Genomic DNA, 110,796 nt, shown 5'->3' with positions numbered 1-110,796 from the left:
GCATCAGGATGTGGCAGCCGAGCCCGAACAGCTGCGAGGCCCCGACGCTCGCCACCGCGAGCCCGGGGCGCACACCGGCGCGCTGCAGGAAGCGTGTGTTGAGGGCGACTCCGCCGACCGCCGCGGGTGCCACGATCTTCACGAACGACCCGGCGACCTGCGCCGCCGCGGTCCGCACGAACGGCACCCGCTCGGGCACGAATCCGAGCAGCGCCATCGCGGCGGCCAGGTAGCTCAGCGCCGAGAACAGCACCGCGGCGATCACCCAGCCCCACTGGGCGTTCGCGACCAGCGGGCCGAACTCGATGTGGGTGAGCTGGGTCAGCAGGTAGTACGCGCCGATCGCGCCGGCGAAGACGCTGATCAGCGTGCGCGGCCTGACCCGCTCCAGGCGGGCCGGCTCGACGGGCGCCTGCGGCCTGATCCGCAGCACCTGGTGCCGGATCTGGGTGAGCAGGTCCTCCTCGCGTGCCTCTTCCAGCGCGTCGTCCAGGGCCCGCTTCTCGGCCCGCTGCTCGGCGCGGACCGTCTTCTTGTCGGGCTTCTCGGCCTGCTCGGCGCGGACCTGCTTGGCCTGCCGGGACGCCTCCAGGACCGCGTCGCGCTCGCGCTGGGCGCGCTCCCGGGCGAGTCTTCGCAGCGTCGCGCGCGTGGAGCGGGTGAGCGCGATCGGCTGGAGCATCGGCAGGCAGTCGGCGACGGCGTCGGGCCCGAGGACGCCGACCGCCGAGGCCACCGCGCGCTCGGCCCCGACCCGCAGGCCGAGCGTGGTGACCAGCTGGGCGACGTCCATCCGCAGCAGCAGCTCGCCGGCCGCGATCTCGCCGCCGCGCAGGTCCGTGAGGATCACCTTGCCGGAACGATCCACCAGGATGGCGTCACCCGCGAGCCTGCGGTGCGCGATCCGGCGCGACTGCAGCGCCTGCACCTGGTGCCAGGTGTTGCGCAGCAGTTCGTCGGTGATCTCCTCGTCGGCCAGCGAGTCGAGGGTGCGGCCACCGGTGTGCTCGTAGACGAGCATCACGGCGTCCGGGCCCAGCTCGGAGGTGGCGATCAGCTTGGGCGCGTTGGCGCCGGCCGCGATCGCCGCGTACGCCAGCAGCGCCTCCTGCTCCAGCGCCTGGCGCAGCGACTGCAGGCTGGAGCGGGTCGCGAAGCCGCGCAGCGTCAGGTTGCGCCACGCGCGGTAGAAGAAGCCCTGTGCCTGCTGTTCCCGGTCCACGACCGTGACGTCCAGCGGCGGGCCGTCCTCCAGGGTGACGAAGTAGCGCCGGCCCCGGTCGCCGTTCTCGCTGTCCAGGGTCTCCTCGCGGGCCGCGCCGACCGGGTGGAAGCCGACGTGCCTCAGGCCCGCCAGCAGAGTCCTGCCGGTCGGGCGCACGTTGGGGGAGCCGACCGCGTAGAGCGTGCCGTAGGCGACGGTCCAGCCGATCAGCACCGTCAGGATGATCGAGAACGGTGTGGTGTAGCCGGTGACCAGCATGGAGAACGCGTCGAGCGTCAGCACGATCCACAGGACCGCGCGCCACCTGGGCCGCCGGGACATGCCGACGGCCGTCATGTAGGCGATGACGGGCGCCAGGTAGCCGTGCACCGGGTCGGTGAGCGCGTGCACGTCACCGGGGGAGGGCTGGGTGAGCGCCTCCTGGATCGAGCCCGGGGCGGCCCGGGCGACCCACAGGTCGGTGGCGAGGGTCACACCGTGGGCGAGGACGGCCGCGAGCACGCCGTCGGCGATGCGCAGCCCGTCCCGCTTGATCAGCCGCTCGATGGCGAACGCGACCGGCACCAGCAGGATCGCGATGCTGGACGCCAGTCCGGCGATCTTGATCAGCAGGTCGGGGGCCTGCCCGGTGCCCTTGTTGATGTCCTGTTCGAGTCCGGAGGTGGTGCCGTGCGCGAACGCGGCGATGCCGAGCAGCACGGCGACGGCGAGCACGCCGACCAGCAGCCGCATGAGGTCGGAGGGGCGGTGCACGCGCGCGGGGAGCAGCGGTTCGTCGCCCTCCACCTCGTCGCCCTCCACCTCGTCGGTGTGGATGTCGTCCGGCACGTGTTCCGCCTCGGAGACGTCGGGGGCGGCGTCGGGTTCGACGGCGGGGTTCGGGCGGCGTCGGGCATCCGGTTCCACGGCGGGCGCGCCGGCGGATTCAGGAGGTGCGGTGTCCGGGCGTGCGCCGGCGGCAGGGCTGCCCGCCGCTCCGTCGGGGTGCACGCCCTGCTGCTCGCTCGTCTCTTCTTGATCTCGTATCACCAGTCACCGCCCGCACGATGGTGGCATGCCCCACCGACACACGAGGGCATCAGGGTGCAGATGCGGGGGCGGACAGTCTGCCCCAAGCGTCGCACGGGGGCGAGACCGAGACCCGCCGCGGGCCGCGCCCGGTTGTCGGTGGGGTGCGGCAGGATGGGGCGAATGAGCGAGCAGAGCCTTCCCGAGGACACCCGAGAGGGGTACGCGGACGAGCTGCCCGCGTACGCCGAGCGGGTTCTGGAGGTGGCGGAGGGGATCCCGCCGGGGCGCGTGATGACGTACGGCGACGTCGCGGAGTGGCTGGAGGAGGGCGGGCCCCGCCAGGTGGGACGGGTGATGGCCCTCTACGGCGGTTCCGTGCCGTGGTGGCGGGTGGTGCGCGCCGACGGGGTGCTGCTGCCGGGGCACGAGCTGACCGCCCTGGACCACTACCGGGCGGAGGGCACCGCGCTGAAGGAGGCGAGCAGGGCCGCGGAAGGCCACCTGCCGCGGCTCGACATGAAGCGGGCGCGGTGGGACGGCGGCGCGGACTCGGGGGCTCACACCTGACAGCTTCCGCCATCCGGGGCCCTCGGGGGGAACCTGTGGCCCGTTCGGGGGACACGCGGGACGTCCGTGGCATGACGTACGTTCGTGGGATGTGGGGCGCACGTGCCACGCGCGCCGTCCGGGGCGGACGGGAACAAGCGGAAGCCCTGCTTCCGACCGGTTTCCCGGCGTAGCGTCGGCTGCGCGTGTCCCGCTCACCCCACGGCCACCGCACTGCCCGCGCGACCGCGAGCCAACCAGTACACCCACCAGGACCGGCGAACCACGTGAGCTCCTCTTCCTCCACCAGGCGCCTGCCGCACCTCCAGGTGCGGCGGGGGGCCCGTGGCGCCTACCGGCTGGTGCGGACTCCCGTGGCCGCTACGGATCCCCCTCCTCTGGACGCCGCGCAGCGCGCCGTGGTTGACCACGCGGCCGGGCCGCTGCTCGTCCTGGCGGGCCCCGGCACCGGGAAGACCACCACGCTCGTGGAGTCGGTGGCCGCCCGGATCGCCCGCGGCGGCGATCCCGAACGCATCCTGGTGCTGACCTTCAGCCGCAAGGCGGCCGTCGAACTGCGCGACCGCATGGCCCTGCGCGTCGGCACGGCCGGCGCACCCCGGGCGACCACCTTCCACTCGTACTGCTACGCCCTGGTCCGCGCCCACCAGGACAGCGGCCTGTTCGTCGACCCGCTGCGGCTGCTCTCCGGCCCCGAGCAGGACGTCACCGTCCGCGAGCTGCTGGCCGGCCACGCCGACCTGGAGCGGCTCGGCCTCGACCCGGTGCGCTGGCCCGACGACCTGCGCGCCTGCCTGACCACCCGCGGTTTCGCCGACGAGGTCCGCGCGGTTCTCGCCCGCAGCCGCGAACTGGGCCTCGACCCCGCCGCCCTGGAGGCCTTCGCCGGCCGCATCGGCCGCCCGGACTGGCGGGCCGCGGCCGCCTTCCTCGCCGAGTACCTCGATGTCCTCGACCTCCAGGGCGTCCTCGACTACGCCGAACTCGTGCACCGCGCGGTGCTGCTCGCCCGGCGCCCCGAGGTCGCCCTGGACCTGGCAGGCCGCTACGACGCCGTGTTCGTGGACGAGTACCAGGACACCGACCCCGCCCAGGTGCGGCTGCTGCACGCCCTGGCCGGCGGCGGCCGCACGCTGGTCGCGTTCGGCGACCCGGACCAGTCGATCTACACGTTCCGGGGCGCGGACGTGAACGGCATCCTCGACTTCCCGTCCGCCTTCCCGCGCGCGGACGGCCGTCCCGCCCCGGTCGCGGTCCTGCGCACCGCCCGCCGCTCCGGCGCGGTCCTGCTGGCCGCGACGCGCCTGCTGACCCGGCGGATGCCGCTGACCCGGCTGCCCGGCGACACGGTGCGCGCCCACCGCGAACCGTCCCCCGTGCGCGACGGCGGCTCCGTCGAGGTCTACACGTATCCGACGCCAGGCACCGAGCTGGACAACATCGCCGACATCCTGCGGCGCGCGCACCTGGAGGACGGCGTGCGCTGGAGCGACATGGCCGTCCTGGTGCGCGCCGGAGCGGGCACCATCCCGACGGTCCGCCGCGCCCTGACCGCGGCCGGCGTGCCCCTGGACATCGACGGCGACGACGTTCCGCTGCGCCACGAACCGGCGGTGGCGCCCTTGCTGACGGCGCTCCGGGCGGTCGCCGAGGCGGAGTCGGCGCCCGACACGGACGAGGACGCCTGCTGGCTCGCCACCGAGACCGCCCTCACCCTGCTCGCCTCCCCGCTCGCCGGCATGGACGCCGCCGACCTGCGCCGCCTCGGCCGCGCCCTGCGCGACGAGGAACGCGCGGCCGGCAACGCGCTGCCACCGCCCTCGGACGACCTGCTCGCGCGGGCCCTCGCCGAACCCGCACGCCTGGCCGTCCACGACCCCGGATACGCGCGCGGAGCGCAGCGGCTCGGCGCGCTGCTCGGGAAGGCCCGGGAGCGCCTGGCGGGCGGCGGCACGGCCGAGGAGGCGCTGTGGGACCTGTGGAACGGCACACCCTGGCCCTCACGCCTGGAACGCGCCGCCCGGCGCGGCGGCGCCGCCGGCCGCAACGCCGACCGTGACCTGGACGCCGTGTGCGCGCTGTTCGCCACCGCCGCCCGCGCGGAGGAGCGCGGCGGCGGCCGGGGCACGCTGAACTTCCTGGCCGAGATCGAGGCCGAGGACATCGCCGCCGACACCCTCGCCGGGCGGGCGGTCCGCCCCGACGCCGTCCGCCTGCTCACCGCGCACCGCTCCAAGGGACTGGAGTGGCATCTGGTCGTCGTGGCCGGCGTCCAGGAAGGCCTGTGGCCGGACCTGCGCCGCCGCGGCTCGCTGCTGGAGGCCGACCGCATCGGCCGCGACGGCCTGGCCGAGCCGCTCACCCCGGGCGCGCTCCTCGCCGAGGAGCGCCGCCTGTTCTACGTCGCCGCCACGCGCGCGCGTGAACGCCTCGTCGTCACCGCCGTGAAGGCCCCCGCGGACGACGGCGACCAGCCCTCCCGGTTCCTCACCGAGCTGGGCGCCACGCCCCAGGACGTCACCGGACGGCCCCGCCGCCCGCTCTCCGTGGCCGCACTGGTCGCCGAACTGCGCGCGACCACGGTCGACCCGCGCGCGTCCGCCACGCTCCGGGAGGCCGCCGCCCGGCGCCTGGCCCGGCTGGCCGCGCTCGCCGACGAGGACGGCCGCCCGCTGGTGCCCTCCGCCCACCCCTATCGCTGGTGGGGCATGTTCGAACCGACCGAGAGCAAGGTACCGCTGCGCGACCGCGACCAGCCCGTCGTGCTCTCCGGCAGCGCCCTCGACCAGCTCGCCAACACCTGCGCCCTGCAGTGGTTCCTGGGCCGCGAGGTGAAGGCGGACGCGCCCGCCACCACTGCCCAGGGCTTCGGCAACGTCGTGCACGTCCTGGCCGACGAGGTCGCCTCCGGACGCACCCCGGCCGACCTCGCGGTCCTCATGGAGCGCCTGGACTCGGTGTGGAACGCGCTCGCCTTCGACGCCCCCTGGAAGTCGGACCAGGAGAAGGACAACGCGCGCGCGGCGCTCGAACGCTTCCTGAAGTGGCACGTCCTGGACCGCACCGCGCGCACGCCCGTGGCCAGCGAGCACGACTTCGACGTCAGCCTGGAGGCCGGCGACTACGAGGTCCGCATCCGAGGCCAGATGGACCGGGTGGAGACGGACGCCGAGGGCCGCGCCTACGTCGTCGACTTCAAGACCGGCAAGCAGGCCCCGAGCGCCGCCGAGGTGGCCCGCCACCCCCAGCTGGCCGTCTACCAGCTCGCGGTCCGCGAAGGTGCCGTGGACGACGCCTTCGACGGCGTGCGCCCCGAGGCGGGCGGCGCCGAGCTGGTCCACCTGCGGCAGGGCGCCGCCCGGCGCGACGGCGGCGAGACCCTGCCCAAGGTGCAGGCCCAGGAACCGCTGGAGGGGGAGTGGGTCGGCGACCTGCTGGCCACCGCCGCCGGCAAGGTCCTCGACGAACGCTTCACGCCGACCACAGGCCAGCACTGCACCCACTGCGCGTTCCGTGCGTCGTGCAGCGCCCGCCCCGAGGGACGGCACGTGGTGGAATGAGCACCGGTTCCTCGATTGTCAGTGCCCGCCGCTAGCCTTTCCCGTCATGTCCGCCCTCATCACCGACACCGAGCAGCTCAAAGAGCTCCTCGGTATCCCGTTCACCCCGGAGCAGACGGCCTGCATCACCGCGCCGCCCGCCCCGCAGGTGATCGTGGCCGGAGCCGGGTCGGGCAAGACGACGGTGATGGCGGCCCGCGTGGTCTGGCTCGTCGGCACCGGACAGGTGGCCCCGGACCAGGTCCTCGGGCTGACCTTCACCAACAAGGCCGCCGGCGAACTCGCCGAACGCGTCCGCAAGGCACTGGTCAGGGCCGGCGTCACCGACCCGGACGTCATCGATCCGGACAACCCGCCCGGCGAGCCGGTCATCTCCACGTACCACGCCTTCGCGGGCCGCCTGCTGGCCGACCACGGCCTGCGCATCGGCCTGGAGCCGTCCTCCCGGCTGCTCGCCGACGCGACCCGCTTCCAGCTCGCCGCGCGCGTGCTGCGCGAGGCACCCGGCCCCTACCCGGCCCTCACCCGCTCCTTCGCCGACCTGGTCGGCGACCTGCTCGCCCTCGACTCCGAACTCTCCGAGCACCTGGTGCGCGCCGAGGACCTGCGCGCCTGGGACGCCGGACTGCTCGACACCCTCGCGTCCGTCAAGCTCGGCAACGCCGACCTGCGCAAGGTCCCCGAGACCGCCGCCGCCCGCCGCGAGCTGGCCGAGCTGGTCCTGCGCTACCGGACCGCCAAGCGCGAGCGGGACCTGCTCGACTTCGGCGACCAGATCGCGCTGTCCGCCGCGCTGGCCGGCGTCCCCGAAGTGGGCCGGCTGCTGCGCGACGAGTTCCGGATCGTCCTCCTCGACGAGTACCAGGACACCTCGGTGGCCCAGCGGGTGCTCCTCGCCGGTCTGTTCGGCGCCGGCACCGGCCACCCCGTCACCGCCGTCGGCGACCCCTGCCAGGCCATCTACGGCTGGCGCGGCGCCTCCGTCGCCAACCTCGACGACTTCCCCGAGCACTTCGCGCACGCCGACGGAAGCCCCGCCACCCGCCAGGCGCTCAGCGAGAACCGCCGCAGCGGCGGCCGCCTCCTCGACCTCGCCAACGGCCTCGCCGAGCCGCTGCGCGCCCTGCACGCGGGCGTGGCGGCCCTCAGGCCCGCCCCGGGCGCGGAACGCGACGGCACGGTCCGCTGCGCCCTGCTGCCCACCCACGCCGACGAGATGGACTGGATCGCCGAATCCGTCGCCCACCTCGTCCGCACCGGCACCGCACCCGGCGAGATCGCCGTCCTGTGCCGTACGGCGACGGACTTCGCCCAGATCCAGGGCGCGCTCGTCGCGCGGGACGTCCCGGTCGAGGTGGTCGGCCTCTCCGGGCTGCTGCACCTGCCCGAGGTCGCCGACCTCGTCGCCGTCTGCGAGGTGCTCCAGGACCCGGGGGCCAATGCCTCCCTGGTCCGGCTGCTGACCGGGCCGCGCTGGCGCATCGGCCCCCGTGACCTGGCCCTCCTGGGCCGCCGCGCCCGGCTGCTGGTCGCCCACGCGCGCGTGGGCGACGCCGACGACCCCGACCGCAGGCTCGCCCAGGCCGTGGAAGGGGTCGACCCGGCCGAGGTGATATCGCTCGCGGACGCCCTGGACACCTTCCTCGAACTTCCGCTCGACGCCGAGCGGCAGGACGACGGCCTGCCGTTCTCACCGGACGCGCGCGTGCGCTTCGCCCGCCTGGCCACCGAACTGCGCGAACTGCGCCGCTCCCTGTCCGACCCGCTGATGGACGTCCTGCACCGCGTCCTCGCGGTCACCGGCCTGGAGGTGGAGCTGTCCGCCTCCCCGCACGCGCTGGCCGCCCGCCGCCGCGAGACGCTCTCCAACTTCCTGGACGTCGCCGCGTCCTTCGCGTCCGGCGACCAGGAGGCGAGCCTGCTCGCCTTCCTCGGCTTCCTGCGCACCGCCGCCCAGTACGAGAAGGGCCTCGACAACGCCCTGCCCGGCGGCGAGAACACCGTCAAGGTGCTGACCGCGCACCGGTCCAAGGGCCTGGAATGGGACGTCGTCGTCGTCCCCGGCCTGGTCAAGGGCACCTTCCCGAGCGCGCAGGGCCGCGAGAAGTGGACCGCCCAGGCCAAGGTGCTCCCGCACGCCCTGCGCGGCGACAGCGAGACCCTGCCCGACGTCGAGGCCTGGGACTCGCGCGGCATGAAGGCCTTCCACGAGGCGATGAAGGACCACCAGCACACCGAGGAGCTCCGCCTCGGCTACGTCACCCTCACCCGCCCGCGCTCCCTGCTGCTGGGCTCCGGCCACTGGTGGGGTCCCAGCCAGAAGAGGCCGCGCGGCCCCTCCGACTTCCTCCAGGCCCTGTACGACCACTGCGCCGCCGGACACGGCGAGATCGAGGCCTGGGCCGACGAACCGGAGCAGGACGAGGAGAACCCGGCCCTGCACACCGCAGACGCCGACCAGGTGTGGCCGCTGCCCCTCGACGAGGCCGCCCTGGCCCGCCGCCGGGCCGCCGCCGAGACCGTCCTCGCCCACCTGGACGCGCTCACGGCGGACCAGGACGGCCGCCCGGTGGCCGGTCACGACCCCGCCGGCCACGAGGACCCGGACTGGCCCCCGCCGCCCGACGACGAGGAGCCGCGCCCCCACGAGGACGACGTCCCGGACGAGGACGCCGCCGACTGGGAGTCCCTGAGCGCCGACCGCCCGGTCCTCCCGCACCAGGCCACGCCGGCCGGGGGCACGACCGCGGCTCTGCCGCGGACCCGCCGCCCGGAACCGCGCAGCGCCGCCCCCCACGCCCCCGACGAGAGCGGCGTCCCCGCCGAGGAGACCCACGTCACCGCCGAGGAGGCCCGTGCCATCGCCTCCTGGGACCGGGACCTCGACGCCCTCGCGGGCGAGCTGCTGCGCGCCCGCCGCGGCGTCACCGACGTACCCCTGCCGGCGACGCTCTCCGCGACCCAGCTGATGCGGCTGGCCGAGGACCCGGACGGGCTCGCGCAGGAACTCGCGCGCCCCATGCCGCGCCCACCGCAACCGGCCGCACGCCGGGGCACCCGTTTCCACGCGTGGGTCGAGACGCGCTTCGAAGAGCTGACCCTGCCCATGCTGGACCCCGACGAGCTGCCCGGGACCGACGCCGAGATCGCCGACGAACGCGACCTCGAAGCCCTCAAGGAGGCCTTCGAACGCACCGAGTACGCCCACCGCACGCCCTACCGCGTGGAGGCCCCCTTCCAGCTGGCCCTCGCCGGACGGGTCGTCCGGGGCCGGATCGACGCCGTCTACCGGACCGGGCACGGCGACGGGGCGACCTACGAGATCGTCGACTGGAAGACCAGCCGCACCCGCCCCGCCGACCCGCTCCAGCTCGCGATCTACCGGATCGGCTGGGCCGAGCAGCAGGGCGTGCCGCCCGAGTCGGTGACCGCCGCCTTCGTCCACGTCCGCACCGGCGAGGTCGAACGGCCGGAGGGCCTGCCGGACCGGGCGGCCCTGGAAAGGCTGATCGTCGGACAATCGCCCGGACGGGCCGAGTGTGACGAACCGCCCGCCGAGGAAGCCGCCGCGGGCCGATAGGCTCGTGACCATGAGCCAGACCCCGGACAGCGCCGTCCGCGCGTACATCGAGCAGCACGGCGCCGCCTTCCTCGACGACCTCGCCGAGTGGCTGCGCATCCCCTCCGTGTCGGCCCAGCCCGAGCACGCCGCCGATGTCCGCCGCAGCGCCGACTGGCTCGCCGCCGAACTGACGAGGACCGGCTTCCCGGCCGCCGAGGTCTGGGAGACACCGGGCGCACCGGCCGTCTTCGCCGAATGGCCCGCGGACGACCCCGAGGCACCCACCGTCCTCGTCTACGGGCACCACGACGTACAGCCCGCCGCCCGCGCGGACGGCTGGGACAGCGACCCCTTCGAGCCGGTCGTCCGGGAGAACCGCCTGTACGCGCGCGGGGCCGCCGACGACAAGGGCCAGGTGTTCTTCCACACACTCGGCGTCCGTGCCCACCTCGCCGCCACCGGCCGCACCGCGCCCGCCGTCCACCTGAAGCTGCTCGTCGAGGGCGAGGAGGAGTCCGGCTCCCCGCACTTCCGCGCGCTCGTCGAGGAACACGCGGACCGGCTCGCCGCGGACGTCGTGATCGTCTCCGACACCGGCATGTGGTCCGAGGACACCCCCACGGTCTGCACCGGCATGCGCGGGCTCGTCGAGTGCGGGATCGTCCTGCACGGTCCCGACCAGGACATCCACTCCGGTGCCTTCGGAGGCGCCGTCCCCAACCCGGCCACCGTCGTGGCCCGCCTGGTCGCCGCGCTGCACGACGAGCACGCGCGCGTGGCGATCCCCGGCTTCTACGACGGCATCGTGGAACCGGGCGCACACGAGCGGCGGCTGTGGGCCGAGCTGCCGTTCGACGAGGAGGGCTGGCTGCGCGAGGCGCACTCGTACGCCACCGAGGGCGAGGCCGGGCACACCACCCTGGAGCGCGTCTGGGCCCGGCCCACCGCCGAGGTCAACGGCATCGGCGGCGGCTACCAGGGCCCCGGCAGCAAGACGATCGTCCCCTCCTCGGCCATGGTCAAGCTGTCGTTCCGGCTGGTCGCGGGCCAGGAGCCGGACCACATCGAGAAGGCCGTCCGCGCCTGGGCCGACGAGCGGATCCCCGCCGGGATCCGCGCCGAGATCACCTTCCTGCCGGCCACCCGCCCCTGTCTGACCCCGCTCGACCACCCGGCCCTGCAGTCCCTGGTCCGCGCCATGGGCCGCGCTTTCGAAGGACCGGTCAGGTTCACACGTTCGGGTGGCTCGGGGCCGGCCGCGGACCTTCAGGACGTCCTCGGCGCACCCGTTCTGTTCCTGGGCATCTCGGTGCCCTCGGACGGCTGGCACGCCCCGAACGAGAAGGTTGAACTGGACCTTCTCCTCAAGGGCGTCGAAACCAGCGCCTACCTGTGGGGTGACCTGGCCGAGAACTGGCGCCGTGCCCCCTGAACCGTCCGCGCCGTCCGGAGCGGTACCGCGCGCGGGGCACACTGGAAGGACCGCCGCCCCGCCCCGCACCCGCCCGACCCGGTCTCCTCCCGCCCTTCGTCCCGCTGAACCGCCCGCTGAACCATCCGTTGCACTGGGGGAGTTGGAAGCACCCGTGACCACCTGGACCGACCACACCGCCGACCGACCCATCTCGCTCACCGCTCCGAGCGGCATCGACCGCGCAGCCCACCACCGGCTCGACGAGGCCTGGCTCGCGGCGGCGTGGAGCCACCCCGACACCCGCTGTTTCGTGGTCTCCGGCGGCCAGGTCCTCATCGACGAGACGTCCGACGGCCGTACCGAGCTCGTCATGACCCCCTCCTTCGAGGCCCCGCTCACCGAGGCGCACCGCTACTTCCTGGGCACCGACGAGGACGGCGTCAGCTACTTCGCGCTCCAGAAGGACGCGCTGCCCGGCCGCATCGACCAGTCCGCGCGCCCGGCCGGCCTGCGCGAGGCCGGACTGCTGCTGTCACCGCGGGACGCGGGCCTGATGGTGCACGCCGTCGGCCTGGAGAACTGGCAGCGCACCCATCGCTTCTGCTCCCGGTGCGGCGAGCGCACGGTGATCGCCGCGGCCGGTCACATCCGCCGCTGCCCCGCCTGCGGCGCCGAGCACTACCCGCGCACCGACCCGGCCGTGATCATGGCGGTGACCGACGAGGACGACCGCATCCTGCTCGGCCGCCAGGTGCATTGGCCCGAGGGCCGCTTCTCCACGCTCGCGGGCTTCGTGGAGCCCGGCGAGTCCATCGAGCAGGCCGTGCGCAGGGAGGTCTTCGAGGAGGCCGGGATCGCCGTCGGCCCCGTCGAGTACGTCGCCAGTCAGCCCTGGCCGTTCCCGTCCAGCCTGATGCTCGGCTTCATGGCCCGCGCGACGTCGACCGAGATCGACGTCGACGGCGACGAGATCCACGAGGCCCGCTGGTTCTCCCGCGACGAGCTGGGCGCGGCCTTCGACTCCGGCGAGGTGCTGCCGCCGTACGGGATCTCCATCGCGGCCCGTCTGATCGAGATGTGGTACGGCAAGCCGCTGCCGACGAGGAGCTTCGTCTGAGACGGCGGACCGGCTGATGACCGACACCCACGACACCTGCTGGAACCACAACGTCCACTACCACCCGGTGGTGCTGGACGCGGTGCCGGACGGCTGCCGTTCCGCTCTGGACGTGGGCTGCGGCGACGGCCTGCTGGCCGCCGGGCTCGCGACCAGGGCGGAGTCGGTGACCGGGGTGGACCGGTCACCGGAGATGATCCGGCACGCCCGGAAGCGAGAGGTCCCGCAGCACGTCACCTTCCTGGAGGGTGACTTCCTCGACGGCGCGCTCCTCGCCGAGGGCGGCTACGACTTCGTCAGCGCCGTCGCCGTCGTCCATCACGTCCCCTTCGACGACGCGATCGGCCGGCTGACGGGGCTGGTCGCGCCCGGCGGGCGGCTGGTCGTCGTCGGCATGGCCCACGACCGCGGCCTCCTGGACCGGGTGATCAGCGCCTGCGCGGCCGTGGCCGGGGTGCTGCGGGTGCGCGGACGCCGCACCGGACAGAGCCCGTCCGCCATGCCCGTCGAGCAACCGATCATGAACTGGAGAGAGGTGCGGCGGGCCACCGCGCACCTGCTTCCCGGCCGCCGGTACCGGCGCCGGCTGCTGTGGCGCTACACCCTCGTGTGGGACAGGCCGTCCGGCACACGCGAAGGCGGCCCCTGACCGAAGCCGGGGGCCGCCTGGCACGGCGCTCGAGGACACCGTGCGGAGCGCGAAGGGCGCCTACGCGCTGATCTTCTGCTTGACCTGGGTCAGCGAAGGGTTGGTCAGCGTCGAGCCGTCGGCGAAGAGCACGGTCGGGACCGTCTGTAGACTTCCCTCCTGCTTGTGGCGGCCAGGGAGAGTCGCCCCATGTTCGGGAGGGGGAGGCCGTGAGCGAGAAGCCCAGGGCTCTTGGCGTGGTCCGTCTGTCTGTAGGCAACGAGAACCAGACCGGCGAGGAAACGCAGCGGACCCGCATCAGCAAGCGGGCGGACGCGGAGGAAATGGAGCTGGTCGACTTCGCCGTCGACATCGACGTGTCGGCGTCCATCTCGCCTTGGATGCGCCCGTCCCTGGGGGACTGGCTCAACAACAAGAAGGACCAGTTCGACCACATCGTCATCTTGAAGATCGACCGCATCGCGCGGTCGGTCCGCCACCTCTCGGACATCATCGAGTGGTGTGAGGCGAACGGTAAGGGGCTGATCTCCTGCGAAGAGGGGTTCGACCTCTCGAAGCCGTGGGGCAAGACCATCGCCAAGATTCTGGCCGTGGTCGCAGAGGCGGAGCTGGACGCCATCAAGGCCCGCAACAAGGCGTCCCGGGAGACCATGCGGAAGACGGGCCGCTGGCCGGGCGGCCTGGTGCCGTTCGGCCGCAGGGCTGTGAAGGGGGAGGAAGGGTTCACTCTGGAACTCGACCCCGAGTACGGCCCAAGGCTGATCGAGATGATTCGCCGCTTCATCGAGAAGCCGAGCTTCTCAGCTGTTGCCGACTGGCTGAACGAGGAAGGCGTGCCCACGGCTCAGGACATCGCCCGTATTCGTGCGGCGGCAGGCGAGAGTACGACTCGGTTGGCGGCCCCGAAGCCTCGGGGGAGCAGGTGGACGCCGACCACGGTGCAGGCCGTACTGACCAGCCGCTCTCTGCTCGGGGAGTACGTACGTGCCAACGGCTCCGTGGTCCGCAACGACGACGGCACACCCGTCATGCGGTCCGAGCCAGTGCTGAACGAGGAGGAGTGGGCGAAGCTGTCGGGGGCTGTCGCCTCGGTCAAGTACAAGAAGCAGAAGGGCTCCACATCGCCGACGGTGGGCGTGACGTTCTGCCTGTTGTGCGGAAGCTCCCTCTACTTTGTGAAGGGCGACCCGTCCAAGAGCAAGCGCGCGCGGTACCGCTGTCACGGCAGCAAGAGCAAGGGCATCCAGCCATGCCCGAAGCAGAGGTTCTGGGCCGAAGACCTGTACCCCTGGCTGGAGTCGGCCCTGTTGGGGGAGATCGGCCACCTGGAACGGATGGAGTCGAAAACAACCATCGACGACAGCCGTGCGGCGAAGCGCGCTGTGATCGACGGCAAGATGAACCAGCTTCTGAAGGAACTCCAGCAGGACGAGATCAACGCCGTCGCGTACGCCTCGCAAGTCGCCAGCCTTGCCCAGGAGCGAGAGAAGGTCACCAACCAGGAGGGACCGAAGCCGGTGACCGTGTGGACGGGCACGGGCGAGAGCTACGCGGAGTGGTGGGAGCGGTCGAGTGTCGACGAGCGCCGGGAGTTCCTGAAGAAGCACCAGGTGAAGGCGCACTTCCGGCCCGATGTCCTTGCCATCGATCCAGGTGACCTCATCGAGAACATTCGGCAGCAGGGTGTCTCGTGGTGGGACACCCCCTCCAAGGCTTCTCAGGTGCTCGCACCGATCACACCGGTCTCGCTGTCCGGAAAGCAGTACGAGAAGCCCGGGACGCTTACGGGTGCCGAGTGGGAGATCGTCAGCCGCTGGGAGGACTACGAAGCGGAACGTGCGGCGCAGCAAGCGAAGGCCGAAGGGAAGGCCAAGGCAGCGGAGGGAGCCGAGAGAGTTCCGACTCCCGTCTGACGCTGAGCGAGCGAAGCCGAGTTCCGGCGCACCTTCGCCAGGGGCGAGATCGTGATGTCGAGAACTTCTACCGATGCTTCGGGAGCCCACGGCGGCGACAGCCTGAGCGATCACTCTCCGCTCAGCCGGCCGTCCAACGGTCGTCGGCCCACCGTTCACTACCCCGTCAGCCCGTCGAGGCTGGCGGGGTCTCGCCGTCTCAGGGCAGCAGTGGGCGCCCCTCCTGGGCAGCCTCGATGTGCTCCGGTCTGAGCGCATCCTCGCCGTACTCGGCAGTGAACGCGCGCACCCGACCGAGGGGCGAGTCCGGCGGGGGCGGCTCCTCGCTGATCGTGAAGCCGAGGATCTGCGCCCAGAACGCTGCGCCTACGTCTTGCGAGTTGTTCATGTCCATGCGGCGACGGTAGGCGGAGGGTCTGACAGTCGAGTGACCTGCCTCTCTCTTCGATGGGTCGTCTTCTGAAGCGGCCCGCTCGCTCCCACCAGTAAGTGAGGGCAGTTCGCTCCCCGCTCGGCAGGTGATCGGCGTCACGGTGATTCGACCCGGACAAACCCTTGATCATTTGGCTCTCTGTAAGTGGGGCCGTTCGCCCCTCACTCGCCTGGCCAACGGGTCGGGCGCTCTTCTCTTGGCCTGTCGCCCTGATGGCAAGCCATCACAACACTCCCCCCTCGGGTTGAGTCGGTCCACCTCCTACCGGCTCCCCACCAACGACGACGACCGGCAGAGGGTCAGCAAGGCACTGTCACGCCTGCCGGTCGTCGTCGCTCTCTCAGCTTCCGTTCGGGTGGTACCGAGAGGAGGGTGCGCGGTCTCTCTGTGCACCTCCTTCAGGCAAGAGCCCCCAGGTCCCCCATGGTCTGGGGGCTCTTCGCTTGGCCCACCCATCTGATGACAAGTAACAACAGCCTCGCCCGAGGCAGGAAGGAGGCCCTTCGTGTTCCAGATCGAGGGCACCAACTACATGACCGTTCGGAGACAGCACGTCGCCTCGGACTCCACCCCGGCAGCGTCCGCAACTGGCGAGCCAACGACGCAGAGCCGATCGAGGGCGTCAAGCTCGGGCACTCCGTGCTCTACCGCGCCGAGGACGTCGAGCGCCTGGCCGTCGAGCGTGGCCGATGAGCGATGGCAAGGTCTGGTGGCCGATCTCCTACGCGGCCCGGCACATCATCGGATGCCACCCGCACTGGTTCTACGTCGAGCTGGAGCGCAACCGGCCGAAGTGGGCACGCTTCCTCCACCCGGACGGCAAGCGGCTCCTGCTCGACGCCGACGCCGTGGCCGACTATGTGGCCGAGCATCCCGTGAACCTCCCCAAGTACCGGCCCAAGTGGAAGAAGCGGGGAGGTAAGAAGCGCCGTGCCTCCTGAGCCTCATCCCGCCTTCAGTAACTACCCCGGCCGCTACGTCGAGTACCTGCGGGGCCGAGACGCTGCCCGCACACCGGCCGACGAAGAGCCCGAGCCGTACGACGTGAACGCCGAGAAGGACGGCGAGCACAGCTCGACCGTCCAGAGCGCCGACCTGTACGGCGAAGAATCCGGCTGGATCACCTTCTGAACACCCGCGAGAGCTGGCAGAACGGCCACTCACGCAGCCTCACATGCCCTCTGGTCCCGATGGCCACGGAGGCTCTCTCATGCCCGCGAAGAACTGCACAGAGCCGCACAGACAGACGGCCGGCTCGCACGCGCGCGATACCCCAACAGCCCAACCGAACCAGGGAGGTTCACACACCCATGGCTGCCAAGACCACCCGTAAGACGTTCGCCACCATCGTTGCCGAGCAGGAAGCCACCATCCTCGCCGAGGCACCCAAGCTCCTCGCTGAGATCGAGCAGGCCCGAGAGCTCATCACGACCCGCGGGGAGGAACGCGAGGAGGCCGAGGACCGGCTGTCGGACATCCTCGGCGCGTTCAAGCGGGGCGACGCCTCCCACTCCGCCGCCGACCTGGCCGAGGCTCGCGCGGCCGTCGAGCGTGCCGAGCTCCTGACTACCGGCCAGCGTGCGAAGGCCGACCGACTGACGAAGGCCGCTCCGCAGACTGACAAGCGCCTCGCCGAGATGGTGGCTGAGTCGGTCTCGAAGGTCGTTCCGTACGCGGCCGAGGTGATCCCCTCGTTCGTTCGGCCGGCCGAGGCGCCCGAATACCTGCTGACCGGCCCCATCGTCGTCATCACGCAGGACGCCCCGGCGAAGGAGCGAGACGGAAAGTTCGGGGCCGGTATCACGATCCGCAGCTTCCGGCTCCCGCACTTCCAGCAGATCGACGCCCGCGACCTGGAAGAGGACTTCAAGGCTCGCGGCTGGTTCATCCCGAGTGACCGGATCTACCAGAACACCGAGCGCCACGACAGCTTCATGGTCGACGTGGTCAGGGTGCAGGAGCTCGTCGCCTACGCCTCCACGCCGGTCATCGCGAAGGACCCGACAGAATCCGACGTGAACCCTGTCATCGGAACTCTGTCCAACGAGATGGTCCGAGCCTTCCCGATTCAGGGCGACGTGATGGCGGGAGTATCCTTCCAGCCGGGCAACGGCGCCAGCAGCGAGTTCGTGAGCGTCAAGCCGAGGAACCGACGCTTCAAGGTCACGAAGACCGGCGCCGAGCGGCGCACGGTCGTCGAGGTCGAGTACGAGGTTCGTGGCGAGAACGCCAACGTGAGCGAGGGCGCGGCCCTGACGGCTGCGATGGTCGGACTCAACTCAATGCCCGGCAAGTTCTTCGCAGGCGTCGGCGTGGTCGAGAAGGTCTCCACGTTCGACCTGAAGACCCCCAGCCCGAACTACCTCGGCGCCCGCGTCGAGCTGGTCTCCCTCGCCGGCTGATCGCTGGCCTGCTGAGTGTCGTCGCCGAGTGGTCCGCCTCGGGGGCGGTGCTGAGCGGTCCACCGAGGATCGCCGGTCCCGAAGGAGCACACCCCATGACCGTCGCCATCGCCACCCTGTACGCCGCCCTGCTCGTCGAGGTCTTCACCTTGGCCCGCGTCGGCGTCTACACCCTGATGCCCGAGCAGCCGGTGAAGCACGACAAGACCTACTCGGGAGCACGGACGCGCGCCACCGTCCGTGAGCGCATGATCCGCGAGGCCGCCCGCAGCGCCTGACCTTCACCCCGCCCGCCAGGACCAGCGGGTTTGTAGTCGGCGGGCAACGTTGTGTTACCGTCGTACCAACGCTGGAGCTGTGAAATTGCGGCTCAAGTGGCTCAGTTGAAGACCTGTTGGTACCAGTCCCCAACAGGTTGAAGGAGAAAGAGACCAGGCCATTCCCGCTCTGGGGTGGCGGCCATTCCCGCTCTGGGATGGCGAACGGGCACAGTGTGCCCGTGTAGTACCGAGTACCGACGCCGGACTGGGGCGACAGGGCTCGACCGACTCCTCCGGAGGCGCGTCCAGTGACGCGAACCGAAGGAAGTCACGTCATCTGCGGGTGCAGGTGGCTGGTCGAGGCCGTCGCGCGTTCATCAGCTACCGAATCCCGCCCAACGTCCAACAGGGAGGGAATGCTGATGAGCGCCAACAAGAAGAAGTCCATCATCCTCGGGTACGGCGCCCTGCTGTCCATGATCGCCTCGCTCGTCGCGTGGGCGGTGTTCTACGCCAACGGCACGTCCGGGCCGGGCAGCCTCAAGATCGCGGGTACCGTGCTGGGCTCCGGTCTGGGCCTCACTCTCGGAGTCCTCGCCGCGTTCAAGTTCGAGGACGACGACACGACACCCCCGAACGACAACACCACGGCGCCTGCGACTCGGGGCCCGTCGGGAACGCCGTCGGCGGATGATCGCGTGGGGCAGGCGCCCGATGCGCGTTCTTCGTCGATGCCGCCCGCGACGGTTCCGCCGTCGACGGATGGCCGGCCGTAGAGGATGAACTCGTCGACGGCGATCCGCTCTCAGTCGGTCTGCGGGCGGACGCCGCCGGGGTTCAGCCGACCGTCGACTGAGCGTGACCGATCACCCGGTGACGTGCTCCCATCTGACCTTGATGGCGTACGCGTCCTTCTGCATCATCTGGTAGTAGTCGTAGCCCTGGTCAATGTCGTTGAATTCTTCGACGCGCTCCTCGCCGGTCTCGATGTTCTTCCACGTCACCCGGTACTTCGTCACGGCCATGGGCCCTCCTCGGCTCGTCATCGGATCGAGACTGAGAACGCCGCCGAGAGCCGCATGGTTCCGGATCGCGCAGCAGGATGCACGAAGTTGACGGCGAGCCGCCCGATCATGTAGAACCCTCACTCCGCCTCTTCGAGGCGCACCGTAGCTCCCGCCGCTCGACGGCGGTAGAGCTGGACACTCCGCGAGAGTCCGCCATCCCGAGGGGCTGGCAGGGGAAGCCGAGGGGCATCCCGAGCGCGAACGGTACGCGCGATCTCCCATCACCACGCCGAGGCGTAGCCGTGCGCTGCTCTCGGCCTCTCGAAGGAGGTCGCAACCCGTGACGGCGACTGGCTACCTACTCGACCTGCCCCTCACTGACTACCACCTGTCCTACTCCCACATCCCTGCCGAGCTCATCGCCGCTCTGCCCGAGGGGTCTGCCGTCTCGGCCGTCCGCATGATGCCGGACGGGTCCCTGCTCCGACTGACGTTCGTTCGCAGCTACGGCGAACGGGAGCTCTGGCACGTACACGGACTCCGCGCCCGTGGAGTCTCGAACGAAGAGCTCTCCCGAGAGCTCGTCTGCGTCCTGTATCGCCCTACCGCCACCGTGACCACGGAGCGGTCACGCCCCTTGCAGGTGGCTCGATGAACAACGGCACGAAGAAGAAGGGCGCCCCCTTCAAGGTCCAGTGGGAGCGGCACGTTCTGCGGGTGGCGAAGCTGAAGAACCCGACTCACGCCCTCGTCGGCATGGCTTACATCGGCTACGCCAACCCTGACGGAAGCAACCCCCGCCCGCCATGAAGCGGATCGCCGCAGATCTCGGCCTGTCCGAGCGCACCGTAGAGCGCGCCTTCGAGGGGCTGGAGGCTGCGGGGCTCATCGTGCGACTGACCCGAGGAATTCCCGGCAAAGCAAGTCACTGGCGCTTCGTCATCCCCGAGGAAGACCCGACAGCCGTGACGGGTGTCGTCGAGGCCGAGGAGCAGGAAGACCCGACAGCCCTGACGGAGACACCCGACAGCGGTGACGGCAAGGCCCGACAGCCTGCTCAGGAAGACCCGACAGCGGTGACGGCGTACCAAGACAAGTACCAGCACACCACCAACACAACTACCAACACAGAGGCGGCCCTCACGGGCCGCAGCAACGTTGACGACGTCTGGGCTCAGGTCGAGGCCGAGCACTACGAGCAAGAGCACTACGAAGAGCTCTCGACTCGCCACCTGCTGGAACGCGTCGAGCTCGGGGCGCCTGTCGGCGCCCTCTGACGTAGACCGCAACGGCGAGGTGATGGCCGAGTGTCACGCCTTCGCCGTTGCCCTCTTCGCTCTGCGGCGCCCTACCGGGCGCCCCTGACGCATGCTCGCTTACTCCCTGGGGGCGCTCCGCGCCCCACTTCCCGAAGACCCTCACGGCAAGCCAATTCACCTTGCCGTTTCAGCTCGACCAAGTGGCGGCCAGCAGGGCGCCCCATCACAAGGAGGACTTACACGGTGACTACTTACTCCCCGATCATCGGCGCCGATGGGCGCAAGCTCTGCGGCATCGAGTCGTGCGGCCGTCCGCACCGAGTGCGCGGCCTCTGCCTGGCGCACGGTCAGCGCGTTCGCGCGCACGGCGATCCGCAGGCCGACAAGCCGTTGCGCTCGCACGCCCCCCGTAACTGGAAGGGCGACGACGTCTCGTACATCGGCGCGCACAACCGCGTGACCCGAGAGCACGGCAAAGCCGCCGAGTGGAAGTGCGCTTGCGGATGCGGCCGACAGGCCACCGACTGGGCGTACCTCGGGACCGACCCGGCGGTGAAAGTCGACGAGGCCGGCCGCCTGTACTCCGTCAGCCCGGACCACTACGCGCCCTTGGCCAAGACGTGTCACCGCAGCTTCGACACCTGGCAGGCGCAGCGGCGTACCGGCGCCCCCCTCGCTCTCGTCATCGCCGAAGCCTTGGCCGCTTGAACTACTCGAAGGAGTTGATCCCCCTGTTTCTCGTCTCTCACATCCACCACGCCGGCCGACACGCTGCCGAGCACATCGCAACCCTGGTCGACTCGCTCACCCTCCCCGGCGTGGACGTCCGGCTCATTTCTGCCGACGCATACCAGGGGCGAGGCCCTGCCCGTTGGCTCGACGTCGAGCTCTACGCCACGAAGGGTCACGGTTACCCGGACGCTGACACGGCGGACGCTCTCGACGCCGTGGCGCTCGCCCTGGACGTCATCACTGGCCACGAAGTGAAGGGCTTCGGTTCGGTCTCTGGTGGCGCTCTCGCGGCCTCTCACGCCATCCGCGAGGGTCTGGCGCTCTCGCTCCGGCTGGACGTCGACGCGGACGCACAGAGCCTCCCTGACTCTCGCTTCCGGCTCGACGATCGGGTGCCCCGTCCTGTCGAGGAGATGGCCGCGTAAGTACATCGGCCAGCCCATGGGGACTTGAAGCCAAGTCATCAAAATTCAGTACGAGTTGACTCACTCCTGACGCCACACTGAACGCATGGACGAACTGTATGTAGTCCGGCATCAGCCAACCTGGCGTGAGGAGCCGGACCCGGAGCCGGACGACGAGTACGACAACGACACGGACCACAAGACCGTGTACGCCCTCTTCGGGCTGGCCATCTACAAGGCCAACGTCCTCGAACACACCCTCGTCAACACCCTCGCGATGGCCAAGCTCATCACGGCGGAGGAGCAGGGTGAACGGCTCATCCGCGACCCCTGGGCGCAGGGGTTCAAGGACATGATGGGCAAGCTCATCCGGCGTGCCGAGCCGTACGTAAGCGCCTACCCGGAAGTGGTGGACGACCTCACCGCCAGCTTGAAGCGGCGTAACTTCCTGGTCCACCACTTCTGGCGCGAGCGCATCCAAGAGATGATCACCGAGTCGAGTCGGGCCAAGATGTGCGCCGACCTGAAGTCGGACTGTCGACTCTTCACCCAGACGGACGAGCGTCTGACCGAGAGGGTCTTTGACCCTCTGGCGAGGAGGCGGGGGATCACTCCCGAGATGATCGAGGCTCAGTACGCGAAGGAACGCCGCGAGGCCATGAAGCGATACGAGCCCGAGTCGTTCACGGACGATGAAGACTCGGCCTGAACCGCGGAGCCGCCGGTCCTGACACTCCGCTCGCCCGCATCCCGGGCTACGCCGCTGAGCACGGGTACGAAACCTGACCGGCGGCCCTTCCACATGACCAAGCTCGGCCTGCTTTCAATCGCCGCCCTTGGGGCTTCAGTCGGCATGATGGTCTGTCATGAGCTTCACAGGTATCGCGGCAGTCCTTGCCCTCGCCGGCATCCCCGTGAGCGTGCTGGTCGCTCGCTGGCAGATGCGCACCACACTGGCGCAAGCGGAGGCGAGTCACCGGACTGCCCTGGCGGCGGCGGAGGCGAACCATCGGAGCGCGTTGGAGGTTGCGCGACAGCAGGCTGAGGCCGAGCGTGATCGATGGATCTTGGACGCCCGACGGGCGGAGTACAGGCTTTTCCAGAACTCCTTGAACCAGCTCCGTCGAGCCCTGGAGCGATCTGGCGTTGGCGACAGCGAGATGGAAGAGGCGCTGCATGAGGTGCACGACAGCAGCCATCGGATCGCGGAGGTGGGACCGGACGAGGTGCACCGCATCGCCAAGTTCATCCGAGAGCGGTGCTACCCGATGCGCACCTGGCCCCGAGACAGGCGCGTAGAACTGTGGAGGCTGCAAGTTGCGCCGGCACGCGTGTCTCTCGACGAGGCGATCAACGAAGTGATCAGCGGGCGAAGCCCTACGAGCACCCCTTGAGATCGACCCTGAAACCGTGGCGCAAGGACAGGCGGTAAGACGCAGCGGTGAGGAAACTGCGCTTCAGGAGGTCATCCCCACCTCCTTCGCCGACCTCGGCTCCCAGGGCACTGGGTGCGGCGCCTCGCGTCGCGCGACCTCAGCGAAGGGGTGGCTCCTTGAAGAGGATGCGGGCAAGCTCAAGTCGTTGCTCCTTCGACCACTTGACCAAGCGCCACTCCACCGTCACCTGCGGATTGGTCGTCGACCGGTAGCTGATGACCCGAGGCCGCTCGGCCGGCGGCTCGCCTTCGGGCTCGTCGTGCTCTGTTACCGGCGTCTGGGCCATGAGCCAGCCTCCCGTATTTCCGCTCGTCCACCGTTACGTGCGGGGCTCGTCCAGCACGTACGTTGCCGGTGTTCAACGAGCCGAGATGGCTTCCGTACCGGCCCTGGTCACCATGGCGAAGGAGGTACAGGTGCGCCGAAACTCCGGGTGTCCTGTTCGGCCGGTATGGCTCATGCACCCGATGTCCACCGCTGCGCCATCGGCCGACGACGTCGCCTTCCACTCGCACGCCATGCACTCGGCCGCGAAGGTGACGTCAGTGCCTGGCTGCTGGGTGATCCGGTGCTTCACAAATCGCAGGACGGAGCGGGTCACCGAGCGCTCTCCGGCGCCTTCATGGCTTTGGCCATCTGTTCGACCACGTCCGCTCGTACCATGCCGACGTGCACGTACGCCGTGCCCTTGTGCGTGACCATCGGGCGGACGCTGCCCCATACGCTCTCAGGGGCACCGAGGGCGGCGAGAGCCGCCCGCAGCGCTTCGGTCGCCTGGGTGGCCTTTGCTCGGCTGTCCCGCCACGTCTGCATGTCCATCACCGGTGCCCTCGCCTCTTGTGCGGGTGGCTTCGGATCTCGACGTCGGCGTCCGTCGCCGCGGACAGATCTCCCCGGTCTCTCGCTGCCTGTCGTTGCCTTGCGAGTGCGGCGCATACGTCGCACCCCCGTACCGGTTCCGGAGGCGTCGGCGGAAGTGGCAGGTACACGGGTCCTGACTGCGTGGTCATGGTTGCTGGCATGGCTACTCCCCGGCTTGGATCTCGCTCCCATCCATCCTTGGGGCTCAGACCGAGCGTCCCTACGGTCTTTCCTGTTGAGGCAAGAACTCGTCTCGAACGCTCTCGACGAGAGTGCGCATGCCATCGCCGTAGAGCGCCACGTCGGCGAAGCGCTGGAAGGTGTCGACGTACGTCTGAACGTCCCTGGGATCGCGCGTCGTGATCTCGGAGTGGAACGTCTCGACGATCACGAGCCGGTCATCGCGGACACTGAAACACGTCATCGGGAAGTCCGGCATCCGACCGGCCAGGGGCACCACCCCAACGGTCACGTTGGGGAGCCGGGACAGGGATACGAGCCGATCAAGCTGCACTGTCATGACGGCCGGCTCGCAGATCAGCCACCGCAGGACGTGCTCACAGATCACGAAGTGGAAGGTCCGGCCCACTTCGTAGAGCGTCGCTTGCCGCTCCATCCTCGCCGTCACGGTTCGGGCCCTGGTCTCGTCCGGGAGCCCGGGCGGCAGGGAGAACACCGCCGAGGCGTACTCCGGTGTCTGAAGGAGTCCGGGAATGAGCTGCCCCTGGAACAACCTGAGAAAGGTTGTGCTGGCCTCGATGGCTTTGATGGTGTTCTGGTGCTTCCACGGACCCATCCGGCGCAGCAGGCGCCATGCTGTGGCCTCCGTGACCTCGGCTCGGGCAGTGGCGAGGAACTGTTCCTTCACTGCCTCCGAGACGCCGAGCCCGGACAGGATGAGGTCGACGTCCTGCACGGTGGGCAGGGTCCGACCGTTCTCGATCTTCGACAGTTTCCCCGCGGACATGGAAGCCCTACGGGCCACCGCGTCACCGGTCAGTCCCGATGCCTCCCGCAGTGCCCGCAGGGCTCTCCCGATCGACTCCGTGGTCAGTGGTGCCGCTCCCAGTAGGCCGCGAACGGCACGGCATGGGTCAGCGCCACGTCGCGGTAACCCTGGTACTCCGCGAGCCGGTCGGAGGACAGGAGCTCGCCCCCGAGGAACTTGCCCTCGGGGGTGTAGTGCATCCGGTACACGTTGCGGTCATCGAAGAGCCAGAAGTCGTGATCAGGCAGGCTGGACACTTGCTGCTCGGCAAGGTCGATGATCCCGATGGACTCGCCAGCTTTGATGTTGCCGGGGTAGGCCGACAGCTCGAAACGCAGGTAGTCGGTCAAGGGAGAGCGTAGGACGTGAACCCGGGACACTTTCTTGCCCTTGTCGGTCATCGAGCGCACCCATGGGTTGTCGTGCCACTCCGAGCCCATGTCCTCGCCCGCGAGGAAGCGTGCGATCTCCTCCCGCTCCTCCTCCACGTCGTACTCATCGAGCGTTTCCAGCCGGAACGCGGTCCGCTTGAAGGCCTCGAAGAGACGGCCGAACTCCTCACCTGCGAGCACTGAAGTACTCCTCCAGCACCGCGGCCGGGACCATGACGGCCGTCCCACCCTCGGGGAGGTCGAGCTGTGCCAGCCGCTCAGGGTCGTTGATCACGTATCCCTGCACGACGTAGTCCTCACCGTCCTCGGTACCCCACAGCGTGGGGCACGTGCCGTTCTTGCACTCCGGATCTCCCGACAGCTTCCGCAGCGGTGCGCCCACGGCTTCCCCCTCACATCGACAGTCCTCGTCGCGTTTGATGTTTCCGACCCGCAGATGCCAAGGTCAAGATCCCCGGCTTTCCAGAACAGGAAAGGAGTACCGCGGTACGCAAAACCCCCGATCAGCCGTTGAAGCCGTCGGGGGTCGTGTGGCGCGAGGGTCAGGCGGTGAGGGCCTGCTTCACCTGGGCAAGGCTCGGGTTCGTCATCACGACCTCGTTACCACCCGCGGTGGGAACTACCCGAACCGTGGGGACCGTCTGGTTTCCGCCGTTCGCCTTCTCCACGAACGCGGCCGAATCGGGGTCCTGCTCGATGTTGATCTCGGTGTACGCGATGCCCTCGCGGTCCATCTGGCTCTTCAGCCGGCGGCAGTAGCCGCACCACGTGGTGCTGTACATCGTCACAGTGCCCTGCATCTCGCTCGCGCTCCTTCGGCAGGTCGGGAAAATCGTGCAGGACTGGAACGTACGCGGCCCGCCCGTCATTCCCGCACCGCCCGCCCTGCGTGACGCTCGCCGCATTCGTACGACCGCGCGGGGCCGCCTGTGGACAACTCGCACGGCGTTCTCCGGCGACCTGGCAGCATGGCCGTGTGACACCAGCAACGCACTCCTCCCTCTTCCCGCAGGTACCGGACTCCGCGGACGCGGTGCTCGACGGGCTCGACCCCGAGCAGCGCGAAGTGGCGACCGCCCTGCACGGGCCGGTGTGCGTGCTGGCCGGAGCCGGGACCGGCAAGACCCGGGCGATCACCCACCGGATCGCCTATGGGGTGCGGGCCGGCATCCTCCAGCCGTCCAGCGTGCTCGCCGTCACCTTCACCAACCGTGCCGCCGGGGAGATGCGCGGCCGGCTGCGCCAGCTCGGCGCCCAGGGCGTGCAGGCCCGCACCTTCCACTCGGCCGCGCTGCGCCAGCTCCAGTTCTTCTGGCCGAAAGCCGTCGGCGGCTCGCTGCCCCGGCTCGTCGACCGCAAGATCCAGCTGGTCGCCGACGCGGCCGCCGCCTGCCGCATCCGGCTGGACCGGGGCGAGCTGCGCGACGTCACCGGCGAGATCGAATGGTCCAAGGTCACCCAGACCGTGCCCGCCGACTATGCGCCCGCCGCCGTGAAGGCCGGCCGCGAATCCCCCCGCGACCCGGCCGAGATCGCCCAGATCTACTCGGCCTACGAGGACCTCAAGCGGGACCGCGGGGTCATCGACTTCGAGGACGTCCTGCTGCTCACCGTCGCCGTGCTGCAGGACCGGCACGACATCGCCGACCAGGTCCGCGCCCAGTACCAGCACTTCGTCGTCGACGAGTACCAGGACGTCAGCCCGCTCCAGCAGCGCCTGCTGGAACTGTGGCTCGGCGACCGGGACAGCCTGTGCGTGGTCGGGGACGCCAGCCAGACCATCTACTCGTTCACAGGCGCAACCCCCGACCATCTGCTCGACTTCCGCACCCGCCACCCCGGGGCCACCGTCGTCAAGCTGGTCCGCGACTACCGCTCCACCCCCCAGGTCGTCCGCCTCGCCAACGGCCTGCTGGCCCAGGCCCGCGGCCGGGCCGCCGACCACCGCCTGGAACTGGTCTCCCAGCGCCCCGCGGGACCCGAGCCCGTCCACACCGAGTACACCGACGAGCCCGCCGAGGCCGAGGGCGCGGCCCGCCGGATCCGGGAGCTGGTCGCCGCCGGGGTCCCGGCCGCAGAGATCGCCGTCCTCTTCCGCACCAACTCCCAGTCCGAGATCTACGAGCAGGCCCTCGCCGACGCGGGCGTGCCCTACCAGCTGCGCGGTGCCGAACGGTTCTTCGACCGGCCCGAGGTGCGCAAGGCGGGAGTCGCCCTGCGTGCCGCGGCCCGCTTCGGCGGCAACGACGCGCTGCTCGACGACACCGTCGACCTGCCCTCCCAGGTGCGCGCGGTCCTGTCCGGGGAGGGCTGGACGACCGAACCGCCGGCCGGCTCCGGCGCGGTCCGGGAACGCTGGGAGTCGCTGGCCGCCCTGGTCAACCTGGCGCACGACGTGGCCGCCGCCCGGCCCGCGGCCGGCCTCGCCGACTTCGTCGCGGAACTCGACGAGCGCGCGGGCGCCCAGCACGCCCCGACCGTCCAGGGCGTCACCCTCGCCTCCCTGCACTCGGCGAAGGGCCTGGAGTGGGACGTCGTCTTCCTGGTCGGTGTCGCCGAGGGGATGATGCCGATCACCTATGCGAAGACCGACGAACAGATCGAGGAGGAACGCCGGCTCCTCTATGTGGGGGTGACCCGCGCGAGGGAACGGCTCCATCTCTCCTGGTCGCTCTCCCGCACCCCCGGAGGCCGTTCCGGCCGCAGGCCCAGCCGCTTCCTCGACGGGCTGCGCCCCGGCTCCACCGGCACCGTCGGCCGAGGCGCGGGCGCGGGCACCGCAGGCGTCGAACGGGGGTCCGGTGCCGGCCCGGTGGCCGCGCCCCGGCGCGCGAGCCGTACCCCCGCCCGCTGCCGGGTCTGCGGTCGCACCCTCACCGACGCGGGCGAGATGAAGCTGATGCGCTGCGACGACTGCCCGTCCGACATGGACGAGGGCCTGTACGAGCGGCTGCGGGAGTGGCGTGCGGACCAGGCCCGGCTCAGCGGCCAGCCCGCCTTCTGCGTCTTCACCGACAGGACCCTCATGGCGATCGCGGAGAACGCCCCGGACGACGACCGCGAGCTGGCCCGGATCCCCGGTGTCGGCATGCGCAAGCTCAACCGTTACGGCGCCGATGTTCTGGCCATCTGCGCAGGTCGGCAGCCCGGCGGAGTCGTGGAGGGTGACTGATGCCAACTCGTCGAAAAAATAGTTTGCGCATGCCCCGGCAATCCCCATAGGTTCTAGGCACGGAAGCGGCGGCCTGCTCCAAGGCCCGGTTCCGTGTTGTACTTGCATACCCGAGCGGGCTGGTTCGTCCAGCCCCCGAAGACGCCGAGAGGAGGCGAGTCCTGTGATCAGCATCAAGACCAACATCAGCGCGGCCAAAATGACCGATCTCTCGGCCGTCTCCGCGTGCATGCTCGGCGTCTCCAACCCGGGCACCGGTCTGTCCGGCATTCCCGCCGTGCGTCCGGCGTCCTCCTCCGTTTCTCTCGCGAACCTTCCCGTCCGTGAGCGCGACGAGCGACCGACCGAGGCACTGGAAGCAGTAGTGGCACGGGCCCAGGCCTATGCCTTTACGGCAGCCGGTGCCGGAAGCCGGGAGCAGGCGACGCAGCACCACCTGATGTGGGCCTTCCGTGGGCCAGAACCCTGGAGTGATCCAGCCTGATTCGATCAGGCCGGCGCCTTCAGGGCCGCGGAACCCCATCCGGGATCCGCGGCCCTTCTGTTTGTCCCGTCACAGGGACGAACGGCGAAGGAGCCTCGGGCACGAGCAGCACCCGGTACCAGCCGCCAACCGGTCGACCCGACCGGCACGACCAGACGAGGAACAACAGCCGTGCAACTCGAAGCGCACGCCCCGTCCGTACCGCCTTCCCAAACGAACCCGCCGCCCGGCTCCACGGAGGACTCCGCCTTGATCCCCCTCACCGCGCTCACCGCGCTCGACGACGCCATCGAGAACCTCGGCGTACCCGTCCCCTGCCGTTCGTACGACCCGGAGGTCTTCTTCGCGGAGTCGCCGGCGGACGTCGAGTACGCCAAGTCCCTCTGCCGCACCTGTCCGCTGATCGAGGCCTGCCTCGCCGGTGCCAAGGAGCGGCGTGAGCCCTGGGGCGTCTGGGGTGGCGAGCTGTTCGTCCAGGGTGTTGTCGTCGCCCGCAAGCGGCCGCGTGGCCGCCCGCGCAAGAACCCGGTCTCGGCATGAACATCCACGGAACGATCGACCGTCCCCTCACGCACGATCCCAAGAAGCAGGCCCCGATGAAGCCGTCCACCAGCGAGCCCGCCGGCTCCGCGATCCCAGACTTCACTCCCGCCGGTACGACCACCGGTTCGCGTCAGAACAGGACCCGCGAAATGCAACTCATCCCAGAAGCCCTGGCTCGTGCGCATATGCACGAGCGACTGCACGAGGCCGAGCGGGAAAGCCGGGCCGTGCGCCTGGCGACCGCTCGCCGGATGCAGCGCCGGGCCGAGCGCGCCTCGATGCGCGCCCGCCGTGCGATCGCCATGGCCGTCATGCAGTGATCACCAACACCTGAAACGGTGGCCTCCCGGCTGAGGGAGGCGACCGCTTCCCGCGGGGGCCGGTCCGGCTGAACGGACCGGCCCCCGCGGTGCGTTGGTGTGCTGCGTTGATCCCGCTGATCCACGTGCCGCGGAGCCGTCGTCCCGAGCCGCCGCCTCGCGCGGCCGTCCCCCTACTGGGCCTCGACGGCCGCCTCCGCTTCGGCGTCCGGGGAGCCGTCGGCTTCCGCGTCCTGCGTTTGCGCCTCCTGCGTTTCCGCGGCCTCGTCGAGGACGAAACCGGGCAGCCATTCCTCCAGCTCCTCGCGCAGCCGCACCGTCGCGCCGAGCTGGCACAGCACACCGATGGTGCTCAGCGTCACCCGGTGTATCAGCAGGTAGGCGGGCGGCAGGTTGAGCTGCTTGCCGAGCTGGTAGGCGGGATTGCGGGGGTCTGCGATACGGGCCGCCTGACCGCGCATCCAGTTCCGGGTGAAGGTGAACTCGTCGACCTGCGCCGGCTCGATGATCGGCAGCAGGTAGTCCAGGACCGCGTCGGGGTCCAGCTCTATGGATTCCCTGACGAACCCCTCGGCGCGCAGCAGCTCGTAGACCGCCTCGGAGTCGCCGTCCAGCGTCATCCGCAGGGAGTCGCCGATCGGGGCGGGCAGACCGCCGGCGAGACGGTCGACCGTGCCGAAGTCCAGCACGCCCAGCAGCCACTTCTCCTCGTCCTCCGGGCCGCCGGGCAGCAGACGGAAGTTGCCCGGGTGCGGGTCGGCGTGCAGGAGGCCGGTGCGGGCCGGGCCCGAGAACAGGAACCGCGCCAGGAGCTGACCGGCCCGGTCGCGCTGTTCCTGGGTGCCCGCCGAGATGATCTCCGAGAGCGGTGTCCCGTCGATCCACTCCGTGATCAGGATCTGCTCGCACTGGTGGACCACCGCCGGGACCACCACGTCCGGGTCGTCCGCGAACTCCTCCGCGTGCGCGGACTGGGCCTCGGCCTCCAGGGCGTAGTCCAGCTCCTCGGAGACCCGGTCACGCAACTCCGTGATCAGGGGCTTGATGTCCATGCCCGGGATCAGCGGACCCAGCAGACGGGCGAAGCGGCTCAACTGCCCCAGGTCGGACAGCAGGGCCTCGCCGGCTCCCGGATACTGCACCTTGACCGCGACCACCCGGCCGTCGTGCCACACCGCCCGGTGCACCTGCCCGATCGAGGCCGCCGCCGCGGGCTTCTCCTCGAACTCCAGGAACAGCTCGCGCCAGTCCTCGCCCAGCCGCTCGGCGAGCACCGCGTGCATCGTGGCGGCCGGCATCGGCGGGGCGGCCTCCTGGAGGCGGGTGAGGGCCGCCCGGTAGGGGCCGGCGATCTCCTCGGGCAGGGCGGACTCGAAGACGGACAGGGCCTGCCCGAACTTCATCGCCCCGCCCTTCAACTCGCCGAGGACCTTGAAGAGCTGCTCCGCGGTCCGCTGCTGAAGTTCGCGGCCGACGATCTCCGCCGACTCGCCGACGATGCGCTTGCCCAGACCCCAGGTCGCCCGGCCGGCGATGCCGAGCGGGAGCGCGGCGAGTTTGGCGGTCCGGGTGACCGCCTTCCGGGGAAGATCAGACATGCGCCCTCCAAGTCCCAGTCGGCCCCGCGGCGCCCGTATGCTCGCGGCGCTCCGCCGATGGCCGTTGCCCCACCATTGTCGCGTGCCGGGCCCCGTCGGTTGATGTGTGCTCCCCTTTAGCTTTCTCCGCCGCACCGCACGGGCATGCGGGATGCGGCCTGACCGGCGACGCCCGCCAGCGCAGAGCAGGCACGGACGCCTCCCAGCGCACTCCCGTACCGGACGGCGACTCCCCGTCGAGGAAGGCCAGGGCGTGCGCGGCCGACAGGCCCGCCACGGCCGTGGCCAGGGTGAGGTCGCAGGCCCCCATCCGGCGGGCCCGCCCGGACCGCCACTGGGCGATGAGGCGCGGCCAGGCCGGGTCCCGGTCCGTGCGGTGCTCGTGCAGACAGCGCGCGCAGCCGGTCCCGCCGGGCAGGACGAGCGGACCGACGACCCCGGTGCCCTCCACGACGCCCGTGTAGAGGTGAGGTGTCCCGGAGGTCATGAGCGGCTCGGCGGCCCCGGCGTCCGGGGCGTGCACCAGGACGTCGTCACGCGGGGCGATCACCACCAGGGACAGTCCGGGCTCCGCCCCGTCCGGGCCGGGGCGGCGCGGCGGCCGATCGGGGGCGGCCCGGCGGACCACCTGGCGGGCGGCCGTGTCGCGCCGCTCGCCGACCGACTCCGCCGGCAGGCCGCCCGGCGCCACGTCCCCTGGCTGGACCAGTCCCACGTCCCGCACGTCGACCTCGCCGACGCCCGCGCCCGACAGCAGGGCGGCCAGCGTCACCCCGACCCGGCCCGCGCCCCGCACCTGCACCCGCAGGGCGCGCCGGGCCGCCAGCCGGTCGATCGCGCCACCCGGATCCGGAGTGATCAGGGACAGCGACGCGAGATCGGGAGCGAGCCGGTCCAGGACCTCCGGCCTGGCGCGCAGCGCCACCGCGGCCGGTCCGCCGCCGTGCGCGTCGTCGACGAGCCCGGCTCGGGACAGCCGCTCCACCAGCGCGTCGACGTGCCCGTCCGGAAGATCCATGCGACGCCCCTCGGCACGCAGCAGCGGGAGCCCGCGGGCCCCGTCGAGCAGGTCCAGGAAGCTGCCGGTCGCCGTGTCCATCGGCCCGAGGGTCATCGCGTGCGCCGGTGTCATTCCGAACTGCACCGTGTTGAGGTCACGCCAGCCGCGCCGGAGCGCGGTCTTCACCCGTGGATGCACGACAGTCCCCCGTGGTTGCCGAAAGGTCATGGAAGATCCCGTCCGCCGGTGGAGCCGGTCACGCTCCGCCCGACGACTGCCAGCATGCCCGGCACGCTCCACGGACGCCGGAAGTTGTCCACAGGCGGTGAGTATTCGTCGTACAAATCAGACGCATGGTGGGGGATCGGCGGCGAACCGTCCCGGACCCGGGACTTCCCCCGTGTGCAGCGGGTAACGTCGGGGCGTGCCCGCCGACCCACTGCACAGCGCCGGAAAGCCACAGCGCAGCCTGACGAGTCAGCCACCCAGCGGCCTGGGGGTGAGCGCGATCGAGGTGCGCAGGAGCGCCCGGCGCCGCCGGACGGTCTCCGCGTACCGCGAGGGCGATCGCACCGTCGTACTGATCCCCGCCCGGATGTCCGAGGCGGAGGAGAAACGCTGGGTCACGGTCATGCTCAACAAGCTCGCCGCGCAGGAGAGCAAGCGGGTGCTGGGCGACGCCGAGCTGTCCGAGCGCGCCGAGCGGCTGTCGGCCCAGTACTTCGCGGGCCGGGCCCGCCCCGTCTCGGTGCGCTGGGTCACCAACCAGAACACCCGCTGGGGCTCCTGCACCCCAGCCGAGGGCAGCATCCGTCTCTCCCACCGGTTGCAGGGCATGCCCGAGTACGTCGTCGACTACGTGCTCTGCCACGAACTGGCGCATCTGCTGGTGCCCGGCCACGGCCCCGACTTCTGGCGGCTCCTGGAGGCGTATCCGCGCACCGAGCGGGCCCGCGGCTACCTCGAAGGCGTGGTCGCCGCCGACCGGCTGCCCCATTCCCCCGGTGTCCGCGACGAGTGACCGGCCCCGCCGGGCGCCCCAGGGACCGAAGAGCCCGGTTGTGTACCGGGTCTGTACCGACGTCCGCCGATGTCAGGGTTAGCCGTTAGCCTGGCGCGACGCACTCACATTCGGGATGGGGGACGGTCGTAGCGTATGGCCAGGGAATTCCAACGCGGCCACAAGGCCAGGATCAGTGACCTGACGGCGGGCACCGATCTGTACGTAGGTGTGCAGATCGCCGGGCCCGGACTGTCCTTCGACATCAGCTGCTTCGGCCTGGACGCCGACGAACGGCTCTCGGACGACCGGTACTTCGTCTTCTTCAACCAGCCGAAGTCACCCGAGGAGTCCATCCAGCTGCTGGGTGCGCAGGCCGGCGACACGGAGTCCTTCCGGGTCACGCTGGACCGGGTCCCGCCGCGGATCCAGAAGCTCGCCTTCACGGCGACCCTGGACGGCGCCGGACAGATGTCGCAGGTCGGACCCGGATACATCCGGATCGTCGCGGGCGGCGAAGAGGTGGCCCGCTACTCCTTCGACGGTTCGGAGTTCTCCACCGAGCGCGCCGTGATGCTCGGCGACTTCTACCTGAAGGACGTCTGGCGTTTCGCCGCCGTCGGGCAGGGCTTCGACGGTGGTCTCGAAGCGCTGCTGAAGAACTTCGGCGGCGAGGTGATGGAGGAGGAGGCGCCCGCCGCGCCCGAGCCGCAGCCGTCGCAGGCCGGGGCCGCGCCCGGTTTCGCGCCGCCCGCGTTCGGCGCCCCGGCCGCGCCCACCCCGGCCCCGGCACCCCCCGCGCCCGCGCCCCAGGGCTTCACCCCGCCCCCGGCGCCCGGCCCCACGCCGCTTCCGAACATGCACGGCGCGCCCACCGTCATCGCCCCGCTGGCCCCGCCCGGCCCCGGCACCGTGCCGCCTCCGGCCCCGGCCCCCGCGCCCTACGGCCGCCCGCCCGCCCCGAACGCGCCGATGCCGCCCGGCTACGGCCAGCCCCCCGGCCCCCCGCAGCCCCCGGCCCCGCTGCCCGGCTACCCGCAGCCGCCGCAGGCCCCGGGCCCGCCCGCGGGCTACGGCCAGCAGCCGCCGTTCGGGCAGGTCCCCGGCCAGCAGACCTACGCCGTGCCGCAGGGCGCGCCCGCGGGCGGTGCCGGTGTGGGCGCGGCCCTCCAGAAGTTCAAGGAGACGCCCACCGGGCAGCGCTGGACCCCGCAGAACAGCAAGCTCATCCGTGTCGACCTGGGCATGGGCGGCCAGCCCGTGCTCGCCCGGCAGGGCAGCATGGTGCTCTACCAGGGCAAGGTCGACTTCAGCTACAAGGGCGCCGGGTTCGCCGGCCGGATCGTGGGCAACGCCACCGGCCAGGAGATGCAGCTGATGCGCTGTACCGGCCAGGGCCAGGTGTTCTTCGCGGAGAACTCCGCGAACGTGCACCCCATCGAGCTCCAGGGCGACGCGATCTGCGTCTCCGCCGAGAGCGTCCTCGCCTTCGACGAGAGCCTCCAGTACGAGGTCCGCCGGATCGAGGGCCACGGCATCCCCGGCGGCGCGCTGTTCACCATGCAGTTCCAGGGCACCGGCACGATCGTCGTCAAGACGCACGGCACGCCCGTCGTGCTGCCCGTGACCCCGACGACGTTCGCCGACTGCAACGCCGTGGTCGCCTGGTCGGCGGCCTCCCAGGTGATCGTCTCCAGCCAGGTCCGGATGCGCCGCAACGCCTATCCGGGCGACACCGGCGAGAGCGTCAACCTGCAGTTCCGGGGCGCCCCCGGCAACTTCATCGTGGTCCAGCCGTACGAGGTCTGAGGGAGCCCGTCATGAACCAGCCGCTCGCGGGCTACGCCCCCGCACCCGTCACCGCCCGCATGGAGAACCACGGCGACCACATGCTGAAGGTCGCCATGCAGACCGGCAGCGACCTCCTCGCGCGCGTGGGGTCGATGGTCGCCTACGAGGGCTTCGTCCAGTACGAGCCCAACCCGCCCGCCGTCCGCCAGATCGCCCGGGACTGGATGACCGGCGAGGGCGCTCCCTTGATGAAGTGCTCCGGCGACGGCCTGCTCTACCTGGCCGACTACGGCGCGAACGTCGTCGTCATCAACCTCAACGGCGACGGCATCTCCGTCAACGCCACCAACCTGCTCGCCTTCGACGCGCATCTGACGTGGGGCGTCGAGCGGGTCAAGGGGCTCGCGAAGTTCGCCGGCCAGGGCCTGTGGAACACCAGGATCTCCGGGCAGGGCTGGGTCGCGCTGACCTCCCGGGGCAAGCCGATCGTCGTCGACTGCGGCGGCGGCGAGGACGAGACGTACGTCGACCCGGACGCGCTGGTCGCCTGGTCCCCGAACCTCAAGGTGAAGGGCAAGCGCAGCTTCAAGGCGCAGTCCCTGATCGGCCGGGGCAGCGGCGAGGCCTACCAGATGGCCTTCTCCGGGCAGGGCATCGTCGTCGTCCAGCCCAGCGAGGACAGCACCGACCGCCTTCGTTTCCGGGGCTGAGGGGGAGCCAGACCATCATGCAGAGCCCGCTTTTCGCCTTCAACGACTCCCAGGCCCCGGACCGCTACAGCCTGCAGAACAAGCAGATGCTGCGGGTCGTCCTGGAGGGCCACGACGACATCCTCGCCCGCAAGGGCACCATGGTCGCCTACCAGGGGCTCGTCGAGTTCGACGCCGAGTACCAGGGCCGCGACCAGGCACGCGCGCGTGCGTACACCGGCGAGGGCCTGGACCTCATGCGCTGCCACGGGCAGGGCACGGTGTACCTGGCCAACCTCGCCCAGCACGTGCACGTGGTGGACGTGGAGCCGGACGGGCTGACCGTGGACAGCGGCTACGTCCTCGCCATGGACTCCTCGCTGCACCACGAGGTGGTGGCGGTGGACAGCCTCTACGGCATCTCCGGCTCCGGGAAGTACCAGCTCAACATCACCGGCCACGGCAAGGTCGCGCTGATGACCTCGGGCGCGCCGCTGCTGATGCAGGTCACACCCGACAAGTACGTGAACTGCGACGCCGACGCGATCGTCGCCTGGTCCACCGGGCTGCGCGTCCAGATGCAGGCCCAGACGCATTCCTCGGGCGTGTGGCGGCGTCGCGGCAGCACCGGCGAGGGCTGGGAGCTCAGCTTCATGGGAAGTGGCTTCGCGTTGGTCCAGCCGAGTGAACTGCTCCCGCCGCAGGGCGCCCAGATCGGCCAGGGTCTCGCCGCTCAGTTCGGGATGGGCCAGCAGGGCGCGCGCGGAATGAACCAGGGCAACGTCTGGAGCTGACGGCCCACGGGGGAGGGGCGCCCGCCTCGGCGGGCGCCCCTCAGCCCTGTGCTCGCGCGTGCCTCACAGCCGGGCGCGGGCCGCGTCCAGCAGTCGTACGACCGACTCGTCGGCGACCTCGCCGACCTCGTCGTAGGCGAACCAGCGGACGTCGAGGGACTCGTCGCTGACCGCGTGCGCGGCGCCCGGCGGGGCCACGGCCACGTACTGGACGTCGAAGTGCCAGTGGCACGGCGCCGGGAGCGCGTGCCGGTCAAGGCGCACCGGGCCGCCCGGCAGCAGGGTCAGTCCGGGGATCCCGGACTCCTCGGTCGCCTCCCGCAGGGCCGCCGCGGCCAGCGTGGCGTCGCCCGGCTCGCAGTGGCCGCCCATCTGCAGCCACATCCGCAGCTTGCGGTGCAGGGTCAGCAGCACCCGCCCCCGCTCGGGGTCGACCACCACCGCGCTCGCCGTGACATGGCCCGCCTGACACGCCTTCCACAGGCCGTCCGGGTGCGCCGCCAGATGGTCCAGGTAGGCCTGACGCAGTTCTTCCTGGCCCTCGTACCCCTTGAGGACGAGGACCGTGTCGTCGTACAGGTTCACTCGGTTCCGTCGCCCTCTGCCCCGTCGCCCTCTGCCCCGTCGTCCTTCTTGCGCAGGTCCGGCTTGTGCAGGTCCGGCTTCTGGGCCGCCTCGCCGAGCATCTTGTCCAGCTCGGAGAAGTCCAGCTGCTCGCGGTGCACGAAGCCGTCCGGGTCGTCCAGGTCGCCCGCGGTCGGCAGCATGTCCGGGTGCGCCCACAGCCCGTCCCGGCCGTCCACACCGCGCGCGTCCGTCAGCGACGCCCACAGACGGGAGGCGTCGCGCAGCCGGCGCGGGCGCAGCTCCAGGCCGATCAGCGTCGCGAACGTCTGCTCCGCGGGACCGCCCGTGGCCCGGCGCCGGCGCAGGGTCTCGCGCAGCGCGTCGGCGGACGACAGGCGCGGCTTGGCCGCCGCGTGGACCACCGCGTCGACCCAGCCCTCGACGAGGGCCAGCGCGGTCTCCAGGCGGGCCAGGGCCGCCTTCTGCTCGGGCGTGTCCTCGGGCTGGAACATGCCCTGCTGGAGCGCGTCCTGCAGCTGCTCGGGGTTCTGCGGGTCGAACTGACCGACCACGTCCTCCAGCTTGGCCGTGTCGACCTTGATCCCGCGCGCGTACCCGTCGACCGCGCCGAACAGGTGCGAGCGGAGCCACGGCACGTGCGCGAACAGGCGCTGGTGGGCCGCCTCGCGCAGCGCGAGATACAGCCGCACCTCCTCCTTGGGCACACCGAGGTCCTTGCCGAACGCCTCGATGTTCGCCGGGAGCAGCGCGGCCCGGCCGACCGGGCCGAGCGGCAGGCCGACGTCGGTCGAGCCGACGACCTCGCCCGCGAGCACGCCGACGGCCTGGCCGATCTGCGTGCCGAACATGGCTCCGCCCATCGAGCGCATCATGCCGATCAGCGGGCCTGCCATGGCCTGCATCTCCTCCGGCAGGACGTCGCCCATCGCGGCGCCGACCCGCTCGGCGACCGGGTCGACCAGCTCCTGCCAGGCGGGCAGCGTCGCCTCCACCCACTCCGCGCGCGACCACGCCACGGCCGAGCCGGATCCGGACGGCAGCGACGTCGCGTCGTCCAGCCACAGGTCGGCCAGGCGCACCGCCTCCTCGACCGCCGTGCGGTCCGAGGGACCCACGCTCGCGTCCTTGACGCCGTCGGAGGTGCCCTGGGAGACCGTCTGGCGGGCGATCTGCTTGGCCATGTCCCAGTTCACCGGCCCGCCCTCGTAGGAGAGCATCTGGCCGAGCTGCTGGAAGGCCGCGCCCAGGTCGGTGGGGTTGAGCGAGCCGAACATGGCGGCGAACGGATTGTCGGCGCCCGGGGCGCCGGGGCCGCCGGCCCCCGGTGTGCCGAAACCGAACGGGTTGGCCGGTCCCAGCCCACCACCGCTCTGCTGGTCCTTCTTCATGCCCTCGTCGCCGTCTTCCGGCTCCTCCGGCGGAAGGCCGAAACCGAATGGGGTGTCACTCACGGGAATCCTCGGCTGGTAAGGCCACCGGTTCTCTCCCGGCGGCGCGGCTGCCCGACAACACCACCCAGCGTAGACACCCCGGCCCGATCGGGCCTCGGTGCTTCGCCGACAGTCGGCCTGCGGCAGGATGGATGCCACCTGGTACGTACGCGTCACTCACGCTCGTACTGAAGACAACCGCTGGAGACGCCCGGTGAGTTCCCCAGATCCGCAGGTTCGCGCAGCGCGAAACCCGTCAACCCCTGCCGCCGTGCGCGGGCCCGTCGTCGCCGTGACCGGCGCCGCGACCGGGGTCGGCGCGCTGCTCACCGAGCGGCTGGCCGCGTCCGGGGAGATCAGGCAGGTCATCGCCATCGACGAGCGGCGCGGGGAGTGCGCGGACGCCCAGTGGCACATCCTCGACGTACGGGATCCGGCCATCGCGGACAAGCTCCGCGGGGCCGACGTGGTGGTGCATCTCGCGCTCGACCTGGATCTGGAGACGGATCCCGCCGCCCGAACGGCCTACAACGTGCGGGGGACGCAGACCGTGCTGACCGCGGCGGCCGCGGCCGGGGTGCACCGCGTGGTGCTCTGCACCTCCGCGATGGTCTACGGCGCCCTCCCGGACAACGAGCTGCCGCTGTCCGAGGACGCGGAGCTGCGCGCCACCGCGGAGGCCACCGGTGTCGGCGACCTGCTGGAGATCGAGCGGCTCGCGCGCCGGGCGCCCCGCGCGCACCCCGGCCTGAATGTGACCGTCGTGCGGCCCGCGGTACTCGTCGGCGGCACCGACACCGCGCTGACCAGGTACTTCGAGTCGCCCCGCCTGCTCGTCGTCGCCGGTTCGCGGCCGGCCTGGCAGTTCTGCCACGTCGAGGACCTGTGCAGCGCGCTGGAGTGCGCCGTACTGGAGCAGGTCGAGGGGGAACTCGCGGTCGGCTGTGACGGCTGGCTGGAGCAGGAGGAGGTCGAGGAGCTCAGCGGGATCCGGCGCATGGAGCTGCCCTCGGCGGTGGCGCTCGGCGCCGCGGCCCGCCTGCACCGGATCGGGCTGACCCCGTCGCCCGCCGGTGACCTCGCCTACACGATGTACCCGTGGGTGGTGAGCGGCAGCAGGCTGCACGACGCCGGCTGGCGGCCTGCGTGGACGAACGAGGAGGTGCTCGCCGAGCTGCTGGAGGAGGCGGCAGGGCGGCACACGGTGGCCGGCCGGCGGCTCGGCCGCAAGGACGCGACGGCGGCGGGCGCGGCGGGCGCGACGGTCGCGCTGCTGGGCGCGGCGGCCGTGGTGCGGCGGGCCCGCAAGGCCCGGCGGCGGATCTGACCGCCGGCCCGCCGGGACCTCCGTCGTAGGAGTCTCCGAACGCACACGCGCGCGTGTGGGTCGTTGGGTGTGTTCCGTGTGGCCCCGCGCGTGCGGCACGATGGGTGCATGGCTGCTGTGAACGATCATCCCGGTGAACTGGGTGCCGAAGATCCCGTCAAGCTGATCGGGATCCGGGAGAGCGCGCTGTCCGTGGACGAGGTCTTCGCGGCCGTCGGGGACGACGCGGCCGGCGGCGTCGCGCTCTTCGTGGGAACCGTGCGGAACCACGACGGGGGGGCCGACGTGGACGCGCTCGGCTATTCGTGTCATCCCAGTGCCGAGAGCGAGATGCGGCGGATCGCGGAGAAGGTCGTCGCCGAGTACCCGGTGCGGGCGCTGGCCGCGGTCCACCGGGTGGGCGACCTGCGGGTGGGTGATCTCGCCGTGGTCGTCGGCGTGGCGTGTCCGCATCGCGGGGATGCCTTCGAAGCCTGTCGGAAGCTGATCGACGACATCAAGCACGAAGTGCCCATCTGGAAGCACCAGACGTTCTCGGACGGCACGGAGGAATGGGTCGGGGCCTGCTGAGAACACCTGTCCGGGCTCCGGTTGCGTAACCGTACCCCCCGCGTGAGCGTTGTCAGAGCGGATGATTAATCTGCTGATCAGTCAGTCGCGGACGGTCACAGGGGTTGGGAGGTCGGCATGGGGGCGCTTGTCTGGCTGCTGATTCCGCTGGTCGCCGCGGTCGCAGCCGGTCTGTGGGGAAGCTGGGCCAACCGGACCAGGAGGACGCGGAGCGACGGGCCCGAACTCGACGGGTACGCCCGGTTCCGCGAGGCGATGGAGCGGTCCCACTCCGGCGGCTGAGCCGGCTTTCACGGGTGGCCCTGACGGTGCGCCGACAGACACGTCCCGTACTGTCTTCGCATGCCACGCCGCACCGCGACGATGCTCGCCTCCACCCTGATGCTGATCGCGCTCCTGTGCGCCGGAGTGCTCATCAACGTGCCGTACTCGGAGATGTCCCCCGGCCCGACCGTGAACACGCTCGGGGACCACGGCGGCGAGCCGGTGCTGCAGATCTCCGGTCACAAGACCTACGCGACCTCCGGGCACCTGAACATGACGACGGTGCGGGTGACCAGCGCCGACTACAAGATGAACCTCGTGGAGGCCCTCTACGGCTGGCTCTCCCACGACACCAAGGTCGTGCCGCACGACACGCTCTACCCGGACGGCAAGACCGAACAGCAGTCCACCCAGGAGAACGCCGAGGAGTTCAGCGAGTCCCAGGAGAGCGCGAAGGTCGCCGCCCTGAAGGAACTGGGCGTCCCGGTGAAGTCCTGGGTCATCGTCTCGACGGTCCTCAAGGACTCGCCCTCCGAGGGCAGGCTGCACGCCGGTGACGTCATCAAGGACGTCGACGGCACGGCGGTCAAGCAGCCGGCCGACGTCGCCACGCTGGTGACCAAGCACAAGCCCGGCGAGGACGTCGTCTTCACGGTCGTGCCCGCCAAGGAGCAGGCCGCCGCCCAGAAGGCGAAGAAGACGGCCACCAGGACCGAGAAGATCACCGTGCGGACGGCCGCCTCCTCCGACAAGGGCGAGAAGCGGGCCATCGTCGGGATCTCGGCCGGGACCGATCACACGTTCCCGTTCACCGTCGACATCAAGCTGGCCGACGTCGGCGGACCGAGCGCCGGCCTCATGTTCGCGCTCGGCATCTACGACAAGCTCACCCCGGGCAGCCTCACCGGCGGCAGGTTCGTCGCCGGCACCGGCACGATCGCCGACGACGGCACGGTCGGCCCGATCGGCGGCATCTCCCTGAAGACCATCGGGGCCCGCGACAAGGGCGCCCAGTACTTCCTGACCCCGGCCGACAACTGCGCCGAGGCGGCCAAGGACACCCCGGGCGGGCTCACCCTGGTCAAGGTCAAGACGATCGACGACGCCCTCGGCGCCCTCAAGGACATCCGCGCCGGGAACACCGGCGCCCTGCCGAAGTGCGGAACCAAGGGCTGAGGCATCCGAGCGGCTCCGACGCCCCGGGGGCGCCCCTCGTGACGAGGAGCGCCCCCGGCGTCGTGCGCGGGCCGCGCAGGGCGGCTCAGTCGGCGAACGTGGCCTTCAGCGCCTCCGCCAGACCCGGCACCAGGTCGGGTCCGGTGAGGACCTCCGTCGGGGTGTCCTTCTCGCGCAGCCGGACCGCCGCGTCGCGGGTGCCGTCCCGCAGCACGGCGACCGTCATCCGGACCTCCTGGCGGTCGGGGTGCTGGGCCACCCACGTGGCCAGACTGGCCTCGCTCAGCCCCTCCGGGACCTGCTTCTCGGCGGACGGCGGCAGCATCAGCCGCTCCACGGTGAGGGCGCAGCCGACCACCGCGTCCGGCCAGGCGATGGTGCCCAGGAACTCGTCCAGCGCCTTGTCCGTCGGCACCTCGTCCTGCTCGATCGGGGTCAGGCCGGTGGTCGCGGACTCGTCCTCCAGACCGAGCTGAGCGGCCAGAGCCGGTTCCTGGGTGCGCAGCCGCGCGGTGTCGACGAGGGCGAAGAGGCGAGCGGGCTGGTCCCAGCCGAGGCCGGAGGCGTACTCGTCGATCTCGAGTACGGCCCGGGTGAGCGGGTTCGCTGCCATGGGAGTGTTGGACATGGTCACAATCCTGCCTCGTTCATGGCCGGAATCGGGAACCGAGTAAGTCGTGAGTAAGTTGCATAGGTGTGCCCCCACGATCACGGGGGCCACGTCGGGTCCGCGGACAAGGGGGCCTGACGCAACAACAGCGGACAAACAGCGAACTTCGAGGTGCGCACCTTGGCTTTCCAGATGCCGGACCGCGGCGGAGGCCCGACGGGGCCGCGGATGAGAGCGGGCCGCCCGTCCCGGCGCGTCCGGACCCTGCTCATGACCCTGGGCGTCCTTGCCGTGCTCGGCATGGCGTTCACCATGTTCGCGGGCTTCTGGACGGACTGGCTCTGGTACCGGTCGGTGCACTACTCCTCGGTGTTCACCACCACCCTGTGGACGAAGATCGGCCTGTTCTTCGTCTTCGGGCTGCTGATGGCCGCCGCGGTGGGCTTCAACATCTGGCTCGCGCACCGGCTCAGGCCGCCGCTGAGCGCCATGTCGATGGAGCAGCAGAGCCTGGACCGCTACCGGATGGGCATCGCGCCGTACAAGCGGTGGCTGCTGCTCGCGGTCACCGCGCTGGTCGGACTGATCGCCGGCGCCTCCGCGGCCGGTCAGTGGCGTACCTGGCTGATGTGGGTCAACGGCGTGCCCTTCCACCAGAAGGACCCGCAGTTCCACCTCGACGTCTCCTTCTACGCCTTCGACCTGCCCTGGTACCGGTTCCTGCTGGGCTTCGGCTTCGCCACCGCGATCCTCTCCCTGATCGCCGCCGCGCTCACCCACTACCTGTACGGCGGCTTGCGCGTCACCAGCCCCGGCGCGCGCGCCACCGGTGCCGCGACCGGTCACCTCTCGGTGCTGCTCGGCCTCTTCGTCGCGCTCAAGGCGGTCGCCTACTGGCTCGACCGGTACGGACTGGCGGTGAAGTCCAGCGACTTCAAGGCCACCGGCAACTGGACGGGCCTGAGGTACGTCGACGCCAACGCGTACCTGCCGGCCAAGACGATCCTGTTCTGCATCGCCGTCATCTGCGCGGTGCTGTTCTTCGCGACCCTGTGGCGGCGCACCTGGCAGCTGCCCGTCATCGGCTTCGGCCTCATGGTCCTGTCGGCGATCCTCATCGGCGGCCTGTATCCGGCGATCGTCCAGAAGTTCCAGGTCCAGCCCAACGAGCAGACCAAGGAAGCCCCGTACGTCCAGAAGAACCTCAAGGCGACCCGCGAGGCGTACGGCATCGACGACACCAAGGTCACCGAGTACAAGGGCACGAGCACGACCACGGACACGTCCAGGCTCCGCGACGACGTCGACAGCACGGCGAGCATCCGGATCATGGACCCGAACATCGTCTCGCCGACGTTCCAGCAGCTCCAGCAGATGCGGAACTACTACGCGTTCCCGACCAATCTGGACGTGGACCGCTACAGCAAGGACGGCAAGGCCCAGGACACCGTCATCGGTCTGCGTGAGCTGAACCTGGCCGGCATCCCGAAGAACAACTGGATCAACGACCACTTCCGCTACACGCACGGCTACGGCGTGGTCGCCGCCAAGGGCACCGAGGCCGACGACCAGGGCCAGCCGGTCTTCACCGAGTCCGACCTGCCGTCCAAGGGCGACCTGGGCACGTACGAGCAGCGCGTCTACTACGGCGAGAAGACCAACACCTACTCCATCGTCGGCGGTCCCCAGAAAGAGATCGACTACTCCGACGACAACGGTGAGAAGCTCACCAGTTACGCGGGCAGGAGCGGCGTCAGTCTCTCCAGTCCGGTCAACCGGGCCGCGTACGCGGTGGCGTTCAACGAGCCGCAGATCCTGTACTCGGGCGCGATCGGCGAGGGCTCGCGGATCCTGTACAACCGCACGCCCAAGGAGCGGGTCGAGGCGGTCGCCCCCTGGCTGACCATCGACGGCGACGCCTACCCGGCGATCGTGGACGGCCGCATCCAGTGGATCGTCGACGCCTACACGACGTCCAACGGCTATCCCTACGCCTCGCGTACGACCCTCGGCGACACCACCGCCGACTCGCTGACCGCGACCAACAACTCGCGCGCGGTGGTGGCCCAGCAGAACCAGGTCAACTACATCCGCAACTCGGTGAAGGCGACCGTCGACGCCTACTCCGGCCAGGTCAAGCTCTACCAGTGGGACACCGAGGACCCGGTGCTGAAGACCTGGATGAAGGCCTTCCCGGGCACGGTGCAGCCCAGGGACGCCATCTCGCAGGACCTGATGGACCATCTCCGGTACCCGCAGGACCTGTTCAAGGTGCAGCGCGAACTGCTCACCCGCTACCACGTGACGGACGCCCAGACGTTCCTGACCGGCAGCGAGGTGTGGCAGGTGCCCGACGACCCGACCAACAAGTCGGGCGACGCGGTGCCGCCGTACTACCTGAGCATGAAGATGCCGGACCAGAGCGCGCAGACGTTCTCGCTCTCGACCACGTTCACGCCCAACGGCCGGGACAACCTCAGCGCGTTCATGTCGGTGGACTCCGAGGCCGGTTCGCAGGACTACGGCAAGATCAGAATCCTGAAACTGCCGACCAGTACGACGGTCGACGGGCCCAAACAGGTCCAGAGCAAGTTCAACTCCGAACAGGAGATCGCGGCCGCCATCAAACTCCTGAAGGGCGGCGACTCCGAGGTCGAGTACGGCAATCTGCTGACCGTGCCGCTGGACGGGGGCCTGCTCTACGCGGAGCCGGTCTACGTCCGCGGTGCCGGCGTCAAGTACCCCCTGCTGCGCAAGGTGTTGGTCACCTACGAGGGCAGGACCGTCTTCGAGAACACCCTCGGGGAGGCGCTCGACAAGGTCTTCGGGTCGGGCGGCACCGACACCGGGTCCTCGGACACCGGGTCCTCGGACACCGGGACGACCCCCCCGCCCGCGTCCGGCAACCCGACGGTCCGGCAGGCGCTCGACGACGCCCAGAAGGCCTTCGAGGCGGGCCAGGAGGCCCTGAAGAAGGGCGACTGGACGGCGTACGGCAAGGCCCAGGACCAGCTCCAGGACGCGCTCAGGCGCGCCGAGGAGGCGCAGTCCAAGGCCGGTGGGACCGGTGGCGGCGCCTCGCCGAGCGGCAGTCCGAGCCCGGGCGCCGACGCGAGCCCGAGCCCGAGCGGCGGCTCCGGTCCGGGCGGATGATCAGGACCGCCCCGCGCCGTGGTACGGTTTGAACACAACGGCGCGGGGTGGAGCAGCTCGGTAGCTCGCTGGGCTCATAACCCAGAGGTCGCAGGTTCAAATCCTGTCCCCGCTACTGAACTCGAAGGCCCGGATCCTTTTGGATCCGGGCCTTCGTGGTGTGCGGGCGCGGAGGGTGGCCGCGCCCGGGTCCGGCGGCTCCTGGTGTCCGGACGTGCGGCGAACGCATGTACCGGTGCGCGCGACCGCCGAGCCGCGGTGGGGAGTTGGGCCGGATGTGTTTGACTTGTCGTTCTGTGGGCAAGTCGACAAAACGCTGAAGTGACCTCACGGGTTGCGCTATACCGGATGTACCCAGGTTGCAGGTGGTGCGACGATGGACGTTATGGGGGACAAGGCAACTCTGTTCGAGACAGGGCGATTTGTGCAGCCTTCGGGCGAGGAGCCTACCCGCGACGAGGCCGTTGAGGCCGCTGAGGAGGCACGTCACCGGCTCCACGCCGAGGCCGGTGACGTGGAGTCGATGAGTGTCCTCGGTGCGCTGCTGCTGCGCCGTGGCGACCTCGACGGGGCCGAGCCCCAGTTGCGTGCCGCCACCGCCGCCGGCGACCGGGCCGCCGCCAACAACCTGGGTGTCCTGCTGCACCAGCGCGGCTACCCCGACGAGGCCGCCGGGTGGTGGCGGATCGCCGCCGTGGCCGGTTCCGCGCCGGCCGCCCACGCGCTCGGCCGGCACCACCGCGAGCGCGGGGACGAACCCGCCGCCGAGTACTGGCTGCGCCAGTCCGCCGAGCAGGGCCACGCGCTCGGCGCCTACGCGCTCGCCGACCTGCTGGAGCACCGCGGCGACGCGCACGCCGGTCACTGGATGCGGGCCGCCGCCGAGCGCGGGCACCGCGAGGCCGCCTACCGGCTGGCGCGGGCGCTGGACCGCGGCGCGGGCGAGGGGGAGGGCGGGGCCGACGCCGCCACCGTCGCGGAGAGCGCCACCGGGGCCGCGGAGGCCGAGCAGTGGTACCGGCAGGCCGCCGCTCGCGGCCACCGGCGGGCCGCGCTGCACCTCGGGGCGATCCTGGAGCGGCGCGGCGAGCTGAAGGAGGCCGGACGCTGGTACCTGACCTCCGCCAAGGACGGCGAGGCCCGTGCCGCCTGCGCGCTCGGTTTCCTGCTGCGCGACGCCGGGGACACCGAGAGCGCCGCCGTGTGGTGGCTGCGCGCCGCGCAGGACGGCGACGGCAACGCCGCCAACGCCCTGGGCGCGCTGCACGCCGAGCGCGGCGAGACGCAGACCGCCGAGCGCTGGTACCGGGCGGCGATGGACGCGGGCGACGACAACGGCGCGTACAACCTCGCCCTGCTCTGCGCCGAGCAGGGGCGGACCGCGCAGGCCGAGCAGTGGTACCGCCGGGCCGCCTACGCGGGACACCGGGAGGCGGCCAACGCGCTCGCCGTCCTGCTGCTCCAGGTCGGCGACACCGCCGGTGCCGAGCCGTGGTTCTCCAAGGCGGCCGAGGCCGGCAGCGTGGACGCCGCGTTCAACCTCGGGATCCTGTACGCGGGACGGGGCGAGGACCGCGTCGCGCTGCGCTGCTACGAGCAGGCGGCCGCCGCCGGGCACGCGGAGGCCGCGCTCCAGGTCGGCATCGCCCGGCTGCGCGAGGGCGACGAGGCGGCCGCCGAACGGCACCTGAGGTGCGCGGCGGGCGGCGGCAGCGCCGAGGGCGCGTACCGGCTCGCGGCCGTGCTCGACGCGCGGCGGCCGAAGGTCTCCGAGCACGAGCTGGGCGAGCCGTCGGTGCACACCAAGACCGAGTGCGAGGAGTGGTACGAGCGGGCCGCCTCGCAGGGGCACCGGCGCGCCCAGGTGCGGGTCGGGATGCTGGCCGCCGGCCGCGGGGACGTCGTGGAGGCGGCGCGCTGGTACCGCACGGCGGCCGAGGCCGGGTCGCGCAACGGCGCGTTCAACCTCGGGCTGCTGCTGGCCCGCGAGGGGAGCGAGCCCGAGGCCGCCGTGTGGTGGCAGCGCGCCGCCGACGCGGGGCACGGGCGGGCGGCGTTGCGGCTGGCCCTGGTCTACGCGCGTCGTGGCGAGCTGGCCGAGGGGCAGCGGTGGGCGGACCGGGCGGTGGCGCTGGGACCGGCCGAGGTCAGTGAGCGGGCCGGGCGGCTGCGGGACGCGCTGCGCGAGGAGCTGTCCGCCTGACCGGCGTCCTTTCGCAGGTCAGGCGGGTTGCCGGTAATGGATTTGCTTCTGCTCGCGTCCCTCACGTAGTGTTCTGTTCATCGACGCGGGGTGGAGCAGCTCGGTAGCTCGCTGGGCTCATAACCCAGAGGTCGCAGGTTCAAATCCTGTCCCCGCTACTGAAGGCCGAGGGCCGGAATCCGGAAACGGATTCCGGCCCTCGGTGTTTCCCCGGTCAGGGGTGCACGGCGTTCCCCGGTCACGGGAAGGGCCGTGAGAGGCGACATGAAGGCCCCGGCACCGTGAGGGTGCCGGGGCCTTCGGGAACGTTTCTCAGGCGGCCGCCGCGCAGTCCGGGCACAGGCCGCGGTACGTCACCTCGACGTCGGAGACCGTGAAGCCGAAGCGCTCCGAGGCGGGAAGGTCGGCCAGCGGGTTGCCGGTCGGGTGGACGTCCCGGATCGAGCCGCAGCGGGCGCAGACCAGGTGATGGTGCGGCTGGTGCGCGTTCGGGTCGTACCGCTTGGCGCGCTTGTCCGTCGAGACCTCGAGGACCTCGCCCAGCGAGACCAGCTCGCCCAGCGTGTTGTAGACGGTCGCCCGGGAGATCTCCGGCAGCTTGACGACGGCCCTGGCATGGACCTCGTCGGCCGTCAGGTGGACGTGTTCGCCGTCGAGGACCTCGGCCACGACGCGTCGCTGCGCGGTCATCCGCCATCCGCGTCCACGCAGCCGATCCAGAAGGTCACTCATGGCATCCAGCCTAACAGCAGGCCGACCATTTCCCGAATGGGTGTGACTTTAGAGCGGGACTTGATTTGGACAGAGTCCAGCATCGGGCGTGGCTGGTGGACGGGCGGCGGCAGGGGTGTCAGGCGGGTTGCGGCGCACGGGCCCCGACCCAGCAGCGGATGATGTCGCGGACCGAGACGATGCCGGCCGGTTCGCCGCCGTCCAGGACGATCAGGTGGCGGAAGCCGCCGTGGGCCATCGCCCGCGCCGCCTCCTCCAGGGTCCAGGTCGGGGCGGCGAACACGACGTCGTTGGTGGTGTGGGCGTGGATCGGTTCCGTGTCCGGGTTCTGGCCCAGGCCGACGGAGTTCAGGATGTCGCGTTCGGTGAGGATGCCGATGCCGCCGGCGTCCGGGTCGTGGACGATCGCCGCGCCCACGCGGCGCGCGGACATCAGGACGGCCGCCTGGCGGAGCGTGTGGGCCGGGCCGACGGTGAGGACCACCGTACTCATGGCGTCACGGACGAGCATGGAAGGTGCCACCTCCTGGGAGAACCGCGGAGACAGTTCAGCGATTCACAACTTCACAAAGTGGGGGTTCTCACAGGGTGGCAGGTAAAGCGGGAGTCAACAAGGGGGTGCGGGTAGCCAATTGAGGGCGCACGCGCTCATATGTGCCAGCGCGTCTGCCCCGTTCTGCCCCAGAAGACCGTTTCAGTAACGCTGGGTGAGGTACGACAGCAGCTCGTCGTGGAGCAGGCCGTTGGACGCGGCCGCGTTGCCGCTGTGCGGGCCGGGGCGTCCGTCCAGACCGGTGAAGGTGCCGCCGGCCTCCGTGACGACGATCGCGGTGGCCGCCATGTCCCACAGGGACAGCTCCGGCTCGGCGCAGAGGTCCACCGATCCCTCGGCGACCATCATGTACGGCCAGAAGTCGCCGTACGCGCGCGTGCGCCACACGTCCCGGGTCAGGTCGAGGAAGCCGTTCAGCGAGCCGCGCTCCTCCCAGCCGCCCAGCGAGGAGTACGCGAACGAGGCGTCGGACAGCTTCGAGACCTTGGAGACGTGCAGGCGGGTGGCGGAGGTGAGGCTGCGGCCGGTGAAGGCGCCGTGCCCCAGCGCCGCCCACCAGCGGCGGCCCAGCGCGGGCGCGGAGACCACGCCGACGACCGGCCGGTAGCCGCCCTCGGCCGCCTCCATCAGGGAGATCAGGGTCGCCCAGACGGGCACTCCGCGGACGTAGTTCTTGGTGCCGTCGATCGGGTCGATCACCCAGCGGCGCGGGCCGGTGCCCTCGATGCCGTACTCCTCGCCCAGGACCGCGTCCCGTGGGCGGGCCCGCTGCAACTGACCGCGGATCAGCTCCTCGGCCGCCTTGTCCGCCTCGCTCACCGGCGTCATGTCCGGCTTGGTCTCCACCTTGAGGTCGAGGGCCTTGAAGCGGTCCATGGTGGCGGCGTCGGCCGCGTCCGCGAGCACGTGGGCGAGCCGCAGGTCATCGTGGTAGTCCGGCATGTGACGAACGCTATCTGCCGGGGCGGGGGCGGGGCTACACGGGGACGGGGCGGATACGGGGGATGTCGCGGGGAGACGGGTGACCGGCCGGGGACACGGCGGGTGGCCGGGCGGGGAGCGGGGTGCCGGGGACGCGCGCGTGCCGGTTCGAGGACGCCCGCGCGTGTGGGCCGAAGGGCGCCCCCCGGCACCTTCGCGAACCCTTGACAGTGGGTTCGTGCGCGTCAAATCTGGGCGCAGAGCCGTCCGCCCCAGGAGGCGATGATGCCTGCAGCCCGGGAATCCCTGCTGGACGCCGCCTACACGGCGCTCGCCCACCGCCCGTGGGCCGCCGTGCGGATGGTCGACGTGGCCGCGGCCGCCGGGGTGTCGCGGCAGACGCTGTACAACGAGTTCGGCAGCAAGGAAGGCCTGGCCAGGGCGCTGGTGCGCAGGGAGGCCGACGGGTATCTCGCGGGGGTGGAGCGGGCGCTGGCCAGCCACGCCGAGGCCCGTGAACGGCTGACGGCGGCGGCCGAGTGGACGGCCGCGGCGGCACGGGAGAACGTGCTGGTACGGGCGATGCTCACCGGGTGCTGGAGCGAGCGGCTGCCGACGCCCGCGCTGACGGCGGTGCCGTCGTCCTCGGCGGTCCCGGCGCAGCGGCGGGCGGACGGCCCGCTGCCCTCACCGGGGGACTTCGTGCAGATCGTGCGGGACCGCGCGGTGGTCGTGCTGGCGGGAGGCGGCGCGGTGCGGGGCAACGGCGAGCTGGCGCGGTCCTGCGAGCTGGTGGTCCGGCTTGCGCTGTCGTGCGTGGCCGCGCCGCCGGGGGAGGGCGGGGTGGCGGAGCTGGTGCGGGGGGTGCTGTCGCGTCAGCCGGTGTGAGGTCACGCCTCTCGCCCTCGCCGCACCCCCGCCGAACCGCGGGGGCGCCCTCTGCGGGCGCGTGTCAGTGGGCGGAGCCCGACAGCTGGAGCCCGATCACGCCCGCGATCACCAGGCTGATGGAGATGATCTTCAGGGTGGACACCAGGTCGCCCAGGAAGATCATGCCGTAGATCGCCGTGCCGGCCGCTCCGATGCCGGTCCACACCGCGTACGCCGGACCCACGTCCAGCTTCTTCAGGGACAGGGTCAGCAGGCCGAAGCTGCCCAGGGCGAAGGACGCGAACGCGATCGTCGGCCACAGGCGCGTGAAGCCGTGGGAGAGCTTGAGGCAGACGGCGAAGCCGGTCTCCAGAATTCCGGCCACGATCACCAGCAGCCACGCCATGTGCCGTCCTCCCGTAAGACCAGCTCGGTGCGATTATGCACTTACCGAACTCGGGTCAGCACAAACAACGCGGTGGTCAGTCGCCTTCCGTGCGCTCGCGGGTCGACAGGAGCCGGCGCAGCGAGTAGAGGCGGGCCGGGTCGGCGTGGCCCTCGGCGACCCATGCGTCCAGCGCGCAGTCCGGTTCGTCGTGGCTGCACGCGCGGGGGCAGTTCTCGGTGCCGGGCTCCAGGTCCGGGAAGGCGTGGATCACGCGGGACGGGTCGATGTGCGCGAGCCCGAAGGAGCGGACGCCCGGGGTGTCGACGACCCAGCCGTCGTCGCCGGTGAGCGGCAGGGCCAGGGCGGAGGTCGTGGTGTGGCGGCCGCGGCCGGTCACCGCGTTCACATGACCCGTCGTCCGCCGCAGGTCCTCGGGGACGAGGGCGTTGACGAGGGTCGTCTTGCCGACGCCGGAGTGGCCGACGAACGCCGTGATCTTGCCGTCCAGGTGTTCCTGGACCACACGGGCCGCGTCCCCCGTCTCCAGTTCCTCGCGGCTCGTGACCACGTAGGGGATCTGCAGGTCGCCGTAGAGTTCGAGGAGCTTGTCCGGCGGGGCCAGGTCCGACTTGGTCATCACCAGGAGCGGGGTGAGACCGCCGTCGAAGGCCGCCACCAGGCAGCGGTCGATGAGACGCGGGCGCGGCTCCGGGTCGGCCAGGGCCGTGACGATCGCCAGCTGGTCGGCGTTGGCGACGACCACCCGCTCGAACGGATCGTCGTCGTCGGCGGTCCGGCGCAGCACGGACGTCCTGCTCTCGATGCGCACGATCCTGGCCAGGGTGTCCTTCGTGCCGGACAGGTCACCGACCAGGGCCACCCGGTCACCCACCACCGCGGCCTTGCGGCCCAGCTCGCGCGCCTTCATCGCCAGGATCGTCCGGCCCTCGACCAGGCAGGTCAGCCGGCCCCGGTCGACGGTGAGGACCATGCCCTCCGCCGCGTCCTCGTGGGCCGGGCGGATGTGGGTCCGCGGCCGGGTGCCCTTGCGGTTGGGACGCTGGCGGATGTCGTCCTCGTCGGTGTGCTTGCCGTAGCGGCGCATGTCGTACGCCCCTAGGCCCCGTCGCTCCCGAGCATCCCGGTCCACAGGTCGGGGAAGTCCGGCAGGGTCTTCGCCGTGGTCGCCACGTTCTCGATCCGCACGTCCTCCACAACCAGGCCGATGATCGCACCGGCGGTGGCCATGCGGTGGTCCTCGTAGGTGTGGAAGACCCCGCCGTGCAGGGCGCGCGGGCGGATGTGCAGGCCGTCGGCGGTCTCGGTGACGTCGCCGCCCAGTTCGTTGATCTCCTTGGTGAGCGCGGCCAGCCGGTCCGTCTCGTGCAGGCGGAGGTGGGACACGCCCCGCAGGGTCGACGGGGAGTCGGCGAGCGCGGCGACCGCCGCGATGCCCGGGGTCAGTTCACCGACGTCACCGAGGTCGACGTCGATGCCGTGGATGTGGCCGGAACCGCTGAACTCCAGCCCGTAGTCGGTCAGTTCGCAGGAACCGCCCATCTCGGTGAAGATCTCGCGCAGCCGGTCACCCGGCTGGGTGGTCCGCGACGGCCAGTCCGGGATCAGCACCCTGCCGCCCGTCACCAGCGCGGCGGCCAGGAACGGCTGGGCGTTGGAGAGGTCCGGCTCTACGGTCAGGTCCCGCCCGAGCAGGGCGCCCGGGGTGACCCGCCAGACGTTCGGCTCGCCGCCCGCCTCCGGGGTGTCCACCTGGGCGCCGACCGCGCGCAGCATGTCGACGGTCATCCGGATGTGCGGCAGGGACGGGAGCGACGCACCGACGTGGCGCACCTCCACGCCCTGGTTGAACCGCGGGCCGGAGAGCAGCAGGGCCGACACGAACTGGGAGGAGGACGAGGCGTCGATCGACACCGGACCGCCCTCCAGAGCGCCGCTGCCGTGCACCGTCAGCGGGAGCGCGCCCCGGCCGTCGTCGTCGATCCGGGCGCCGAGGGCGCGCAGGGCGTCGATCACGCCGTGCAGGGGCCGCTCGTGGGAACGGGGGTCGCCGTCGAAGCGGATGTCGCCGGCCGCGAGGGTGGCGACGGGCGGGAGGAAACGCATCACCGTGCCCGCGTTGCCGACGTCGACGGTGGCGGGGCCGCGGAGCCCCGCGGGGATCACCCGCCAGGCCTCGCCGCAGCCCTCGGCCGTGCCCGCGCCGGAGGAGCTGGAGGACACCGTCTCCTCGATGCCGACGCCCATCGCGCGCAGGGCGCCGGCCATCAGCAGGGTGTCGCGGGAGCGGAGCGGGCGGCGCAGCCAGCCGGGCTCGGAGGCGAGGGCGGCGAGGACCAGGGCGCGGTTGGTGACCGACTTGGACCCGGGCACGTGAACCGTCGCGTCGACGGCTCCGCGCGCGTGCGGGGCGGGCCAGAGGGCGGTAGGTGCGGTGGGGTTTGCGGCCATGGGGTCACTTTAGTGCGCGGCCGGGGCGCCGGTCGCTCCGCGGGACGGGCCGTCGTGCGGGCGGGGGCGGTGGAGGGTTCGCCGGGTCCGCGCGGACCCGGCCGCGGGCCGGCGCCGCCCCGCGGCCGGTCCGGCCGGCCGTGCCGGTGTGCGCCGCGCCGCTTCGCTCACACGCCGAGCAGCCAGCGGCCGCCGCCGATCAGCGAGCACAGCGAGACCGTGTGGAACAGGAACAGCCATACGCCCGCCGGGAGATGGGTCAGCCGCGCCAGCTGGTCGGCGTCCGAGTCGCCGGCACCGCCGCGGGAGCGCTTCGCCTGGAGCTCGAAGGCCGGCCGGACGCCGCCGAGCAGCAGGAACCAGACGACCGCGTAGGCGAAGGCCGCCTGCACCTGCGGTCCCGCCAGCCAGGACACCAGCAGGAACAGGCCGCCCGTCAGGAACACCGTCAGGACGCCGTACGCGTTGCGGATCATCACCAGCATGGCGATGAGCAGCGCCGTGGCGACCCAGAGCAGCAGGGTGATGCGGCCGGCGCCGAGCAGGGCCGCGCCGCCCAGGCCCAGGAGCGGCGGCGCGGTGTAGCCGGCCGCCGCGGTGAGGATCATGCCCAGGCCGTGCGGCTTGCCCCGGCTGACGGTGAGGCCGCTGGTGTCGGAGTGCAGCCGGATGCCGGTCAGCCGACGGCCGGTGAGCAGGGCGACCAGACCGTGGCCGCCCTCGTGGGCGATCGTGATCGTGTTGCGGGCTATCCGCCACACGGAGTGCGGGACCACCACGGCGGCCGCGGCGGCGAGCGTGGCGACCACCACCCACAGGTCCGGGTCGGGCTGGGAGCCGGTCAGCTCGTCCCACAGAGAGGTCGCTGTGCTGGTGTCCATGGTCTGCGGTCGTTCCCTCTCGTCGTACGGAGTCGGCAGTGTGGCACGTATGCATGTGCGGGCGGGACGCCGCGGGACGGGAACGGGCCGCCGCCCCGGCACCGGTCAGGCACGGCGGTCCGCCGCGTGTCCCGCCGTCCCGTCCTCAGTCCTGTTCCGCCGTCCGGGCTTCAGTCCCGGGAGTGAAATGTAGGGTTGTGAAGATGTGCGGACGGTACGCGTCGAGTCGTGGGCCCGAGGACCTGGCCGGAATCTTCGAGGTCGAGAAGTGGGAGCCCGAGGAGACTCTGGAGCCCGACTACAACGTGGCCCCCACCAAGGAGGTCTACGCCGTCCTGGACCGGCCGCTCAGGGACGCTGACGACAAGCGGCCGGTCCGTCAGCTGCGCAGGCTCAAGTGGGGGTTGGTGCCGTCCTGGGCCAAGTCGCCCGAGGGCGGCGCCCGGATGATCAACGCGCGCGCCGAGACCGTGCACGAGAAGCCGTCGTACCGCCGCGCCTTCGCCGCCCGCCGCTGCATCCTGCCCGCCGACGGCTACTACGAGTGGGTCACCGCCAAGGACGAGCGGGACCTGGAGGTGGAGGGAAAGAAGAAGCGGGCGCGCAAGCAGCCGTACTTCGTGCTCCCCGCCGACGGCTCGGTGTTCGCCATGGCCGGACTGTACGAGTTCTGGCGCGACCGGACGCTGCCCGACGAGCACCCGCTGGCCTGGTGGGCGACCTGCTCGGTGATCACCACCGAGGCGGAGACCTCGCCCCTGGCGGTGGCGCCCGCCGAGGGCCCGCGCTCGCTGTCCGAGATCCACCCCCGGATGCCGCTGATGCTGACCCCGGACCGCTTCGACGCCTGGCTCGACCCGGCCCGCACGGACGTCGAGGACCTGCGCTCGCTGCTCGCCCCGCCGCCGGAGGGCCTGATGCGCGCCTACCCGGTCTCCACGGCCGTCAGCAACGTCCGCAACAACGGCCCGGAGCTGCTGACGGAACTGGCCGCACCGGAGGAGAGTACGCTCTTCTAGCCGCCGGCTTCCGGCCGCGCGGCTTCTAGCCTTCTCCCGTGACCAATTCGAAGATCGTCGGTACGGAGGCGGGGGACGCCCGCGTCACCTGGCACGAGGCGCGGCGGGCCAGGCTGGTGCTCGCGCTGGGCCACGGGGCGGGCGGGGGAGTCGAGGCGCGGGACCTCCGGGCGCTCGCCGCGGTCCTGCCCGGCCACGGCGTGAGCGTGGCCCTCGTCGAGCAGCCCTGGCGGGTGGCCGGCCGGAAGGTCGCCCCGGCGCCCAGGACGCTCGACACGGGCTGGCGGGGCGTGTGGCCCGCGCTCGCCGCACCGGGCCTGCCGGTGGTGTCCGGCGGGCGCAGCGCCGGCGCCCGGGTCGCCTGCCGTACCGCGCGGGAGCTGGGGGCCGTGGCGGTCCTCGCGCTGAGCTTCCCGCTGCACCCGCCCGGCAGGCCCGAGAAGTCCCGGGCGGAGGAACTGCTGGGCGCCGGGGTGCCCACGCTCGTCGTGCAGGGCGGGAACGACCCGTTCGGGAAGCCGGCCGAGTTCCCGGACGGCGGACACACCCTCGTCGAGGTGCCGGACGCCGATCACGGGTTCGCCGTCCCCAAAAGGGCGGACATCACGCCGGAACGGGCAGTGACCATCATCACGGACGCGGTCGTCGCATGGACCGCGTCACTCGGGTGACGCCCGGGAATGTTGCGCGGCGGACCACTGTTGAGGCGGACAGAAGTGCTGGGGCACCAGCGCCGACGCCGAAGGAGAGGAAGTCCGCCGCATGGGTTCGACCGTATGCCCGAGCCGCAGCAGCAGCGCTGACCTGGACTGGACAGTGCTGCACGCGGCCAAGACCGCTCCCATTCGAGCGGCGGCAGGCACGGGTCGTGTTCTATCCTCCGAGTCGAGTGGGATCGGTTTCGGTCCCGCCCTGGATCTTGAGGAGGTGGGTCCGGTCACCGGTACCGACGCAGGGACCGACGACGGCCAGGCGGAGCTGCCCGAGGGCCAGGGCACGGGCGCGGAGTCGACCTCGGAGCGCACCGCGCGCTTCGAGCGGGACGCGCTGGAGTTCCTCGACCAGATGTACTCGGCCGCGCTGCGCATGACACGCAACCCGGCCGACGCCGAGGACCTGGTGCAGGAGACCTACGCCAAGGCGTACGCGTCCTTCCACCAGTTCCGTGAGGGCACCAACCTCAAGGCCTGGCTGTACCGCATTCTCACCAACACCTTCATCAACTCGTACCGCAAGAAGCAGCGCGAACCCCAGCGCTCCGCGGCCGAGGAGATCGAGGACTGGCAGCTCGCGCGTGCCGAGTCGCACATGTCGACCGGTCTGCGCTCCGCGGAGTCGCAGGCGCTCGACCACCTGCCCGACTCGGACGTGAAGGAAGCGCTGCAGGCGATCCCCGAGGAATTCCGCATCGCCGTCTACCTCGCCGACGTAGAGGGCTTTGCGTACAAGGAGATCGCGGACATCATGGGGACACCCATCGGTACGGTGATGTCCCGGCTGCACCGGGGCCGCCGTCAACTGCGCGGCATGCTGGAGGACTACGCGCGTGAGCGCGGACTCGTCCCGGCCGGCGCCGGAGAGTCGAACGAAGCGAAAGGCTCGGGCTCATGAGCTGCGGAGAGCCGCACGAGACGGACTGCAGTGAGGTACTCGATCACCTGTACGAGTTCCTCGACAGCGAGGTGCCGGACGTCGATCGAGTCAAGTTCAAGCAGCACTTCGAGGAGTGCTCCCCCTGCCTGGAGAAGTACGGGCTGGAGGAGGCCGTGAAGAAGCTGGTCAAGCGGTGCTGCGGGCATGACGACGTGCCCACCGACCTGCGGGCCAAGGTGCTCGGGCGGCTGGACCTGATCCGCTCGGGCCAGGCCGTCCCCGAGCACGACGTCACGGCCACCGAGCCCGCTCAGGCCGCCCCGCAGGAGCGCTGAGCGCGCACCGAGCGCGCCGCGCCGGACGGTGCCGCCCCCGGTGGTCCGTCACCCGAATGTGCTAATCCTCCGCTCATCACCCCCGGAGACTCCGGCTGCCCCCTAGGCTCCGGAGCCTGGACAGGCATGGTCGGGGGAGGGCGCGATGGAGGCGGTTCCGGCACGGGCGCGCGCGTACGTGACCTGCGCCGCCCTCGGCGCCGTGTGCTGCCTGCTGCCCCTGCCCGGCCCGCGCACGACGTGGTGGGCGGTGGCCCTGCTGGCCGCGCTGTACGCGTCCTGCGAGCACGTCGTACGACGGCGGTTCGACGGCACCTTCTACCCGGTGCTGCTCGCCGGCGCCTTCCTGCTGCCGCCCTCCGCCGCCGCGCTGGTGGCCCTGCCGGGCGCGCTCCTCTCGCACGTCGAGCAGCGCCCGCGCACGCTCCGGCGGATCTGGCGGGCCGCCGAACCGGCGCTCGCCGTGTGGAGCGCGGGGCAGGTCCACTCGGCCCTGGGCGGCCGGGACTCCGTGGTGGGCTGCGACTTCCCCTACGCGCTGCTGCCGTGCGCGGCGGCGGTGCTGGCGTTCTGCGGGGTGCTCGCCCTGCTGGACGGCGGGATCCTCGCCCTGGCCGAGCGCGTACCGGCACGACGGGCCTGGCGGGGGCTGCTCTCCCGCTCCCTCGCGCCGATCGGGGTGCACGGGCTGGCCGGCCTGATGATGGCCGTGCTGTGGCGCAGCCCCTTCGGTCCCGTCGCCGCGCTGCTCGTGCTGCTGCCGATGTGCGTCTCCTGGTGGGCCTTCGCCCAGTACCACCGCGAACGCGCCGCGCACCAGGCCACCATTCGCGCGCTCGTGCAGGCCGTCGACATCAAGGACGGCTACACCCGCGGGCACAGCGAACGGGTCGGGCAGGCCTCCGTGATGATCGCGCGCGAGCTGGGCCTGGACGACGAGCGGGTGGAGGTGCTCCGCTTCGCCGGGATCCTGCACGACGTGGGGAAGCTCGGCGTCCCGACCCGGCTGCTGCGCAAGGACGGACCGCTCACCCCCGAGGAACGGCGGATCATCCAGCTCCACCCCGAGTACGGCCACGAGATGGTGCGCGGGATCTCCTTCCTCGGCGAGGCCCGGGCGGCGATCCTCCACCACCACGAGCGCATCGACGGCAGCGGCTACCCCTACGGCCTGGCCGGCAGTCAGATCCCTCAGTCCGCGCGCGTGGTGGCCGTCGCCGACGCGTTCGACGCCATGACCTCGACCCGCTCCTACAGCCGCGCCCGGCCGGTCGCGGCGGCGGTGCGGGAGCTACGGCGCTGCGCGGGCCGCCAGTTCGACACCGACGCCGTCGACGCGCTGGACCGCGCGCTGGCCAGGCAGGGCTGGCACCCCGCGGTGACCGCCGACGGTCCCGCGGCCGGCCCGTCCGCCGTGCGCCGTCCGCACGGCGCGGCCCAGACGGCCGGCCGGAGCACCCCATGACCTCCCCCGACTCCTCGCTCGCCCCGGCGCGGACCGCCGCCGGCCCCGCCGGAGCGTTCCCGGACCTCCGGGAGCCGGGGCGGATTCCCACCGTGCCCGCCGTCCTCGCCGGCATCCGGACCGCCGCGCTCCTCCTCGCCCTCGGCTGTCTCGCCGGCACCCTCTGGGAGGGACTGGCAGACCGGCGGATCGCGCTCGCCTTCGGAGGGCTCGTCGCCGTCGGCGAGCTGAGCCGGCGCACCGGCGCCGAGGTCCGGGAGGACGCCCCGCTCGCCGCCGCCGCGGGACTCGCCTACGCGCTGCTGGGCGCCGACGGCGGGGCCGCCACGCACGACGGGGCCTTCCAGGTCGTCACCGTCGTCTGCGCGGCCTCGCTGCTCGGCAGCGTGTCCCACATCGCCGACGGCCGCCGGCCCACGCTCGACCGTCTCGCCCGCCGCGCGCTCACCGTCGGCTTCGCCGCCGTCTGCTTCCAACCCCTCTACAGCAGGGGCGTGTTGAAGCACTGGAGCGGGCCGGCGTACGCGCTGCTGCTGATCGCGCTGCTGGTGCTCACCGCGCTGTGCGACGCCGTGCTCGCCGCCGCCCAGGCGCGCTCGCGGACCGGCTGGCCGTTCGGGCCGCTGCTCCGCGACGAACTGCGCGGACTGCTCGGCATCGGGTCCGCCGTCTGCGCCACCGGCGCGGTCATGGCACTGGCCGTGGCCGTCGTCGGGCTGTGGGCACTGCCCGTCTTCTGCCTGCCCCTCCTGCTCACCCAGCTCGCGCTGCGCCGGTACGCCGCCGTGCGGGCCACCTACCGGCAGACCATCGCCTCCCTGGCCCGGGCCACCGAGATCGCGGGGTACACCCCGGCCGGTCATGCCCGGCGGGTGGCCGTGCTCAGCCAGGCCGTCGGGCGTGACCTGGGACTGTCCGGCGCCGAGCTCACCGTGCTGGAGTACGCGGCGCTGATGCACGACATCGGCCAGCTGAGCCTGGTCGACCCGGTGCCGGCCGGGGCCACGGCCGTCCTGCCGCCGGCCGAGCAGCGCCGGATCGCCCTGCTCGGCGGAGCCGTCGTACGGCAGACCGGGGTGGCCGGGGCGGTCGCCGTGGTCGTGGAGCGGCAGGCCGACCCCTACCGGGAGCAGCCGCTCGCCGCGCGGATCGTCCGGGTCGTCAACGCGTACGAGGAGAAGGCCCGGGACTCCGGGCCCGGCGGACCGTTGACGGCGCTCGAGGAGTTACGGCTGGCCACCGCGGGGGACTACGCTCCCGAGGTCGTGGAGTCCCTGGCGCGCGTGCTCTCCAGAGACTGTCTGACCCTGCGCGCGGCTGGGTAACCCATGGGTAATGAGCGGCCCTCCACCCGTCCGTGGTTGGATGCGAGGGAGAGGGTGATGTCCGGGGGCACAAGCCAGCCCACTGTGCGGAAATGGAACTGGCAGGCGGGAATCGTGAGGATCTTCGGCAAGGGACGGCACCGGCCCTCCGCCTCCTGGCGGCAGGCCACCGACCGTGCGTTCACGCTGATCGGCGACGGCCGGTACGAGGACGCGGGCGAACTGCTGACACGCGCCGCCGACCTGGAACCCTGGCTCTCCGAGTCCTGGTTCAACCTCGCCCTGCTGCACAAGTTCCGGCACGACTGGGAGCAGGCGCGAGCCGCCGGACTGCGCGCGGTGGCGCTCCTGGACCGGGAGGCCGGGGCGCCGGACTGGTGGAACGTCGGGATCGCCGCGACCGCCCTCCAGGACTGGCCGCTGGCCCGGCGGGCCTGGCAGGCGTACGGGCTGCGGGTGCCCGGCGGTGCCACCGTCTCCGGCGAGCCGGACGGGATGGACCTGGGCAGCGCCGCCGTACGGCTGTCCCCTGAGGGGGAGGCCGAGGTGGTCTGGGGACGGCGTCTGGACCCGGCCCGCATCGAGGTGCAGTCGATCCCGCTGCCGTCGTCCGGGCGGCGCTGGGGCGAGGTCGTGCTGCACGACGGGGTCCCGCACGGCGAGCGGACCACGGCGACCGGGCACGCCTACCCCGTCTTCGACGAGATCGAGCTGTGGGCGCCGTCGCCGGTGCCGACCTGGGTGGTGCTGCTGGAGGCGGCGACCGAGGCGGACCGGGACGCGCTGGAGCGGCTGGCCGGGGACGCCGGGTTCGCCGCGGAGGACTGGTCCTCCTCGGTGCGGCTGCTGTGCCGGATGTGCTCCGAGTCGCGGATGCCGTCCGACGAGGGCGACGGAGTGCACCTCGACCCCCACGACCACAGTGAGCCGGGGCATCCGGGACCGCTCGGGCACCGGACGGACGGGCAGCTGTGGGTGCCGGAGCGCGAGTGCGGGGTGGCCGCGCCGGCCGCGCTGGTCAGGGGGCTGCTGGACGGGTGGGTCGCGGACAGCCCGGACTCCCGGGACTGGCGGGATCTGGAAGAGGTCTGCTGAGGCCGTGTTCCGGGTGCGCCGGGGTGGGGGCTGATCGCGCGGTTCCCCGCGCCCCTGGCGGGGCGCTCCCCGTACCCTGTATCAGCAACATCCCCCTTGTTTTATCCAGGAAGGCTTACGTCGGTCATGGCGCAGCAGGACACCGATCAGCAGCACGCGGGCGTGCTCCCCGTGGACGACGACGGGTTCGTCGTCGACACCGAGGGAACCGAGGAGCGCGAGAACGCCTGGCGTGCGCGGGGGACCTCGCGGCCCATCACCGTCGTCGGCAACCCGGTGCTGCACAAGGAGTGCAAGGACGTCACCGAGTTCGGTGACGAGCTGGCGCAGCTGGTGGCCGACATGTTCGCCAGCCAGCGGACCGCCGAGGGCGTCGGCCTCGCCGCCAACCAGATCGGCGTCGACCTGAAGGTCTTCGTCTACGACTGCCAGGACGACGAGGGCGCCCGGCACGTCGGTGTGGTGTGCAACCCGAAGCTGGTCGACCTGCCGGCGGACAAGCGGCGCCTGGACGACAGCAACGAGGGCTGCCTGTCGGTGCCCACCGCCTACGCGCCGCTCGCCCGCCCCGACTACGCCGAGGTCACCGGCCAGGACGAGCAGGGCAACCCGATCAAGGTCCGCGGCACCGGCTACTTCGCTCGGTGTTTGCAGCACGAGACGGACCACCTGTACGGGTACCTGTACATCGACAGGCTCTCCAAGCGCGAACGCAAGGACGCGCTGCGGCAGATGGCCGAGAACGAGCCCCGCTACCCCGTGGTCGCCAACGACTGAGACGGGCGAGGGCAGTGGTGACGCCTGGTCGGGAACGTCCCCGGCCAGGCGTTCGTCATGTCCGGTCAGACTCGTTCGTCTGTCCGTCGTACATTCGATCCTTTGTGCGCCCCTAGCGAACCCTAATCAGTCACACAAGGGGAGATTCTCGGCACTGGGGGGTAGTGAAAGAAGCAAATCCGTTCCCAGATCGGTCAGTTGTGGTGCTGAATGGGAAGTGCGGGGATACGCAACGGCGCACGCCCGGCACAGCGGTAGGGGTGTGCGCACCTGGCGGCTGAGAGGGGTATGTTCGTGCACGCTTTCTCACACAGCACCACATCGACGCCGACGGCGATCGCGGTTCCACCACAACTCGCCCTGCCGGTGATCGAGGACGGGTTTCCACGGCGTCTGCATCCGTATTGGCCACAGCTCCAGGAGAAGACCCGCCTGTGGCTGCTGGAAAAGCGGCTGATGCCTGCCGACAAGGTGCGGGAATATGCCGACGGCCTTTGCTACACCGACCTCATGGCCGGCTACTACCTGGGCGCCTCCGACGAGGTGATCCAGGCGATATGCGACTACAGCGCCTGGTTCTTCGTCTGGGACGACCGGCACGACCGTGACGTCGTGCACGGCCGGGCGGCCGACTGGCGGCGGCTGCGGCTCCGCCTGCACACGGCCCTCGACGCTCCGCTGCACCACCTGCACCATCCGGACACCCTGGTCGCGGGGTTCGCGGACAGCGTGGCGCGGCTGTACGCGTTCCTGCCGGTGACCTGGAACCAGCGGTTCGCCCGGCATTTCCACGAGGTGATCGAGGCCTACGACCGCGAGTACCGCAACCGCACCACGGGATACATCCCGCAGGTCGAGGAATACCTCGCGCTGCGCCGCCTCACCTTCGCCCACTGGATATGGACGGACCTGCTGGAGCCGAGCGCGGGAACCGAACTCCCGGACGCCGTGCGCAAGAATCCGGCATACCGCCGCCCGGCCCTGCTCAGCCAGGAATTCGCCGCCTGGTACAACGACCTCTGCTCGCTTCCCAAGGAAATAGCGGGCGACGAGGTGCACAATCTCGGAATCTCCCTCGTCACCCACGAGGGAATGAGCCTGGAGAAGGCGGTCGAAGAAGTCAGGCGACGCGTCGAGGAATGCATCACCGAATTCCTGGCCGCCGAGCGGGTCGCCCATCGATTCGCCGAACAGCTCGACGACGGCACCGTGCGCGGAAAGGAACTCGGCGCCGCCGTCCTGTCCTGCGTGGCCAATATGCGGAACTGGTTCAGCTCCGTCTACTGGTTCCACCACGAATCCGGCCGGTACATGGTCGACAGCTGGGACGACCGGTCCACGCCCCCGTACGTCAACAACGAAGCGGCAGGTGAGAAATGACCGTCGAGTCCGTGAAGCCCGCGACCGCGGAGGCTTCCGAACACGGTGAACTGCGCGAACCGCCCCTCGCCCGCGGCGGTGTCCCGGTGCTCGGCCACGGCCGGCAACTGGCCCGCGACCCGCTGGCCTTCATGTCCCGGCTGCCCGCCGACGGCGACCTGGTGCGGCTGCGCCTGGGCCCCAAGGAGGTGTACGCCGTCACCACGCCGGCGCTCACCGGGGCCCTCGCCCTCAACCCCGACTTCCTCATCGCCGGCCCGCTCTGGGAGTCCCTGGAGGGGCTGCTCGGCAAGGAGGGCGTGGCCACCGCCAACGGGCCCCGCCACCGCCGCCAGCGCCGCACCATCCAGCCCGCGTTCAGCCTCGCCGCGATCCCCGGCTACGGCCCGATCATGGAGGAGGAGGCACACGCGCTGACCGGGCGCTGGCAGCCCGGCGACACGATCGACTGCACCTCGGAGTCCTTCCGGGTCGCGGTCCGCATCGCCGCCCGGTGCCTGCTGCGCGGCGCGTACATGGACGAGCGCGCGGAGCGCCTGAGCGTCGATCTCGCGAGCGTCTTCCGCGGTATGTACCGGCGGATGGTCGTACCACTCGGTCCGCTGTACCGGCTGCCGTTGCCGGCCAACCGCGAATTCAACCGGGCCCTGGCCGATTTGCATCTCCTCGTCGACGAGATCGTCGCCGAGCGCCGGGCATCTGGTCAAAAGCCGGACGATTTGCTGACAGCATTGCTCGCGGCGGAGGACGAGAATGGCGAGCCCATCGGGGAACAGGAGATCCACGACCAGGTCGTCGCGATACTCACGCCCGGCAGTGAAACCGTCGCTTCCACGATCATGTGGCTGCTCCAGGTCCTCGCCGAACACCCGGAACAGGCCGAGAAGGTGCGCGCCGAGGTCGAATCCGTGACAGGAGGTCGACCGGTCGGATTCGAGCACGTTCGGCGGCTCACGCACACCAACAATGTCATCGTCGAGACGATGCGTTTGCGGCCCGCCGTATGGATATTGACGCGGCGTGCCAAGGCCGACACCGAGCTGGGCGGCTATCGCATTCCGGCGGGCGCCGACATCGTCTACAGCCCCTACGCCATCCAGCGCGACGCCCGCTCCTACGACGCGCACCTCGACTTCGACCCGGACCGCTGGCTTCCGGAGCGGGCCAAGGACGTGCCGAAGTACGCCATGAACCCCTTCAGCGTCGGCAACCGCAAGTGCCCGAGCGACCACTTCTCCATGGCCCAACTGAGCCTGATCACCGCGGCGTTGTGTGCCCGCTACCGCTTCGAACAGGTCCCCGGGTCCGACGACTCCACCCGGGTGGGCATCACCCTGCGTCCGCAGCGGCTGCTGCTCACGCCCGTGCCCTGGTGACCTGCCTCCGGCCAGTCCTGATACCGGCGCGCGCTCAGGCGGCCTGCGGGCCCCGGAACGCGCGCCGGTAGGAGTTCGGCGTGGTGCCCAGCTCCTTCACGAACTGGTGCCGCAGCGCGGCCGCCGTGCCGAAGCCCGCGCGGCCCGCGACGGCGTCCATCGTCTCGTCGGTGCCCTCCAGCAACTCCTGTGCCAGCAGCACTCGTTGCCGCAGGAGCCAGCGGTAGGGCGTGGTGCCGGTCTCCTGCTGGAAGCGGCGGGCGAAGGTGCGCGGGGCCATCAGGGCGCGAGCGGCCAGCTGCTCGACGGTGACCTCCTCGTCGAGGTGCTCCGCCATCCAGGCCAGCACCTCGCCGACGGTGTCGCAGGGGCCCTCGGGCAGCGGGCGCTCGATGTACTGGGCCTGTCCGCCGTCCCGGTGCGGGGGCACCACCATCCGCCGGGCGATCTTCCGGGCGATCTCGGGGCCCTGTTCCTTGCGGACGATGTGCAGGCAGGCGTCGATGCCGGCCGCGGTGCCCGCCGAGGTGATCACCGGGTCCTCGTCGACGTACAGCACGTCGGGTTCGACCCGGGTGCGCGGGAAGCGCCGGGCCAGCAGCCGGGCGTGCCGCCAGTGCACGGCGCACCGGCGGCCGTCCAGCAGCCCGGCCGCGCCCAGCACGAAGACGCCGGAGCAGACGCTGAGCACCCGGGCGCCCCGGTCCACGGCCCGGCGCAGCGCGTCGAGCAGCTCGGGCGGATAGTCCCGGTCGGCGTTCGAGTCGGCGGCCGGCACCGCGATCAGGTCCGCCTCCTCCAGCCGGTCCAGGCCGAAGGGCGTGGCGACGGTCAGGCCCGGCACATGCGTGGCGAGCGACGGTCCCTCCGCGGAGACCACCGCGAAGTCGTACACCGGCAGCCCCTCGTCGGAGCGGTCGAGGCCGAAGACCTCGCACACCACGCCGAGTTCGAAGGGATGCACACCGTCCAGGAGCACCGCGGCCACGTTCTTCAGCATGCTGCCAGTGTGCCTCGTCGCTGGCAGTAATTCGAGGGTGTGTGGCAGTGCTGCCACTCACGGTAAGGAGCATCCGGCGCGACAGTGGTGTCCATGAACGGAAACCAGATCCAAGGTCTCGTCGGAATGGTCCTGGTCCTCGGGATCCTGGTCCTCATGGCCCTCCCGTCCGTGCTCGGCGTCCTGCGCGACAGGCGCATCGACCGGCAGATCAGGGAGGCCCACGAGGACCGCGGAGAGCGGGAGACCCCGGTGGCTCAGAAGTCCTCGTCGAGGTCGACGGTGCCCTCCACCGCGACCTGGTACGCGGACGGACGCCGCTCGAAGAAGTTCGTCAGCTCCTGAACGCCCTGCAGCTCCATGAAGGAGAACGGGTTCTCCGAGCCGTACACCGGAGCGAAGCCGAGGCGGCCGAGCCGTTGGTCGGCGACGCACTCCAGGTACTGGCGCATCGAGTCCGTGTTCATGCCGGGCAGGCCGTCACCGCACAGGTCACGGGCGAACTGCAGCTCCGCCTCGACGGCCTCCCGCAGCATGTCGGTGACCTGCTGGCGGAGTTCGTCGTCGAACAGGTCCGGCTCCTCCTTGCGGACCGTGTCGACCACGTCGAACGCGAAGCTCATGTGCATCGTCTCGTCGCGGAACACCCAGTTGGTGCCCGTGGCGAGACCGTGCAGCAGACCCCGGCTGCGGAACCAGTAGACGTACGCGAAGGCGCCGTAGAAGAACAGGCCCTCGATGCACGCGGCGAAGCAGATCAGGTTGAGCAGGAACCGGCGGCGGTCGGCCCGGGACTCCAGCCGGTCCAGGTTCTCCACCGAGTCCATCCACTTGAAGCAGAACTCGGCCTTCTCCCGGATGGAGGGGATGTTCTCCACGGCGGCGAACGCGGCCGTGCGGTCCTCCGGGTTTGGCAGATAGGTGTCCAGCAGCGTCAGGTAGAACTGGACGTGCACGGCCTCCTCGAACAGCTGACGGCTCAGGTAGAGCCGCGCCTCGGGGGAGTTGATGTGCTTGTACAGCGTCAGCACCAGGTTGTTCGCGACGATCGAGTCACCGGTCGCGAAGAACGCGACCAGCCGGCCGATCAGGTGCTGCTCGGAGGCGCTGAGCTTGGCGAGGTCGGCGACGTCCGAGTGGAGGTCGACCTCCTCGACGGTCCAGGTGTTCTTGATGGCGTCCCGGTAGCGCTCGTAGAAGTCGGGGTAGCGCATCGGGCGCAGAGTCAGCTCGAAGCCCGGGTCGAGCAGGTTCTTGTTCTGGGTGGTCATTACTGGCAGGCCTCGCAGGACTCGGGGTTTTCCAGGGAGCAGGCGACCGCGTCGTCGACGGGCGTCTGCTGGGCGGGAACGGTGGCTTGGGCCTGCGCGGCACGGGCGATCCGGGTCGCCGGGCGCGAACGCAGGTAGTACGTCGTCTTCAGGCCCGACTTCCAGGCGTACGCGTACATGGAGGAGAGCTTGCCGATGGTCGGCGTCTCCAGGAACAGGTTCAGGGACTGGGCCTGGTCCAGGTACGGCGTGCGGGCCGCGGCCATGTCGATCAGGCCGCGCTGCGGGATCTCCCAGGCCGTGCGGTACAGCGCCCGTACGTCCGCCGGGATCCACGCGAAGTCCTGCACCGAGCCGTTGGCCTCGCGCAGCGCCTCACGGGTGCGGGCGTCCCAGACGCCGAGTTCCTTGAGCTCCCGCACCAGGTAGGAGTTGACCTGGAGGAACTCGCCGGACAGCGTCTCGCGCTTGAAGAGGTTCGAGACCTGCGGCTCGATGCACTCGTAGACACCGGCGATCGAGGCGATGGTGGCGGTGGGCGCGATCGCGAGCAGCAGGCTGTTGCGCAGCCCGGTCGTCGCGATCCGCGCGCGCAGCGCGGCCCAGCGCTCCGGCCAGGTGAACTCGACGCCGAAGTGGTCCGGGTGCAGCACACCCCGCGCGGTACGGGTCTTCTCCCAGGCCGGGAGCGGGCCGCTGCGCTCGGCGAGGTCGGCGGAGGCCTCGTACGCGGCGAGCATGATGCGCTCGGCGATCCGGGTGGAGAGCGCCTTGGCCTCGGCGGAGTCGAACGGCAGCCGCAGCCTGAAGAAGACGTCCTGGAGACCCATGGCGCCGAGGCCCACGGGACGCCACTTGGCGTTGGAACGGCCGGCCTGCTCGGTCGGGTAGAAGTTGATGTCGACGACCCGGTCGAGGAAGGTGACCGCGGTGCGCACGGTCTCGTCCAGCCGCTCCCAGTCGATGTCACCGCTCGCGGTGTCGACGAACGCGCCGAGGTTCACCGACCCCAGGTTGCAGACCGCCGTCTCGCCGTCGTCGGTGACCTCCAGGATCTCCGTGCAGAGGTTCGAGGAGTGGACGACGTGACCGGGGACGGCGGTCTGGTTGGCGGTGCGGTTGGCCGCGTCCTTGAAGGTCATCCAGCCGTTGCCGGTCTGCGCGAGGGTGCGCATCATCCGGCCGTACAGGTCCCGGGCCGGGATGGTCTTGCGCGCCAGGCCCCTGCCCTCCGCCGCGCGGTAGGCCGCGTCGAACTCGTCGCCCCACAGGTCCACCAGCTCGGGCACGTCGGCGGGGGAGAACAGGGACCACTGCTCGTCGGCGTTGACCCGGCGCATGAACTCGTCCGGGATCCAGTGCGCGAGGTTCAGGTTGTGCGTACGCCGGGCGTCCTCACCGGTGTTGTCGCGCAGCTCCAGGAACTCCTCGATGTCGGAGTGCCAGGTCTCCAGGTAGACCGCGGCCGCGCCCTTGCGCCGGCCGCCCTGGTTCACCGCGGCGACCGAGGCGTCGAGCGTCTTGAGGAACGGCACGATGCCGTTGGAGTGCCCGTTGGTGCCGCGGATCAGCGAGCCCCGGGAGCGGATCCGGCTGTAGGAGAGGCCGATGCCGCCGGCGTGCTTGGAGAGCCGGGCCACCTGGTGGTAGCGGTCGTAGATGGAGTCCAGCTCGTCCTTCGGGGAGTCCAGGAGGTAGCAGGACGACATCTGGGGGTGCCGGGTGCCGGAGTTGAAGAGGGTGGGGGAGGAGGGGAGGTAGTCGAGGCGGCTCATGAGCCCGTAGAGCGCGGCGACTTCGTCCAGGGCGCGGGCCGTGTCGTCCTCGGCGAGGCCGGCGGCGACACGGAGCATGAAGTGCTGCGGGGTCTCGACGACCTTGCGGGTGATCGGGTGCCGGAGCAGGTAGCGGCTGTGCAGGGTGCGCAGGCCGAAGTAGCCGAAGCGGTCGTCGGCGGCCGGGTCGACCAGGGCGTCCAGGCGGGCCGCGTGCAGCTGCGCGAACGCGGCGGTGCGGTCCGCGATGAGGCCCTCGCGGTGGCCGACGGCGACGGACTCGGTGAAGGACGTCACGCCCTGCGAGGCGGCCTCGGCGCGGATGGAGATCGTCAGCAGCCGGGCGGCGAGCCGGGAGTAGGCGGGGTCCTCCGAGATGAGACCGGCGGCCGCCTCGGTGGCCAGCTCGCGCAGCTCGGCCTCGTCGGCCCGCGCGGAGCGGCCCCGCAGCGCGGCGGCGGCGACCCGGCCGGGGTCGGCGTCGGGGAGGTCGGCGGTCAGCCCGGTCAGGGTCCGCAGCAACGCGGTGCCGGGACCGTCCTCGTCCACAGAGATGGTCGCTGAAGCCGGTTCGGCTGGCGCGATGGTCACGTGGGGCTCTCCCTCGCTCGGCACGGGGCCTGGCGGAGGGCAGGGGGCAGCACACGGGCGCACGCACGCGTGTCGCGTCCCCGGCCCACTCCACGAGGCCCGGACGTCGGAACACCCGGGCCGGACGGCCGGGCGTCGGCTGTCGGCAGGTCCTCGGACTGACGCTCACGCACAGATGTGCGCAAGTACACCGTTGCGGGACAGTTCCGGATTCGCACCGGATTCCCCTGCGGCGACAGCGAGCATGAGCATACATCTAGTGCCGGGTCGCGGTGGCACCCCCACATGTTGTGTCGCGGAGGTGTCGGAGTGTCAGCTCGTAGGTGAGGAGAGTGACGTCGTCCAGGTGCGGCACGGGATTCCAGTCCCGCTCGGGTGTGCGGACGAAACCGAGGCGTTCGTAGATCCGGTGGGCGGCGTGCATGCCCCGCTGGGTCGACAGGACGACGGCCGTGCAGCCCTCCGTGGCCCGCGCGCGGTCGAGGCAGGCGCGCACCAGGGCTTCGCCCGCACCTCGGCCACGGGCCTCGCGCGCGACCGCGAGCGCCCTGATCTCGGCCTCGCCCGAGCGCGCGATGTCGGCGATCGGGCCGGGGCCGGCGACGAAGGTGACCCCGCCGAGGAGCGTGTCGCCGTCCACGGCCACGAGGACCTCGGCGGCGGTCGCGCGGGTCGCGACGTTCTTCAGAACGGGGAGGTACTCGTCGTCCTCGCCGTAGTCGAGGAGGCCGTCCCGGAGGTAGGCCTGGACGGTGATCTCGCCGAGGGCGTCGTACTCGGTCGGCCGTGCCGTGCGGATGCGGATCGTCATGGGCGTGAGTGTGGACGACGGCGGGCCGCCGTGGTGACGTCTTTCCGGCGGCCCGCCGCGGGTCGTCAGGGGGTGCCCGCGCAGGTCCTCGCGCCCCCGACGGGGCGGGTCAGAGGGCGCCCTCCGCCACGGCCGGCGGGAGTTCCCTCTCCACGCCCGGGTCGCCGGCGTCGGCCGTGTAGTCCGCGGCCGTCGTCTCGTCGATGCCCTCCGGGGCCTTCAGGGCCTTCAGGACGAACGTCAGGACCACCGTGACCACCACGTTCATCACGAACGCCGTCAGGCCGATGTAGCCGATCTCACCGATGCCGGGGATCTCCTTGGCCGAGCCCCCGAAGTGCTTCTGGGTGGGGGAGGCCACGCCGTAGGCCGCGGCCGTGCCGTAGACCATGCCCACCGCCCAGCCCGCCAGCAGCGCCCAGCGGTGGAACCAGCGGGTGAACAGGCCGCCGACCAGGGCCGGGAAGGTCTGCAGGATCCAGATGCCGCCCAGCAGCTGGAAGTTGATGGCGACCGTCTTGTCCATGGTGAGGACGAAGACCAGCGCGCCGACCTTCACCAGCAGCGAGACGAGCTTGGAGACCTTGGCCTCCTCCCGCGGTGTGGCGTCCGGCTTGATGAAGTCCCGGTAGATGTTGCGGGTGAAGAGGTTCGCGGCCGCGATGGACATGATGGCCGCCGGGACCAGGGCCCCGATGCCGATCGCCGCGAAGGCCACGCCCGCGAACCAGTCCGGGAACATGTCCTCGAACAGCTGGGGGATCGCCAGCTGGCCGTTGGTGACCTTGACGCCCGCCGCGATGGCCATGAAGCCGAGCAGCGCGAGCAGGCCCAGCATCAGGGAGTACAGCGGCAGGATCGTGGTGTTGCGGCGGATCACGTCCCGGCTGCGGGAGGAGAGCGTCGCGGTGATCGAGTGCGGGTACATGAACAGCGCGAGCGCGGAGCCGAGCGCCAGGGTGGCGTAGGTCCACTGACCGGCCTCGGGTGGCGCCAGCGCCCCGCGTGGTTTGCCGGTGGCCGGATTGACCTGCGCGAAGGCGTGTCCGGCCTTGGCGAAGATGTCGTCGAAGCCGCCCAGCTTGATCGGGATGTAGATGATCGCCACCGCGATGACGAGGTAGATCAGCCCGTCCTTCACGAACGCGATGAGCGCGGGCGCCCGCAGGCCTGAGGAGTAGGTGTAGGCCGCCAGCACGCCGAAGGCGATGAGCAGCGGGAGGTCCTTCACGAACCAGTTGGTGCCGTCGCCGCCGCCGACGCCCATCACGTCGAGCACCGCCTGGATGCCGACGAGCTGCAGCGCGATGTAGGGCATCGTCGCCAGGATGCCGGTCAGGGCGACGGCCAGCGAGAGCCCCTTGGAGCCGAAGCGGCCGCGCACGAAGTCCGAGGTCGTCACGTAGCCGTGCCGGTGGGAGACCGACCACAGGCGCGGCAGGAACGTGAAGATCAGCGGGTAGACGAGGATCGTGTACGGCACCGCGAAGAAGCCGGCCGCGCCCGCCGCGTAGATCGCCGCCGGCACGGCGACGAAGGTGTACGCCGTGTACAGGTCGCCGCCGAGCAGGAACCAGGTCACCCAGGTGCCGAACGACCGGCCGCCCAGGCCCCATTCGTCGAGCGAGTGCTCGTTCTCGGCCTTGCGCCAGCGCGCGGCCATGAAGCCCATGACCGTGACGGCCAGGAAGAAGAAGATGAAGACGCCGAGCGCGACGCCGTTCACGCCGTCCTTCATCGCCGCGCACCCCCGTCCGTGCCGGCCGCCGCCTTGCGGGCGCGCTGCTCGCGCTGCCACAGCTGGTAGGCGGTCATCGTGAGCGCGGTGGAGATCAGCACCCAGAGCATCTGGTACCAGTAGAAGAACGGGATCCCGATGAACGTCGGGTCCGTCTTCGCGTAGGAGCCCACCCACAGCATCGCCACGAAGGGCGCGAGCAGACAGACGGTGATGACCACGCGTATCGGTGTCACCACCGGCTGACTCACTTCAGGTACATCCGACATACCGCGGCTCCGTCCCCTCACCGTTCGCCTGTGTAACGCGCAGGCAATCTAGGTCACGGCGTCGCCGCAGCGGAAGTAGCCGTCCGGCTATCGGTACGTCGATTCTGTGAAGGGCGCGCGGTGTCAGTCCTGCGGGCGCTTGAGGCGGGCCACGAACTTGTAGCGGTCGCCGCGGTAGACCGAGCGCACCCACTCCACCGGCTGGCCGTCGCGGTCCAGGGAGTGCCGGGAGAGCATCAGCATCGGCAGGCCCACGTCGGTGCCGAGCAGGCCGGCCTCGCGCGGTGTGGCCAGCGAGGTCTCGATGATCTCCTCGGCCTCGGCGAGGTGGACGTCGTACACCTCTGCGAGGGCGGTGTAGAGGGACGTGTACTTGACGAGGGAGCGGCGCAGCGCCGGGAAGCGCTTGGCGCTCAGGTGGGTGGTCTCTATGGCCATGGGCTCGCCGTTGGCCATGCGCAGCCGCTCGATGCGCAGCACGCGTCCGCCCGCCGTGATGTCGAGCAGTCCGGCGAGGCGGTCGTCGGCGGTGATGTAGCCGATGTCCAGCAGCTGCGAGGTCGGCTCCAGGCCCTGGGCGCGCATGTCCTCGGTGTAGGAGGTGAGCTGGAGCGCCTGGGAGACCTTGGGCTTGGCCACGAAGGTGCCCTTGCCCTGGATGCGTTCGAGGCGGCCCTCGACGACAAGTTCCTGCAGGGCCTGGCGGACGGTGGTGCGGGAGGTGTCGAACTCGGCGGCCAGCGTGCGCTCGGGCGGGACCGGGGTGCCGGGGGCCTGTGTCTCCGTCATCTCGAGGAGGTGTTTCTTCAGGCGGTAGTACTTGGGCACGCGCGCGGTACGGACGGCTGTCCCGCTCTCGTTCTCCGCACTGCTGACGTCGGTGCTCATGCTCCGCCTTCCCGGCTCCGGATCCGGCCACTTCGTGGCACGGCAGCGTACCGGGACACCCCCTGCACGCTGCGTGATCCCCTCTGTATACCGCCGCGGGCTCTTTTGGTCTAGTCCACCACGCGAGTGGTCTACCGGAATTGTCTCGTCCGCCCCTCGGGTTTTCGAGGGCTTCTTACTTAAAGGTTCCTGCATATGTAGGTCGCATAACGGCTGGTCGGAGCCCATTCGACCACCCTTGACAGGCCTGCTGGTCTGGGCCAAGCTTCCCGCACTGGTCTACACCATTGGTCCAGGTCCCGGCCCAACGCTCGTGCGGGGAGGCGGGGGGGTTTGTGGCATCCCTGAGGAGGGTGGCGTGAAGCGCAAGCTGATAGCCGCGATTGGTATCGCGGGCATGGTCGTCTCCATCGCGGCGTGTGGCAGTGACAACAAGGACGACAACAAGGCGCAGGGGGCGGACGCCAAGGCGCTGACCGTCTGGCTCACCGTGGACGCCCAGAACAACTGGCCCGACCTGGTGAAGGCCGCCGACGCCGCCGTGCAGAAGAAGCACCCGGGAATCAAGATCAAGCACGAGTACTACGGCTGGCCGGACAAGAACACCAAGCTCGACGCGGTCCTCGCCACCGACAAGGCCCCCGACGTGGTCGAGATGGGCAACACCGAGATGCTCGGCTACATGGTGAAGGGCGCCTTCGCTCCCGTCGAGGCCTCCCAGTTCACCAACTCCGGCCAGTGGCTCGACGGCCTCAAGGCCTCGGTCACCTACGACGGCAAGACCTACGGCGTGCCGTACTACGCCGGTGGCCGCGTCGCCAACTGGCGCAAGGACGTCGCCGCCTCGGCCGGCATCAAGACCACGCCGAAGACCTACACCGAGCTGACCGCCGACCTGGACAAGATCCAGAAGAAGGAAGGCGACAAGTTCAGCGCCTGGTACCAGCCCACCCGTGACTGGTACGCGGCCATGTCCTTCGTCTACGACGCCGGCGGCTCCATCGCCGCGGAGTCCGGCGGCCAGTGGAAGGGCAACCTCTCCTCGCCCGAGTCCCTCAAGGGCCTCACCGAGTTCAAGAACGTCATCGACAAGTACATGCACGGTGACAAGACCAAGGACGAGTCCGACCGGTACATCGTCTATGGCCAGGGCAAATCGTCCATGATCTTCGGTGCCGCGTGGGAAGGCGCCACCGCCGCCGACCCGAAGAACGACAAGACCGGCGGCAAGTTGAAGGACAACCTGGTCAACTTCGTGATGCCCGGCCCGTCCGGCAAGAACATGCCGGTCTTCCTCGGCGGTTCCGACCTCGCCATCCCGGTGAAGTCCAAGGCGCAGGGCGTCGCGGCCGAGTGGATCAACGCGTTCACCGGTCCCTCTGGCCAGAAGGGCCTGATCGCCAAGGGCAACCTGCCCAACAACAAGACCGACCTCGCCACCCTGAAGAGCGACCCGGCCACCGAGGTGCCGGCCACCGCGGCCGAGTCCAACTGGTTCGTCCCGATGGCACCGGGCTGGGGCCAGGTCGAGAAGGCCCAGGTCCTGCAGACCATGCTGCAGAACATCGGCACCGGCAAGCAGACGGTCGAGGCCGCCGCGAAGACCGCGGACGCCGCGATCGACAAGGTCATCAACACCAAGTAGTCGGACACCTGCCATGCCTGTCGACGGGGCGGGTCCGGCGGGTGGGTGAGTTCGGAAGGTGCCACGTCGGGTTGCGGGGCGGCTGCGGGTCCGTAGGGTCCGGTCGCGCAGTTCCCCGCGCCCCTGACGGGGCGCCTCAGCCTGACGTTTCTTGAACTGCTTAGGAGCGCGCGATGAGTGCCGCTGATACGACCACACCTGCGAAGGTGCCGGCGCCGCGGTCGGCGCCACCGTCGGGCACCCCGGTACGACCACGGACCGACCGGAGATCCGGCGGACCCGCCGTCCCCTGGCTGCTGCTCGCGCCGTGTCTCGCGATCCTCGGTCTGGTGCTCGGCTACCCTCTCTACCGGCTGGTCACCCTCTCCTTCCAGGAGTTCGGGCAGTCCCAGCTGTGGGGGTTCAAGTCCGCCGACTGGGTCGGGTTCGGGAACTTCTCGGACGTGCTCGGCGACACGGAGTTCTGGCAGGTCGTGCTCCGCACGATCATCTTCGCGGTCGGCAGCGTGGTCTTCACCATGGTCGTCGGCATGCTCATCGCCCTCCTGCTGCAGCGGGTCTCCGGCTGGGTGAAGACCCTGGTCAACATCGTGCTGGTGGCCAGCTGGGGCATGCCGGTCATCGTCGCCACCACGCTCTTCAAGTGGCTCTTCGACTCCGACTACGGCATCCTCAACGCCCTGCTCAGCAAGATTCCCGGAGTCGAGCTGATCGGCCACAACTGGTTCGCCAGCGGCCCCGAGGGACTCGCGGTCATCATGCTCCTGGTGGTCTGGGGAGCGGTGCCCTTCGTGGTCATCACGCTCAGCGCCGGTCTGACCCAGGTCCCGGCGGAGCTGGAGGAGGCCGCCCGCCTGGACGGCGCGGGCGCCTGGGGCGTCTTCCGCTACGTCACGCTCCCGATCCTCAAGCCGATCATCGTGATGCTGACGACCCTCTCGGTCATCTGGGACATGGGCGTCTTCCCGCAGGTCTTCGTGATGCGCGGCGGCCACCCCGAGCCCGAGTTCCAGCTCCTGACGACGTACTCCTACGACCGCGCCTTCGTGGTCAACAACTACGGACAGGGCTCCGCGATCGCCCTGCTCACCGTGCTCCTCCTGCTCGGCGTCGTCGCCGTGTACATGCGCCAGATGCTGAAGATCGGAGAGGTCGAATGAGCACCGCAGCCGCCCGCAGGGGCCCCCGTCTCGGCTGGAACGTCCTCGGTCTGCTGGTCTTCGTCGTCATCGGCTTCCCCGTCTACTGGATGCTGAACACGGCGTTCAAGCCGGCGAAGGACGCCATCGACCCGGACCCGAGCCTGCTGCCCACGGGCCTGACCCTGTCCAACTTCCGCCGCGCCCTGGACATCGCCGATTTCTGGGGCCCGGTGGGCCGCAGCCTCATCGTCTCGCTGTCCGTCGTGGCGATCGGCATGGTCATCGGCCTGCTGGCCGCCCTCGCCATCTCCCGGTTCGCCTTCCGCGGCCGCAAGGTCGTGATCGTCGGCATCCTCGCGGTCCAGATGATCCCGCTGGTCGCCATGATCATCCCGGTCTTCCTGCTCCTCAACGACCTGGACCAGTACGACAAGCTCAGCGGCCTGATCATCACCTACCTGACCTTCATCCTGCCGTTCACGGTGTGGACCATGCGCGGGTTCATCGTCAACATCCCGAAGGAGCTGGAGGAGGCCGCGATGGTCGACGGCTGCTCGCGCACCGGCGCCTTCGTCCGCGTGGTCTTCCCGCTGCTGGCCCCGGGCCTGGTCGCCACCTCGGTCTACGGCTTCATCCAGGCCTGGAACGAGTACCTCTACGCCCTGATGCTGCTCAGCCAGGATCACCAGACCGCGACCGTCTGGCTCGCCAACTTCACCACCAAGCACGGCACCGAATACGCCCCGATGATGGCCGGCTCCACGATGATGGCCGTGCCGATCGTCGTCCTCTTCCTCCTCGTCCAGCGCAAGATGGCCGCGGGCCTGACCGCGGGCGCCGTGAAGGGATAACGCCACCCGATGACGACACTCGCCAGCGGTACGGACACACTCACGCGCGACGCGCTGACGGTCCTCCAGCCCGGCTTCACCGGCACCACCGCCCCCGACTGGCTGCTGCGCCGGCTCGGCGAAGGCCTGGCCGCCGTGGGCCTGTTCGGCCGCAACATCACCTCGCCCGAGCAACTCGCCTCCCTCACCGCGCAGTTGCGCGCCGAACGGGACGACGTCCTGGTGGCGATCGACGAGGAGGGAGGTGACGTCACCCGCCTGGAGGTGCACACCGGCTCCTCCTTCCCCGGCAACCACGCCCTCGGCGCCGTCGACGACACGGAGCTGACCCGCGAGGTCGCCCTCGAACTCGGTCGCCGCCTCGCGGCCTGCGGGGTCAACTTCAACTGGGCCCCGTCCGGGGACGTCAACTCCGACCCGGCCAACCCGGTCATCGGCGTCCGTTCCTTCGGCGCCGACCCGGACCGGGTCGCCCGTCACACGGCGGCCTACGTCACCGGCCTGCAGTCGGCCGGAGTCGCGGCCTGCACCAAGCACTTCCCCGGGCACGGCGACACCGCCGTCGACTCGCACCTCGCGCTGCCCCGCATCGACGCGGCCGCCGACGTCCTGCACACCCGGGAGCTGGCCCCGTTCCGGGCCGCCATCGCCGCGGGCACCCGTGCCGTGATGAGCGCGCACATCCTGGTCCCGGCCCTGGACCCGGCCCGCCCGGCCACGCTGTCCCGCACCGTCCTCACCGACCTCCTGCGCGGCGAACTCGGCTACCAGGGCCTCATCGTCACCGACGGCATGGAGATGCAGGCCATCTCCGCGACCTACGGCATCGAACACGGCAGCGTCCTGGCCGTCGCCGCCGGAGCCGACGCGATCTGCGTGGGCGGCGGTCTGGCCGACGAGGAGACGGTACGACGGCTGCGCGACGCCCTGGTCGAGGCGGTCCGCTCCGGTGAACTCCCCGAGGAGCGCCTCGCGCAGGCGGCGGACCGGGTGCGGTCACTGGCGCGCTGGACGGCGACGACCCACCGGGCCGGATCCGACGCCGCGGCCCCGGACATCGGCCTCGTCGCGGCCCGCCGCGCGCTCGACGTGACGCGCGTCGACCCCTGCCCGCCCCTGACCGAGGCCCCCTTCGTGGCCGTGTTCACCCCGGTGTCCAACATCGCGGTGGGCGCCGAGACCCCGTGGGGCGTGGCGGCGGAACTCTCCCGGCGCCTGCCCGGCACGGAGACGGCCGGCTTCACCGGCGACCACGCGGGTCAGGAGGCCCTGGCGGCGGCGGGCGACCGCAGGATCGTGGCGGTGCTCCGCGACGAACACCGCCACCCCTGGATGACGGCGGCCCTGGACGCGCTCCTGGCGTCCCGCCCCGACACGGTCGTGGTGGAGATGGGCGTTCCCCAGGCCCAGGCCCGAGGCGCCCTGTACATCGCGACCCACGGCGCGGCGCGGGTGTGCGGCACGGCGGCCGCCGAGGTGATCGCGCCCCGCTAGGGCGTCACGCGGGGCCGTGCCCGTGAGCGGCGTCCCCGCCGCCACGGGCACGGCCCCGCGCCCGTCCGGCGGATCCGCTAGATCCCCTGCCAGGCGGGCTTGTTGGCGAACGTGTGCCGGAAGTAGTCCGCGAGCTTCAGCTTGGACGCGGCCGCCTCGTCCACCACCACCGTGGCGTGCGGGTGCAACTGCAGCGCCGACGCGGGACACACCGCGGCGACCGGTCCTTCCACGGTCGCCGCGACCGCGTCGGCCTTCCCCTCGCCCGTCGCGAGCAGCACCAGGTGCCGCGCCTCCAGGATCGTCCCGATCCCCTGGGTGATCACGTGGTGCGGCACCTGCGCGATGTCACCGTCGAAGAACCGCGCGTTGTCCACCCGGGTCTGCTCGGTGAGCGTCTTGATCCGGGTCCGCGAGGCCAGCGACGAGCACGGCTCGTTGAAGCCGATGTGCCCGTCCGTCCCGATCCCGAGCAGCTGCAGGTCCACGCCGCCCGCCCGCGCCAGCGCCTTGTCGTACGCCTCGCACGCGGCCTGCACGTCCTCGGCGGCTCCGTCCGGGCCGAGGAACGCGTCCATCCCGATCCCGAGCGGCTCCAGCACCTCGCGCCGCAGCACCGACCGGTACGACTCCGGATGCTCGGCCGGCAGCCCCACGTACTCGTCGAGCTGGGCTATGCGGGCCCGCGAGGTGTCCGCGGCACCGGACCGCACCGTGGCCGCGAGCGCCTGGTAGACGGGCAGCGGGGTCGAGCCCGTGGCCACCCCGAGCAGCGCGTCCGGCTTGCGGCGGAGCAGCTGGGCCATGGCCTCGGCGATGAGCTCGCCACCCGCGGCGGCGTCCGGAACGATGACAACTTCCACCCTGGGCCTGCCGTTCTGTCTATGTGGTTTAGACCAATCCGATGGGACCAATCTAACAGAACCCACCCCCTTCACCCGGGGAGCGGGCGCAGTGAAAAGGGGACAAGTGTGAGGTTACGCGAATACGCCAGAACGGGTGAATCAAGGAAAAATCCCGCCTGTATACCGGGGTGTCGGAAAATGCCGTGCCCCATCCGGCCCCATGGCCGCTCCCAGCGGGCTACGCTGCGACCGCATCGACTGTGAACAGTCTCCAACGCATGGACACACACCGTGGTCTAGTCCACAATTGCGTACGAGCACTGAAGGAGTACGGCGGGACCGTACGACGCAGTCGCACTCTTCCGTCCTCCCCGCACAGGAGGGCGGACCGAGGAACCGGAGCTCTCTGCCCTGACTGCCCCGGGTCCTCACCTTCGGCCGATCGGGACCGCACACCCCGTGGCCGTTGCTGCTCCGGGCTGCGGTGCCGGGAGGGTTGAGGGTCCCTCCCAGGCGCCGCGGCCCGCGGGTGCTTCCGGGCGCTTTTAGGCCATGAACAGACCCGCGGGTACGCTCGCAGAGTGCCCTCCATGAACGAACTGGTCCGCCAGCACACCGCCCTCGACGACTCCGACCTCGAGTGGCTCCATCTGCTGGTGTCGGAGTGGCAGCTGCTCTCCGACCTCTCCTTCGCCGACCTGGTCCTGTGGGTCCCCACCGAGGACGGCACCCGCTACGTCTCGGTGGCGCAGATGCGCCCCAACACCGGCCCCACCTCCTACCAGGACGACATGATCGGTCACCTGGTCCCGCGGGGCCGCCGCCCGATGCTGGACATCGCCCTGGACGAGGGCCGGATCGTCCGCGAGGGCGACCCGGAGTGGCGGGAGGAGGTCCCCGTACGGGTCGAGTCCATCCCGGTACGGCGCGAGGGCCGGGTCCTCGGGGTCATCGCCCGCAACACCAACCTGCTCACCGTGCGCACCCCGAGCCGACTGGAGCTGACCTACCTCCAGAGCGCCTCCGACCTCGCGCAGATGATCGCTGCCGGATCGTTTCCCTTCCCGAACCAGCAGGTCGACATGGATGCCTCGCCGCGGGTCGGCGACGGTCTGATCCGGCTCGACGCCGACGGCATCGTCCAGTACGCCTCCCCGAACGCGCTCTCCGCCTACCACCGGCTCGGGCTCGCCTCCGACCTGCTCGGCCACCACCTGGGCCGCACCACGGCCGAACTCGCCCCCACCCGCGGCCCGGTGGACGAGGCGCTCGCCAAGGTCGCCAGCGGCTGGGCGCCGCGCGAGTTCGAGATCGAGTCCAGCGACGGCGCGATCCAGTTCCGGGCCATCCCGCTCAAACCCAAGGGCACCCGCATCGGTTCCCTGGTACTGCTCCGCGACGTCACCGAACTCCGGCGGCGTGAGCGCGAGTTGATCACCAAGGACGCGACCATCCGGGAGATCCACCACCGGGTGAAGAACAACCTCCAGACGGTGGCCGCGCTGTTGCGCCTGCAGGCCCGCCGGATCGAGTCCGAGCGCGGCCGGGAGGCCCTGGAGGAGGCCGTCCGGCGGGTCGGCTCGATCGCGATCGTCCATGAGACGCTGTCCCAGAACCTGGACGAGCGCGTGGAGTTCGACGAGATCGCCGACCGCGTGCTGGCGATGGTCGCGGAGATCTCGCCGGGCAAGGTCACCGGCCGGCGCACCGGACGCTTCGGCATACTCGACGCCGAGGTGGCCACCCCGCTGTCGATGGTCCTCACCGAGGTCCTGCAGAACGCCCTCGAACACGGCTTCCGCGAGGGGGAGACCGGGACCGTCGAGGTCGCGGCGGTCCGCGGCGGCACCACCAAGGAGGCGCGACTCCTGGTCACCGTCCAGGACGACGGCGTCGGTCTGCCCGAGGGCTTCGACCCGCACCGCTCCGGCAACCTCGGTCTGCAGATCGTACGAACGCTGGTGGAGGGCGAGTTGGGCGGCACGTTCGACATGGTGCCGGCGCCGGAGCGGGGCACCCGGGTGATCCTCGACGTGCCGGTGCAGCCGCAGAAGTAGTGCGGTCCGCGGCACCGGGGCCGCCGGGCACAGCAAAGAGCCCCGGACCTGGTGGGTCCGGGGCCGTTCGCTCGTTGCTGCTCGTACTAAGCGCATCGGGGGTACTGCGCGCTGCGGCTCGGGGGCGGGAGATGCGTACTCGCTGTACGCGCCGCCAAGCTCAGGCTGTCACGAGGGGTGGGACTTGTCAGGCGGTGGCCTGACGGGCCCGGTTGCGGGCGGCACGGCGCTTCATCGCACGACGCTCGTCCTCGCTGAGACCACCCCAGACGCCGGAGTCCTGACCGGACTCGAGCGCCCACTGCAGACACTGGTCCATGACAGGACAGCGACGGCAGACGGCCTTGGCTTCCTCGATCTGCAGCAGCGCAGGACCGGTGTTGCCGATGGGGAAGAAGAGCTCGGGGTCTTCCTCGCGGCAAACGGCGTTGTGACGCCAGTCCATGGCTGCTACCTCTCCTTGGTATTACATGCACGTTGCTTGTGAATGTGAACGCTTTCACGAATCCCTCAACAAGTGAAGGGCCGACCGCCAGGTTCCCTGGCAGGGGGTCCTGTGAGTTGAAGGGGGATTCCGGTGATCAGCGGACGCCGGTGTTGCGGGCTGTCCCGACCGCCACGTAGAGCCTTGCAAACCTCAGCGACGGATACAACCCCTTCCGGAAAGTTTTTTTTGATTCCTCGGTGTCGACTGGGTCACAGCCGTACTTCCATGGGGTGGATCCTGGCCTAAACGTTCGAGTGAAAGGACTTTGGCCCGTTCCGCTCACACAATCACACGCAGTGCGCGGCGTACGCCTGTGAACGTCACGCTCGTACGCAGTCCTAGGTGGTCGCCGTCCATCTGAAGGGGGAGGGGCACCTTCGAATGCAAGGTGAACTGGTCCAGGTCGTGCAATGAGACGGCGTGCCTGCCATGAGGTCCGCGCTCGGGGGACGAAGTGAGCAACTGGGTGCCATACCGGGCAACCGCGGCGGTCGACAGACGGCTGAGACCGAGTACGTCGATGCCTTTATCGAACGAGGCCTTAGGCGACGTGTACATCGGGCGATTGCCGAGATACGTCCAGGGCGAGGTGTTCGAGACTATCGCCACCACGAGATCGGTGACCGGGTCGGCGCCGGCCCGTTCGAGGGTGATCGTGCCCTGCCGGCGGTGCTGTTCACCGAAGAACTGACGAACGACCTGTCGTACATACAGCGCGTGCGTCGATTTCTTGCCCAGCTCGCGCTGCTGCTCGACCCGGCCGACCACGCCCGCGTCGAAGCCGAGCCCGGCGTTGAAGGTGAACCAGCGGGGCGGTACCGCCTCGTCGGCGGTGCCCGGGGTGCCCGCCGTGAGGCCGAGGCCGACGAGCCGCTCCTGTTTCTCGCGCAGCGCGGCGAGCAGGGCGCCGGTGGCCTCGACCGGGTCGTTCGGCAGGCCGAGGGCGCGTGCGAAGACGTTGGTGGAGCCGCCGGGCACGACCGCGAGTCCGGGCAGCCGGTCCGGGTCGGGGCCGGCGTGCAGCAGGCCGTTGACCACCTCGTTGACCGTGCCGTCGCCGCCGAGGGCCACGACCAGGTCGATGTCCTCGCTCTCCGCGGCCTGCCGGCCCAGGTCACGGGCGTGGCCGCGGTACTCGGTGGTGACGGCCTCCAGTTCGACCTCGCTCGCGAGCGCGTGGATCAGGACGTCGCGCCTACGTGCGCTTGTGGTGGTTGCCGCCGGATTGACCACGAGAAGTGCACGCATGGATTGCAGCGTACCTACTGGGAAGTACCCGGCCCAGGCCGCGTTAGGGATCCGGTAAGAGAAAGGGGCGTGAGCCTGAACACGTGACCCCGCGGGGCGGGGCCGGTGTTTTCGGGCGAGGGCTACCCTTCTGCCGTGAGTGATGCGCCTACGGCTGAGAAGACCGACCTGACCGAGCAACCCCGCCCGAGGCGGCTGACGTACGCGGCCGCGCTGAGCGCGGTGGAGGGGCTCGCGCTGGCGGTCGGCGGGGTGTGGATGCTCGTCCTCGGGCTCACCGGGTCGCCGGACGACCGGGGGCAGGCCGTCACCGGGGGCATCACCGTGCTCGTGCTGGCGCTGCTGCCGCTCCTGGCGGCGCGGGGACTGCTGCTGCGCAGGAGCTGGAGCCGGGGCCCCGCGGTGATCACGCAGATCATGGCGCTGCCGGTGGCCTACAACCTGCTGCAGGCCGACAGCGTGGCCATTCCGGCGGGGATCGTGCTGGCCGTGGTGGCCGTGACGTCGCTGGTGCTGCTGGTCAACTCGGCCACGACCCGGGCCCTGGGGATCAAGGGGCCGGGGCGCAGCGGCTGATGCGGACCTGACGCCGGGGGCTACTCCTCGACGAGCAGCTTCTCGCGGAGCTGGGCCAGGGTCCTCGCCAGCAGGCGGGAGACGTGCATCTGGCTGATGCCGACCTCCTGGGCGATCTGGGACTGCGTCATGTTGCCGAAGAAGCGCAGGAGAAGGATCCGCTTCTCGCGGGGCGGAAGGTCCTCCAGCAGCGGCTTGAGAGATTCGCGGTACTCGACGCCCTCCAGCGCCTCGTCCTCGGCGCCGAGCGTGTCGGCGACCGCCGGGGACTCGTCGTCGGTGTCGGGGACGTCCAGGGACAGCGTGGAGTAGGCGTTGGCCGACTCCAGGCCCTCCAGGACCTCCTCCTCCGAGATCGCGAGCTTCTCGGCCAGTTCATGGACGGTCGGGGAGCGGCCGTGCTGCTGGGACAGCTCCGCCGTGGCGGTCGTGAGCGCGAGGCGCAGCTCCTGCAGCCGGCGCGGCACGCGGACCGCCCAGCCCTTGTCGCGGAAGTGGCGCTTGATCTCGCCGACCACGGTGGGGGTGGCGTACGTGGAGAACTCCACGCCCCGCTCCGGATCGAACCGGTCGACCGACTTGATCAGGCCGATCGTGGCGACCTGGGTGAGGTCGTCCAGCGGCTCGCCGCGGTTGCGGAAGCGGCGCGCGAGGTGCTCCACGAGCGGCAGGTGCATCCGGACCAGCTTGTTGCGCAGCTCCGCGTACTCCTGGCTGCCGTCCTGCATCTTGCGCAGCTCGATGAACATGGCGCGCGCCCCGCTGCGGTCCTGAGGGCCGTGCTGGGTCGCCTGGACGACCTCCGCGGCCAGCGCCTGGTCCTCGGCGTATCGCTCGTGCTCGCTCATCGTCCCGCCCGTCGCCCTTCCGCGAGCCTTCGCCCCGGCCCGGTGCGGAGCCGTGGCCCCGTTCCGGTCGGCCGGGGGCGCGCTCTGCACGGCACCGTCGAGACCGGCGCGTTCGGAGGGTTCCTCCGGATGCGGCCTGGCCTGTTCCGGGATGCCGTCGATGCCGTCAGCCATGCGGCGGGAGCCGGCCTCGGGGTCCTCGCCCCCGGCCGGCATCTCCCGTGTGCCGCGCTCTTCGTCCCGCACCGGCCCGTCCCCGTTCCTCACGCCGGCCCGGGTCCCGCGCCGCGCTGTTTGTAGAGGCTGATCGACACGGTCCTGTCCTCGTCGACGGCCGACGAGACCTTGCCCGCGAGGGCCGACAGCACGGTCCAGGCGAAGGTGTCGCGCGAAGGGGCGTGGCCGTCCGTGGTCGGAGCGGAGACCGTGACCTCCAGCGAGTCGTCGACGAGGCGGAAGACACAGCTGAGCACCGAGCCGGGAACGGCCTGCTGGAGCAGGATCGCGCAGGCCTCGTCCACCGCGATGCGCAGGTCCTCGATCTCGTCCAGGGTGAAGTCCAAGCGGGCGGCGAGACCGGCCGTGGCCGTGCGCAGCACCGACAGGTAGGCACCCGCAGCCGGCAGCCGGACTTCCACGAAGTCCTGGGTCGCGGGCTCGCCTGCGATCTGGGACACCCTCACCTCCATGGTGGTACAAGCATTTCGGGGCCGAGGGTCGCCCCCCGGGGTAACGCACTACGTGGTTCAGCGGTGACGCTACCGCGCTCCGAACTTTTCTGTCCCGGGACCCCAACCCCCTGGCGTCACTCACAGTAAACCTGTGGATACGCTCCGTGTCTAGGGGTCCGGCTCGCCCAATTGGGAAGAGCGCGCGCCGGGTTGACGTACCCCGGCGTCGAACCGTCGAACCGTCGCCACGGCCGACTTCGGCGGCCGTAGTGCAGTCTCACACGAGGACGTGGTCCACGAAGCACCAGCGCCAGTCCTCGCCGGGCTCGAAGGTCCGCATCACGGGATGACCGGACGACTCGTGGTGTCCGGTCGCGTGTCTTCCCGCTGACGAGTCGCAGCAGCCGACATGGCCACAGGTCAGGCAGAGCCGCAGCTGAACGGGGTGCCAGCCCTGGGAGAGGCACTCCGGACAGGTCTCGTTCAGCGGTCGGGGTTCGGGGTGCGGCAGCGCGCCGGCGTGCGTGCACTGTTTCATGATTGCCAGATTACGACGGGTGTGCGGGTGGCCGCGCGGAAAATGAGGGCGGGCGAGGATCATGGACGTGTTGCCACTGCTGTTGCTGGTGGCGGGAAGCGCGACGGTCGCCGGAGCGGCGCGGCGCACCCCGGTGCCCGCGCCCCTGCTGCTGGTCGCCGTGGGGCTCGCCCTCGCGTACATTCCCGGGGTTCCCGACTACACGCTCGACCCGGAGATCGTGCTGCCCCTGGTGCTGCCGCCGCTGCTGTACAAGGAGGGCACCGAGAGTTCCTATCTCGACCTGCGGGCCAACATGCGTCCCGTGGCGCTGCTGTCGGTCGGGTACGTGCTCTTCGCGACCTTCGTGGTCGGCTGGGCCGCCTACGTGATCGTGCCCGGCCTGCCGCTGCCCGCGGCGCTGGCGCTCGGCGCGGTGCTGGCGCCCACGGACGCCGTCGCGGCCGCCGCGATCGCCCGCCGGGTGGGCCTGCCGTCCCGCCTCACCACGATCCTCCAGGGCGAGTCCCTGCTGAACGACGCCACCGCGATCACCGCCTACCGGGTGGCCGTCGCGGCCGCCATCGGCGAGGGCGCCTCCTGGCTGCACGGGGTCGGCGAGTTCCTGGTGGCCGCGATCGGCGGTGTGCTGGTCGGCCTGGTGCTGATGGTGCCGATCCACTGGCTGCGCACCCACCTCAAGGAGGCCCTCCTCCAGAACACGCTGTCGCTGCTGATCCCGTTCGTCGCCTACGGCGTCGCCGAGCAGCTGCACGCCTCCGGTGTCCTCGCGGTCGTCGTGGTCGCCCTCTACCTGGGCCACCGCGCCTGGGAGGTCGACTTCGCCACCCGCCTCCAGGAGGACGCGGTGTGGCGGATGGTCGCGTTCCTGCTGGAGTCGGCGGTCTTCGCACTGATCGGACTGCAGCTGCCCGTCGTCCTGAAGGGTCTCGGCGCCTACCGGGGCATCGACGCCGGCTGGTACGCGATCGCCCTCTTCCTCGTCGTGGTCGCGGCCCGGTTCGTATGGGTCTACCCGGCGGCCGTCGTGCCGCGCCTGCTGTCCCGGCGGATCCGCGAACGGGAGGGGGACTTCACCTGGAGAACGCCCGTCGTCGAGGGCTGGGCCGCCATGCGCGGCGTCGTCTCGCTGGCCATCGCCTTCTCGATCCCGCTCACCCTGCACGACGGCAGCCCCTTCCCGCAGCGCAACCTCATCCTCTTCCTCACCTTCACCACCGTCATCGGCACCCTGGTGGTGCAGGGCCTCAGCCTGGCCCCGCTGATCCGGCTGATGAAGTTCCCGCCCCGGGACGTCCAGGCGGAGACCCTCGCCGAGGCCAACGCCCAGGCACAGGCGTCCCGTGCGGCCGAGAGCCGCCTCGACGAACTCCTTTCCGACGAGAGGAACGAACTGCCGCCACCGCTCGCCGACCGGCTGCGCACGGTCCTGGAACGCCGCCGCAACGCCGTCTGGGAACGCCTCGGCCAGACCAATCCGGTCACCGGCGAGTCGGTCGACGACACCTACCGGCGGCTGTCCCGCGACATGATCAGCGCGGAACGCGAGGTCTTCGTCCGTCTCCGCGACCACCGCTACATCGACGACGAGATGCTCCGCACCCTGCTGCGCAGGCTGGACCTGGAGGAGGCGGCGGCCTACCGCGAGACCGCCTGAGGATCCGCGACGAAAGCCCCGGTCAGGCGGTGATCACCGCCGCCAGCCGGGTGCCGCGCGGCCACCGGCCCTCGGCGGTCAGCTCGACAAGGCCATACAGCAACTTGGCGACATACAGCCGCTCCACCGCCAGTCCGTGGCGGTCCTCGAAGTCCCGCGCGAAGCACTCCAGTTCGGGCGTCGTGCGCGCGTACCCGCCGAAGTGGAACCGCTCGTCGAGGGACCAGTCGCCGCGCCGCGACCCGAACGCGTCCCGCTGCAGCCGCTCCGTCTCCGCGGCCAGGAACCCGCCCCGCAGCACCGGCACCCCCAGCGCCCGCTGTCCCGCGCCCAGCCCGGCCGCGAGCCCGGCCAGCGTGCCACCGGTCCCGCAGGCGAGCGCCACCACGTCCGCCCGTCCGCGCAGTTCCTCGCCGAGCGCCCGGCACCCGCGCACCGCGGCCGCGTTGCTGCCCCCCTCCGGCACCACGTACGCGTCGGCCGCCCCGGCCGCCCGGACCAGCGCGGCCAGCACCTCCGGCTCGGCCTTGCGCCGATACGTCGACCTGTCGACGAAGTGCAGACGCATGCCGTCCGCCGCGCACCGCGCCAGCGAGGGATTCAGCGGCCGCCCGGCCAGTTCCTCGCCCCGGACCACGCCCACCGCCGGGAAACCGAGCAGACGTCCGGCCGCGGCCGTCGCCCGCAGATGATTGGAGTACGCACCGCCGAAGGTGAGCACCGGCCGCCCGGCCGCCGCCTCGATGTTCGGCACCAGCTTGCGCCACTTGTTGCCGATCAGCTCCGGGTGGATCAGGTCGTCCCGCTTGAGCAGGAGCCGGACGCCACGGCGGGCGAACCGGTCGTCCGTCACCTCCTGGAGCGGGGACGGGAGCCGGGGAGCGAGTATGTCGGCGCTGGTCACGCCGTCATTGTCGCCCCGGGTACGGGCGCGGGGTCACGTCAGCCGGTCCCGGACACGCCCGCGCAGCCAGGCCATCGTGAAACCGCGGGGGTCCACCTTCCCCGGCTGCCACTCCCGATGGCCGATCACCGAGCGCTCGGTCCAGCCGTGCCGCCGGCACACCGCCGCGGCCACCTTCTCGACCGCCTCGAGCTGCGCCTCGGGCCAGGGGTCCTCGCCGTCGCCCAGGTTCTCGCACTCGAAGCCGTAGAAGTGCCGGTTGCCGTCGGTGTCGGCCTCGTTGTCCGGGGGCAGCGCCCTCTCGGCGATCACGGCGCGCAGGACGTCGTCGTCGCCCGCTCCCGCGTGGTTGGCGCGGCCGTGGCCGACGAGGTGGACCGTGCCGTCCTTGGCGATGACGCCGTGACAGAGCGGACCGGGCAGGCCGGGCCGGCCGTCGCGGCAGATCCGGACCGTGTGCGCGGTGCCCCGGGTCGCCGTGTGGTGGATCATCACACCGTGGACCGGGCCCCAGGGCCCCTTGTGGTTCCGGTTGTGTTCCCTCCAGTCGCCGACCTCGACGACCGTGACACCCTCGCTCCGCAACGCGTCGAGGAAGGCGTCCGCGGACATGGGTGGCGCCATGACCGCCTCCTTCGCTTCCGTACCAGTTCATGCCTGTTCACACATGTTCATGTCTGCTCGTGCCGAACATCCTCCCCAGGACGGGGGTCCGGGCCGGCCTCCTCGCGGGTGTTCGGATCGCGTGCGATCCGATCCGGACAAGTCGCCATATCGTGGGCCTGTCGTGTGACTATTCGCCCGGCATGCCCACCTGTCCGATGATCTATTCCCGCTCTTTCGGGTAATGGTCCCGGCACACTCCGTGATGACAGGGTGGCCGACGAGACCGATGCGCGGGCAGTTCGGCGTCCGTGCAGGTATGGGAGGGCATTTCCTTATGTCGGTAGGCGAAGAGGTCCGCACGGATCAGGGCAAGCCGCAGCAGTCCCTGGACACCGCGGCCGCGCGGAACCTGGCCACCACGACCAAGTCCGCACCCCAGATGCAGGAGATCAGCTCCCGCTGGCTGCTGCGGACACTGCCCTGGGTGGACGTCCAGGGCGGCACGTACCGAGTGAACCGGCGACTCACCTACACGGTCGGCGACGGCCGTATCACGTTCCTGAAGACCGGGGACCGGGTCGAGGTCATCCCCGCGGAGCTGGGCGAACTGCCCGTCCTGCGGTCGTACGAGGACCAGGAGGTGCTGGGGGAGCTGGCGCAGCGCTGCCGCCAGCGCGACTTCGCCGCGGGCGAGGTCATCGCCTCGTTCGGCAGTCAAGCGGAGGAGGTCTATCTGCTGGCCCACGGCCGGGTCGAGAAGATCGGCACCGGCCCGTACGGCGACGACGCGGTGCTCGGCGTCCTCGCCGACGGCGCGCACTTCGGCGAGCAGGGCCTCATCGACCCGGACGCCATCTGGGAGTACACCGCCCGCGCGGACACGGCCTGCACCGTGCTGACCCTGTCCCGGCAGGACTTCGAACAGGTCGCCGAGCGCGCCGACTCGCTGCGCGAGCACCTGCAGCAGCTGCGCGCGATCCCCGAGCAGCGCACCAACAAGTTCGGCGAGAAGGAGGTCGCCCTCGCCGCCGGCCACAGCGGCGAACCCGAGATCCCGCACACCTTCGTCGACTACGAGGCGCGGCCGCGCGAGTACGAGCTGAGCATCGCCCAGACCGTGCTGCGCATCCACACCCGGGTGGCCGACCTCTACAACCAGCCGATGAACCAGACCGAGCATCAGCTGCGGCTGACCGTCGAGGCGTTGAAGGAGCGCCAGGAGCACGAGCTGATCAACAACCCGGAGTTCGGCCTCCTCAGCAACTGCCAGTACGACCAGCGGCTGCAGCCGCACGACGGCGTGCCCAGCCCCGACGACATGGACGAGCTGCTCAGCCGCCGCCGCGGCACCAAGCTCTTCCTCGCCCACCCGCGCGCGATCGCCGCCTTCGGCCGTGAGCTCAACAAGCGCGGACTGGTCCCCGAGTCCGTCGAGGTCGGCGGCAACCGCATCCCGACCTGGCGCGGCGTCCCGATCTACCCGTGCAACAAGATCCCGGTCTCCGACGCCAGGACCACCTCGATCATCGCCATGCGTACGGGCGAGGACGACCAGGGCGTCATCGGCCTGCGCCAGTCCGGCCTCCCGGACGAGATCGAGCCGAGCCTGTCCGTGCGCTTCATGGGCATCAACGAGCAGGCCATCATCAACTACCTGGTCACGGCCTACTACTCGGCGGCCGTCCTGGTCCCCGACGCGCTCGGCGTGCTGGAGAACGTCGAGATCGGCCGCTGGAGGTGACGTTTCCGCACTTCGCGGCCGTGTCCCCGCCCTCCGGGGCGGGTACACCCTCGGGGTACGTGCGAAGCCGGGGCGCAGACGCCACCGCGTGTGCACTCCGTGAGGGGGAGGCCATGGCCGAGTTCGTGACGGAGCGCCAGGAGCAGCGTGCCTCGGAGCCGGCATCGGAGTCGGCCGAGTCCTCGGACGGGGCCGAGGCGGCGGCCGTACTGGAGCGGGCGCGGGCGTCCGTCGACCCCGAACTGCACGCGGCCGTCGACTCGTTGCCCGGTGCGATCCGGCGGATCGTGCGCTACCACTTCGGGTGGGAGCACGCGGACGGTTCGCCGGCGGAGGGCGACGCGGGCAAGGCGGTGCGGCCCGCGCTCGTCCTCGCCGCCGCCGAAGCGCTCGGCGGACCGGCGGCCCGCACGGGGGCCGTCCGGGCCGCCGCGGCCGTGGAACTGGTGCACAACTTCACGCTGCTGCACGACGACGTCATGGACCGGGACACCTCCCGCAGGCACCGGCCCACCGCGTGGACCGTGTTCGGCGACGCCGGCGCGATCCTCGCCGGGGACGCGCTGCAGGCGCTGGCCCTGCGGCTCCTCGCGGAGGACCCGCACCCGGCGTCCGGTCCCGCCGCCGTCCGGCTCGCGCAGTGCGTCCTCGAACTCTGCGCCGGCCAGCAGGCGGACACGGCCATGGAGGACCGGGCCCCCGGCGAGGTCACCCTCGACGAGGTGCTCGTCATGGCCGAGGCCAAGACCGGCGCACTGCTCGGCTCAGCCTGCGCCATCGGCGCGCTGTACGCGGGGGCGGCGGACGAGGTGGCCTCGCTCGACGCGTTCGGCAGGCAGGCCGGGCTCGCCTTCCAGCTGATCGACGACGTCATCGGGATATGGGGTGATCCACGGCGCACCGGCAAGCCGGCCGGCGCGGACCTGGCGGCCCGCAAGAAGTCCCTGCCGGTCGTCGCGGCGCTCACCTCCGGCCATCCGGCCGCCGAGGAACTAGCCGTCCTCTACGCCGGGCCGCGGGTGCCGGCCGACGCCGACGAGATCGCGCGCACCGCGCTGGCCGTGGAGCGGGCGGGCGGCCGGGACTGGGCGCAGGCCGAGGCCGCCGACCGGATGGCCCGCGCGATGCAGGAACTCGCCCGGGCCGTTCCCGACCCCGAGTCGGCGGGCGGTCTGCTCGCGCTCGCCGAGTTCGTGACGCGGCGCAGCAGGTGAAGACCCCGGAACCCCCGGAACCACGCGGCTCCTGACCCCGCACGGCTCCCGGGGGCTCCGGCCCAACGGGTCCCGCACATCCCCACGACGTGCGGGGCCCGCCGTTTTCCGCGCGGCGCCGGGCCGCCGCCGGATCCGGCCGTTTCGGCCTAGTCTGGAGACATGGACGGCCAGGACCCGGTCTGTCCCGTGTGCGGGCGGACCGTCGAGGAAGTGGTGCATCGGCACAAGACGCTGGGAGCATGGGTTCCCGTCTGGGGACCGGGCCCCTGCCGCAATCCGGACTGCGCCGGGAACCGAGGCCAGGAGCGGCAGTCGCCGGCACCTTCCCCGGCGGCCGAGTCCGCGGGCGGCACGGACCCGCCGACGCCCTAGCGTGGACGCCATGACCGCACTTGTGAACATCCTGCACATCACCGAGCGCTCCCTGTGGGAGGACGCCCGCGCGCGGGGCCGCTACGAGCAGTCCACCCGCGGCCGCACCCTCCAGGAGGAGGGCTTCATCCACTGCTCCACCCGCGACCAGCTCCCGCGCATCGCCGCCTTCCTGTACGGCTCCTACGACGGACCGGACGAGCTGGTGGTGCTCGTGGTGGACCCGGCGCGGGTCGGGGTGCCCGTGAAGTGGGAGGCGGTGGACCCGGACGGCGAGGAGTTCCCGCACGTGTACGGACCGATCCCGGTCCCGGCCGTCGTGGCCGTGGAACCTTGGCCCCGTGCGGTCCCGGACGGGAGCTAGGCCCTGGCCGGCAGGCCGCCCGTCTCCGGGTCCCGGCCGGTCAGGCAGTAGAGGCCGCCCGCCGGGTCCCGCAGCACCGTCCAGTGGCGGCCGTCGGCCACGTGCACGGCGCCGAGTTCCTCGTGCCGGGCCCGGGTCGCCGCGATGTCCGCGCAGGCCAGGTCGAGGTGGGCGGTGGCGGGCCGCTCCTCGGCCAGCCGCTGGAGCAGGATCCGTACGGGCAGCCCGGCCGGCGGCCGCAGCACCCGGAACTCCGGCAGCGAACCGGTCAGCGGCTCCCAGCCGGTCAGCTCCGACCAGAACGCGGTCTCCGCCTCGTACGCGGACGGCGGGATGTCGAGGCTGACCTGGTCGAGCCGGCTGCCCGCGACGACCGGCGGCCGTACCGACTCGCCCTGCCAGGGCACCGCGCACCACGACTGGCCGCCCGGCGAGCGCAGCACGGCCCAGCCGTCGTGCTCGGCCACCGGCTCGGCGCCCAGCTCCCGGGCGCGCTTCACCAGGCCCGGCACGTCCTCGGCGCACAGGTCCAGGTGGGCTCCGCCGGGCCCCGCGTCGACACCCTGGACCTTGACGCAGGCGTCGACGCCGTTGGCCGGCAGCAACGTCACGAACTCGTCGTCCTGCCCGCGCGGCGCGGACAGGAAAGTGCCGGTGACGGCCGTCCAGAAGGCGTGGGCGGCGGCGAGGTGCGCGGCGGGCCGGTCGGCGAAGGCGTACGTCCAGCGGATGGTCATGGTGGGGATCGTAGAGGGGCTGCCTCGGGGGTCAGCGGTCCCGGTGTTCGGTGAAGCGCAGCAGGTTGCCCGCCGGGTCCCGGAACGCGCAGTCCCGCACGCCCCAGTGCTGGTCGGTCGGCTCCTGGACCACATCACCGCCGTGCTCCCGCACCCGCTCGTAGAGCGCGTCGCAGTCGGTGGTGGAGAAGATGACCCCGCGCAGCATGCCCTTGGCGAGCAGCTCGGCCATGGCCTGCCGGTCGGCGGGGGAGGCGTCCGGGTTGGCGCCGGGCGGCTCCAGCACGATCTCCACGCCCGGCTGCCGCGGCGAGCCGACGGTCACCCAGCGCATCCCCTCGAACGACACGTCGTTGTGGACCTCCAGGCCGAGGACGTCCCGGTAGAAGGCCAGGGCCTTGTCATGGTCGTCGACGGCGATGAAACACTGCGCGAGTTTTACGTCCATGGGGTCAGGCTAGGAGGAAACGGCCGGTCGTGCCGCACCGGTCGGCGCCCTCAGCTCATCGCCCAGACGTAGGGGTCGTGGCCGGCGGGCGGGGCGGGACGGCCGGGAGCGCGGACGCCCGCGGCGCCGGCCAGGGCCTCGGTCACATGGGCTGCGGTGACGGCCGGCGGGCCGTCCCGGTCCGCGGCCGCGCGAGCGGTCCGGGCCAGCGCGGCCGCCTCGTCGAGCAGCGCGAGGGCCGAGCCGGGCAGCGCCCGGTCCGGGACGTGGTCACGGGCGAGGGCGGCGGCCGCGGCGAACGCCTCGTCGGTGAGCGCCACGGCGTGGTGCTCCTCCAGACGGGCCCGTCCGGCGCGCAGGATCCCGGGCAGGTCGGCGGCGGGCGGCTCGTCGAGCGGGACGGGCTGCAGCAGGCGGTCCAGTCCCCGGTCGGGGTCACGGCGGTCGTACTCCGCGTCCGTACAGGCGCCGAAGGCCCGCACGCCCGGCGTCTCCAGGAGCGGGCGGAGCAGCCCGAGGGGGGTGGCGGTGCCCTCGGGCAGGCGCAGCGGGGTGAGGGCACCGGGCAGGTACAGGAGCAGTCCCGTGCCATCCGCGATCTCGTCGAGGAGACCGGCGACCAAGGCGGTGCCGCGGGCGCGGTGGCGCGGGTCGGCCAGGACGGCGGCCAGGTCCAGTGCGCGGACCCGGCGGCCGAGCAGCGCGTCCGGTGCCCGGCCCGCCTCGACGGCTCGCGCCACCCCGACGGCCACGGCTTCCTTGCCCACCCCCGGCGCCCCGGTGAGCAGCGGGATCCGGCGGTCGCGGCGGGTCAGGACGCGCAGCACCCGGTCGATCTCCGCGGCGCGGCCGACGACGGGCGGGGCGCCGGCGGCCGGATCCCGGGTGAGGGAGTCCAGCAGGGCCGTGGCGGCCGGGGGCGTGAGGGGCGTGCGCGGGCGTTCGGGGTCGACTCGGGTCCGCGCGAGGACGTCCGTCAGCACGGGGTCGGCGGTGGCCAGCAGGGCGAGCAGGACGTGGAAGGGCTGCACGATCCTGTGGCCGAGCCGGTCGGCCTCCCGCGGCGCCCGTTCGAACACGCCGCCGGCCGCACCGCTCAGGGGCAGGTACTCGCCGGGTTCGACGGTGCCGCCGCCCAGGGCCTCGGCCAGGGCCGCGCGCAGTTCTTCGGCGGGTGCGCCGAGCTGTCGTACGACCTCGGAGGCGTCGTCGTCGAGCAGCGCCAGCAGGACGTGGCCGGGCTCGACGTACCAGTGCCTGAGCGCACGTGCCTGACCGCGGGCCAGGTCGGCGACGTCCCGCGCGCGGTCACTGAACCTCTCGTACACGGCTCACCTCCGTCAGGTCCGCGCCGGCCCTCAGGGTGTGCGGGTGGTCCGGGCCGAGCAGCCGCTCCCGGGCCGCCACCACCTCCCGCAGCAGCGCCAGGGCCTCCGCCCGGCCGCCCGCGAACGCCAGGTTGCGGGCCAGCAGGTGCAGGGTCCGCAGAGTGTGCGGGTGGTCCGGGCCCAGTACCCGCCCCCGGTCCGCGAGCAGCACCCGGAGCATGCCGACCGCCTCCTGCCGGTGCCCCGCCTCGCCCAGGTTCACGGCGAGGAACTGCCGGGTGCGCAGGGTGTCCGGGTGGTCGGGGCCGAGCAGCCGCAGCTGATCGGCGAGGAGCGGGCGCAGCAGCCCGGCCGCCTCCGCGGGGCTGCCGGCGCCGCCGAGGCTGTGCGCGTGGGACTGGCGGCCGCGCAGGGTGTCCTCGTGCTCGGCGCCCAGGATCCGGGTCTGTTCCTCGACGACGTCCCGCAGCAGCGCGGCGGCTCCGGTCCAGTCCCCGGCCCGGCCCCGCTCGACGGCGACGGTGTGGCGGCGGCGCAGTGCGGGTCCGGCGGTGGCGCCGAACGCGCGGTTGACGCCGAGGACGGCCGAACCGGCGGTGCCGGCGCCCCGGTTGAGCGGTGTGGACAGGCCCTCGGCGGCCATGACCGCGCTCAGCCTGCGGAAGAGGTCGTCGACGGTGAGCAGTTCGGGTCCGCCGACGACTCCTTCGCGCAGCAGCCGGATCAACCGGCCGGAGAACGCGGTGTGTTCCTCGCCCGGCAGGACGAGGGCGACCTGGTCGCGCTGGGCGGAGGTCAGGACGTAGGTGCCGGCCACCTCCAGCCGGTCGATCGGCCCGGTGCCGCCGCCGAGCGGGTCGCCGACGGCCCGGCCGGAGAAGCAGCAGTCCAGGACCACCACCTTGGTCCTGGCGGGCGAGTCGAGGACGGCGTCGCGCAGTTTGCCGTACTCCAGGGAGTTGAACTCGGGCGCCTCCCAGCGGCTGTCCGGCAGCGCCAGGTAGAGGCTGTGACGGCGGCCGGCGACCAGGCCGTGCCCGGCGTAGTGGACCAGCAGGAGGTCCTCGGCGCCGGCGACGGCGGCGCGCAGCCGGTCGCCGACCGTGCGCAGGTCGCCGTCGTCGAGCAGCACCGTGCAGTGGTCCTCGGGGACGAGCGGGTAAGGGGGTCCGGTGAGCAGCGCGGCGAGGTCGGTGACGGTGCGTTCGACGACCGGCAGGTCCGGCAGCGCCGGGTCGCAGTAGCGGCTCGCGCCGATCAGGACGACCCGGGAGCGGTGGGGGTCGGGCAGGCTCACCTCAGCGGTCCTGTTCCGGCCGCTCCTCCAGGGCCTGGCGCAGGATCTCGGCCACGTCCTCGCGGCTGACCCGCCTGGCGTCGATCTCGACGGCCGGGCCGTGCTCGTGCCGGACGGTCAGTTTCACGTCGCTGCGGCGCGGTTGTGTGATCCAGGCGCGCAGGCAGGAGGCGAGCACGGTGAGCGGGCCGCCCGCGCCCAGCAGGACGGAGACCGTGTCGAGGGGCGCGCCCAGCCGGCCCTCGGCCGGGGCGGCACCGCTCAGCCGGACCCGGCCGGCGAGCGCGGGTTCGCCGCTGAGCCAGTCGGTCAGGGACTCGGCGTCCGCGACCGGTGCGGGACTCCGGACGCAGATGATTGCAGTTGCCACGATTTCCCCCGATGCGTGCACGGACGTCGCCCGGCGCGCGCACGCGGCACGCGGCCCGCGCCGGGCGACGCCGTCGGCCGTGACGGTCAGTGTAGAGCGGTGGCGGCGGAACGTGACCCGGTCAGTACGGACGGCGACGGGGCCGGGTGAAGGTGCGGGCCACGCAGGACGGGATCGCCGTGCTCTCCTCGTGGTCCCGCGCCCGGTAGGCGCTCGGGGTCTGACCGACCAACTCGGTGAAGCGCGAGCTGAAGGAGCCGAGCGAGGTGCAGCCGACCGCCATGCACACCTCCGTCACCGTGAGGTCGCCGCGCCGCAGCAGCGCCTTGGCCCGTTCCACGCGCCGGGTCATGAGGTAGCCGTACGGCGTCTCGCCGAAGGCCTTGCGGAAGCTGCGCTGGAAGTGTCCCGGGGACATGAGGGCCGTCCGCGCCAGTTCGGTCATGTCGAGCGGTTCGGCGTACTCGCGGTCCATGCGGTCGCGCGCCCGGCGCAGCCGCCGCAGGTCCTCCAGGGTCATGGCCTCAGCATCGCATGGGCGTCCCGCACGCGGACCGGTGTTCTTGAACCTTCGTTTGCCTCCGGTTCGCGCGCCATTGGCTCGCGCTTGTTTGCATTAAGGAATGGACCACATCACGTTCCTCGTGGCGGTCGTGATCGTCACTGCACTGGCTTTCGACTTCACCAATGGGTTCCATGACACGGCGAACGCGATGGCCACGTCCATCGCGACCGGTGCGCTCAGACCGAAGACGGCCGTCCTGATCAGTGGTGTGCTGAATCTGGTCGGGGCCTTCCTCTCCACGGAGGTCGCCAAAACGATCTCCGGCGGCATCGTGAACGACGCGAAGGTGAGCCCGGCGATGATCTTCGCGGGGCTGGTCGGGGCGATCCTGTGGAATCTCCTCACCTGGCTGGTCGGACTGCCCTCCAGCTCCTCGCACGCCCTGTTCGGCGGTCTGATCGGCGCCGTGTGGGTCGGCGCCGGCTCCGGCGCGGTCCACTTCGACAAGGTGCTCGAGAAGATCATCATCCCGGCGTTCGCCTCGCCGGTGGTGGCGGGCGTCGCCGCGCTGATCGCGACGTACTGCGCGTACAAACTCACCGCACGCGGCCGCGAGGCGTCGGTGACCAGGGGCTTCCGGCTCGGGCAGATCGGCTCGGCCTCGCTGGTCTCGCTCGCGCACGGCACCAACGACGCCCAGAAGACCATGGGCATCATCACCCTGACCCTGATCTCGGTCGGCGCGCTCCCGGGCGACTCCGGCCCGCCGGTCTGGGTGATCTTCTGCGCCGGCCTCGCCATCGCGCTGGGCACCTACATCGGCGGCTGGCGGATCATCCGGACCATGGGCAAGGGCCTGACCGAGATCGAGTCCCCGCAGGGCTTCGCCGCGGAGACCGCCTCCACGGCCGTCATCCTGACCTCGGCCCACCTGGGCTTCGCGCTGTCCACCACGCAGGTCGCCTCCGGATCCATCCTCGGGGCGGGTCTCGGCCGGCGGCTCGCGGAGGTCCGCTGGGGCATCGCGGGTCGCATGGTGGCCGCCTGGCTGGTCACCCTGCCGTGCGCGGCGCTGGTCGGCGGCATCTCGGCGGCCGCGGTCAAGCACGGCGGCAACTTCGGGACGGTCGTGGTGGCGCTGGTCGGCGCCGCGCTCGCGACCGGCATCGTCCTGTTGTCGCGCCGCAACCCGATCGACGCGAAGAACGTCAACGACAGCCACGAGGTCGCCGTCCGCACGACGCCTCCGTCCCACGTCGGCACCGCCGCCTGACCGAGGGAGTACCCGTGAACATCGACTGGACCGCACTCGGCGAGGTCACCGCGGTGAGCATAGGAGTTACCTTCGCAGTGGTGGTCGTCTTCGCCTTCGGCGTCCTCGGGCTCGCCCGCCGCGAGGGAGCCAAGGAGCGCGGCGGCACCAGCACCGTGGGCGCCGCCCAGGCGGGGCTGTGCTTCCTGGCCTGCGCGGCCGTGGTGGCGTACGGCATCTACCTGATCGTCCCGCAGTTCCACTGACCCGCCGATCCACAAGCCGCTGAGGAGGACTGGATGACGACGCCGGACCTGCTGTCCGACCTGGCCGACCTGAAGGTCGACTACAGCGACCCGGACGACCCCGTGCTCATCCGCCCGGACGGATCCCCGATCGAAACCTGGCGGGAGAACTACCCGTACCCGCGGCGCATGGAGCGCAAGGAGTACGAGTGGCACAAGCGGCTCCAGCAGATCGAGCTGCTCAAGCTGCAGACCTGGATCAAGGAGACCGGCCGCCGGATCGTCATCGTCTTCGAGGGACGGGACGCGGCCGGCAAGGGCGGCACCATCAAGCGCTTCACGGAGCACCTGAACCCCCGGGGCGCGCGCGTGGTGGCGCTGGAGAGGCCCACCGAGCGCGAGAGCGGCCAGTGGTACTTCCAGCGCTACGTTCAGCACTTGCCGACGGCCGGTGAGATCGTCCTCTTCGACCGGTCCTGGTACAACCGGGCCGGCGTGGAGCGGGTCATGGGCTTCTGCTCGGACGACGAGTACCGGCGCTTCATGCGGCAGGCCCCGCTGTTCGAACGGATGCTGGTGGACGACGGCGTGGACCTGGTGAAGTTCTGGTTCTCCGTCTCGCAGGGCGAGCAGCGGACCCGGTTCACCATCCGCCAGGTCGACCCGGTACGGCAGTGGAAGCTCAGCCCGATGGACCTGGCCTCGCTGGACCGCTGGGACGACTACACGGCCGCGAAGGTCGCGATGTTCCGGGAGACGGACACCGAGTACGCCCCCTGGACGGTGGTCAAGAGCAACGACAAGAAGCGGGCGCGCGTCGAGGCCATGCGCAGCGTCCTGGCCCGCTTCGACTACGCCAACAAGGACGAGGAGGTCGTCGGCAGCCCGGACCCGCGGATCGTGGGCGCGGCGGCGGGCCTCCTGGAGGCCGGCGAGGACGACCACCACTAGCCACGACCGCGCGGGGGCCGGCCGGATCTCCGGCCGGCCCCCGCGCGACTCCCGCACCGTCACGGGGGACAAGACGACCGCACCCGGCCCGCCTGGCCGCCGAGGTGGCGGTCTGCGGGCCGGGTGCGGCGCGGCGACGGAGAAGGTCAGGCCTTCTTGGTCTCCCAGAAGATCTTGTCGATCTCGGCGATGAGCTCCAGGGCCTTCTCGCCGGTCTTCGGGTCCGTGGACGCCTTGGCGGCGGACAGGGCCTTCAGGGTGTCGTTCACCAGCACGTGCAGCTGGGGGTACTTCTCGAAGTGCGGGGGCTTGAAGTAGTCGCTCCAGAGCACCGAGACGTGGTGCTTGGCGAGCTCGGCGCGCTGCTCCTTGATGACGGTGGCGCGCGCCTGGAAGTGCGGGTCGTCGTTGGCGGCCATCTTCTCCTGCACGGCCTTCACCGACTCCGCCTCGATGCGGGCCTGGGCCGGGTCGTACACACCGCAGGGCAGGTCGCAGTGCGCGCTGACCTTGACCTTGGGGGCAAACAGGCGGGAAAGCATGGAGCATTCCTTCCTCGTGATCGTCTTCTCAGGTGGGACATTACTCCCTGGGAAGCCTGATTTCGCGAGTGCCCCCATGGGCTTAGGACAAAAGTCCAGGGTCAGACTGGGACTGGTGGAGGAACGGACCGGGGAGGTGCCGGCGATGCCGGAGCTGTCGCAGGAGACCGAGCGGGGGAGGGGCGCCGCGCCCTTCGGACTGGCCGAGGTGACCGGCCCGTCGATGGTGCCCACGCTGTACCAGGGGGATCAGCTCCTGGTCCGGTACGGGGCCCGGGTCAGGGCCGGTGACGTCGTCGTCCTGCGCCACCCCTTCCAGCAGGACCTGCTGGTCGTCAAGCGGGCCGTCGAGCAGCGCGAGGGCGGCTGGTGGGTGCTCGGGGACAACGCGTTCGCGGGCGGCGACAGCACGGACTACGGGACCGTGCCGCAGGAGCTGATCCTCGGCCGTGCCCTGTTCCGCTGGCGGCCGCTCAGGGCCGGTCAGCGTTCGCCGCTGGCACTGGCGCGCTGGGCGCTCTCGGCGGCCCGTCCGGTGCTCGCCGACCGCTCCAGCCGCTCGGGCCGGTCCGCCTCCAGGCGTTTGCGGGCCCGGTAGGCGGCCACGTTGGCGCGGGTCGCGCAACGGTCCGAGCAGTAGCGCCGGGAGCGGTTGGTGGAGGTGTCGAGGTAGGCGTTGCGGCACGGCGGCGCCTCGCACAGGCCGAGCCGGTCCACGCCGTACTCGGTGAGGTGGAACGCCAGGCCCATCGCCGCGATCGCCGCGTAGCCCGCGGTGGCGTTGGAGGGGTGGTCGGCCAGGTGCATGTGCCACAGCGGGCGGTCGTCCTCGTCCCGGTGGTCGTGGCCGGAGATCTGCGGTGAGACCGGGAATTCGAGCAGGAGCGAGTTGAGCAGGTCGACGGCGAGCGTCTCGTCGCCCTGGTCGGCCGCCTCGAAGACCGCGCGCAGCCGGGCCCGCACCGAGCGGAAGCGCGTGACGTCGGCGTCGGTGGTGCGGCGGGCCGCCGACGCGTTGACCCCGAAGAGGTCGCGGACGGCCTCGACCGAGGTCAGGGAGTCCTTGCCCCGGGCCGGTTCCTCGCTGTTGACGAGCCGGACGGCGTAATCCGAGTAATAGGCCAGTTCCACTTGTAGTCCTTACGAGGGTGTTCTACGGTCAGTGGTGCGGTCGGGTAACAGCCGGTCGTGCATCCAGGGTATTACGTGACGCATGCGGCGGAGGGTTGCCATGACGGACGCGCAGACGACCACGACCGGGGCGGACTGGCGGGCCTGGCAGGAGAGCTGGGACCGGCAGCAGGAGTGGTACATGCCGGACCGGGAGGACCGCTTCCGGATCATGCTCGACATGGTCGAGGCGCTCGTCGGCACGGCCCCGCGGGTCCTCGACCTCGCGTGCGGCACCGGCACCATCACCGCCCGGCTGCTCGCCCGCTTCCCGGCGGCGGTGAGCGTCGGCGTCGACCTCGACCCGGCCCTGCTCGCCATCGCCGAGGGCACCTTCGCGGGCGACGAGCGGGCCACGTTCGTCGCCGCCGACCTCAAGGACCCCGAGTGGCGCGCGCGGCTGCCGTACGCCTCGTACGACGCCGTCCTGACCGCCACGGCCCTGCACTGGCTGCACAGCGAACCCCTCGCGGCCCTCTACGGTCAGGTCGCGGAACTCGTCCGCGACGGCGGTGTCTTCATGAACGCGGACCACATGATCGACGACAGCACGCCCCGGATCAACGCGGCGGAACGGGCGCAGCGGCATCTGCGGATGGATCAGGCCAAGGCGGCGGGGGCGCTCGACTGGGCCCAGTGGTGGCAACTGGCCGCGCAGGACCCGGTACTGGCCGGACCGACCGCCCGCCGGTTCGAGATCTACGGCGAGCACGCCGACGGCGACGTGCCGTCGGCCGCGTGGCACGCGCGGGTGCTGCGGGAGAAGGGCTTCGCGGAGGCCAGGCCGGTGTGGTGCTCGCCCTCGGACACGCTCCTGCTCGCGGTCCGCTGAACGCCCGAGGGGCGGTACGAGACTTCTCGTACCGCCCCTCGCGTGTCGTACGCGCTACAGCACCTTCGACAGGAACGACTTCGTGCGGTCGTGCTGCGGGTCGGTCAGCACGTCGCGCGGGTGGCCGGACTCGACCACCACGCCGTCGTCCATGAAGACCAGGCTGTCGCCGACCTCACGGGCGAACCCCATCTCGTGGGTGACGACGATCATCGTCATGCCGTCCTCGGCCAGGTCCCGCATCACGTCCAGGACCTCGCCGACCAGCTCCGGGTCGAGCGCGGAGGTCGGCTCGTCGAACAGCATCAGCTTCGGCTGCATGGCGAGCGCGCGGGCGATCGCGACGCGCTGCTGCTGGCCGCCGGAGAGCTGCGCCGGGTAGTGGCCCTTGCGGTCGCCCAGACCCACCCGGTCCAGCAGCCGCTCGGCGCGCTCCCTGGCCACCGCCTTGGCCTCGCGCTTGACCTGGACCGGCGCCTCCATGACGTTCTCCAGCGCCGTCATGTGCGGGAAGAGGTTGAAGCGCTGGAACACCATGCCGATGTCCCGCCGCTGCGCCGCGACCTCCTTCTCCTTCAGCTCGTAGAGCTTGTCGCCCTGCTGCCGGTAGCCGACCAGCCGGCCGTCCACGTACAGCCGGCCGGCGCTGATCTTCTCCAGGTGGTTGATGCACCGCAGGAACGTGGACTTGCCGGAACCGGACGGGCCGATCAGGCAGAACACCTCGCGCGGCAGCACCTCCAGGTCGATGCCCTTGAGGATGTGCGCGAGACCGAAGGACTTGTGCACGCCCTCGGCCTTGACCATCGGGGCGCCGCTGCTCGGCGGGGTGATGTCCTTGGCGAGACCGGTCATCGGGCCACCTCCGGGCGGCGGAACGAACCGAACAGTCGGAGGTTCTTGCGCAGCCGCTGGAACGGCGTCGGCGGCAGGTTGCGTGTCGAACCGCGGGCGTAACGCCGCTCCAGGTAGTACTGGCCGACGCTGAAGACGCTGGTGAGGATCAGGTACCAGATCGACGCGACGAAGTACATCTCCACGATCGCCAGCGAGGTGCTGGAGATGTCCTGGGCGCGTTTGATCAGTTCGTTGAACTGCACCGCGTACGCCAGTGACGAGGTCTTGAGCATGTTGATGAACTCGTTGCCGGTCGGCGGCACGATCACGCGCATCGCCTGCGGCAGGACCACCCGGCGCAGCGTCTGCCCACCGGTCATGCCCAGCGCGTGCGACGCCTCGGTCTGGCCCTCGTCGACCGACTGGATGCCGGCCCGGACGATCTCCGACATGTACGCGGCCTCGTTCAGGCCGAGACCCAGCAGCGCCGCCAGGAACGGCGTCATCACCTGGTTCATCTCGTCCTTGTAGAACCCCAGGTTGAGGATGGGGAACACGAGGGAGAGGTTGTACCAGAGCAGCAGCTGCACCAGTACCGGGGTGCCGCGGAAGAACCAGACGTACAGCCAGCCCACGGTGCTGGTGACGGGGTTCGAGGACATCCGCATCACCGCGAGGACGATGCCGAGCACCAGGCCCAGGACCATCGCGAGCACCGAGATGTACAGCGTGTGCCAGACGCCGGACAGGATGGTCCCGTCCGTCAGATAGTCCGGGATGATGCCGTAGTTGATGTTCGCGTTGGAGAAGGCGATACCGATCAGCACCAGGACGGCGATGACGGCGACGCCGGCCACCCAGCGGCCGTAGTGGCGCACCGGGATGGCCTTGATCTGCTCCGGCGGCACCGACGGCGCCGGAGTCTTGTCGACCGTGTCAGTCACAGGGTCAGCCCTTCAGTCTTGCCCGGGGTGCTCAGGAGCCGCCGTTGATCTTCGACTCGGTGACCCCGCCCTGCGTGACGTTCCACTTCGCCAGGATCTTGCCGTACTCGCCGTTCTTGACGATCGCGTCGAGGGCGGCCTGCAGGGCGTCACGCAGCTGGGTGTTCTCCTTGGTGACGGCGATGCCGTAGGGGCCGGCCTCGATCTGGTCGCCGACGACCTCGAAGTCCTTGCCGCCGCCGGAGGTCTTGGCGTTGTAGGCCGCGACCGGGAAGTCGTTCAGGTCGGCGACGGACGCACCCTGCTTCAGCCGGAGCAGCGCCTCGGGGTCGGTGTCGAAGGTCTGCAGGGTGATGGCCTTCTTGCCGTCCTTCGTACACTTCGTGCTCTGCGCCTTGGCGATGCCCTCGGAGGTGGTGCCCTGCTGCAGGGCGACGACCTTGCCGCACAGGTCGTCCAGCGTCTTGATGCCCTTCGGGTTGCCCTTCTGGACGAGGATCGAGGTGCCGGCGGTGAAGTAGTCGACGAAGTCGACGCCGTTGCCGACCTTCTTGCCGGTGTCGGAGTCGATGCCGTTCTGGCGGTCCTTGGTGTCGTTCATCGCCGACATCACCATGTCGAACCGCTTGGACTGCAGACCCACGATCAGCTGGGCGAACTTGCCGTTCTGGAAGTCGAACCTGACTCCCAGCTGCTTGCCCAGCGCGTCCGCGATGTCGGGGTCGACACCGACGGCCTTGCCACCCTGCATGTACTCGACCGGCGGGTAGGCGATGTCCGAGCCCACCTTGATCACACCGGCCTTGCGGATGCTGTCCGGCAGCTTGCTCGCCAGCGGGGCCGAGGACGAGGAGGAGCCGGAGTCACTGCCCTTGTCCGTCTGGTCACCGCAACCGGTGAGGATCAGGGCGCCTGCGACCGCGATCGCACCGAACGCTGCGGTCCTGGAGCGCGCGACAGTGGTACGACGGGTGGAGCTAGCGGTCATGGTGGGTTCCTCCGGCGGTGGGTTGAACAAGCCGATATACCGATGTGCCTGATATGTCGATATGCCGATGGGTCGACGGAAACACACACCATCGGGTGTCGCGACCTCGTGGGTTTACGGCATCCTGCCATCGGGATTGCTCCATACAGGTGTGTCACGATGTCAAAATCGGATAACGGGTGACCCCCGGAACGCGTCGGGCACCGCTTTCCCCGATCCACCGCCCCGCACATCTGCGGGAAGCCGGCCCTTGGGCCGGAAGATCTGCGGTTCACCGCCGGTTCATCCCGGACCCCACTCCGCGGTCGCCTGCCGGCCGCTCGCGCCGCTCATCTGTCGAATGGCTACGACATCCGTGATGTGACCTTGCGCCTATTCGACTCGTCGCGGGTGGCATCCGTCCGGTAAGAAGGTTCTTTACACCCCTCATCCGGGGCTCCAGGGCGCGTGTGCGGCGCGCCCGTCGCGCAGGTGCTCGTACGTGCCACTCGTACGTATCAGTCATCGGGCTCTGCGCGGTGCCCGTCCGTTCCCTCACCGGGAGCGGCCGACCCTCAACCATGCATACCTAAGGGGTAAGACAAGTGGCAGCGGAGATCGTCAATCCTCGCAGCGACAACACGCCGGGCGCTTCGGACCAGGACGGAGGGGCCGAGCCCCTCGATTCCTTCGATCCGGCGTTCGCGCTCCACCGCGGCGGCAAGATGGCCGTGCAGGCCACCGTGCCGATCCGTGACAAGGACGACCTTTCCCTCGCGTACACGCCCGGAGTCGCGCGCGTGTGCACCGCGATCGCGGAACAGCCCGAGCTGGTCAACGACTACACGTGGAAGTCGTCCGTCGTGGCCGTCGTCACCGACGGCACGGCCGTGCTCGGGCTCGGGGACATCGGTCCCGAGGCCTCCCTCCCCGTGATGGAGGGCAAGGCCATCCTCTTCAAGCAGTTCGGCGGCGTGGACGCGGTCCCGATCGCCCTCGCCTGCACCGACGTCGACGAGATCGTGGAGACCGTCGTCCGGCTCGCTCCCTCGTTCGGCGGAGTCAACCTGGAGGACATCTCGGCACCGCGGTGCTTCGAGGTCGAGCGCAAGCTCCAGGAGCGGCTGGACATCCCCGTCTTCCACGACGACCAGCACGGCACGGCCGTCGTGACGCTGGCGGCGCTGCGGAACGCGGCCCGTCTCAGCCGCCGGGAGATCGGCCAGTTGCGGGCGGTGATCTCGGGCGCCGGCGCGGCCGGGGTCGCCATCGCCAAGATGCTGGTCGAGGCCGGCATCGGGGACGTCGCCCTGGCCGACCGCAAGGGCGTCATCTCGGTGGACCGCGAGGACCTGACCGCCGTCAAGCGCGAGGTCGCCGGGTTCACCAACAAGGCCGGGATCAAGGGCACCCTGGAGGACGCGCTGGCCGGCGCGGACGTCTTCATCGGCGTCTCCGGCGGCACGGTCGCGGAGGAGGCCGTCGCCTCCATGGCCGAGGGCGCTTTCGTGTTCGCCATGGCCAACCCGAACCCTGAGGTGCACCCCGACGTCGCCCACAAGTACGCGGCGGTCGTCGCCACCGGGCGGTCGGACTTCCCGAACCAGATCAACAACGTGCTGGCGTTCCCCGGCATCTTCGCGGGCGCCCTCCAGGTGCGGGCCTCCCGGATCACCGAGGGGATGAAGATCGCCGCGGCGGAGGCGCTGGCGTCGGTCGTCGGTGACGATCTCGCCGCCGACTACGTCATCCCGTCGCCGTTCGACGAGCGGGTCGCCCCGGCGGTGACCGCGGCGGTGGCCGCGGCGGCACGAGCCGAAGGAGTCGCCCGGCGCTGACATTGCGCCGAAGGGCCCCGCCTTTCCGGGCGGGGCCCTTTCCTTTGCGGCCGGCGGTCCGTTGGAGTGCCGGTGGGGTGGCCGTGGGGGAGGGCGCCGCTCCCGGTCGTCCGGTCCGGGGGCGGGGCCGGCCGTGCCGCCCGCCGCGGTGGTGCCGCCCACCCGACGCGGCCCGGCCCCCCCATGCACGCGGTACGCGGTGCGCAAGAGGGGATGTGTCACAGCGGCCCCCGGTTTCGCCCTCGGCCCCGGGAACCTATCGTCGGTCCCATGTTCGCCGTCTACGCCGCCCGAATCGACCGCGACCAGCCGCTCCAGGGCCTTGAGTTGGGGGAACGTCCCGCCCCCGGGGCCCGGCCCGGCTGGAGCACCGTCGACGTCCGGGCAGCCTCCCTCAACCATCACGACCTCTGGTCCCTGCGCGGCGTCGGCCTCCCGGAGGACCGGCTGCCGATGATCCTCGGCTGTGACGCCGCGGGCGTCGACGCGGACGGCAACGAGGTCGTCCTGCACTCCGTGATCGGGCAGAGCGGCCACGGGGTCGGGCCGCACGAGCCCCGCTCCATCCTCACCGAGCGCTACCAGGGCACCTTCGCCGAACAGGTCGCGGTCCCGACCTGGAACATCCTGCCCAAGCCCCGGGAGCTGTCCTTCGCCGAGGCCGCCTGCCTGCCCACCGCCTGGCTGACGGCGTACCGGATGCTGTTCACGAACGCGAGCGTCCGTCCGGGTGACTCGGTCCTCGTGCAGGGCGCGGGCGGCGGGGTCGCCACCGCGGCCATCGTGCTCGGCAAGGCCGCGGGTCTGCGGATCTTCGCGACCAGCCGGGACGAGGCCAAGCGCAAGCGAGCCCTGGAACTCGGCGCCGTCGAGGCGGTGGAACCGGGAGCCCGGCTGCCGCGGCGGGTGGACGCCGTGATCGAGACCGTCGGCGCCGCGACCTGGTCCCACTCGGTGAAGTCGCTGCGGCCCGGGGGCACCCTCGTCATCTCCGGCGCCACCAGCGGCGACCGGCCCTCGCACGCCGAGCTGACCCGGATCTTCTTCCTGGAACTGAAGGTCGTGGGCTCGACCATGGGGACCAAGGACGAGCTGGAGGACCTGCTCGCCTTCTGCGCCGCCACCGGGGTGCGCCCCGTCATCGACGAACTGCTCCCGCTCGACCGGGCCCGCGAGGGCTTCCAGCGACTGGAGTCCGGCGACCAGTTCGGGAAGATCGTCCTGACCGCTGCCTGAGCCGGAGGAACGGGGAGCCGGAGTTCCGGCTTCCCCGCGGGCGTTCCTCAGGGCTTCGGGCCGCGCAGCAGCGCTCCGATGCGGGCCGCCGCCGTCGACAGGTGGCGACGGGTGTCGTCGAGCTGCTCCGCGGTGACGCCGTGGTCGCGGGCCGCGTCCCGGATGTCGTCGCGGAAGCGGTCCAGGAGCCGGTCCAGATCGCGGGCCGGGTCCCCGGTGCCCTCGCCGTGCGCCCACTCGGGGACGTACTGGGCCGGGAAGTCCTCCGGGGTCCGCGCGTACTCCGGTGTCGGCGCGGGCGCTGTCTTGCGGAGGTCCGGGCCGGATCCGGGCGGCGGCTCGGTGCGGCCGCCGAAGCCGAAGTCCTTGCCGAACCCCTTGCCGTAGTCCTTGCCGAACTCGCCGAATTCCTTGGCGAGTTCGGTCAGGCCCTCGCGGACCCCGGTGGGCCAGTCCCCGCGCGCGAAGTGTTCCTGGACCCGGTGGGCGATCCGCTGCATCTCCTCCTGGGCCTGGGCGCGGGCCCGGGTCTGCGCCTCCTGGGCGGCCCGGCGGGCCCGCTGGGCCTCCTCACGTGCCCGGCGGCTCTCGTCCTTGGCGCGGCGGGCCTGCTCCTTCCACTCCTGCTTGACGCGCCGCATCTCCTCCTTGGCGGCCCGCCAGGACTCCTTGTCACCGAGATCGCCGAACTCCCCGGCGCCGGCGCCGCTGCCCGCCGAGCCCCCGCGCCGGGCCTCCGAGGCGGCCGCGCGCACCTCGCGGCGCAGATCACCGGCGGCGCCGCGGACGTCGGCCCTTATCTCGGCGGCCAGTTCTGCCACGGATTCACGGATCTCCAGCTCCAGGTCGGCCAGCTCACCGCCGCGGTCGGCCAGTTCGGCCCGGCCGGCGTCGGTGATGGCGTAGACCTTGCGGCCGCCCTCGGTGGTGTGGGTGACCAGGCCCTCGGCCTCCAGCTTGGCCAGGCGGGGGTAGACGGTGCCGGCCGACGGTGCGTACAGGCCCTGGAAGCGTTCTTCGAGGAGGCGGATCACCTCGTAGCCGTGGCGCGGGGCCTCGTCCAGCAGCTTGAGCAGGTAGAGACGGAGACGGCCGTGAGCGAAGACGGGAGGCATGTCAGAGCACCTTCTTGTCGGTTGCGCCGCCGGCCGTCTCGTCGTCCTCCTTGGGCGGGCGGCGCAGCAGGGCGATGGAGCCGGAGACCGTGGTGGCGCGGAGCTTGCCGTTGCCCGCGCCGAGGCGGCCGGTGATCTTGTGGGCGCCCCACTGGCCGTGCACCCGCAGTCCGTCGAACGCGTTGGAGATCGTGCCGCTCGCGGTGTTGGCCTCCACCTCGGCGTCGGCCGGGTGCGGCAGCCGGATGGCGATCTCACCGGAGACGCTGGTCAGCCGAACGTCAGTCGGTCCGTCCGGGTCCAGGTCGACGATCATGGAACCGCTGACCGAGTCGGCGCGCACGGCGGAGCCCGAGCCCTCGACGACGGTCAGATCCCCGGAGACGGAGTTGAACCGCAGGTCACCGGTGACGGCCTGGGCCTCCAGGTTCCCCGAGACGGTGTCGGCGCGGACTTCGCCGGCGAGACCGACCAGGGTGGTGTCACCGGTGACGCCCTTGACCACCGACGTGCCGGTGATCCCGGAGACGACGGCGGCGGCGCCGACCACGCCCACCTCGACCCGCGTGTCGGCCGGCACGGTGAGCGTGACGACCGCGCTGCGCCGCCAGCCCTTGGGGTCGAGCCACTTGAGGAAGCCCTTCCAGGGCAGGTCGTCGTAGGCCACCGTGAGGGTGCCGTCCTGGTGCGTGACGATCAGGGGCGGGCCTTCGATCTCGGAGACCTCCAGGCGCGCGGAACCCTCGTCGGTTCCCACGACGTTGACTGTTCCGTTGACGATGCGCACGTGCAGATCGCTCACGGGCGCATCGAAGGCGAGCTTCCTGGGCTCAGCGACGGACCACTCGGACATGGTGCGGGCCTCCCTCGGCCGGGCATGACGGCTGGATACGGACACGCCGGCACGGTTCGCGCCATATCGCGTCTTCCGTAAACACGATATATCGTGGCCGCCGGAAGTCAAGGCACCCTTTCGTGTGACCGGTTGCGCGTGTGGCTGACCGACGGCGGGGTCGGCGGCGGTGAACGGAAGGCCCCGTGCCGGGCGCGGTGGGCCGCGTGGCGCGATGGGCCGCACGTCGAGCGGCGAGGGGCCGGAGTGCTTACCGTGTGTCCATGGCGACCGAGGAACACCGGGGCGCCCGCCCCCGGCCCCCAGGAGCGGGCACGCGGACCGTGACGGGCGAGGACGGCATCCCGAGGGCCCGTCGGCTGGCCCTGGCCGAGATGGCGGTGGGACTGCCGGCCGCCGCATGGGGAGCACGGCGGCGCAGCCTGGGATGGACCGCCGCCGGGACGGTGCTGCTGGTGCACGGGGCGCTGGAACTGTCGTACGAGACGGTGTTCCCCCGGGACTGACCGTGGGCTGACCGTGGTGCGGGGGGGGGGGGGGGGGGGCGCCCCCCCCCCCCGCCCCCCCCCCCCCCCCGGGGGGCCCCCCCCCCCCCCCCCCCCGCGGGGGCGCCCGCCGGGCCACGCAGGGGGGGGGTGGG

111 protein-coding genes, 2 tRNA genes, 1 pseudogene and 1 riboswitch (1 of these 115 only partly in view) are annotated in these 110,796 nt (G+C 71.2%); of the genes and pseudogenes, 64 read left to right on the top strand and 50 right to left on the bottom strand.

The window, feature by feature from the left end:
* Positions 1-2,254 carry the 5' portion of a lysylphosphatidylglycerol synthase domain-containing protein gene (locus ACIRQ9_RS21305; RefSeq protein WP_404175423.1) on the bottom strand. 545 nt of this gene lie to the left of the window's left edge, so only the first 2,254 of its 2,799 coding nucleotides appear in the window; the start codon lies at positions 2,252-2,254; its stop codon lies off the left edge, out of view.
* A 162-nt stretch (positions 2,255-2,416) separates the two neighbouring features.
* Here ACIRQ9_RS21305 and ACIRQ9_RS21300 point away from each other — a divergent pair, with 162 nt between their 5' ends.
* The 6 genes from ACIRQ9_RS21300 to ACIRQ9_RS21275 all read left to right on the top strand — a co-directional run bounded on the left by ACIRQ9_RS21300 (position 2,417) and on the right by ACIRQ9_RS21275 (position 13,105).
* Entirely contained in the window at positions 2,417-2,803 is a 387-nt protein-coding gene (locus ACIRQ9_RS21300) for an MGMT family protein (protein WP_404175420.1), read from the top strand.
* Between the two features lie 266 nt (positions 2,804-3,069).
* Positions 3,070-6,363, top strand: coding sequence for an ATP-dependent helicase (locus ACIRQ9_RS21295; protein ID WP_404175417.1), 3,294 nt, complete (start codon positions 3,070-3,072; stop codon positions 6,361-6,363).
* Between the two features lie 46 nt (positions 6,364-6,409).
* Entirely contained in the window at positions 6,410-9,943 is a 3,534-nt protein-coding gene (locus ACIRQ9_RS21290; protein WP_404175414.1) for a UvrD-helicase domain-containing protein, read from the top strand.
* Between the two features lie 10 nt (positions 9,944-9,953).
* The gene (locus tag ACIRQ9_RS21285) at positions 9,954-11,357 is read left to right on the top strand and encodes a dipeptidase (RefSeq protein ID WP_404175411.1); all 1,404 of its coding nucleotides are present in this window, start codon (positions 9,954-9,956) and stop codon (positions 11,355-11,357) included.
* Positions 11,358-11,511: 154 nt separating this feature from the next.
* Entirely contained in the window at positions 11,512-12,456 is a 945-nt protein-coding gene (nudC, locus tag ACIRQ9_RS21280) for an NAD(+) diphosphatase (RefSeq protein ID WP_404175408.1), read from the top strand.
* Between the two features lie 16 nt (positions 12,457-12,472).
* The gene (locus ACIRQ9_RS21275) at positions 12,473-13,105 is read left to right on the top strand and encodes a class I SAM-dependent methyltransferase (RefSeq protein WP_404175405.1); all 633 of its coding nucleotides are present in this window, start codon (positions 12,473-12,475) and stop codon (positions 13,103-13,105) included.
* 60 nt (positions 13,106-13,165) lie between these two features.
* Here ACIRQ9_RS21275 and ACIRQ9_RS21270 read toward each other — a convergent pair.
* Positions 13,166-13,270: pseudogene (locus ACIRQ9_RS21270) on the bottom strand (NrdH-redoxin); the annotation flags it as partial.
* Between the two features lie 44 nt (positions 13,271-13,314).
* Between ACIRQ9_RS21270 and ACIRQ9_RS21265 the strand changes: the two are divergent.
* Entirely contained in the window at positions 13,315-15,018 is a 1,704-nt protein-coding gene (locus ACIRQ9_RS21265) for a recombinase family protein (protein ID WP_404175402.1), read from the top strand.
* A gap of 199 nt (positions 15,019-15,217) precedes the next feature.
* On the opposite strand, the gene ACIRQ9_RS21260 is transcribed toward ACIRQ9_RS21265, so the two are convergent.
* Positions 15,218-15,412, bottom strand: coding sequence for a hypothetical protein (locus ACIRQ9_RS21260; RefSeq protein WP_404175399.1), 195 nt, complete (start codon positions 15,410-15,412; stop codon positions 15,218-15,220).
* 728 nt (positions 15,413-16,140) lie between these two features.
* On the opposite strand from ACIRQ9_RS21260, the gene ACIRQ9_RS21255 reads away from it, so the two are divergent.
* From ACIRQ9_RS21255 to ACIRQ9_RS21235, 5 genes are all read left to right on the top strand, one after another.
* Positions 16,141-16,392, top strand: coding sequence for a hypothetical protein (locus ACIRQ9_RS21255; RefSeq protein ID WP_404175396.1), 252 nt, complete (start codon positions 16,141-16,143; stop codon positions 16,390-16,392).
* Positions 16,382-16,582: a hypothetical protein gene (locus ACIRQ9_RS21250; protein ID WP_404175393.1), complete on the top strand. Its 201-nt coding sequence runs from the start codon at positions 16,382-16,384 to the stop codon at positions 16,580-16,582. The genes ACIRQ9_RS21255 and ACIRQ9_RS21250 overlap by 11 nt, the downstream gene beginning before the upstream one ends.
* A gap of 179 nt (positions 16,583-16,761) precedes the next feature.
* Complete coding sequence (locus ACIRQ9_RS21245) at positions 16,762-17,853, top strand: hypothetical protein (RefSeq protein ID WP_404175390.1); 1,092 nt, start codon at positions 16,762-16,764, stop codon at positions 17,851-17,853.
* A 95-nt stretch (positions 17,854-17,948) separates the two neighbouring features.
* Positions 17,949-18,131, top strand: coding sequence for a hypothetical protein (locus ACIRQ9_RS21240; protein WP_404175387.1), 183 nt, complete (start codon positions 17,949-17,951; stop codon positions 18,129-18,131).
* Between the two features lie 404 nt (positions 18,132-18,535).
* A complete protein-coding gene (locus ACIRQ9_RS21235) occupies positions 18,536-18,889 on the top strand; it encodes a hypothetical protein (RefSeq protein WP_404175384.1) in 354 nt (117 codons plus the stop codon).
* A gap of 90 nt (positions 18,890-18,979) precedes the next feature.
* Here ACIRQ9_RS21235 and ACIRQ9_RS21230 read toward each other — a convergent pair whose 3' ends face one another.
* Positions 18,980-19,138 carry a hypothetical protein gene (locus tag ACIRQ9_RS21230; protein WP_381690917.1) on the bottom strand — a complete coding sequence of 53 codons (159 nt, stop codon included), beginning with the start codon at positions 19,136-19,138 and terminating at the stop codon, positions 18,980-18,982.
* 633 nt (positions 19,139-19,771) lie between these two features.
* On the opposite strand from ACIRQ9_RS21230, the gene ACIRQ9_RS21225 reads away from it, so the two are divergent.
* The 6 genes from ACIRQ9_RS21225 (at position 19,772) to ACIRQ9_RS21200 (ending at position 22,909) form a co-directional block, all read left to right on the top strand.
* A complete protein-coding gene (locus tag ACIRQ9_RS21225; RefSeq protein WP_404175381.1) occupies positions 19,772-19,930 on the top strand; it encodes a hypothetical protein in 159 nt (52 codons plus the stop codon).
* Positions 19,927-20,397 carry a hypothetical protein gene (locus tag ACIRQ9_RS21220; RefSeq protein ID WP_404175378.1) on the top strand — a complete coding sequence of 157 codons (471 nt, stop codon included), beginning with the start codon at positions 19,927-19,929 and terminating at the stop codon, positions 20,395-20,397. The genes ACIRQ9_RS21225 and ACIRQ9_RS21220 overlap by 4 nt, the downstream gene beginning before the upstream one ends.
* A 225-nt stretch (positions 20,398-20,622) precedes the next feature.
* Positions 20,623-21,087: a hypothetical protein gene (locus ACIRQ9_RS21215; RefSeq protein WP_404175376.1), complete on the top strand. Its 465-nt coding sequence runs from the start codon at positions 20,623-20,625 to the stop codon at positions 21,085-21,087.
* Entirely contained in the window at positions 21,084-21,536 is a 453-nt protein-coding gene (locus tag ACIRQ9_RS21210) for a hypothetical protein (RefSeq protein WP_404175373.1), read from the top strand. The genes ACIRQ9_RS21215 and ACIRQ9_RS21210 overlap by 4 nt, the downstream gene beginning before the upstream one ends.
* A gap of 85 nt (positions 21,537-21,621) precedes the next feature.
* Positions 21,622-22,224: a hypothetical protein gene (locus tag ACIRQ9_RS21205; protein WP_404175370.1), complete on the top strand. Its 603-nt coding sequence runs from the start codon at positions 21,622-21,624 to the stop codon at positions 22,222-22,224.
* A 157-nt stretch (positions 22,225-22,381) separates the two neighbouring features.
* Entirely contained in the window at positions 22,382-22,909 is a 528-nt protein-coding gene (locus ACIRQ9_RS21200) for a hypothetical protein (protein WP_404175367.1), read from the top strand.
* Between the two features lie 139 nt (positions 22,910-23,048).
* On the opposite strand, the gene ACIRQ9_RS21195 is transcribed toward ACIRQ9_RS21200, so the two are convergent.
* From ACIRQ9_RS21195 to ACIRQ9_RS21170, 6 genes are all read right to left on the bottom strand, one after another.
* Positions 23,049-23,237 (bottom strand): hypothetical protein, encoded by a 189-nt coding sequence (locus ACIRQ9_RS21195; protein WP_404175364.1) that lies wholly within the window; start codon positions 23,235-23,237, stop codon positions 23,049-23,051.
* Positions 23,238-23,548: 311 nt separating this feature from the next.
* Positions 23,549-23,770, bottom strand: a complete 222-nt coding sequence (locus ACIRQ9_RS21190) for a hypothetical protein (protein ID WP_404175361.1) — start codon at positions 23,768-23,770, stop codon at positions 23,549-23,551.
* Positions 23,771-24,032: 262 nt separating this feature from the next.
* Complete coding sequence (locus ACIRQ9_RS21185; protein WP_404175782.1) at positions 24,033-24,839, bottom strand: helix-turn-helix domain-containing protein; 807 nt, start codon at positions 24,837-24,839, stop codon at positions 24,033-24,035.
* Positions 24,840-24,862: 23 nt separating this feature from the next.
* On the bottom strand, positions 24,863-25,372 hold the full coding sequence (locus ACIRQ9_RS21180) for a DUF6879 family protein (RefSeq protein ID WP_404175358.1): 510 nt from the start codon (positions 25,370-25,372) through the stop codon (positions 24,863-24,865).
* A complete protein-coding gene (locus tag ACIRQ9_RS21175; RefSeq protein WP_404175355.1) occupies positions 25,359-25,574 on the bottom strand; it encodes a hypothetical protein in 216 nt (71 codons plus the stop codon). The genes ACIRQ9_RS21180 and ACIRQ9_RS21175 overlap by 14 nt, the downstream gene beginning before the upstream one ends.
* Before the next feature lie 160 nt (positions 25,575-25,734).
* Positions 25,735-25,992, bottom strand: coding sequence for a mycoredoxin (locus ACIRQ9_RS21170; RefSeq protein ID WP_404175352.1), 258 nt, complete (start codon positions 25,990-25,992; stop codon positions 25,735-25,737).
* 176 nt (positions 25,993-26,168) lie between these two features.
* Between ACIRQ9_RS21170 and ACIRQ9_RS21165 the strand changes: the two genes are divergently transcribed.
* The 4 genes from ACIRQ9_RS21165 to ACIRQ9_RS21150 all read left to right on the top strand — a co-directional run bounded on the left by ACIRQ9_RS21165 (position 26,169) and on the right by ACIRQ9_RS21150 (position 29,711).
* Entirely contained in the window at positions 26,169-28,364 is a 2,196-nt protein-coding gene (locus ACIRQ9_RS21165; RefSeq protein ID WP_404175349.1) for an ATP-dependent DNA helicase UvrD2, read from the top strand.
* 199 nt (positions 28,365-28,563) lie between these two features.
* The gene (locus ACIRQ9_RS21160; protein ID WP_404175779.1) at positions 28,564-28,848 is read left to right on the top strand and encodes a hypothetical protein; all 285 of its coding nucleotides are present in this window, start codon (positions 28,564-28,566) and stop codon (positions 28,846-28,848) included.
* Between the two features lie 171 nt (positions 28,849-29,019).
* Positions 29,020-29,388: a WhiB family transcriptional regulator gene (locus ACIRQ9_RS21155; protein ID WP_351321655.1), complete on the top strand. Its 369-nt coding sequence runs from the start codon at positions 29,020-29,022 to the stop codon at positions 29,386-29,388.
* Positions 29,385-29,711, top strand: a complete 327-nt coding sequence (locus ACIRQ9_RS21150) for a hypothetical protein (protein WP_404175346.1) — start codon at positions 29,385-29,387, stop codon at positions 29,709-29,711. Before ACIRQ9_RS21155 ends, ACIRQ9_RS21150 begins: the two co-directional genes overlap by 4 nt.
* 173 nt (positions 29,712-29,884) lie before the next feature.
* Here the strand turns inward: ACIRQ9_RS21150 and ACIRQ9_RS21145 are convergent, their stop codons facing one another.
* Positions 29,885-31,309, bottom strand: coding sequence for an ABC1 kinase family protein (locus ACIRQ9_RS21145; protein ID WP_404175343.1), 1,425 nt, complete (start codon positions 31,307-31,309; stop codon positions 29,885-29,887).
* Positions 31,302-32,507, bottom strand: a complete 1,206-nt coding sequence (locus ACIRQ9_RS21140) for a TOMM precursor leader peptide-binding protein (RefSeq protein ID WP_404175340.1) — start codon at positions 32,505-32,507, stop codon at positions 31,302-31,304. Before ACIRQ9_RS21140 ends, ACIRQ9_RS21145 begins: the two co-directional genes overlap by 8 nt.
* Before the next feature lie 226 nt (positions 32,508-32,733).
* Between ACIRQ9_RS21140 and ACIRQ9_RS21135 the strand changes: the two genes are divergently transcribed.
* From ACIRQ9_RS21135 to ACIRQ9_RS21120, 4 genes are all read left to right on the top strand, one after another.
* The gene (locus ACIRQ9_RS21135; RefSeq protein ID WP_404175337.1) at positions 32,734-33,330 is read left to right on the top strand and encodes a M48 family metallopeptidase; all 597 of its coding nucleotides are present in this window, start codon (positions 32,734-32,736) and stop codon (positions 33,328-33,330) included.
* 135 nt (positions 33,331-33,465) lie between these two features.
* Positions 33,466-35,118: a TerD family protein gene (locus tag ACIRQ9_RS21130; protein ID WP_404175333.1), complete on the top strand. Its 1,653-nt coding sequence runs from the start codon at positions 33,466-33,468 to the stop codon at positions 35,116-35,118.
* An 11-nt stretch (positions 35,119-35,129) separates the two neighbouring features.
* Positions 35,130-35,810, top strand: coding sequence for an AIM24 family protein (locus ACIRQ9_RS21125; RefSeq protein WP_404175330.1), 681 nt, complete (start codon positions 35,130-35,132; stop codon positions 35,808-35,810).
* A gap of 17 nt (positions 35,811-35,827) precedes the next feature.
* Complete coding sequence (locus tag ACIRQ9_RS21120; RefSeq protein ID WP_404175327.1) at positions 35,828-36,583, top strand: AIM24 family protein; 756 nt, start codon at positions 35,828-35,830, stop codon at positions 36,581-36,583.
* Positions 36,584-36,646: 63 nt separating this feature from the next.
* On the opposite strand, the gene ACIRQ9_RS21115 is transcribed toward ACIRQ9_RS21120, so the two are convergent.
* Entirely contained in the window at positions 36,647-37,168 is a 522-nt protein-coding gene (locus ACIRQ9_RS21115) for an NUDIX hydrolase (RefSeq protein ID WP_404175324.1), read from the bottom strand.
* Positions 37,165-38,622, bottom strand: a complete 1,458-nt coding sequence (locus ACIRQ9_RS21110; protein ID WP_404175322.1) for a zinc-dependent metalloprotease — start codon at positions 38,620-38,622, stop codon at positions 37,165-37,167. Before ACIRQ9_RS21110 ends, ACIRQ9_RS21115 begins: the two co-directional genes overlap by 4 nt.
* A gap of 193 nt (positions 38,623-38,815) precedes the next feature.
* Here ACIRQ9_RS21110 and ACIRQ9_RS21105 point away from each other — a divergent pair, with 193 nt between their 5' ends.
* The 4 genes from ACIRQ9_RS21105 to ACIRQ9_RS21090 all read left to right on the top strand — a co-directional run bounded on the left by ACIRQ9_RS21105 (position 38,816) and on the right by ACIRQ9_RS21090 (position 41,938).
* Positions 38,816-39,928 carry an SDR family oxidoreductase gene (locus ACIRQ9_RS21105; RefSeq protein ID WP_404175319.1) on the top strand — a complete coding sequence of 371 codons (1,113 nt, stop codon included), beginning with the start codon at positions 38,816-38,818 and terminating at the stop codon, positions 39,926-39,928.
* A 108-nt stretch (positions 39,929-40,036) separates the two neighbouring features.
* Complete coding sequence (locus ACIRQ9_RS21100) at positions 40,037-40,498, top strand: molybdenum cofactor biosynthesis protein MoaE (protein WP_404175316.1); 462 nt, start codon at positions 40,037-40,039, stop codon at positions 40,496-40,498.
* 117 nt (positions 40,499-40,615) lie between these two features.
* Positions 40,616-40,780 carry a hypothetical protein gene (locus tag ACIRQ9_RS21095; protein WP_404175313.1) on the top strand — a complete coding sequence of 55 codons (165 nt, stop codon included), beginning with the start codon at positions 40,616-40,618 and terminating at the stop codon, positions 40,778-40,780.
* Between the two features lie 60 nt (positions 40,781-40,840).
* On the top strand, positions 40,841-41,938 hold the full coding sequence (locus tag ACIRQ9_RS21090) for a PDZ domain-containing protein (RefSeq protein WP_404175311.1): 1,098 nt from the start codon (positions 40,841-40,843) through the stop codon (positions 41,936-41,938).
* Between the two features lie 85 nt (positions 41,939-42,023).
* On the opposite strand, the gene ACIRQ9_RS21085 is transcribed toward ACIRQ9_RS21090, so the two are convergent.
* Positions 42,024-42,566 (bottom strand): PPA1309 family protein, encoded by a 543-nt coding sequence (locus tag ACIRQ9_RS21085; protein WP_404175308.1) that lies wholly within the window; start codon positions 42,564-42,566, stop codon positions 42,024-42,026.
* 174 nt (positions 42,567-42,740) lie between these two features.
* On the opposite strand from ACIRQ9_RS21085, the gene ACIRQ9_RS21080 reads away from it, so the two are divergent.
* From ACIRQ9_RS21080 to ACIRQ9_RS21065, 4 genes are all read left to right on the top strand, one after another.
* Positions 42,741-45,701 (top strand): UPF0182 family protein, encoded by a 2,961-nt coding sequence (locus tag ACIRQ9_RS21080; protein WP_404175776.1) that lies wholly within the window; start codon positions 42,741-42,743, stop codon positions 45,699-45,701.
* Between the two features lie 41 nt (positions 45,702-45,742).
* Positions 45,743-45,816: transfer RNA gene (locus ACIRQ9_RS21075), tRNA-Met, on the top strand.
* A 261-nt stretch (positions 45,817-46,077) separates the two neighbouring features.
* Positions 46,078-47,904: a sel1 repeat family protein gene (locus ACIRQ9_RS21070; protein ID WP_404175305.1), complete on the top strand. Its 1,827-nt coding sequence runs from the start codon at positions 46,078-46,080 to the stop codon at positions 47,902-47,904.
* An 84-nt stretch (positions 47,905-47,988) separates the two neighbouring features.
* Positions 47,989-48,062, top strand: a tRNA-Met gene (locus tag ACIRQ9_RS21065).
* Positions 48,063-48,216: 154 nt separating this feature from the next.
* On the opposite strand, the gene ACIRQ9_RS21060 is transcribed toward ACIRQ9_RS21065, so the two are convergent.
* The 3 genes from ACIRQ9_RS21060 to hisN all read right to left on the bottom strand — a co-directional run bounded on the left by ACIRQ9_RS21060 (position 48,217) and on the right by hisN (position 50,131).
* Complete coding sequence (locus ACIRQ9_RS21060) at positions 48,217-48,636, bottom strand: Fur family transcriptional regulator (RefSeq protein ID WP_404175302.1); 420 nt, start codon at positions 48,634-48,636, stop codon at positions 48,217-48,219.
* A 118-nt stretch (positions 48,637-48,754) separates the two neighbouring features.
* A complete protein-coding gene (locus ACIRQ9_RS21055) occupies positions 48,755-49,147 on the bottom strand; it encodes a cyclic nucleotide-binding/CBS domain-containing protein (protein WP_404175299.1) in 393 nt (130 codons plus the stop codon).
* 183 nt (positions 49,148-49,330) lie between these two features.
* Positions 49,331-50,131 carry a histidinol-phosphatase gene (gene hisN, locus ACIRQ9_RS21050; protein WP_404175296.1) on the bottom strand — a complete coding sequence of 267 codons (801 nt, stop codon included), beginning with the start codon at positions 50,129-50,131 and terminating at the stop codon, positions 49,331-49,333.
* A gap of 264 nt (positions 50,132-50,395) precedes the next feature.
* Between hisN and ACIRQ9_RS21045 the strand changes: the two genes are divergently transcribed.
* Positions 50,396-50,998 carry a TetR/AcrR family transcriptional regulator gene (locus ACIRQ9_RS21045; RefSeq protein ID WP_404175773.1) on the top strand — a complete coding sequence of 201 codons (603 nt, stop codon included), beginning with the start codon at positions 50,396-50,398 and terminating at the stop codon, positions 50,996-50,998.
* A gap of 64 nt (positions 50,999-51,062) precedes the next feature.
* On the opposite strand, the gene ACIRQ9_RS21040 is transcribed toward ACIRQ9_RS21045, so the two are convergent.
* From ACIRQ9_RS21040 to ACIRQ9_RS21025, 4 genes are all read right to left on the bottom strand, one after another.
* Positions 51,063-51,386 (bottom strand): multidrug efflux SMR transporter, encoded by a 324-nt coding sequence (locus ACIRQ9_RS21040; protein WP_351321695.1) that lies wholly within the window; start codon positions 51,384-51,386, stop codon positions 51,063-51,065.
* A 76-nt stretch (positions 51,387-51,462) separates the two neighbouring features.
* Complete coding sequence (rsgA, locus tag ACIRQ9_RS21035) at positions 51,463-52,473, bottom strand: ribosome small subunit-dependent GTPase A (protein WP_404175293.1); 1,011 nt, start codon at positions 52,471-52,473, stop codon at positions 51,463-51,465.
* 11 nt (positions 52,474-52,484) lie between these two features.
* Positions 52,485-53,837, bottom strand: coding sequence for a 3-phosphoshikimate 1-carboxyvinyltransferase (gene aroA, locus ACIRQ9_RS21030; RefSeq protein WP_404175290.1), 1,353 nt, complete (start codon positions 53,835-53,837; stop codon positions 52,485-52,487).
* Between the two features lie 167 nt (positions 53,838-54,004).
* The gene (locus ACIRQ9_RS21025; protein ID WP_351321701.1) at positions 54,005-54,718 is read right to left on the bottom strand and encodes a M50 family metallopeptidase; all 714 of its coding nucleotides are present in this window, start codon (positions 54,716-54,718) and stop codon (positions 54,005-54,007) included.
* Positions 54,719-54,921: 203 nt separating this feature from the next.
* Here ACIRQ9_RS21025 and ACIRQ9_RS21020 point away from each other — a divergent pair, with 203 nt between their 5' ends.
* The 10 genes from ACIRQ9_RS21020 to ACIRQ9_RS20975 all read left to right on the top strand — a co-directional run bounded on the left by ACIRQ9_RS21020 (position 54,922) and on the right by ACIRQ9_RS20975 (position 65,083).
* Positions 54,922-55,737 (top strand): SOS response-associated peptidase, encoded by an 816-nt coding sequence (locus ACIRQ9_RS21020; RefSeq protein WP_404175288.1) that lies wholly within the window; start codon positions 54,922-54,924, stop codon positions 55,735-55,737.
* Between the two features lie 38 nt (positions 55,738-55,775).
* Positions 55,776-56,408, top strand: coding sequence for an alpha/beta family hydrolase (locus ACIRQ9_RS21015; protein ID WP_404175285.1), 633 nt, complete (start codon positions 55,776-55,778; stop codon positions 56,406-56,408).
* 256 nt (positions 56,409-56,664) lie between these two features.
* Positions 56,665-57,348 (top strand): RNA polymerase sigma factor SigR, encoded by a 684-nt coding sequence (gene sigR / locus ACIRQ9_RS21010; protein WP_404175282.1) that lies wholly within the window; start codon positions 56,665-56,667, stop codon positions 57,346-57,348.
* The gene (gene rsrA, locus ACIRQ9_RS21005) at positions 57,345-57,665 is read left to right on the top strand and encodes a mycothiol system anti-sigma-R factor (protein WP_404175279.1); all 321 of its coding nucleotides are present in this window, start codon (positions 57,345-57,347) and stop codon (positions 57,663-57,665) included. The genes sigR and rsrA overlap by 4 nt, the downstream gene beginning before the upstream one ends.
* Before the next feature lie 145 nt (positions 57,666-57,810).
* Positions 57,811-59,130, top strand: coding sequence for an HD-GYP domain-containing protein (locus ACIRQ9_RS21000; protein WP_404175276.1), 1,320 nt, complete (start codon positions 57,811-57,813; stop codon positions 59,128-59,130).
* On the top strand, positions 59,031-60,455 hold the full coding sequence (locus ACIRQ9_RS20995) for an HD-GYP domain-containing protein (RefSeq protein ID WP_404175770.1): 1,425 nt from the start codon (positions 59,031-59,033) through the stop codon (positions 60,453-60,455). The genes ACIRQ9_RS21000 and ACIRQ9_RS20995 overlap by 100 nt, the downstream gene beginning before the upstream one ends.
* 114 nt (positions 60,456-60,569) lie before the next feature.
* Entirely contained in the window at positions 60,570-61,550 is a 981-nt protein-coding gene (locus tag ACIRQ9_RS20990) for a tetratricopeptide repeat protein (RefSeq protein ID WP_404175767.1), read from the top strand.
* 126 nt (positions 61,551-61,676) lie between these two features.
* Positions 61,677-62,327, top strand: a complete 651-nt coding sequence (gene def / locus ACIRQ9_RS20985) for a peptide deformylase (RefSeq protein ID WP_362716124.1) — start codon at positions 61,677-61,679, stop codon at positions 62,325-62,327.
* 294 nt (positions 62,328-62,621) lie between these two features.
* Complete coding sequence (gene cyc1, locus ACIRQ9_RS20980; protein WP_404175273.1) at positions 62,622-63,707, top strand: epi-isozizaene synthase; 1,086 nt, start codon at positions 62,622-62,624, stop codon at positions 63,705-63,707.
* Complete coding sequence (locus ACIRQ9_RS20975) at positions 63,704-65,083, top strand: cytochrome P450 (protein WP_404175270.1); 1,380 nt, start codon at positions 63,704-63,706, stop codon at positions 65,081-65,083. The genes cyc1 and ACIRQ9_RS20975 overlap by 4 nt, the downstream gene beginning before the upstream one ends.
* Positions 65,084-65,117: 34 nt before the next feature.
* On the opposite strand, the gene ACIRQ9_RS20970 is transcribed toward ACIRQ9_RS20975, so the two are convergent.
* A complete protein-coding gene (locus ACIRQ9_RS20970; RefSeq protein WP_404175267.1) occupies positions 65,118-66,083 on the bottom strand; it encodes a helix-turn-helix domain-containing protein in 966 nt (321 codons plus the stop codon).
* A gap of 93 nt (positions 66,084-66,176) precedes the next feature.
* Here ACIRQ9_RS20970 and ACIRQ9_RS20965 point away from each other — a divergent pair, with 93 nt between their 5' ends.
* Positions 66,177-66,428, top strand: coding sequence for a hypothetical protein (locus ACIRQ9_RS20965; protein ID WP_404175264.1), 252 nt, complete (start codon positions 66,177-66,179; stop codon positions 66,426-66,428).
* Here the strand turns inward: ACIRQ9_RS20965 and ACIRQ9_RS20960 are convergent.
* From ACIRQ9_RS20960 to ACIRQ9_RS20935, 6 genes are all read right to left on the bottom strand, one after another.
* Positions 66,341-67,354 carry a ribonucleotide-diphosphate reductase subunit beta gene (locus ACIRQ9_RS20960; RefSeq protein WP_404175261.1) on the bottom strand — a complete coding sequence of 338 codons (1,014 nt, stop codon included), beginning with the start codon at positions 67,352-67,354 and terminating at the stop codon, positions 66,341-66,343. The two genes, ACIRQ9_RS20965 and ACIRQ9_RS20960, sit on opposite strands and share 88 nt — an antisense overlap.
* A complete protein-coding gene (locus tag ACIRQ9_RS20955; protein ID WP_404175258.1) occupies positions 67,354-69,720 on the bottom strand; it encodes a ribonucleoside-diphosphate reductase subunit alpha in 2,367 nt (788 codons plus the stop codon). Before ACIRQ9_RS20955 ends, ACIRQ9_RS20960 begins: the two co-directional genes overlap by 1 nt.
* Positions 69,721-69,846: 126 nt before the next feature.
* Positions 69,847-69,979, bottom strand: a riboswitch (cobalamin riboswitch).
* Entirely contained in the window at positions 69,977-70,531 is a 555-nt protein-coding gene (locus ACIRQ9_RS20950) for a GNAT family N-acetyltransferase (protein WP_404175255.1), read from the bottom strand. Its footprint overlaps the riboswitch before it by 3 nt.
* A 109-nt stretch (positions 70,532-70,640) precedes the next feature.
* Positions 70,641-72,269: a monocarboxylate uptake permease MctP gene (gene mctP / locus ACIRQ9_RS20945; RefSeq protein WP_404175252.1), complete on the bottom strand. Its 1,629-nt coding sequence runs from the start codon at positions 72,267-72,269 to the stop codon at positions 70,641-70,643.
* On the bottom strand, positions 72,266-72,538 hold the full coding sequence (locus ACIRQ9_RS20940) for a DUF3311 domain-containing protein (protein WP_404175249.1): 273 nt from the start codon (positions 72,536-72,538) through the stop codon (positions 72,266-72,268). Before ACIRQ9_RS20940 ends, mctP begins: the two co-directional genes overlap by 4 nt.
* 123 nt (positions 72,539-72,661) lie before the next feature.
* On the bottom strand, positions 72,662-73,426 hold the full coding sequence (locus ACIRQ9_RS20935; protein WP_351321733.1) for a GntR family transcriptional regulator: 765 nt from the start codon (positions 73,424-73,426) through the stop codon (positions 72,662-72,664).
* 358 nt (positions 73,427-73,784) lie between these two features.
* Between ACIRQ9_RS20935 and ACIRQ9_RS20930 the strand changes: the two genes are divergently transcribed.
* From ACIRQ9_RS20930 to ACIRQ9_RS20915, 4 genes are all read left to right on the top strand, one after another.
* On the top strand, positions 73,785-75,071 hold the full coding sequence (locus ACIRQ9_RS20930) for an extracellular solute-binding protein (RefSeq protein WP_404175246.1): 1,287 nt from the start codon (positions 73,785-73,787) through the stop codon (positions 75,069-75,071).
* 173 nt (positions 75,072-75,244) lie between these two features.
* Complete coding sequence (locus ACIRQ9_RS20925; protein WP_404175243.1) at positions 75,245-76,231, top strand: carbohydrate ABC transporter permease; 987 nt, start codon at positions 75,245-75,247, stop codon at positions 76,229-76,231.
* On the top strand, positions 76,228-77,064 hold the full coding sequence (locus tag ACIRQ9_RS20920; protein WP_404175240.1) for a carbohydrate ABC transporter permease: 837 nt from the start codon (positions 76,228-76,230) through the stop codon (positions 77,062-77,064). The genes ACIRQ9_RS20925 and ACIRQ9_RS20920 overlap by 4 nt, the downstream gene beginning before the upstream one ends.
* 9 nt (positions 77,065-77,073) lie before the next feature.
* Positions 77,074-78,558, top strand: a complete 1,485-nt coding sequence (locus ACIRQ9_RS20915) for a glycoside hydrolase family 3 protein (protein WP_404175238.1) — start codon at positions 77,074-77,076, stop codon at positions 78,556-78,558.
* A 77-nt stretch (positions 78,559-78,635) separates the two neighbouring features.
* Here the strand turns inward: ACIRQ9_RS20915 and nagB are convergent, their stop codons facing one another.
* Positions 78,636-79,421 (bottom strand): glucosamine-6-phosphate deaminase, encoded by a 786-nt coding sequence (nagB, locus tag ACIRQ9_RS20910; RefSeq protein WP_404175236.1) that lies wholly within the window; start codon positions 79,419-79,421, stop codon positions 78,636-78,638.
* Positions 79,422-79,993: 572 nt separating this feature from the next.
* On the opposite strand from nagB, the gene ACIRQ9_RS20905 reads away from it, so the two are divergent.
* Positions 79,994-81,460: a sensor histidine kinase gene (locus tag ACIRQ9_RS20905; RefSeq protein WP_404175234.1), complete on the top strand. Its 1,467-nt coding sequence runs from the start codon at positions 79,994-79,996 to the stop codon at positions 81,458-81,460.
* Positions 81,461-81,647: 187 nt separating this feature from the next.
* On the opposite strand, the gene ACIRQ9_RS20900 is transcribed toward ACIRQ9_RS20905, so the two are convergent.
* On the bottom strand, positions 81,648-81,905 hold the full coding sequence (locus ACIRQ9_RS20900; protein ID WP_010353616.1) for a WhiB family transcriptional regulator: 258 nt from the start codon (positions 81,903-81,905) through the stop codon (positions 81,648-81,650).
* 321 nt (positions 81,906-82,226) lie between these two features.
* Positions 82,227-83,195, bottom strand: a complete 969-nt coding sequence (locus ACIRQ9_RS20895) for a diacylglycerol/lipid kinase family protein (protein WP_404175230.1) — start codon at positions 83,193-83,195, stop codon at positions 82,227-82,229.
* A 135-nt stretch (positions 83,196-83,330) separates the two neighbouring features.
* On the opposite strand from ACIRQ9_RS20895, the gene ACIRQ9_RS20890 reads away from it, so the two are divergent.
* Positions 83,331-83,771 carry a hypothetical protein gene (locus ACIRQ9_RS20890; protein WP_404175227.1) on the top strand — a complete coding sequence of 147 codons (441 nt, stop codon included), beginning with the start codon at positions 83,331-83,333 and terminating at the stop codon, positions 83,769-83,771.
* 20 nt (positions 83,772-83,791) lie between these two features.
* Here ACIRQ9_RS20890 and ACIRQ9_RS20885 read toward each other — a convergent pair whose 3' ends face one another.
* From ACIRQ9_RS20885 to ACIRQ9_RS20875, 3 genes are all read right to left on the bottom strand, one after another.
* Positions 83,792-84,835 carry an RNA polymerase sigma factor SigF gene (locus ACIRQ9_RS20885; protein WP_404175764.1) on the bottom strand — a complete coding sequence of 348 codons (1,044 nt, stop codon included), beginning with the start codon at positions 84,833-84,835 and terminating at the stop codon, positions 83,792-83,794.
* 47 nt (positions 84,836-84,882) lie between these two features.
* Positions 84,883-85,296, bottom strand: coding sequence for an anti-sigma factor (locus ACIRQ9_RS20880; RefSeq protein ID WP_006136266.1), 414 nt, complete (start codon positions 85,294-85,296; stop codon positions 84,883-84,885).
* A 271-nt stretch (positions 85,297-85,567) separates the two neighbouring features.
* Positions 85,568-85,828 carry a UBP-type zinc finger domain-containing protein gene (locus tag ACIRQ9_RS20875; protein ID WP_404175224.1) on the bottom strand — a complete coding sequence of 87 codons (261 nt, stop codon included), beginning with the start codon at positions 85,826-85,828 and terminating at the stop codon, positions 85,568-85,570.
* 61 nt (positions 85,829-85,889) lie between these two features.
* Between ACIRQ9_RS20875 and ACIRQ9_RS20870 the strand changes: the two genes are divergently transcribed.
* On the top strand, positions 85,890-87,485 hold the full coding sequence (locus tag ACIRQ9_RS20870) for a Na+/H+ antiporter (RefSeq protein WP_404175221.1): 1,596 nt from the start codon (positions 85,890-85,892) through the stop codon (positions 87,483-87,485).
* Positions 87,486-87,507: 22 nt separating this feature from the next.
* Here the strand turns inward: ACIRQ9_RS20870 and ACIRQ9_RS20865 are convergent, their stop codons facing one another.
* Positions 87,508-88,389 carry a 1-aminocyclopropane-1-carboxylate deaminase/D-cysteine desulfhydrase gene (locus ACIRQ9_RS20865; RefSeq protein ID WP_404175218.1) on the bottom strand — a complete coding sequence of 294 codons (882 nt, stop codon included), beginning with the start codon at positions 88,387-88,389 and terminating at the stop codon, positions 87,508-87,510.
* Positions 88,390-88,422: 33 nt separating this feature from the next.
* Positions 88,423-89,013, bottom strand: a complete 591-nt coding sequence (locus ACIRQ9_RS20860) for an N-acetylmuramoyl-L-alanine amidase (RefSeq protein ID WP_404175215.1) — start codon at positions 89,011-89,013, stop codon at positions 88,423-88,425.
* Between the two features lie 316 nt (positions 89,014-89,329).
* On the opposite strand from ACIRQ9_RS20860, the gene ACIRQ9_RS20855 reads away from it, so the two are divergent.
* The 3 genes from ACIRQ9_RS20855 to ACIRQ9_RS20845 all read left to right on the top strand — a co-directional run bounded on the left by ACIRQ9_RS20855 (position 89,330) and on the right by ACIRQ9_RS20845 (position 92,689).
* Positions 89,330-90,736, top strand: a complete 1,407-nt coding sequence (locus ACIRQ9_RS20855) for a family 2B encapsulin nanocompartment shell protein (RefSeq protein ID WP_362643828.1) — start codon at positions 89,330-89,332, stop codon at positions 90,734-90,736.
* Between the two features lie 113 nt (positions 90,737-90,849).
* Positions 90,850-91,950 (top strand): family 2 encapsulin nanocompartment cargo protein polyprenyl transferase, encoded by a 1,101-nt coding sequence (locus ACIRQ9_RS20850; protein ID WP_404175212.1) that lies wholly within the window; start codon positions 90,850-90,852, stop codon positions 91,948-91,950.
* A 385-nt stretch (positions 91,951-92,335) separates the two neighbouring features.
* The gene (locus tag ACIRQ9_RS20845) at positions 92,336-92,689 is read left to right on the top strand and encodes a DUF952 domain-containing protein (protein WP_404175209.1); all 354 of its coding nucleotides are present in this window, start codon (positions 92,336-92,338) and stop codon (positions 92,687-92,689) included.
* On the opposite strand, the gene ACIRQ9_RS20840 is transcribed toward ACIRQ9_RS20845, so the two are convergent.
* From ACIRQ9_RS20840 to ACIRQ9_RS20815, 6 genes are all read right to left on the bottom strand, one after another.
* Positions 92,686-93,426, bottom strand: coding sequence for a VOC family protein (locus tag ACIRQ9_RS20840; protein ID WP_404175206.1), 741 nt, complete (start codon positions 93,424-93,426; stop codon positions 92,686-92,688). The two genes, ACIRQ9_RS20845 and ACIRQ9_RS20840, sit on opposite strands and share 4 nt — an antisense overlap.
* Positions 93,427-93,457: 31 nt before the next feature.
* Positions 93,458-93,874: a VOC family protein gene (locus ACIRQ9_RS20835; protein ID WP_404175203.1), complete on the bottom strand. Its 417-nt coding sequence runs from the start codon at positions 93,872-93,874 to the stop codon at positions 93,458-93,460.
* Between the two features lie 50 nt (positions 93,875-93,924).
* On the bottom strand, positions 93,925-95,202 hold the full coding sequence (locus ACIRQ9_RS20830; RefSeq protein ID WP_404175201.1) for a Clp protease N-terminal domain-containing protein: 1,278 nt from the start codon (positions 95,200-95,202) through the stop codon (positions 93,925-93,927).
* Positions 95,183-96,499 (bottom strand): tetratricopeptide repeat protein, encoded by a 1,317-nt coding sequence (locus ACIRQ9_RS20825; RefSeq protein WP_404175198.1) that lies wholly within the window; start codon positions 96,497-96,499, stop codon positions 95,183-95,185. The genes ACIRQ9_RS20830 and ACIRQ9_RS20825 overlap by 20 nt, the downstream gene beginning before the upstream one ends.
* Before the next feature lies 1 nt (position 96,500).
* Positions 96,501-96,869, bottom strand: coding sequence for a hypothetical protein (locus ACIRQ9_RS20820; RefSeq protein WP_404175196.1), 369 nt, complete (start codon positions 96,867-96,869; stop codon positions 96,501-96,503).
* Between the two features lie 121 nt (positions 96,870-96,990).
* Entirely contained in the window at positions 96,991-97,389 is a 399-nt protein-coding gene (locus ACIRQ9_RS20815; protein ID WP_404175193.1) for a helix-turn-helix transcriptional regulator, read from the bottom strand.
* 103 nt (positions 97,390-97,492) lie between these two features.
* On the opposite strand from ACIRQ9_RS20815, the gene ACIRQ9_RS20810 reads away from it, so the two are divergent.
* From ACIRQ9_RS20810 to ppk2, 3 genes are read left to right on the top strand one after another with little or no spacing between them, the layout of a single operon-like run.
* Entirely contained in the window at positions 97,493-98,647 is a 1,155-nt protein-coding gene (locus ACIRQ9_RS20810) for an anion permease (RefSeq protein WP_404175190.1), read from the top strand.
* A 14-nt stretch (positions 98,648-98,661) separates the two neighbouring features.
* Complete coding sequence (locus ACIRQ9_RS20805; RefSeq protein ID WP_404175187.1) at positions 98,662-98,892, top strand: hypothetical protein; 231 nt, start codon at positions 98,662-98,664, stop codon at positions 98,890-98,892.
* Positions 98,893-98,925: 33 nt separating this feature from the next.
* Positions 98,926-99,822, top strand: coding sequence for a polyphosphate kinase 2 (ppk2, locus tag ACIRQ9_RS20800; protein ID WP_404175184.1), 897 nt, complete (start codon positions 98,926-98,928; stop codon positions 99,820-99,822).
* 146 nt (positions 99,823-99,968) lie between these two features.
* Here ppk2 and sodN read toward each other — a convergent pair whose 3' ends face one another.
* Complete coding sequence (gene sodN / locus ACIRQ9_RS20795) at positions 99,969-100,364, bottom strand: superoxide dismutase, Ni (RefSeq protein ID WP_055634112.1); 396 nt, start codon at positions 100,362-100,364, stop codon at positions 99,969-99,971.
* 145 nt (positions 100,365-100,509) lie between these two features.
* Here sodN and sodX point away from each other — a divergent pair, with 145 nt between their 5' ends.
* A complete protein-coding gene (sodX, locus tag ACIRQ9_RS20790) occupies positions 100,510-100,962 on the top strand; it encodes a nickel-type superoxide dismutase maturation protease (protein ID WP_404175760.1) in 453 nt (150 codons plus the stop codon).
* On the opposite strand, the gene ACIRQ9_RS20785 is transcribed toward sodX, so the two are convergent.
* The gene (locus ACIRQ9_RS20785; protein WP_404175181.1) at positions 100,848-101,495 is read right to left on the bottom strand and encodes a CGNR zinc finger domain-containing protein; all 648 of its coding nucleotides are present in this window, start codon (positions 101,493-101,495) and stop codon (positions 100,848-100,850) included. The genes sodX and ACIRQ9_RS20785 overlap by 115 nt on opposite strands.
* Before the next feature lie 100 nt (positions 101,496-101,595).
* Here ACIRQ9_RS20785 and ACIRQ9_RS20780 point away from each other — a divergent pair, with 100 nt between their 5' ends.
* Entirely contained in the window at positions 101,596-102,366 is a 771-nt protein-coding gene (locus tag ACIRQ9_RS20780; RefSeq protein WP_404175178.1) for a class I SAM-dependent methyltransferase, read from the top strand.
* 54 nt (positions 102,367-102,420) lie between these two features.
* Here the strand turns inward: ACIRQ9_RS20780 and ACIRQ9_RS20775 are convergent, their stop codons facing one another.
* From ACIRQ9_RS20775 to ACIRQ9_RS20765, 3 genes are read right to left on the bottom strand one after another with little or no spacing between them, the layout of a single operon-like run.
* Positions 102,421-103,221 carry an amino acid ABC transporter ATP-binding protein gene (locus tag ACIRQ9_RS20775; protein WP_363014173.1) on the bottom strand — a complete coding sequence of 267 codons (801 nt, stop codon included), beginning with the start codon at positions 103,219-103,221 and terminating at the stop codon, positions 102,421-102,423.
* Entirely contained in the window at positions 103,218-104,147 is a 930-nt protein-coding gene (locus ACIRQ9_RS20770; RefSeq protein WP_404175173.1) for an amino acid ABC transporter permease, read from the bottom strand. The genes ACIRQ9_RS20775 and ACIRQ9_RS20770 overlap by 4 nt, the downstream gene beginning before the upstream one ends.
* Positions 104,148-104,178: 31 nt before the next feature.
* The gene (locus ACIRQ9_RS20765) at positions 104,179-105,135 is read right to left on the bottom strand and encodes an ABC transporter substrate-binding protein (protein ID WP_404175170.1); all 957 of its coding nucleotides are present in this window, start codon (positions 105,133-105,135) and stop codon (positions 104,179-104,181) included.
* Positions 105,136-105,719: 584 nt separating this feature from the next.
* Between ACIRQ9_RS20765 and ACIRQ9_RS20760 the strand changes: the two genes are divergently transcribed.
* Positions 105,720-106,952: an NADP-dependent malic enzyme gene (locus ACIRQ9_RS20760; protein WP_404175167.1), complete on the top strand. Its 1,233-nt coding sequence runs from the start codon at positions 105,720-105,722 to the stop codon at positions 106,950-106,952.
* Positions 106,953-107,222: 270 nt separating this feature from the next.
* Complete coding sequence (locus ACIRQ9_RS20755) at positions 107,223-108,188, top strand: zinc-binding dehydrogenase (protein ID WP_404175164.1); 966 nt, start codon at positions 107,223-107,225, stop codon at positions 108,186-108,188.
* 47 nt (positions 108,189-108,235) lie between these two features.
* Here ACIRQ9_RS20755 and ACIRQ9_RS20750 read toward each other — a convergent pair whose 3' ends face one another.
* A complete protein-coding gene (locus ACIRQ9_RS20750; protein WP_404175160.1) occupies positions 108,236-109,303 on the bottom strand; it encodes a helix-turn-helix transcriptional regulator in 1,068 nt (355 codons plus the stop codon).
* Position 109,304: 1 nt separating this feature from the next.
* A complete protein-coding gene (locus ACIRQ9_RS20745; protein WP_404175157.1) occupies positions 109,305-110,156 on the bottom strand; it encodes a DUF4097 family beta strand repeat-containing protein in 852 nt (283 codons plus the stop codon).
* Between the two features lie 263 nt (positions 110,157-110,419).
* Here ACIRQ9_RS20745 and ACIRQ9_RS20740 point away from each other — a divergent pair, with 263 nt between their 5' ends.
* Positions 110,420-110,662 (top strand): hypothetical protein, encoded by a 243-nt coding sequence (locus tag ACIRQ9_RS20740; RefSeq protein ID WP_404175154.1) that lies wholly within the window; start codon positions 110,420-110,422, stop codon positions 110,660-110,662.
* Positions 110,663-110,796: the final 134 nt, after the last annotated feature.

It is taken from the genome of Streptomyces sp. NPDC101237, assembly GCF_044767465.1.
Lineage (GTDB): Bacteria > Actinomycetota > Actinomycetes > Streptomycetales > Streptomycetaceae > Streptomyces > Streptomyces gramineus.
This window is presented reverse-complemented; position numbering and strand designations above follow the sequence as displayed.

Coding starts and splice junctions, on each gene's coding strand:
- ACIRQ9_RS21300 (WP_404175420.1), top strand. CDS start 2,417: ATGAGCGAGCAGAGCCTTCCCGAGGACACCCGAGAGGGGTACGCGGAC.
- ACIRQ9_RS21290 (WP_404175414.1), top strand. CDS start 6,410: ATGTCCGCCCTCATCACCGACACCGAGCAGCTCAAAGAGCTCCTCGGT.
- ACIRQ9_RS21285 (WP_404175411.1), top strand. CDS start 9,954: ATGAGCCAGACCCCGGACAGCGCCGTCCGCGCGTACATCGAGCAGCAC.
- ACIRQ9_RS21275 (WP_404175405.1), top strand. CDS start 12,473: ATGACCGACACCCACGACACCTGCTGGAACCACAACGTCCACTACCAC.
- ACIRQ9_RS21260 (WP_404175399.1), bottom strand. CDS start 15,412: ATGGACATGAACAACTCGCAAGACGTAGGCGCAGCGTTCTGGGCGCAG.
- ACIRQ9_RS21255 (WP_404175396.1), top strand. CDS start 16,141: ATGAGCGATGGCAAGGTCTGGTGGCCGATCTCCTACGCGGCCCGGCAC.
- ACIRQ9_RS21245 (WP_404175390.1), top strand. CDS start 16,762: ATGGCTGCCAAGACCACCCGTAAGACGTTCGCCACCATCGTTGCCGAG.
- ACIRQ9_RS21240 (WP_404175387.1), top strand. CDS start 17,949: ATGACCGTCGCCATCGCCACCCTGTACGCCGCCCTGCTCGTCGAGGTC.
- ACIRQ9_RS21235 (WP_404175384.1), top strand. CDS start 18,536: ATGAGCGCCAACAAGAAGAAGTCCATCATCCTCGGGTACGGCGCCCTG.
- ACIRQ9_RS21230 (WP_381690917.1), bottom strand. CDS start 19,138: ATGGCCGTGACGAAGTACCGGGTGACGTGGAAGAACATCGAGACCGGC.
- ACIRQ9_RS21225 (WP_404175381.1), top strand. CDS start 19,772: ATGAACAACGGCACGAAGAAGAAGGGCGCCCCCTTCAAGGTCCAGTGG.
- ACIRQ9_RS21220 (WP_404175378.1), top strand. CDS start 19,927: ATGAAGCGGATCGCCGCAGATCTCGGCCTGTCCGAGCGCACCGTAGAG.
- ACIRQ9_RS21205 (WP_404175370.1), top strand. CDS start 21,622: ATGGACGAACTGTATGTAGTCCGGCATCAGCCAACCTGGCGTGAGGAG.
- ACIRQ9_RS21200 (WP_404175367.1), top strand. CDS start 22,382: ATGAGCTTCACAGGTATCGCGGCAGTCCTTGCCCTCGCCGGCATCCCC.
- ACIRQ9_RS21195 (WP_404175364.1), bottom strand. CDS start 23,237: ATGGCCCAGACGCCGGTAACAGAGCACGACGAGCCCGAAGGCGAGCCG.
- ACIRQ9_RS21190 (WP_404175361.1), bottom strand. CDS start 23,770: ATGGACATGCAGACGTGGCGGGACAGCCGAGCAAAGGCCACCCAGGCG.
- ACIRQ9_RS21170 (WP_404175352.1), bottom strand. CDS start 25,992: ATGCAGGGCACTGTGACGATGTACAGCACCACGTGGTGCGGCTACTGC.
- ACIRQ9_RS21160 (WP_404175779.1), top strand. CDS start 28,564: ATGACCGATCTCTCGGCCGTCTCCGCGTGCATGCTCGGCGTCTCCAAC.
- ACIRQ9_RS21150 (WP_404175346.1), top strand. CDS start 29,385: ATGAACATCCACGGAACGATCGACCGTCCCCTCACGCACGATCCCAAG.
- ACIRQ9_RS21145 (WP_404175343.1), bottom strand. CDS start 31,309: ATGTCTGATCTTCCCCGGAAGGCGGTCACCCGGACCGCCAAACTCGCC.
- ACIRQ9_RS21130 (WP_404175333.1), top strand. CDS start 33,466: ATGGCCAGGGAATTCCAACGCGGCCACAAGGCCAGGATCAGTGACCTG.
- ACIRQ9_RS21125 (WP_404175330.1), top strand. CDS start 35,130: ATGAACCAGCCGCTCGCGGGCTACGCCCCCGCACCCGTCACCGCCCGC.
- ACIRQ9_RS21120 (WP_404175327.1), top strand. CDS start 35,828: ATGCAGAGCCCGCTTTTCGCCTTCAACGACTCCCAGGCCCCGGACCGC.
- ACIRQ9_RS21100 (WP_404175316.1), top strand. CDS start 40,037: ATGGCTGCTGTGAACGATCATCCCGGTGAACTGGGTGCCGAAGATCCC.
- ACIRQ9_RS21095 (WP_404175313.1), top strand. CDS start 40,616: ATGGGGGCGCTTGTCTGGCTGCTGATTCCGCTGGTCGCCGCGGTCGCA.
- ACIRQ9_RS21090 (WP_404175311.1), top strand. CDS start 40,841: ATGCCACGCCGCACCGCGACGATGCTCGCCTCCACCCTGATGCTGATC.
- ACIRQ9_RS21085 (WP_404175308.1), bottom strand. CDS start 42,566: ATGTCCAACACTCCCATGGCAGCGAACCCGCTCACCCGGGCCGTACTC.
- ACIRQ9_RS21080 (WP_404175776.1), top strand. CDS start 42,741: ATGCCGGACCGCGGCGGAGGCCCGACGGGGCCGCGGATGAGAGCGGGC.
- ACIRQ9_RS21070 (WP_404175305.1), top strand. CDS start 46,078: ATGGACGTTATGGGGGACAAGGCAACTCTGTTCGAGACAGGGCGATTT.
- ACIRQ9_RS21060 (WP_404175302.1), bottom strand. CDS start 48,636: ATGAGTGACCTTCTGGATCGGCTGCGTGGACGCGGATGGCGGATGACC.
- ACIRQ9_RS21055 (WP_404175299.1), bottom strand. CDS start 49,147: ATGCTCGTCCGTGACGCCATGAGTACGGTGGTCCTCACCGTCGGCCCG.
- hisN (WP_404175296.1), bottom strand. CDS start 50,131: ATGCCGGACTACCACGATGACCTGCGGCTCGCCCACGTGCTCGCGGAC.
- ACIRQ9_RS21045 (WP_404175773.1), top strand. CDS start 50,396: ATGCCTGCAGCCCGGGAATCCCTGCTGGACGCCGCCTACACGGCGCTC.
- ACIRQ9_RS21040 (WP_351321695.1), bottom strand. CDS start 51,386: ATGGCGTGGCTGCTGGTGATCGTGGCCGGAATTCTGGAGACCGGCTTC.
- rsgA (WP_404175293.1), bottom strand. CDS start 52,473: ATGCGCCGCTACGGCAAGCACACCGACGAGGACGACATCCGCCAGCGT.
- aroA (WP_404175290.1), bottom strand. CDS start 53,837: ATGGCCGCAAACCCCACCGCACCTACCGCCCTCTGGCCCGCCCCGCAC.
- ACIRQ9_RS21025 (WP_351321701.1), bottom strand. CDS start 54,718: ATGGACACCAGCACAGCGACCTCTCTGTGGGACGAGCTGACCGGCTCC.
- ACIRQ9_RS21020 (WP_404175288.1), top strand. CDS start 54,922: ATGTGCGGACGGTACGCGTCGAGTCGTGGGCCCGAGGACCTGGCCGGA.
- rsrA (WP_404175279.1), top strand. CDS start 57,345: ATGAGCTGCGGAGAGCCGCACGAGACGGACTGCAGTGAGGTACTCGAT.
- ACIRQ9_RS21000 (WP_404175276.1), top strand. CDS start 57,811: ATGGAGGCGGTTCCGGCACGGGCGCGCGCGTACGTGACCTGCGCCGCC.
- def (WP_362716124.1), top strand. CDS start 61,677: ATGGCGCAGCAGGACACCGATCAGCAGCACGCGGGCGTGCTCCCCGTG.
- ACIRQ9_RS20975 (WP_404175270.1), top strand. CDS start 63,704: ATGACCGTCGAGTCCGTGAAGCCCGCGACCGCGGAGGCTTCCGAACAC.
- ACIRQ9_RS20970 (WP_404175267.1), bottom strand. CDS start 66,083: ATGCTGAAGAACGTGGCCGCGGTGCTCCTGGACGGTGTGCATCCCTTC.
- ACIRQ9_RS20965 (WP_404175264.1), top strand. CDS start 66,177: ATGAACGGAAACCAGATCCAAGGTCTCGTCGGAATGGTCCTGGTCCTC.
- ACIRQ9_RS20960 (WP_404175261.1), bottom strand. CDS start 67,354: ATGACCACCCAGAACAAGAACCTGCTCGACCCGGGCTTCGAGCTGACT.
- ACIRQ9_RS20950 (WP_404175255.1), bottom strand. CDS start 70,531: ATGACGATCCGCATCCGCACGGCACGGCCGACCGAGTACGACGCCCTC.
- mctP (WP_404175252.1), bottom strand. CDS start 72,269: ATGAAGGACGGCGTGAACGGCGTCGCGCTCGGCGTCTTCATCTTCTTC.
- ACIRQ9_RS20940 (WP_404175249.1), bottom strand. CDS start 72,538: ATGTCGGATGTACCTGAAGTGAGTCAGCCGGTGGTGACACCGATACGC.
- ACIRQ9_RS20935 (WP_351321733.1), bottom strand. CDS start 73,426: ATGAGCACCGACGTCAGCAGTGCGGAGAACGAGAGCGGGACAGCCGTC.
- ACIRQ9_RS20925 (WP_404175243.1), top strand. CDS start 75,245: ATGAGTGCCGCTGATACGACCACACCTGCGAAGGTGCCGGCGCCGCGG.
- ACIRQ9_RS20920 (WP_404175240.1), top strand. CDS start 76,228: ATGAGCACCGCAGCCGCCCGCAGGGGCCCCCGTCTCGGCTGGAACGTC.
- ACIRQ9_RS20915 (WP_404175238.1), top strand. CDS start 77,074: ATGACGACACTCGCCAGCGGTACGGACACACTCACGCGCGACGCGCTG.
- ACIRQ9_RS20905 (WP_404175234.1), top strand. CDS start 79,994: ATGAACGAACTGGTCCGCCAGCACACCGCCCTCGACGACTCCGACCTC.
- ACIRQ9_RS20900 (WP_010353616.1), bottom strand. CDS start 81,905: ATGGACTGGCGTCACAACGCCGTTTGCCGCGAGGAAGACCCCGAGCTC.
- ACIRQ9_RS20895 (WP_404175230.1), bottom strand. CDS start 83,195: ATGCGTGCACTTCTCGTGGTCAATCCGGCGGCAACCACCACAAGCGCA.
- ACIRQ9_RS20885 (WP_404175764.1), bottom strand. CDS start 84,835: ATGCCGGCCGGGGGCGAGGACCCCGAGGCCGGCTCCCGCCGCATGGCT.
- ACIRQ9_RS20875 (WP_404175224.1), bottom strand. CDS start 85,828: ATGAAACAGTGCACGCACGCCGGCGCGCTGCCGCACCCCGAACCCCGA.
- ACIRQ9_RS20870 (WP_404175221.1), top strand. CDS start 85,890: ATGGACGTGTTGCCACTGCTGTTGCTGGTGGCGGGAAGCGCGACGGTC.
- ACIRQ9_RS20860 (WP_404175215.1), bottom strand. CDS start 89,013: ATGGCGCCACCCATGTCCGCGGACGCCTTCCTCGACGCGTTGCGGAGC.
- ACIRQ9_RS20855 (WP_362643828.1), top strand. CDS start 89,330: ATGTCGGTAGGCGAAGAGGTCCGCACGGATCAGGGCAAGCCGCAGCAG.
- ACIRQ9_RS20850 (WP_404175212.1), top strand. CDS start 90,850: ATGGCCGAGTTCGTGACGGAGCGCCAGGAGCAGCGTGCCTCGGAGCCG.
- ACIRQ9_RS20845 (WP_404175209.1), top strand. CDS start 92,336: ATGACCGCACTTGTGAACATCCTGCACATCACCGAGCGCTCCCTGTGG.
- ACIRQ9_RS20840 (WP_404175206.1), bottom strand. CDS start 93,426: ATGACCATCCGCTGGACGTACGCCTTCGCCGACCGGCCCGCCGCGCAC.
- ACIRQ9_RS20835 (WP_404175203.1), bottom strand. CDS start 93,874: ATGGACGTAAAACTCGCGCAGTGTTTCATCGCCGTCGACGACCATGAC.
- ACIRQ9_RS20815 (WP_404175193.1), bottom strand. CDS start 97,389: ATGACCCTGGAGGACCTGCGGCGGCTGCGCCGGGCGCGCGACCGCATG.
- ACIRQ9_RS20810 (WP_404175190.1), top strand. CDS start 97,493: ATGGACCACATCACGTTCCTCGTGGCGGTCGTGATCGTCACTGCACTG.
- ppk2 (WP_404175184.1), top strand. CDS start 98,926: ATGACGACGCCGGACCTGCTGTCCGACCTGGCCGACCTGAAGGTCGAC.
- sodN (WP_055634112.1), bottom strand. CDS start 100,364: ATGCTTTCCCGCCTGTTTGCCCCCAAGGTCAAGGTCAGCGCGCACTGC.
- sodX (WP_404175760.1), top strand. CDS start 100,510: ATGCCGGAGCTGTCGCAGGAGACCGAGCGGGGGAGGGGCGCCGCGCCC.
- ACIRQ9_RS20780 (WP_404175178.1), top strand. CDS start 101,596: ATGACGGACGCGCAGACGACCACGACCGGGGCGGACTGGCGGGCCTGG.
- ACIRQ9_RS20775 (WP_363014173.1), bottom strand. CDS start 103,221: ATGACCGGTCTCGCCAAGGACATCACCCCGCCGAGCAGCGGCGCCCCG.
- ACIRQ9_RS20765 (WP_404175170.1), bottom strand. CDS start 105,135: ATGACCGCTAGCTCCACCCGTCGTACCACTGTCGCGCGCTCCAGGACC.
- ACIRQ9_RS20755 (WP_404175164.1), top strand. CDS start 107,223: ATGTTCGCCGTCTACGCCGCCCGAATCGACCGCGACCAGCCGCTCCAG.
- ACIRQ9_RS20750 (WP_404175160.1), bottom strand. CDS start 109,303: ATGCCTCCCGTCTTCGCTCACGGCCGTCTCCGTCTCTACCTGCTCAAG.
- ACIRQ9_RS20745 (WP_404175157.1), bottom strand. CDS start 110,156: ATGTCCGAGTGGTCCGTCGCTGAGCCCAGGAAGCTCGCCTTCGATGCG.
- ACIRQ9_RS20740 (WP_404175154.1), top strand. CDS start 110,420: ATGGCGACCGAGGAACACCGGGGCGCCCGCCCCCGGCCCCCAGGAGCG.